The sequence below is a fragment of the Arthrobacter sp. AB6 genome (assembly GCF_031844545.1).
Lineage (GTDB): Bacteria > Actinomycetota > Actinomycetes > Actinomycetales > Micrococcaceae > Arthrobacter.
In genome coordinates this window covers 166,593-281,600 of record NZ_JAUZVL010000002.1, presented here as the reverse complement: position 1 = coordinate 281,600, position 115,008 = coordinate 166,593, and the positions used below count along the sequence as shown (strand labels likewise).

103 protein-coding genes, 5 tRNA genes, 1 other RNA gene and 1 riboswitch (2 of these 110 running past the window's edge) are annotated in these 115,008 nt (G+C 66.1%); of the genes, 78 read left to right on the top strand and 31 right to left on the bottom strand.

Going from position 1 to position 115,008, the window contains the following annotated elements:
• Positions 1–943, bottom strand: partial view of an amino acid permease gene (locus tag Q9R30_RS02725; RefSeq protein WP_104998335.1) — the 5' portion only. It extends 476 nt beyond the left edge of the window; the window shows 943 of its 1,419 coding nt (coding positions 1–943); its start codon is at positions 941–943; its stop codon lies off the left edge, out of view.
• Positions 944–1,186: 243 nt separating this feature from the next.
• Here Q9R30_RS02725 and Q9R30_RS02720 point away from each other — a divergent pair, with 243 nt between their 5' ends.
• The 5 genes from Q9R30_RS02720 to Q9R30_RS02700 are packed head-to-tail and all read left to right on the top strand — an operon-like array spanning position 1,187 to position 7,066.
• Positions 1,187–1,897 (top strand): NrtR DNA-binding winged helix domain-containing protein, encoded by a 711-nt coding sequence (locus Q9R30_RS02720; protein ID WP_104998334.1) that lies wholly within the window; start codon positions 1,187–1,189, stop codon positions 1,895–1,897.
• Positions 1,894–3,198, top strand: coding sequence for a quinolinate synthase NadA (gene nadA / locus Q9R30_RS02715; RefSeq protein WP_311216678.1), 1,305 nt, complete (start codon positions 1,894–1,896; stop codon positions 3,196–3,198). The genes Q9R30_RS02720 and nadA overlap by 4 nt, the downstream gene beginning before the upstream one ends.
• Positions 3,198–5,024: an L-aspartate oxidase gene (gene nadB / locus Q9R30_RS02710; protein ID WP_311216677.1), complete on the top strand. Its 1,827-nt coding sequence runs from the start codon at positions 3,198–3,200 to the stop codon at positions 5,022–5,024. Before nadA ends, nadB begins: the two co-directional genes overlap by 1 nt.
• On the top strand, positions 5,017–5,904 hold the full coding sequence (nadC, locus tag Q9R30_RS02705) for a carboxylating nicotinate-nucleotide diphosphorylase (RefSeq protein WP_104998331.1): 888 nt from the start codon (positions 5,017–5,019) through the stop codon (positions 5,902–5,904). The genes nadB and nadC overlap by 8 nt, the downstream gene beginning before the upstream one ends.
• A 7-nt stretch (positions 5,905–5,911) precedes the next feature.
• Positions 5,912–7,066: a cysteine desulfurase family protein gene (locus Q9R30_RS02700; RefSeq protein WP_104998330.1), complete on the top strand. Its 1,155-nt coding sequence runs from the start codon at positions 5,912–5,914 to the stop codon at positions 7,064–7,066.
• Positions 7,067–7,094: 28 nt separating this feature from the next.
• Here Q9R30_RS02700 and Q9R30_RS02695 read toward each other — a convergent pair whose 3' ends face one another.
• Entirely contained in the window at positions 7,095–7,754 is a 660-nt protein-coding gene (locus Q9R30_RS02695) for a DUF1684 domain-containing protein (RefSeq protein WP_104998329.1), read from the bottom strand.
• Between the two features lie 144 nt (positions 7,755–7,898).
• Between Q9R30_RS02695 and Q9R30_RS02690 the strand changes: the two genes are divergently transcribed.
• Together Q9R30_RS02690 and Q9R30_RS02685 are read left to right on the top strand one after the other, a co-directional pair.
• Positions 7,899–8,699 (top strand): hypothetical protein, encoded by an 801-nt coding sequence (locus tag Q9R30_RS02690; RefSeq protein ID WP_396136684.1) that lies wholly within the window; start codon positions 7,899–7,901, stop codon positions 8,697–8,699.
• Between the two features lie 73 nt (positions 8,700–8,772).
• Complete coding sequence (locus tag Q9R30_RS02685) at positions 8,773–9,579, top strand: transglutaminase family protein (RefSeq protein ID WP_104998328.1); 807 nt, start codon at positions 8,773–8,775, stop codon at positions 9,577–9,579.
• On the opposite strand, the gene Q9R30_RS02680 is transcribed toward Q9R30_RS02685, so the two are convergent.
• The 8 genes from Q9R30_RS02680 to bcp all read right to left on the bottom strand — a co-directional run bounded on the left by Q9R30_RS02680 (position 9,576) and on the right by bcp (position 19,625).
• The gene (locus tag Q9R30_RS02680; protein WP_104998327.1) at positions 9,576–10,058 is read right to left on the bottom strand and encodes a MarR family winged helix-turn-helix transcriptional regulator; all 483 of its coding nucleotides are present in this window, start codon (positions 10,056–10,058) and stop codon (positions 9,576–9,578) included. The genes Q9R30_RS02685 and Q9R30_RS02680 overlap by 4 nt on opposite strands.
• On the bottom strand, positions 10,058–11,167 hold the full coding sequence (locus Q9R30_RS02675; protein ID WP_311216676.1) for an LLM class flavin-dependent oxidoreductase: 1,110 nt from the start codon (positions 11,165–11,167) through the stop codon (positions 10,058–10,060). The genes Q9R30_RS02680 and Q9R30_RS02675 overlap by 1 nt, the downstream gene beginning before the upstream one ends.
• A gap of 126 nt (positions 11,168–11,293) precedes the next feature.
• Positions 11,294–14,527 (bottom strand): efflux RND transporter permease subunit, encoded by a 3,234-nt coding sequence (locus Q9R30_RS02670; protein ID WP_311216675.1) that lies wholly within the window; start codon positions 14,525–14,527, stop codon positions 11,294–11,296.
• Positions 14,528–14,595: 68 nt separating this feature from the next.
• Entirely contained in the window at positions 14,596–16,098 is a 1,503-nt protein-coding gene (locus tag Q9R30_RS02665) for a malate:quinone oxidoreductase (protein ID WP_311216674.1), read from the bottom strand.
• 79 nt (positions 16,099–16,177) lie between these two features.
• A complete protein-coding gene (locus tag Q9R30_RS02660; protein ID WP_311216673.1) occupies positions 16,178–17,848 on the bottom strand; it encodes an ABC transporter substrate-binding protein in 1,671 nt (556 codons plus the stop codon).
• A gap of 213 nt (positions 17,849–18,061) precedes the next feature.
• Positions 18,062–18,736 (bottom strand): fasciclin domain-containing protein, encoded by a 675-nt coding sequence (locus tag Q9R30_RS02655; protein WP_104998323.1) that lies wholly within the window; start codon positions 18,734–18,736, stop codon positions 18,062–18,064.
• Positions 18,737–18,968: 232 nt separating this feature from the next.
• A tRNA-Leu gene (locus Q9R30_RS02650) sits at positions 18,969–19,050 on the bottom strand.
• 101 nt (positions 19,051–19,151) lie between these two features.
• Positions 19,152–19,625, bottom strand: coding sequence for a thioredoxin-dependent thiol peroxidase (bcp, locus tag Q9R30_RS02645; protein ID WP_311216672.1), 474 nt, complete (start codon positions 19,623–19,625; stop codon positions 19,152–19,154).
• Between the two features lie 95 nt (positions 19,626–19,720).
• Between bcp and Q9R30_RS02640 the strand changes: the two genes are divergently transcribed.
• On the top strand, positions 19,721–20,179 hold the full coding sequence (locus Q9R30_RS02640; protein WP_104999763.1) for a MarR family winged helix-turn-helix transcriptional regulator: 459 nt from the start codon (positions 19,721–19,723) through the stop codon (positions 20,177–20,179).
• Positions 20,180–20,350: 171 nt separating this feature from the next.
• Here the strand turns inward: Q9R30_RS02640 and Q9R30_RS02635 are convergent.
• Together Q9R30_RS02635 and Q9R30_RS02630 are read right to left on the bottom strand one after the other, a co-directional pair.
• A tRNA-Lys gene (locus Q9R30_RS02635) sits at positions 20,351–20,423 on the bottom strand.
• Between the two features lie 287 nt (positions 20,424–20,710).
• Positions 20,711–21,748 (bottom strand): hypothetical protein, encoded by a 1,038-nt coding sequence (locus tag Q9R30_RS02630; protein ID WP_311216671.1) that lies wholly within the window; start codon positions 21,746–21,748, stop codon positions 20,711–20,713.
• A 264-nt stretch (positions 21,749–22,012) separates the two neighbouring features.
• Here Q9R30_RS02630 and ilvD point away from each other — a divergent pair, with 264 nt between their 5' ends.
• From ilvD to Q9R30_RS02530, 20 genes are all read left to right on the top strand, one after another.
• Positions 22,013–23,731 (top strand): dihydroxy-acid dehydratase, encoded by a 1,719-nt coding sequence (gene ilvD / locus Q9R30_RS02625; protein WP_104998320.1) that lies wholly within the window; start codon positions 22,013–22,015, stop codon positions 23,729–23,731.
• A gap of 360 nt (positions 23,732–24,091) precedes the next feature.
• A complete protein-coding gene (locus Q9R30_RS02620; protein ID WP_104998319.1) occupies positions 24,092–25,999 on the top strand; it encodes an acetolactate synthase large subunit in 1,908 nt (635 codons plus the stop codon).
• Positions 26,000–26,001: 2 nt separating this feature from the next.
• Positions 26,002–26,514, top strand: a complete 513-nt coding sequence (gene ilvN, locus Q9R30_RS02615; RefSeq protein WP_009356538.1) for an acetolactate synthase small subunit — start codon at positions 26,002–26,004, stop codon at positions 26,512–26,514.
• A 90-nt stretch (positions 26,515–26,604) separates the two neighbouring features.
• Entirely contained in the window at positions 26,605–27,630 is a 1,026-nt protein-coding gene (ilvC, locus tag Q9R30_RS02610; RefSeq protein ID WP_104998318.1) for a ketol-acid reductoisomerase, read from the top strand.
• A gap of 126 nt (positions 27,631–27,756) precedes the next feature.
• On the top strand, positions 27,757–29,346 hold the full coding sequence (serA, locus tag Q9R30_RS02605) for a phosphoglycerate dehydrogenase (RefSeq protein WP_311216670.1): 1,590 nt from the start codon (positions 27,757–27,759) through the stop codon (positions 29,344–29,346).
• Between the two features lie 216 nt (positions 29,347–29,562).
• Complete coding sequence (locus Q9R30_RS02600; protein ID WP_311216669.1) at positions 29,563–32,358, top strand: FtsX-like permease family protein; 2,796 nt, start codon at positions 29,563–29,565, stop codon at positions 32,356–32,358.
• Positions 32,355–33,110: an ABC transporter ATP-binding protein gene (locus tag Q9R30_RS02595; protein ID WP_104998315.1), complete on the top strand. Its 756-nt coding sequence runs from the start codon at positions 32,355–32,357 to the stop codon at positions 33,108–33,110. Before Q9R30_RS02600 ends, Q9R30_RS02595 begins: the two co-directional genes overlap by 4 nt.
• Positions 33,111–33,144: 34 nt before the next feature.
• Positions 33,145–34,707 carry a methionine--tRNA ligase gene (gene metG, locus Q9R30_RS02590; protein ID WP_104998314.1) on the top strand — a complete coding sequence of 521 codons (1,563 nt, stop codon included), beginning with the start codon at positions 33,145–33,147 and terminating at the stop codon, positions 34,705–34,707.
• A 221-nt stretch (positions 34,708–34,928) separates the two neighbouring features.
• The gene (locus Q9R30_RS02585) at positions 34,929–35,771 is read left to right on the top strand and encodes a hypothetical protein (protein WP_311216668.1); all 843 of its coding nucleotides are present in this window, start codon (positions 34,929–34,931) and stop codon (positions 35,769–35,771) included.
• 132 nt (positions 35,772–35,903) lie between these two features.
• Positions 35,904–36,647, top strand: a complete 744-nt coding sequence (locus Q9R30_RS02580; RefSeq protein ID WP_311216667.1) for a class F sortase — start codon at positions 35,904–35,906, stop codon at positions 36,645–36,647.
• A gap of 105 nt (positions 36,648–36,752) precedes the next feature.
• On the top strand, positions 36,753–37,805 hold the full coding sequence (locus Q9R30_RS02575) for a 3-isopropylmalate dehydrogenase (RefSeq protein WP_104998311.1): 1,053 nt from the start codon (positions 36,753–36,755) through the stop codon (positions 37,803–37,805).
• A gap of 104 nt (positions 37,806–37,909) precedes the next feature.
• On the top strand, positions 37,910–39,022 hold the full coding sequence (locus Q9R30_RS02570) for a branched-chain amino acid aminotransferase (protein WP_311216666.1): 1,113 nt from the start codon (positions 37,910–37,912) through the stop codon (positions 39,020–39,022).
• Positions 39,023–39,102: 80 nt separating this feature from the next.
• Positions 39,103–39,903 carry an MBL fold metallo-hydrolase gene (locus Q9R30_RS02565; RefSeq protein ID WP_311216665.1) on the top strand — a complete coding sequence of 267 codons (801 nt, stop codon included), beginning with the start codon at positions 39,103–39,105 and terminating at the stop codon, positions 39,901–39,903.
• A gap of 42 nt (positions 39,904–39,945) precedes the next feature.
• Positions 39,946–40,722 carry a fumarylacetoacetate hydrolase family protein gene (locus Q9R30_RS02560; protein ID WP_311216664.1) on the top strand — a complete coding sequence of 259 codons (777 nt, stop codon included), beginning with the start codon at positions 39,946–39,948 and terminating at the stop codon, positions 40,720–40,722.
• Positions 40,723–40,771: 49 nt separating this feature from the next.
• The gene (gene gltX, locus Q9R30_RS02555; protein WP_104998307.1) at positions 40,772–42,286 is read left to right on the top strand and encodes a glutamate--tRNA ligase; all 1,515 of its coding nucleotides are present in this window, start codon (positions 40,772–40,774) and stop codon (positions 42,284–42,286) included.
• On the top strand, positions 42,286–43,023 hold the full coding sequence (locus tag Q9R30_RS02550) for an HAD family hydrolase (RefSeq protein WP_104998306.1): 738 nt from the start codon (positions 42,286–42,288) through the stop codon (positions 43,021–43,023). The genes gltX and Q9R30_RS02550 overlap by 1 nt, the downstream gene beginning before the upstream one ends.
• A gap of 191 nt (positions 43,024–43,214) precedes the next feature.
• Positions 43,215–43,286, top strand: a tRNA-Gln gene (locus Q9R30_RS02545).
• Between the two features lie 137 nt (positions 43,287–43,423).
• A tRNA-Glu gene (locus Q9R30_RS02540) sits at positions 43,424–43,499 on the top strand.
• A gap of 226 nt (positions 43,500–43,725) precedes the next feature.
• Positions 43,726–45,450 carry a dynamin family protein gene (locus tag Q9R30_RS02535; RefSeq protein ID WP_311216687.1) on the top strand — a complete coding sequence of 575 codons (1,725 nt, stop codon included), beginning with the start codon at positions 43,726–43,728 and terminating at the stop codon, positions 45,448–45,450.
• Entirely contained in the window at positions 45,447–47,063 is a 1,617-nt protein-coding gene (locus Q9R30_RS02530) for a GTPase (RefSeq protein ID WP_311216663.1), read from the top strand. Before Q9R30_RS02535 ends, Q9R30_RS02530 begins: the two co-directional genes overlap by 4 nt.
• A 22-nt stretch (positions 47,064–47,085) precedes the next feature.
• On the opposite strand, the gene Q9R30_RS02525 is transcribed toward Q9R30_RS02530, so the two are convergent.
• The gene (locus Q9R30_RS02525) at positions 47,086–47,637 is read right to left on the bottom strand and encodes a DUF1697 domain-containing protein (protein ID WP_104998304.1); all 552 of its coding nucleotides are present in this window, start codon (positions 47,635–47,637) and stop codon (positions 47,086–47,088) included.
• A gap of 54 nt (positions 47,638–47,691) precedes the next feature.
• A complete protein-coding gene (locus Q9R30_RS02520; RefSeq protein ID WP_009356552.1) occupies positions 47,692–48,411 on the bottom strand; it encodes an IclR family transcriptional regulator in 720 nt (239 codons plus the stop codon).
• Positions 48,412–48,524: 113 nt separating this feature from the next.
• Between Q9R30_RS02520 and leuC the strand changes: the two genes are divergently transcribed.
• The 6 genes from leuC (at position 48,525) to Q9R30_RS02490 (ending at position 55,060) form a co-directional block, all read left to right on the top strand.
• Positions 48,525–49,979: a 3-isopropylmalate dehydratase large subunit gene (gene leuC / locus Q9R30_RS02515; protein ID WP_104999761.1), complete on the top strand. Its 1,455-nt coding sequence runs from the start codon at positions 48,525–48,527 to the stop codon at positions 49,977–49,979.
• An 8-nt stretch (positions 49,980–49,987) separates the two neighbouring features.
• Positions 49,988–50,590: a 3-isopropylmalate dehydratase small subunit gene (gene leuD / locus Q9R30_RS02510; RefSeq protein WP_104998303.1), complete on the top strand. Its 603-nt coding sequence runs from the start codon at positions 49,988–49,990 to the stop codon at positions 50,588–50,590.
• 161 nt (positions 50,591–50,751) lie between these two features.
• Entirely contained in the window at positions 50,752–52,077 is a 1,326-nt protein-coding gene (murA, locus tag Q9R30_RS02505) for a UDP-N-acetylglucosamine 1-carboxyvinyltransferase (RefSeq protein ID WP_104998302.1), read from the top strand.
• 9 nt (positions 52,078–52,086) lie between these two features.
• On the top strand, positions 52,087–52,860 hold the full coding sequence (locus tag Q9R30_RS02500) for a 1-acyl-sn-glycerol-3-phosphate acyltransferase (protein WP_104998301.1): 774 nt from the start codon (positions 52,087–52,089) through the stop codon (positions 52,858–52,860).
• Entirely contained in the window at positions 52,857–53,909 is a 1,053-nt protein-coding gene (locus Q9R30_RS02495; RefSeq protein WP_396136683.1) for an NAD(P)H-dependent glycerol-3-phosphate dehydrogenase, read from the top strand. Before Q9R30_RS02500 ends, Q9R30_RS02495 begins: the two co-directional genes overlap by 4 nt.
• Positions 53,910–53,911: 2 nt before the next feature.
• Positions 53,912–55,060 carry a D-alanine--D-alanine ligase family protein gene (locus tag Q9R30_RS02490; protein ID WP_311216662.1) on the top strand — a complete coding sequence of 383 codons (1,149 nt, stop codon included), beginning with the start codon at positions 53,912–53,914 and terminating at the stop codon, positions 55,058–55,060.
• Positions 55,061–55,077: 17 nt separating this feature from the next.
• On the opposite strand, the gene Q9R30_RS02485 is transcribed toward Q9R30_RS02490, so the two are convergent.
• The gene (locus Q9R30_RS02485; RefSeq protein ID WP_311216661.1) at positions 55,078–55,581 is read right to left on the bottom strand and encodes a DUF3515 domain-containing protein; all 504 of its coding nucleotides are present in this window, start codon (positions 55,579–55,581) and stop codon (positions 55,078–55,080) included.
• A 230-nt stretch (positions 55,582–55,811) separates the two neighbouring features.
• Here Q9R30_RS02485 and thiL point away from each other — a divergent pair, with 230 nt between their 5' ends.
• From thiL to rsmD, 4 genes are read left to right on the top strand one after another with little or no spacing between them, the layout of a single operon-like run.
• Positions 55,812–56,762 carry a thiamine-phosphate kinase gene (gene thiL, locus Q9R30_RS02480; RefSeq protein WP_234005599.1) on the top strand — a complete coding sequence of 317 codons (951 nt, stop codon included), beginning with the start codon at positions 55,812–55,814 and terminating at the stop codon, positions 56,760–56,762.
• Between the two features lie 22 nt (positions 56,763–56,784).
• A complete protein-coding gene (locus Q9R30_RS02475; protein WP_104998297.1) occupies positions 56,785–57,771 on the top strand; it encodes a DAK2 domain-containing protein in 987 nt (328 codons plus the stop codon).
• Entirely contained in the window at positions 57,761–60,028 is a 2,268-nt protein-coding gene (locus Q9R30_RS02470; RefSeq protein WP_311216660.1) for an ATP-dependent DNA helicase RecG, read from the top strand. Before Q9R30_RS02475 ends, Q9R30_RS02470 begins: the two co-directional genes overlap by 11 nt.
• A 45-nt stretch (positions 60,029–60,073) precedes the next feature.
• The gene (rsmD, locus tag Q9R30_RS02465; protein WP_311216659.1) at positions 60,074–60,697 is read left to right on the top strand and encodes a 16S rRNA (guanine(966)-N(2))-methyltransferase RsmD; all 624 of its coding nucleotides are present in this window, start codon (positions 60,074–60,076) and stop codon (positions 60,695–60,697) included.
• Positions 60,698–60,727: 30 nt separating this feature from the next.
• Here rsmD and Q9R30_RS02460 read toward each other — a convergent pair whose 3' ends face one another.
• The gene (locus tag Q9R30_RS02460) at positions 60,728–61,516 is read right to left on the bottom strand and encodes a fused MFS/spermidine synthase (RefSeq protein ID WP_311216658.1); all 789 of its coding nucleotides are present in this window, start codon (positions 61,514–61,516) and stop codon (positions 60,728–60,730) included.
• Positions 61,516–62,745 (bottom strand): aminotransferase class I/II-fold pyridoxal phosphate-dependent enzyme, encoded by a 1,230-nt coding sequence (locus Q9R30_RS02455; protein ID WP_199775244.1) that lies wholly within the window; start codon positions 62,743–62,745, stop codon positions 61,516–61,518. Before Q9R30_RS02455 ends, Q9R30_RS02460 begins: the two co-directional genes overlap by 1 nt.
• 43 nt (positions 62,746–62,788) lie before the next feature.
• Here Q9R30_RS02455 and coaD point away from each other — a divergent pair, with 43 nt between their 5' ends.
• From coaD to ftsY, 7 genes are all read left to right on the top strand, one after another.
• Positions 62,789–63,289, top strand: a complete 501-nt coding sequence (gene coaD / locus Q9R30_RS02450; RefSeq protein WP_311216657.1) for a pantetheine-phosphate adenylyltransferase — start codon at positions 62,789–62,791, stop codon at positions 63,287–63,289.
• Positions 63,290–63,412: 123 nt separating this feature from the next.
• Complete coding sequence (locus Q9R30_RS02445; RefSeq protein ID WP_104998291.1) at positions 63,413–63,937, top strand: DUF177 domain-containing protein; 525 nt, start codon at positions 63,413–63,415, stop codon at positions 63,935–63,937.
• A 36-nt stretch (positions 63,938–63,973) separates the two neighbouring features.
• Complete coding sequence (gene rpmF, locus Q9R30_RS02440; RefSeq protein ID WP_009356569.1) at positions 63,974–64,177, top strand: 50S ribosomal protein L32; 204 nt, start codon at positions 63,974–63,976, stop codon at positions 64,175–64,177.
• Between the two features lie 21 nt (positions 64,178–64,198).
• Positions 64,199–64,918 (top strand): ribonuclease III, encoded by a 720-nt coding sequence (gene rnc / locus Q9R30_RS02435; RefSeq protein ID WP_104998290.1) that lies wholly within the window; start codon positions 64,199–64,201, stop codon positions 64,916–64,918.
• 4 nt (positions 64,919–64,922) lie between these two features.
• On the top strand, positions 64,923–65,903 hold the full coding sequence (gene mutM, locus Q9R30_RS02430) for a bifunctional DNA-formamidopyrimidine glycosylase/DNA-(apurinic or apyrimidinic site) lyase (protein ID WP_311216656.1): 981 nt from the start codon (positions 64,923–64,925) through the stop codon (positions 65,901–65,903).
• A 94-nt stretch (positions 65,904–65,997) separates the two neighbouring features.
• Positions 65,998–69,585, top strand: a complete 3,588-nt coding sequence (gene smc / locus Q9R30_RS02425) for a chromosome segregation protein SMC (RefSeq protein ID WP_311216655.1) — start codon at positions 65,998–66,000, stop codon at positions 69,583–69,585.
• A gap of 75 nt (positions 69,586–69,660) precedes the next feature.
• Entirely contained in the window at positions 69,661–70,869 is a 1,209-nt protein-coding gene (gene ftsY / locus Q9R30_RS02420) for a signal recognition particle-docking protein FtsY (RefSeq protein ID WP_311216654.1), read from the top strand.
• 9 nt (positions 70,870–70,878) lie between these two features.
• Here ftsY and Q9R30_RS02415 read toward each other — a convergent pair whose 3' ends face one another.
• On the bottom strand, positions 70,879–72,120 hold the full coding sequence (locus Q9R30_RS02415) for an MFS transporter (protein ID WP_104998287.1): 1,242 nt from the start codon (positions 72,118–72,120) through the stop codon (positions 70,879–70,881).
• 233 nt (positions 72,121–72,353) lie between these two features.
• Here Q9R30_RS02415 and Q9R30_RS02410 point away from each other — a divergent pair, with 233 nt between their 5' ends.
• Positions 72,354–73,703 (top strand): ammonium transporter, encoded by a 1,350-nt coding sequence (locus tag Q9R30_RS02410; RefSeq protein WP_104998286.1) that lies wholly within the window; start codon positions 72,354–72,356, stop codon positions 73,701–73,703.
• Positions 73,700–74,038, top strand: a complete 339-nt coding sequence (locus Q9R30_RS02405; protein ID WP_013601408.1) for a P-II family nitrogen regulator — start codon at positions 73,700–73,702, stop codon at positions 74,036–74,038. Before Q9R30_RS02410 ends, Q9R30_RS02405 begins: the two co-directional genes overlap by 4 nt.
• Positions 74,039–74,176: 138 nt before the next feature.
• Here Q9R30_RS02405 and Q9R30_RS02400 read toward each other — a convergent pair whose 3' ends face one another.
• On the bottom strand, positions 74,177–75,580 hold the full coding sequence (locus Q9R30_RS02400) for a glucose-6-phosphate dehydrogenase (protein ID WP_311216653.1): 1,404 nt from the start codon (positions 75,578–75,580) through the stop codon (positions 74,177–74,179).
• Between the two features lie 84 nt (positions 75,581–75,664).
• On the opposite strand from Q9R30_RS02400, the gene ffh reads away from it, so the two are divergent.
• Both ffh and Q9R30_RS02390 read left to right on the top strand, forming a co-directional pair.
• The gene (ffh, locus tag Q9R30_RS02395) at positions 75,665–77,248 is read left to right on the top strand and encodes a signal recognition particle protein (protein WP_104998284.1); all 1,584 of its coding nucleotides are present in this window, start codon (positions 75,665–75,667) and stop codon (positions 77,246–77,248) included.
• A gap of 107 nt (positions 77,249–77,355) precedes the next feature.
• On the top strand, positions 77,356–78,087 hold the full coding sequence (locus Q9R30_RS02390) for an alpha/beta hydrolase (RefSeq protein WP_311216652.1): 732 nt from the start codon (positions 77,356–77,358) through the stop codon (positions 78,085–78,087).
• Positions 78,088–78,091: 4 nt separating this feature from the next.
• Here the strand turns inward: Q9R30_RS02390 and thiC are convergent, their stop codons facing one another.
• Entirely contained in the window at positions 78,092–79,915 is a 1,824-nt protein-coding gene (gene thiC, locus Q9R30_RS02385; RefSeq protein ID WP_311216651.1) for a phosphomethylpyrimidine synthase ThiC, read from the bottom strand.
• Positions 79,910–80,017, bottom strand: a riboswitch (TPP riboswitch). It overlaps the preceding gene by 6 nt.
• 77 nt (positions 80,018–80,094) lie before the next feature.
• On the opposite strand from thiC, the gene Q9R30_RS02380 reads away from it, so the two are divergent.
• From Q9R30_RS02380 to Q9R30_RS02300, 17 genes are all read left to right on the top strand, one after another.
• Positions 80,095–81,177 (top strand): amidohydrolase family protein, encoded by a 1,083-nt coding sequence (locus Q9R30_RS02380; protein WP_311216650.1) that lies wholly within the window; start codon positions 80,095–80,097, stop codon positions 81,175–81,177.
• A 113-nt stretch (positions 81,178–81,290) separates the two neighbouring features.
• Positions 81,291–82,166: a VOC family protein gene (locus Q9R30_RS02375; RefSeq protein WP_311216649.1), complete on the top strand. Its 876-nt coding sequence runs from the start codon at positions 81,291–81,293 to the stop codon at positions 82,164–82,166.
• A gap of 166 nt (positions 82,167–82,332) precedes the next feature.
• Complete coding sequence (locus Q9R30_RS02370) at positions 82,333–82,773, top strand: hypothetical protein (RefSeq protein ID WP_199775413.1); 441 nt, start codon at positions 82,333–82,335, stop codon at positions 82,771–82,773.
• 220 nt (positions 82,774–82,993) lie between these two features.
• Entirely contained in the window at positions 82,994–83,416 is a 423-nt protein-coding gene (gene rpsP / locus Q9R30_RS02365) for a 30S ribosomal protein S16 (protein WP_104998279.1), read from the top strand.
• A gap of 1 nt (position 83,417) precedes the next feature.
• Positions 83,418–83,660 carry an RNA-binding protein gene (locus Q9R30_RS02360; RefSeq protein ID WP_018759999.1) on the top strand — a complete coding sequence of 81 codons (243 nt, stop codon included), beginning with the start codon at positions 83,418–83,420 and terminating at the stop codon, positions 83,658–83,660.
• Between the two features lie 110 nt (positions 83,661–83,770).
• Entirely contained in the window at positions 83,771–84,319 is a 549-nt protein-coding gene (gene rimM / locus Q9R30_RS02355; RefSeq protein ID WP_311216648.1) for a ribosome maturation factor RimM, read from the top strand.
• Entirely contained in the window at positions 84,320–85,123 is an 804-nt protein-coding gene (gene trmD / locus Q9R30_RS02350) for a tRNA (guanosine(37)-N1)-methyltransferase TrmD (RefSeq protein ID WP_311216647.1), read from the top strand.
• 291 nt (positions 85,124–85,414) lie between these two features.
• Complete coding sequence (rplS, locus tag Q9R30_RS02345) at positions 85,415–85,774, top strand: 50S ribosomal protein L19 (RefSeq protein WP_050054723.1); 360 nt, start codon at positions 85,415–85,417, stop codon at positions 85,772–85,774.
• Between the two features lie 85 nt (positions 85,775–85,859).
• Positions 85,860–86,537, top strand: a complete 678-nt coding sequence (lepB, locus tag Q9R30_RS02340; protein WP_104998276.1) for a signal peptidase I — start codon at positions 85,860–85,862, stop codon at positions 86,535–86,537.
• Entirely contained in the window at positions 86,538–87,365 is an 828-nt protein-coding gene (lepB, locus tag Q9R30_RS02335) for a signal peptidase I (RefSeq protein WP_104998275.1), read from the top strand. It abuts the gene before it with no gap.
• Positions 87,366–87,367: 2 nt separating this feature from the next.
• The gene (locus Q9R30_RS02330) at positions 87,368–88,153 is read left to right on the top strand and encodes a ribonuclease HII (protein WP_104998274.1); all 786 of its coding nucleotides are present in this window, start codon (positions 87,368–87,370) and stop codon (positions 88,151–88,153) included.
• 51 nt (positions 88,154–88,204) lie between these two features.
• On the top strand, positions 88,205–88,531 hold the full coding sequence (locus Q9R30_RS02325; RefSeq protein WP_056335405.1) for a DUF2469 domain-containing protein: 327 nt from the start codon (positions 88,205–88,207) through the stop codon (positions 88,529–88,531).
• Positions 88,532–88,668: 137 nt separating this feature from the next.
• Positions 88,669–89,025: a YraN family protein gene (locus Q9R30_RS02320; protein WP_104998273.1), complete on the top strand. Its 357-nt coding sequence runs from the start codon at positions 88,669–88,671 to the stop codon at positions 89,023–89,025.
• Entirely contained in the window at positions 89,026–90,570 is a 1,545-nt protein-coding gene (locus Q9R30_RS02315; RefSeq protein ID WP_104998272.1) for a YifB family Mg chelatase-like AAA ATPase, read from the top strand.
• Positions 90,567–91,766, top strand: a complete 1,200-nt coding sequence (gene dprA, locus Q9R30_RS02310; RefSeq protein ID WP_104998271.1) for a DNA-processing protein DprA — start codon at positions 90,567–90,569, stop codon at positions 91,764–91,766. Before Q9R30_RS02315 ends, dprA begins: the two co-directional genes overlap by 4 nt.
• An 89-nt stretch (positions 91,767–91,855) precedes the next feature.
• Positions 91,856–92,782: a tyrosine recombinase XerC gene (locus Q9R30_RS02305; RefSeq protein ID WP_104998270.1), complete on the top strand. Its 927-nt coding sequence runs from the start codon at positions 91,856–91,858 to the stop codon at positions 92,780–92,782.
• A gap of 241 nt (positions 92,783–93,023) precedes the next feature.
• Positions 93,024–93,527, top strand: a complete 504-nt coding sequence (locus Q9R30_RS02300) for a DUF3145 domain-containing protein (protein WP_041652118.1) — start codon at positions 93,024–93,026, stop codon at positions 93,525–93,527.
• An 89-nt stretch (positions 93,528–93,616) separates the two neighbouring features.
• Here Q9R30_RS02300 and fabF read toward each other — a convergent pair whose 3' ends face one another.
• From fabF to aceE, 6 genes are all read right to left on the bottom strand, one after another.
• The gene (fabF, locus tag Q9R30_RS02295; protein WP_104998269.1) at positions 93,617–94,852 is read right to left on the bottom strand and encodes a beta-ketoacyl-ACP synthase II; all 1,236 of its coding nucleotides are present in this window, start codon (positions 94,850–94,852) and stop codon (positions 93,617–93,619) included.
• A 162-nt stretch (positions 94,853–95,014) separates the two neighbouring features.
• On the bottom strand, positions 95,015–95,260 hold the full coding sequence (locus Q9R30_RS02290; protein ID WP_009359314.1) for an acyl carrier protein: 246 nt from the start codon (positions 95,258–95,260) through the stop codon (positions 95,015–95,017).
• A gap of 80 nt (positions 95,261–95,340) precedes the next feature.
• Complete coding sequence (locus tag Q9R30_RS02285; protein ID WP_104998268.1) at positions 95,341–96,402, bottom strand: beta-ketoacyl-ACP synthase III; 1,062 nt, start codon at positions 96,400–96,402, stop codon at positions 95,341–95,343.
• A complete protein-coding gene (locus tag Q9R30_RS02280) occupies positions 96,399–97,328 on the bottom strand; it encodes an ACP S-malonyltransferase (protein WP_311216644.1) in 930 nt (309 codons plus the stop codon). Before Q9R30_RS02280 ends, Q9R30_RS02285 begins: the two co-directional genes overlap by 4 nt.
• Positions 97,329–97,422: 94 nt before the next feature.
• Complete coding sequence (locus Q9R30_RS02275) at positions 97,423–98,661, bottom strand: helix-turn-helix domain-containing protein (protein WP_311216643.1); 1,239 nt, start codon at positions 98,659–98,661, stop codon at positions 97,423–97,425.
• Between the two features lie 160 nt (positions 98,662–98,821).
• Positions 98,822–101,563 carry a pyruvate dehydrogenase (acetyl-transferring), homodimeric type gene (aceE, locus tag Q9R30_RS02270; RefSeq protein ID WP_311216642.1) on the bottom strand — a complete coding sequence of 914 codons (2,742 nt, stop codon included), beginning with the start codon at positions 101,561–101,563 and terminating at the stop codon, positions 98,822–98,824.
• Between the two features lie 426 nt (positions 101,564–101,989).
• Between aceE and Q9R30_RS02265 the strand changes: the two genes are divergently transcribed.
• The 5 genes from Q9R30_RS02265 (at position 101,990) to Q9R30_RS02245 (ending at position 104,417) form a co-directional block, all read left to right on the top strand.
• Positions 101,990–102,409 (top strand): DUF3052 domain-containing protein, encoded by a 420-nt coding sequence (locus Q9R30_RS02265; protein WP_104998264.1) that lies wholly within the window; start codon positions 101,990–101,992, stop codon positions 102,407–102,409.
• On the top strand, positions 102,406–102,900 hold the full coding sequence (locus Q9R30_RS02260; protein WP_104998263.1) for a peroxiredoxin: 495 nt from the start codon (positions 102,406–102,408) through the stop codon (positions 102,898–102,900). The genes Q9R30_RS02265 and Q9R30_RS02260 overlap by 4 nt, the downstream gene beginning before the upstream one ends.
• A gap of 6 nt (positions 102,901–102,906) precedes the next feature.
• Entirely contained in the window at positions 102,907–103,887 is a 981-nt protein-coding gene (locus tag Q9R30_RS02255; RefSeq protein ID WP_311216641.1) for an NAD-dependent protein deacetylase, read from the top strand.
• A gap of 49 nt (positions 103,888–103,936) precedes the next feature.
• Positions 103,937–104,009, top strand: a tRNA-Val gene (locus Q9R30_RS02250).
• A 117-nt stretch (positions 104,010–104,126) separates the two neighbouring features.
• Entirely contained in the window at positions 104,127–104,417 is a 291-nt protein-coding gene (locus tag Q9R30_RS02245) for a hypothetical protein (RefSeq protein WP_104998261.1), read from the top strand.
• A gap of 134 nt (positions 104,418–104,551) precedes the next feature.
• Here Q9R30_RS02245 and Q9R30_RS02240 read toward each other — a convergent pair whose 3' ends face one another.
• Positions 104,552–105,277 (bottom strand): FCD domain-containing protein, encoded by a 726-nt coding sequence (locus tag Q9R30_RS02240; protein ID WP_311216640.1) that lies wholly within the window; start codon positions 105,275–105,277, stop codon positions 104,552–104,554.
• Positions 105,278–105,477: 200 nt separating this feature from the next.
• Here Q9R30_RS02240 and gndA point away from each other — a divergent pair, with 200 nt between their 5' ends.
• On the top strand, positions 105,478–106,914 hold the full coding sequence (gene gndA, locus Q9R30_RS02235; RefSeq protein WP_104998259.1) for an NADP-dependent phosphogluconate dehydrogenase: 1,437 nt from the start codon (positions 105,478–105,480) through the stop codon (positions 106,912–106,914).
• Between the two features lie 115 nt (positions 106,915–107,029).
• On the opposite strand, the gene epsC is transcribed toward gndA, so the two are convergent.
• From epsC to msrA, 3 genes are all read right to left on the bottom strand, one after another.
• On the bottom strand, positions 107,030–107,614 hold the full coding sequence (gene epsC / locus Q9R30_RS02230; RefSeq protein ID WP_104186112.1) for a serine O-acetyltransferase EpsC: 585 nt from the start codon (positions 107,612–107,614) through the stop codon (positions 107,030–107,032).
• A gap of 39 nt (positions 107,615–107,653) precedes the next feature.
• Positions 107,654–108,589 carry a cysteine synthase A gene (cysK, locus tag Q9R30_RS02225; protein ID WP_104999757.1) on the bottom strand — a complete coding sequence of 312 codons (936 nt, stop codon included), beginning with the start codon at positions 108,587–108,589 and terminating at the stop codon, positions 107,654–107,656.
• Between the two features lie 64 nt (positions 108,590–108,653).
• Positions 108,654–109,178, bottom strand: a complete 525-nt coding sequence (gene msrA / locus Q9R30_RS02220; protein WP_311216639.1) for a peptide-methionine (S)-S-oxide reductase MsrA — start codon at positions 109,176–109,178, stop codon at positions 108,654–108,656.
• 102 nt (positions 109,179–109,280) lie between these two features.
• Between msrA and Q9R30_RS02215 the strand changes: the two genes are divergently transcribed.
• Positions 109,281–110,282, top strand: a complete 1,002-nt coding sequence (locus Q9R30_RS02215; RefSeq protein ID WP_104998257.1) for a Nif3-like dinuclear metal center hexameric protein — start codon at positions 109,281–109,283, stop codon at positions 110,280–110,282.
• 120 nt (positions 110,283–110,402) lie between these two features.
• Complete coding sequence (locus tag Q9R30_RS02210) at positions 110,403–111,140, top strand: C4-type zinc ribbon domain-containing protein (RefSeq protein ID WP_311216638.1); 738 nt, start codon at positions 110,403–110,405, stop codon at positions 111,138–111,140.
• Between the two features lie 81 nt (positions 111,141–111,221).
• Here Q9R30_RS02210 and Q9R30_RS02205 read toward each other — a convergent pair whose 3' ends face one another.
• The gene (locus tag Q9R30_RS02205; protein WP_311216637.1) at positions 111,222–111,986 is read right to left on the bottom strand and encodes a peroxide stress protein YaaA; all 765 of its coding nucleotides are present in this window, start codon (positions 111,984–111,986) and stop codon (positions 111,222–111,224) included.
• A gap of 56 nt (positions 111,987–112,042) precedes the next feature.
• Between Q9R30_RS02205 and rnpB the strand changes: the two genes are divergently transcribed.
• The 4 genes from rnpB to Q9R30_RS02185 all read left to right on the top strand — a co-directional run.
• Positions 112,043–112,434, top strand: an RNA gene (rnpB, locus tag Q9R30_RS02200) — RNase P RNA component class A.
• Positions 112,435–112,479: 45 nt separating this feature from the next.
• On the top strand, positions 112,480–113,022 hold the full coding sequence (locus Q9R30_RS02195; RefSeq protein WP_104998254.1) for a TspO/MBR family protein: 543 nt from the start codon (positions 112,480–112,482) through the stop codon (positions 113,020–113,022).
• A 258-nt stretch (positions 113,023–113,280) separates the two neighbouring features.
• Positions 113,281–114,759: a glyceraldehyde-3-phosphate dehydrogenase gene (locus Q9R30_RS02190; protein WP_104998253.1), complete on the top strand. Its 1,479-nt coding sequence runs from the start codon at positions 113,281–113,283 to the stop codon at positions 114,757–114,759.
• A 75-nt stretch (positions 114,760–114,834) separates the two neighbouring features.
• On the top strand, positions 114,835–115,008 hold the 5' portion of the coding sequence (locus tag Q9R30_RS02185; protein WP_104998252.1) for a hypothetical protein. The gene runs 36 nt beyond the window's last position; 174 of the gene's 210 nt are visible here — the first part of the coding sequence; it begins with the start codon at positions 114,835–114,837; the stop codon falls past the right edge of the window.

Below are 115,008 nucleotides of genomic sequence, written 5' to 3'. Positions count from 1 at the left end.
AGGCCATCCGCGACGCCCCGTAGAGGTTGGCATTCAGTGCGGAGAGGAGTGCGACGACGGCCACCAGGGTGATCGCCGTTCCGGCGCCGGGGATGCGGGCCGCGTCCAGCACCCCGGCAAACGGTGAGGCGAGGCTTTCCGAGGTGGCCGGAAGGACGGCGGCGATGACGAACACAGAGCCGATATAGAACACCAGGATGCGCCAGACAACAGTGCGGATGGCCTTGGCCACGCTCCGCTCCGGATCCTCCGTCTCCGCCGCGGCAACGGACACAATCTCCGTTCCGCCGAACGCGAAGATGACCACGAAGAGTGCGGACGCAATGCCGCCCAGGCCCTGTGGCGCAAAGTTGCCGGTGACATTGGACAGCCCGGGTGACGTGGCGGGCAGGAGGCCCAGGAGCAGGGCGGCGCCCACCGCCAGGAACAGCACTATCGCGGCAACTTTGAGGATGGCGAACCAGAACTCGAACTCGCCGAAGTTCCGGACCCCCGCGAGGTTGATGCCGGTGAAAACCACCATGAACACCAGCGCCAGCGCCCACACCGGAATGACCGGCCACACGGAGAAGAGGAGTGCAGCGGCCCCCAGCGCTTCGGCGGCGATCACCACCACCAGCTGGAGCCACCAGAGCCAGCCGATGGTGGCGCCGGCCGTCTTCCCCAGGGCGCGCTCAGCGTAAACGGAGAAGGCGCCGCTGTTGGGGTTCGCGGCGGCCATTTCGCCCAGGGCCCACATGACCAGGATGATCAGGGTGCCGGCCACCAGGTAGGAAATGAGGACGGCAGGGCCGGCTGCCTGCACTCCCGCGCCGGAGCCCAGGAACAGGCCGGCGCCGATGGCGCTGCCGAGCCCCATCATGGTCAGCTGCCGGGGCTTCATGCTGTGGGGAGGACGGACGGGCTTTCCGGTGGGTCGGACCGTGGTGGACTTCGTCGTCATTGCCGTGAACCTTCTTGGGGTTTGGATGGTGGGGCCTTGTGGGACCCCTTGAATTTACCGTCTACGGTCCCGCAGCGGAATTTGGTGCCCGCCGGCGGCAGGAGACCCCGGGACGGCCCCCCTCAGAAATATTTGGCATTTAGGGGGCGCCAACCCGTAGAATTAGTTTTGGTCAAAGTGACCATAACTCAGGCGGGTGCCTCTCCGGCGCCAAGCCCCTGGCCCACCGGAAGGCGGTGCACCATGTACTCCAGCTCAGCCAATGTCTCGGAACGCCAGGCCGCGCCGCCGTCGCTGGCCATCTCCACGGTCATCTTCGCGCTCCGCCCCAGTGAAAAATCCGGGCGCCCTACGCTCTGGCTGCCCCTGGTGCGGAGGATCCGGGAACCCTTCAAAGGGCTGTGGGCGCTGCCGGGCGGTCCGCTGAGCCACGCGGAGTCGCTCCAGGATGCGGCATCCAGGAACCTGAGGGAGACAACGGGACTTGCCCCCAGCTACCTGGAGCAGTTGTACGCGTTCGGCGGTCTGCACCGCTCACCCACGCAGCGGGTGGTTTCGATCGTCTACTGGGCCCTGGTCCAGCCGACCGAAGCCGCCCTCGCGGATGAGTCCGAGAATGTCCGGTGGTTCCGTGCGGACAGGCTTGGTGAGCTCGCCTTTGACCACAACGCGATCGTGGACTACGCGCTGTGGCGGCTCCGCAACAAGTTGGCCTACGGCTCCGTGGCCTACCACCTGCTGGGGGAATACTTCACCCTGGCCCAGGTGCGGGAGGTTTATGAAGCCGTCCTGGACCGCGAGTTGGATCCGGCGAACTTCCGCAGGCAGCTCAAGTCCACCCCCGAAATAGAAGAAACCGGCGAATACCTCCAGGGCGGCAAGCACCGCCCCCCGCGCCTCTACCGCTTTACCGGCCGGCCCGGCCTTGACCCAGACAACAGGAGCACACCATGAGCAGCGTCAACACGGCAATCCAGCTGATCACGCGCGAACAGGCCGAAAACGGCGCCACCGCAAAGGGCAGCACCTGCAGCCCCGCCCTGGCCAAAGGCCCCTGGGACTACGACCGTGCCGAGGCGCTCGCCGGCGTTCCCGCCTACGGCCCGGGTGCCTCCAGCGCGGACGTGGCTCCCGCCGCCACTCCCCGCCAGGGCCAGCTGCCCGAGGAGTACAAACTGGCCAGCGACGCCGAGCTGGGCGAAAGGATCCTGGCTGCGAAGGCCGCGCTGGGGGACAGGGCCGTCATCCTGGGGCATTTCTACCAGCGCGATGAAGTGATCCAGTACGCCGACTTCGTGGGCGACTCCTTCCAGTTGGCCAACGCCGCACTCACCCGTCCTGATGCAGAGGCGATCGTTTTCTGCGGTGTGCACTTCATGGCCGAAACCGCTGACATCCTCTCAGCCCCCGAGCAGGCCGTCATCCTGCCCAACCTGGCGGCCGGCTGCTCCATGGCGGACATGGCCGACGCCGACTCCGTGGCTGAGTGCTGGGAGCAGCTTGAGGAGATTTACGGCACGGAGCCCGACGCCGAGGGCCGGGTACCGGTCATCCCCGTCACCTACATGAATTCCTCCGCTGCCCTTAAGGCTTTCTGCGGCGAGCACGGCGGCATCGTCTGCACCTCCTCCAACGCCAGGACGGTCCTTGAGTGGGCGTTCCAGCGCGCCCGGCGGGTGCTGTTCTTCCCGGACCAGCACCTGGGCCGCAACACCGCCAAGGCCCTGGGCGTGCCAATGGAGCAGATGCCCATGTGGAATCCGCGCAAGGACCTGGGCGGCAACGATGAGCAGGCGCTGCTCGATTCCCGCGTCATCCTGTGGCACGGGTTCTGCTCGGTGCACAAGCGCTTCAGCGTGGCCCAGATCGAGAAAGCCCGCGCCGATTTCCCGGGCGTCCAGGTGATCGTGCACCCCGAATGCCCCATGGAGGTGGTGGATGCTGCCGATTCGGCCGGCTCCACCGACTTCATCAAGAAGGCAATCGCCGCGGCCACGGAGCCCACCACCTTTGCCATCGGCACCGAGATCAACATGGTGAACCGCCTCGCCGCGGAATACCCGCAGCACACCATCTTCTGCCTGGATCCCGTGATCTGCCCCTGCTCCACCATGTACCGCATCCACCCGGGCTACCTTGCCTGGGTGCTGGAGGAACTGGTGGCCGGGCGGATCGTCAACCGGATCACGGTGGCGGACTCCGTCCAGGACCGCGCACGGACCGCCCTCGAGCGCATGCTCGCCGCCAGGCCATAATGTCCACCCCGTCCACTGAGCCCGGCACGCGCCGGCGGCTGATCGTCGTCGGCAGCGGTATTGCCGGACTTTACGCCGCACTCCTGGCGGCGGACGCCGGGGCCGACGTGGTGCTCCTGAGCAAGGGCCCGCTTTGCGAGAGCAACACCTGGTACGCCCAGGGCGGCATCTCAGCCGTGCTGGACGAGCCCGCCCCCGGGGACACCGTTGCGGCCCACATTGCCGACACCCTGCAGGCAGGTGCGGGACACTGCAACGAAGAGGCAGTCCGGCTCATGTGCACGGAGGCCCGCAGGGACATTGCCGGGCTGGAACGGTTCGGCGTGGTCTTTGATCCCGGTGCAGACGGCGGCCCGGCGTTGGGGCTGGAAGCCGCCCATTCCGCCCCGCGGATCCTTCACGCAGGCGGCGACGCCACAGGCGCGAAGGTGGCCGCGGCCCTGATCCGTGCAGCACTGGCCCGGCAGGCAGACGGTTCCGTGGCACTTCATACCGGCGCCAACGCCACAGCCCTCCGGCAGACGGACGGTCGCGTCAACGGCGTCGAGTTCCTGCAGGACGGCCGGACACTCACACTGCACGGGGACGCTGTGCTGCTCGCCACCGGCGGAGCAGGCCAGTTGTTTGCCCAGACCACCAACCCCGCGGTGGCCACCGCCGACGGCCTTGCGCTCGCCGTCCGCAGCGGGGCAGCAGTGGCCGACCTGGAATTCTTCCAGTTCCACCCCACCTGCCTGGTGCCCGGCGCCGGCACCCCGGACCCGGGCACCGCACGCGGGCTGGACCAGGATCCGCTCCTCATCTCCGAAGCCGTCCGCGGCGAAGGAGCCATCCTCGTCGATGGTAACGGGAAGCGGTTCATGCGGGCCTACCATCCCGGGGCAGAACTCGCCCCCCGCGACGTGGTCTCCCGCAGCATTGCCCTGCACCTTGCCAAGCTCGGCGACCCCAACGGCCACGTCTACCTCGACGCACGCATCATTGAGCAAACCAAGGGTCCCGGATTCCTGGCGAGGCGGTTCCCCACCCTCACGCAGAGAACCCTCGACGCCGGCATCGACTGGACCCGCGAACTGGTTCCGGTGGCGCCCGCGGCCCACTACTGGATGGGCGGAGTCCTCACCGACCTCCACGCCAGGACAACCGTTCCCGGGCTGTATGCCGCCGGGGAAGTTGCGCGCACCGGGGTCCACGGGGCAAACCGGCTGGCCAGCAACTCCCTCCTTGAAGGACTGGTCTTCGGCCGGCGCGCTGTTGAGCACTTCCTGGAGGGCAGCCCCGCAGGTCCCTCGGCGCCTGCGCTCCCGCCTCGCACCGGCAACCGCCTCGCAAGCTCGGCGGCCGGTGCGGACGTTCGCGCGACAACGGCGCTTTCGGGACCTCCGGAACCGCCGCACGTCCCCTTCCCTGCTGCTTTAGTGGGCGAGCCGGCCGCATCAGGTGCTCCGGTTGGGAGCCGGCTGGCCAGCGACGGTCGGGGAGGTGGGGGGAGTGCGCAGTTCTCGCGCGATGCCCTTCGGCGGATGATGACTGCCAAGGCGGGGGTGCTTCGCTCCGGGGAACTGCTGCGGGAGGCGGGGGACACGCTGGGGCGGTGGGCCGCCGTCGTTCGTCCCGGCACTGTTGCCCCTGGCGCCGACGCATGCCTGCACGAGGACCGGAACCTGCTGCTCGCGGCGCAGCTCCTGGTGGCTGCGGCCCAACAACGTCGAGAGTCCCTGGGCGCCCATTACCGCAGCGATTGCCCGGAGGACGCCTCCGGCATCAGGGAAGAATTCGACCCTACGTACCCGAACCGCCCGAAAGTGAGCGTCCTCCATGACTGAAACAACCCTTCTTGACCTGGCGCTGCCGTCGGCGCCGGTGCGGGAGATCCTGGAGCGCGCCTTCGCCGAAGACGCTCCGGCGGGGGACATCACCTCCCAGCTGCTCATCCCCGCCGAAGCCCGCGCCACCGCCGTGCTGAACGCCCGCGTGGCCGGCGTCTTCAGCGGCGCCACCGTGTTCCGCGACGCCATGCTGCTGGTGGACCCGGACACGGACGTGGAACTGCTGCTGGGGGACGGAGACAGGTTCGACGCCGGCACGCACCTTGCACGGGTCAGCGGACGGGCCCGCTCGGTACTGCTCGCCGAACGCGTGGCCCTCAACCTGGTCCAGCGGATGTCCGCGATCGCCACCCGGACCGCGGAATTCGTTGAGCGCACCGAAGGGACGCCGGCCCGCATTACCGACACCCGCAAGACCACCCCCGGACTGCGGATCCTGGAGCGCTTCGCCGTACGGTGCGGGGGAGGCGCTAACCACCGGTACAGCCTGTCGGACGCGGTTCTCGCCAAGGACAACCACCTGGCCGTCATGACCGGAGGGGACCCCGCCAGGCTTACCGGACTGCTCCTGGCCGCCAAGGCGCAGCTGGGGCACACCACGCACTTCGAGGTCGAGGTGGACCGGATGGACCAGATCGAACCTGTCCTGGCTGCGGGCGTGGACACCATCATGCTGGACAACTTCACCGTGGAGGAGCTGCGCGCCGGCGTTGCCCTGGTTGCAGGGCGGGCACGGGTGGAGGCCAGCGGCAACGTCAACCTCACTACCGTCGCGGGAATCGCCGCCACGGGGGTGGACGTCATCTCCGTGGGCGCGCTCACCCACACGGTGGCCGCACTGGACCTCGGCCTGGACGTGGAACTGACAGCCGGGTGAAAACGCCATGATTTTCCTCGATGCTGCCGCCACCACCCCGGTCCGCCGCGAGGTGCTGGACGCCATGTGGCCCTACCTGACCGGCGACTTCGGAAACCCCTCCAGCCACCACACCCTGGGAGAGTCCGCTGCCAGGGCGCTCGCGGATGCGAGGGCCTCAGTGGCATCGGTCCTGGGCTGCCGGCCCGGTGAAGTCACCTTCACCTCCGGCGGCACCGAAGCCGACAACCTGGCTGTCAAAGGCATTGCCCTCGCGCGGCAGGCAGCCGACCCCACGCTGAACCGGGTGGTGATCAGCAGCGTCGAACATCCGGCCGTGGAGGAGTCCGCACGGTACCTGGAACGTTTCCACGCCTTCGAGGTTGACGTGGTGCCGGTGGACAGGACCGGGCGGGTCACTCCGGAGGCGCTCCTCGCAGTGCTGCGACCGGAAACGGCGCTGGTCAGCATCATGTACGCCAACAATGAAGTGGGGACGGTCCAGCCGGTCGCCGAACTGGCCGCCGCAGCACGCAGCCACGGGGTTCCCTTCCATACGGATGCGGTCCAGGCGGCGGGGTGGCTGCCCCTGGACATCCGGGCGCTGGGCGTTGACGCGATGAGCCTTTCGGGCCACAAGCTGGGGGCACCCAAGGGCTGCGGGGTGCTCTTCGTCCGCGGCCGCACCAGGATCGAGCCGCTGATCCACGGCGGCGGGCAGGAACGCGGCCGCCGCTCGGGGACGGAGAACGTGGCAGGGGCCGTGGGGCTGGCCGCCGCACTGGCACTTGCCCAGGCAGGCCAGGAGGAAGAACGACGGCGGGTGGAGGCCCTGCGGGACAGCTTTATTGACGCGGTGCTCACGGGGGTCCCGGGGGCGGTGCTGACCGGACACCCCGCAGAGCGGCTGCCTTCGGTGGCATCGTTCTGCTTCCCCGGAACCAGCGGCGAATCCGTGCTCCTGGAACTGGAGCGCCAAGGGATCGTGTGCTCGAGCGGATCCGCCTGCGCGGCCGGATCCGATGCGCCGTCGCCGGTCCTGGCGGCCATGGGATTCGACGCCGAGGTGGCCCAGACGGCGGTCCGGTTCAGCTTCGGCGCAGCGGTGGCGGGGGAAGACCTGGCGGTTGCTGCCAAAGCTGTCCGGCAGGCAGTGGCAAGCGTTAGGGCCCTCGGCTCCTAGCCGCTACGGAGACCCCCGGTACAACCTGCTAGTAGAGCTCTCCGACGGGGATATCCACGGCCAGCCGGTTTGAGGGGCCCGCCAGCGGGCACGCCCAGGCCTCGTTATAGGCGCAGGACGGGTTGTAGGCAAAGTTGAAGTCCAGGACAAAGGGGGCATCCGGCCCTGTCCCATGGACGCCGTGGAAGGCTCCCTTGATGGTGTCCAGCAGGTAGCGGCCTGCCCCGTAGCTTCCGCCGGGCTGGCCTGCGGTCGCGTCGCGGAAGGGCACGAAGATGCCGCCGCCATAGCCGCGCAGCTTCCACACAGCGAGCTGCCCCATCTCGGGAAGGTCGAACGTGCCCAGCCTGACGAAGTTCACCACGCCGTCGGTCCCGGTTTGCACGCGCATTTCCCGCCCGGCACCTTCCTTGGTCAGCGGGACGTGGAAACGGAAGATCGGATCATAGTCGGCCGTCTTCAGGCCCGCGAAGCTTGCCTTGTCCTCCGCAGTCAGGGGGGAGGCAGGGTGGGTGGCGAACATGAGGTCCCGCTGGTGGCGCCAATACAGGTGCGCTTCCGCCGGACTCTCGGCCGAGACTTTGCGGACATTGGCATACAGGGCAAAGGTCCGGAGCCGCCAGTCGGCGATGTCGACGGCGGAAATGTCCGCCAAATCTTCTTCGGCCGTGCCGTGGTGGGCTTCCATAAGCACCAGCCTAGTCCCCGGCGCCGGAGTTGCGCGTCCGACGGCGACACGCCTCCGTGCCATGCGGCCTCCGCACAACGGCGCAGGCCGAAACGCCGTCGGGGGAAGGGACCCGACGGTGCCGCGTCCCGTTAGGCTGGCTGCATGGAAGGCATGGCAAGATCGAGGGCCCTGTCGGGCGTATCCGTGCTCCTGGCCGGGGCGCTCCTGGCAGGATGCTCCACACCGTCGAACAGCGGGCCGGGATGGACAGCGCAGCCCGATGGGCCGGGCACCACGGCCGCCGCCACTGCGCCGGCATCAGCTTCGGCCTCCGCAGGCGCCACGCCCGGCGCCACGGAGACCGCTACGGCCGTGCCCGTTGCCACGGCTTCGGCCTGGAAAACCTTCTCGGACCCTGCAAAGACCGTGAGTTTCGAGCTGCCGCAGGAGTGGATAGCGCAGTCGGTGGCCCCGGAGGAGGGTGCCCTGCCCGGCGCCTTGAAGGTGGAGGTGAAGAAGCCCGACGGCACCTTCATGGCAGCGCTGCGGACGGGACTCCCGCCGTCGTCCGCTGACTGTCCTCAAGACGCCCGGCGACCCTACACCGTGATCAGCAGCGTGCCTGCGGAACTGAAAACCGAAGGCGGGGAAGGGACCATTCCGCCAAGGGTTGTGTTCAGGGTGATCCAGGGGTACCGGTACTTCGGCTCCTATGGGGTCACGAACCTTGTGGGCGGGGCGGACGGCCAGGCCTGCGAGCTGCGCAACGTCATCCGGGGCCCGGCCGGCAAGGGGGACTACTCCTTCGGTGACATCGTAGCCGTCAGGGCGTTCGCGCCTGATGAAAAAGTGGCGCCCGCCAAGGCATTCGACACTCTTGGCCAGGCCGCACAGTACGTCGGTGAAAGCAGCGACTTCGCCAACGTCCAGCGGATGCTAATGTCTCTGGAGATCAAGAACTAGTCCCGTTCCCGGCCCACATCAACGGCCGCGACAACCGGCGACTTCCTTCCACTGCCGACACCCCCGGAGAGTCATGGAACGCATTGTTTCCGCACGCCTGGTTTTCAGGACCACCGCCAACACCAAGGTGGCCATGGCCGTCGCCGCGGCGAGGAACGACGGCTATTCCTCCTTTGGGGAGAGCCTGTCCATCACAGCCGACGGCCGGCAGGTTCCCGTATCCGAGGTGCCGGACCATCACGGCGGCAGGCTGCACTACATGGAGTTCACTGACCCTGCCGAGGTGACCGTGGAATACTCCGCGACTGTGGCGGGGAAGGCACTGCCCGAGGAAGCCGGGCTGGCCGACCGGATCCGCTACGTCCGGCCCAGCCGCTACGCGGAGTCCGACCGCCTGTTGCCCACCGCGTACGCCGAGTTCGAAGGACTCTGCGGAGGCGAACTGCTGCTCGCGGTCCGGAACTGGGTGAACGGGGAACTCCGGTACATGAGCGGCTCTTCCCGCGGCACGGACGGTGCGGTGGAGACACTCCTCAGCCGCCGTGGGGTGTGCCGCGACTTCGCGCACCTGGCCATTGCACTGCTGAGGTCCAAGGACATCCCGGCCCGCCTGGCGGCGGTGTACGCCCCCGGCCTGAGCCCCATGGACTTCCACGCCGTGGCCGAAGCATACGTGGAAGGCGCGTGGCACGTCATCGATCCCACCGGGCTGGCCCCGCGGGAGTCGATGCTTCGGATCACTGCGGGCAGGGACTCGGCCGACACGGCGTTCCTCTCAACGGTGGGCGGAAGCCTGACGCTGAACCAGATGCAGGTGACAGCCGTGGTCAACGGAGACCTCCCGGTTGAGGATCCCGCCCGCCTGGTGGCGCTGGGCTAGCCGGGTTCCTGCCGGGGCGGCCGCGGCCCCAGGGAGCTCCTGAGCTTGGTGGTGAGCCTGGTCAGTTCCTTCTGCTCAGCCGGTGTCAGGGCCGGACCCAGGACGGCGGAGATATCGCGCACATGCTCGCGCCCGATCTCCTTCTGAAGCTCCCGCCCCTCGTCAGTCAGCTTCAAAAGCACGCCGCGGCCATCCTCTGGTGCCGGCATCCTGGCCACGAGCCCGCGCTTCTCCAGCCGCTCCACCAGCCGGCTCAGGCTGGACTGGCTCAGCAGGACGTTGTCGTTGAGCTCGTTGAGCCGCAGCCAGCCGGACGGGCACCGGGACAGCGTGAACAGGACGTCGTACTCGTTCACCGCGAGCTTCCGGAACGCAGGCCCGGACTGCAGCTTGCGCATCACCGCCACCTGGGCCCGGAAGAGCGACTCCCAGGTCTCTGCTGCGAGGCGGACCGGCGATTCAGGGCTCTTGCCGGCCATCACGCCTCCGCAGCGGACTTCTCGGCGTCCTGCGCTGCCAGCAGCGCGGCAACCCGGCCGGCGTGCGTGGGCGCCTCAGGGACGTGCGCGGGCTTGCGGGCGGCGTACTCCTTGCGCAGGACAGGCAGGACTTCCTCGCCGAACAGGTCCAGCTGCTCCAGCACCGTCTTCAGTGGCAGGCCGGCGTGGTCGATCAGGAACAGTTGCCGCTGGTAGTCGCCGAAGTACTCCCGGAAAGTCAGCGTCTTTTCGATGACCTCCTGCGGGCTGCCGACGGTCAGCGGCGTCTGGGAGGTGAAGTCCTCGAGGGACGGGCCGTGCCCGTACACGGGGGCATTGTCGAAGTAGGGGCGGAACTCCTTGACGGCGTCCTGGGAGTTCTTCCGCATGAAGAACTGTCCGCCCAGGCCCACGATCGCCTGGTCCGCTTTGCCGTGACCGTAGTGCTCGTAGCGCTCCCGGTAGAGGCCGATCAGCTGCTGGTAGTGCTCCTTGGGCCAGAAGATGTTGTTGGCGAAGAAGCCGTCCCCGAAGTAGGCCGCGACTTCCGCGATCTGCGGAGTACGGATGGAACCGTGCCACACGAATGGGGCGACGCCGTCGAGCGGCCGTGGCGTGGACGTGAAGTTCTGCAGCGGGGTCCGGAACTTGCCGGACCAGTTCACCGTGTCCTCGTCCCAGAGCTTGCGCAGCAGGCTGTAGTTCTCGATGGCCAGCTCCACGCCATCCTGGATGTTCTTGCCGAACCACGGGTACACCGGCGCCGTGTTGCCGCGGCCCAGGACCAGGTCCACCCGGCCGTCAGCCAGGTGCTGGAGCATTGCGAAGTCTTCGGCGATCTTGACCGGATCATTCGTGGTGATCAGCGTGGTAGCCGTGGACAGCGTGATCCGCTCCGTCTGGGCGGCGATGTAGGCAAGGGTGGTGGTAGGGGATGAGGAGAAGAACGGCCGGTTATGGTGCTCGCCCAGGGCGTAGACATCCATTCCGATTTCCTCCACCTTTTTTGCGATGGCCACGGACGCTTTGATCCGTTCGTTCTCGGTGGGGGTCCGGCCTGTGGTGGGGTCCGTGGTGATGTCGCTGACGCTGAAAACACCGATTTGCATGATGTGCCTTTCCGTTCCTGGACTGCTGGCTTGCTCCCAGTGTAGTCCGATGTAGATGCATTTGCATCTATCGACGGATACAACGCGTCCGGCGGGAAAATATTCCGGGCCTGCCTTCGGCGCTGCCTATTCGGGGCTGCCGGGCGCAGCGCGCCTGCCGCTGGTTCTTGGCACCATGCCCGTGGTCCAGTCCCTGAACTCCTCATCGACGTCAGCCCCGGGGCCGAATTCCGGCCGCGCCTGCAGCTCCCGGAGCAGCGCCTGCCTCTCGCGGCGGCCCTCCACCAGCCTGTACAGGACAGGCACCAGGACCAGGGTCAGCGCCGTGGAGGAGATGAGTCCCCCGATGACCACCACGGCCAGGGGCTGCGAGATAAAGCCGCCGCCGCCCGTGAGGCCCAGTGCCATGGGGGTGAGGGCGAACACGGTTGCGAGTGCGGTCATCAGGATGGGACGCAGGCGCTGGCGTGACCCGTGCGTGATCGCGTCCGCGACGTTCATGCCCGGCCGTCCGTCGCGCGGTTGCCGGTACTGGTTGATGAGGTCGATGAGCACGATCGCGTTAGTGACCACAATGCCCACCAGCATGAGCATGCCGATCAACGAAGGCAGTCCCAGCGGCACCCCCGTCACCAGCAGCAGTGCAACGGCACCGGTGGCCGCAAACGGCACCGAGACCAGCAGGATCAGCGGCTGGATGAGCGACTTGAAGGTGGCCACCATGATGACGTAGACGATGGCAATTGCCGCCAGCAGGGCGAGCACGAGCTGCTGGAAGGACTCCTGCTGTTGGGTGGTGGCACCGCCGATTTCGGCAGTGACACCCGCCGGCAGCTGGACTTCTCCGAGCCGTTTCTGGACCTCCGCGTTGACAGCGCCCAGGTTGGAGCCCGACGGCGTCACCGAGATCCGCGCTGTGCGCTGGCCGTTGCTGGCGGTAATGGATACCGGCACCTCCACCTGCTCAACCGCGGCGATGGTGCCGAGCGTGACAGGGCCGCCGGCGGCCGGCAGGGGGATTTGCCGGACGGCGTCGATGCTGGTGAACCTGGTGCCTTTCCCGATCCGGACCGGGAAGTCATCCGTGTCGATCCGGACGGTTCCGGCGGGGATGGGGCTGATGGTGGACGCGAGCACGCCCGCCACCTGTTCCTCGTTGAGCCCGGCGGCGACGGTTTTCGCCCTGTCCACCTTGACCTGGACAACCGGCTGGCTTGCCGCGAGGTTGGTAGCCACCTCGCTGGTGCCCGGTACGCCGGTCATCGCTGAAACCATGGTGTCGCTGGCCTCGCGGAGGTCGGCGGTGCTGGCGGCCTTGAGCGTGATGTCCACCGTGGACGAGGTGCCGAAGCCGCCCTGTTGGGTGCCCACCGAGACCTTCCCGGAATCGGGGACCTTCGCCAGTTCGTTCCGCACCGTCTCCTGTAGCCGCGCCTGGTTCGCCGTCTCTTCCGTGACCACCGTAAACGTGGAGTTCGAGGACCCGGTGGAGGTGAGCGCGGCAAACCCGGCCTGAGCGTTGCCGGACGTCACCTGGACGTCCTTCACGCCGTCGATGCCACGAAGGACTTCTTCCAGCCGGATTGCCGCCGCGCTGGTGTCCGCCAAACTGGTTCCGGCGGGCAGCACCTGGCGGACCGTGAGGCTGTTCTGGCCCGAGTTTCCCAGGAGGTTCGTGGCCAGCAGGGGTGCCATGGCCGCCGTTGCGCCCAGCACCAGGACGGCGGCAACAAGCGTGACCACCGGATGCTTCTGGGTCTTGGTGAGGACCGGGAGGTACCCGCGCTGGAGCCGGCTCCGCTGTTCCGCCTCCAGCGCCTTTTTCCGCGCCTCGTCCGCATTGCGGCGGGCAGCCGCTGAACCTGCCGCGGCCGCACCTGGCGCGGCGCCGGTGTTCTTCAGGAACCAGTACGCCAGCACCGGGACGATGGTCAGCGAAACCAGCAGGGATGCGAGCAGCGCCATGGTGACCGTGAGGGCAAACGGCCTGAACAGCTCGCCCGCGAGCTCACCGACGAAGGCAATGGGGAGGAAGACTGCCACGGTGGTGAGCGTGGATGCGGTAATGGCCCCCGCCACCTCCCTGATGGCGGTCAGGATGGCGGTGACCTTGTCTTCGCCGTAGCTCAGGTGCCGCTTGATGTTTTCAATGACCACAATGGAGTCGTCCACCACCCGGCCGATGGCGATGGTGAGCGCGCCGAGCGTCAGGATGTTCAGGGAATAACCGGTTGCGGACAACCCGATAAAGGTGATCAGCAGCGAGAGCGGGATGGAGACCGCCGTGACCAGGGTGGAGCGGGTGGACATCAGGAAGACAAGGATTACAGCTACGGCGAAACCCAGGCCCAGCATGCCCTCCGTGGTGAGGTCCTTGATGGATTTCTCGATGAACGGTGCCTGGTCGAAGACAGGGGTGAACCTGGCGTTCGAGCCGAGTTCGGCTTCGAGTTCGTCAAGGGTGTCCCGGACCGCGTGCGAGATGCCGACCGTGTCGCCTTCAGGCTTCTTGGTGATGGACACGGCAAGCGTTTCGGCACCGTTGGTCCGGGTGATGGAGGTCCGTTCGTCATCCTTGAGGGCAACGTCCGCCACGGCGCCGATCGTGGCGGCGTTCCTGGCCCCGGCAAGGGGAAGCGCCTTGATGGCGTCCAATGAATCGACCGGGCTGCCGATCTGCAGTGACAGCGTCTTCCCCTGCTCCTCCAGCGTTCCGGCCGGGACCAGCGCGCCGTTATTGGCCATGGCATCCCGGATGGAAGCGATGGTGGCACCGGACGCCGCCATAGCGTCGGGGCGGGGAAGGATCTCGATGTGCTGGGTAGCGCCGCCTGTCACGTCGGCGCCCCGGACGCCGTCGATCTTCTGCAGGCGGGGCACGCTCAGCCGCTGGAGGTCGGCGTTGAGCTCGCTGAGGCCCTTGTCCGAGGAAGCCGCCAGGAAAACGATGGGGAAATCATTGATGCTGCCGGCGAATGCCTGCGGTTGGACGTCCTCGGGCAGGGTCCGCTTGGCGTTGGAGATGGCCCGGTCGATCTGGTTCCGCGCCCGGTCCAGGTTGGAACCGTACGTGAACACCATGGTGATCTGGGAGACACCGTTGCGGGACGTGGAGGAGGTGGATTCCAGCCCCTCCACGCCGTTCAGGGCAGTCTCCAGCGGCCTGCTCACCTGCTTGTCCACCACCTCAGGGGAGGCACCCGGCATGGCGGTCAGCACCGTGATCTGCGGGAACTCGATCGACGGGATGAGTTCCTGCTTCAGCGACGACATGGTGATCACGCCGAAAACGGACGCGAAGACTGTGACCAGTGCAATCAGGGCCCGGTTCGCAAGTGAGAGTTGTGCCAGCCGGAACATCGCATGGTCTCCTGAGGGGTTGACTGACTGATACGGACCGGACGTGCCGGCCGCAGGCCCCGGCAGGGTCAGCGGCCGGCGTTAACGCTCTCCAGCTGAAGCGACTTGGCTGTTGCCTTTTCCAGCTCGACGGCCAGCTCCGGGTTCTCGTCCAGCTTTACCCCGTAGCCGGGCATCATGTCCTTGAGCTTGGACTGCCAGCCCTTGAAGTTGCGCGGGAAGGTCTTCTTCAGCAGTTCGATCATGATAGGGACCGCGGTGGAGGCTCCGGGGGACGCGCCCAGGAGCGCACCGATGGAACCGTCACGGCCGGCGATCACTTCAGTTCCGAACTGGAGGATGCCGCCCTTCTGCGGATCCTTCTTAATGATCTGTACACGCTGGCCGGCGGTGATCAGTTCCCAGTCACCGTCCTTTGCCTCCGGGTAGTACTCACGCAGCGCTTCGACCTTGTCGCCGTGGCGTTTGGCCACTTCCTTGACCAGGTACGCGGTGAGGTCCATGTTGTCCTTCGCCACCGCCAGCATAGGAATGATGTTGCCCGGCCTGATGGACCGCGGAAGATCGAGGTAGGAACCGTTCTTCAGGAAGTTCGTGGAGAACCCGGCGTACGGTCCGAACAGCAGCGAACGCTTTCCGTCCACGTACCGGGTGTCAAGGTGAGGCACCGACATGGGCGGCGCGCCCACCGATGCCTGGCCGTAGACCTTGGCACTGTGCTGGGCGGCGATGGCCTCGTCCGTGCAGCGGAAGAACTGTCCCGAGACAGGGAACCCGCCGTAGCCCTTGCTTTCCGGGATGCCCGAAGCCTGGAGCAGGTGCAGGGCGCCTCCGCCGGCGCCCACAAAGACGAACTTGGCGTGGATCTTGCCGTGCTCGCCTGACTTGGGGTGTTTCAGCGAAAGGTTCCAGCCGCCGTCGGACGCCCTGGAGATTCCCGTGACGTCATGGCCGTAGTTGATTTCGACGCCGTTGTTCCCGAGGTAGGTGGTCAGTTCGCGGGTGAGTGCCCCGAAGTCGACGTCGGTGCCCTCGGCGGCGCGGGTAGCGGCGATGCGCTGCTTGGGATCGCGCCCCTTCACGATCAGCGGCGCCCACTTGGCGATCTGGCCGTGGTCCTCGGAGTACTCCATGCTCCGGAAGAGGGTATGTGGCTTGAGTGCCTCGTAGCGGGTCCGCAGGAAGCGGGTGTGGTCCTCGCCGATGACGAAGCTCATGTGCGGCACGGTGTTGATGAAGCCCTTGGGCGAGCCGATCAGGTTCCGGTCCACCAAATGGGACCAGAACTGGCGGGACAGCTGGAACTGTTCATTGATCTGCAGTGCCTTGGAGGGGTCCACTGAGCCGTCTTTGGCTGCAGGGGAATAGTTGAGCTCGCAGAGGGCTGCGTGGCCGGTGCCGGCGTTGTTCCAAGGGCCGGAGCTTTCCAGCCCGGGCTGGTCCAGCCGTTCGAACAGGGAGATGGTCCAGTCCGGCTCCAGCTGCTTGAGGAAAGCCCCCAGCGTGGCGCTCATGATGCCGCCGCCAATCAGGACGACGTCGGCATGTGGGGTCTTGGAAATGAAGGTCACGATCAGTCTCCGATTGCAGCGGCTCTGGCTGTCACAGAATATCCCCGGGCAGCGGGCATACTGAAATTGGGCCGCTCCGTCAAGGCTTTAGTTGCACCTTCGTGAAAACTTCATTTAAGACCGGCGACGCCGGATAGCTCAGGACACGGTCGGACAGGGCCAGGGCGGAGATCGGGAAGGCGACGGGCACAGCGGGGACGGTCGCCGCGATCTGCGCGTTGATGGTGTGATATTGCCCATCCCTTTCCTTCCCTTCCGGCAACCCGCGCGCCCTGTTGATCTTCGAAAACACCTGGGGGTCGTGGTAGCCAAACTCGCCGTTCTTCTCTCCGAAGAGGGGGCCCACGAAGTTATCGGCATCGGAGTAGGAGCCATTCCAGCCAAGGAGATGGAGCGCGTGGTCGCCGGGGGACTGCACCTTCTGGAGGTAGCCGTCGGACCACTCCACCGGGACCGGCTGGATGTTGAATCCGACGGCGGTGAGCTGGCGGCTGATCTCTGCGTAGACCTTCTCGGGGGTGGGCAGGTAGGGGCGGGTGACGTTCAGGGGGTAGTAGAACTTGAGTTCCTCGCCGGCGTATCCGCCCGCCTTCAGGTATTCCTTGGCCTTGGCGGGGTCGTGGCCCAACTCCGGGGCCTCGTTGTTGAATCCGCTGATCTTGGGCGGCACGAACTGCGTGGCCTTGGCCGTGTTGTCGATGAAGAACCGGCGGATCAGGGTCTCCTTGTCGATCGCCATTTCGATCGCCTGGCGAACCTTCAGGTTCTGGAGCGCGGGGACGTCCTGGTTGATGCCCACGTACATGACGGAGAAGGGGTCACGCTGGACGATCTGCTTTCCGCGCTTGACCAGTTGGTCGAAGTTGCCCACCGTCACGGCGTCGTAAGCGTCGATCCTGCCGTCGAGGAGGGCCTGGAGCCTGGCCTGCGGGTGGTCGTAGGAGACGAAGTTGATGGTGGAAATTTGCCCGCGTTCGCCCCAGTAGGACTTGTTGGTGGCCAGCGTCACGCTTCCCTCGTCCCAGGAGGAAAGGCTGAACGGCCCGGTCCCCACCGGCTTGGTGCCAAAGACGGAGACGGGCTGCCCGCCGCGGTTTTGGTCAAGGACGTCGGCACTGCCTGCGGCGAGGGCGGCCGGGGAGGCCATGGCAAAGGCGGGGAGGGTGAGGGCCTGGAGGAAGGCGGTGAACCGCTGGGTAAGGTCAATCCGCACAGTGTCCGCTGAGAGTGCGGTGCAGCTTTTGAAGATGGAGAGCTCCGGCTCGTCCGAATGCGCCTTGAAAACACCCTTGAAGGCTCCGCCCGGAGCCTGCCGCCTCAGCTCCGCGGAGAAGGCGAACCAGCGGTTGAAGTTGAAGCAGACGGCCTCCGCGTTGAACGGGGTCCCGTCCTGGAAAACAACGTCGGTCCGGAGCTTGAAGGTATAGGAACGGCCTTCGTTCGATTCAGTCCACTCGGTGGCGAGCAGTGGCGTGGGCTTGCCGGTGATTTGGTCCACGCCCACCAGCCCTTCGAGGATCTGGCGGGTTATCCGCTGGGACTCGACATCGCTGGATAGTGCGGGATCCAGGCCCAGGGGCTGGGCAGCAGTTCCAAAATTGAAGGTGGCGGCGGGCTCGGCGGCCGCGGATGCGCTGGGGGAGTCCGACGAGGGCGAGGGGGCGGGGACGGCAGTGCAGGATGTCACGCCCAGCGCCAGGAGGACAGCGCCCGTCTTGATGACTGTCCGCCGCGAAGTACTGCTGGGCACTCGTTTATCACCTCTGGATCTTGCCGGCGCCGCCGCGTGCGGACCGAAGCCCAGTCTAATAGACGCCACCTGCAGGGCCCCGGCGCCGCCGGGTGTTCCGCCGGCGGATCCGCCCGGGGAGCCGCAACACAAGGGAAGCCGGGGGCCATCCTTTCGGACGTGCCCCCGGCTTCGCTGTTGACGCGGGCACGTTCGGCTGCCCGCACCTTGTGGCTACTTGGGCATCAGCACCGAGTCGATCAGGTAGACCGTTGCGTTCTTGGTCTGGACGCCGCCGCAGATCACGTTGGCGTCATCAACCTTGAGCTGGTCACCGCTGCCCGTGACAGTAACTGAACCGCCCTGGACCGTAGCGTGGGTGCCTGCGATCTTGTCCGGAGTGATCTGGCCCGGAACCACGTGGTAGGTCAGGATCTTGCTCAGGAGGGCGTCGTCCATCTTCAGGGTTTCGATGGTGGCGGCATCGATCTTGGCGAAGGCGTCATCCACCGGCGCGAAGACCGTGAACTCTCCGCCGTTCAGCGTGTCCACCAGGTCAACCTTGGGGTTCAGCTTTCCGGAAACGGACGCGGTGAGGGTTGTCAGGATCGGGTTGTTGGACGCTGCCACGGCCACGGGATCGAGGGCCATGCCCTCAACGGAACCTGCGCCCGACGGCACCTTTTCGGCGTAGCCCGCGCAGCCCGGGCCAACCAGGTTGGCCGCCGGATCCATGGCCGCAGCGGAGGAGCTGGCCGACGGTGAGGGCGCCATGCTCGTTGCCGCCGGCGATTCCGCGGGAGCGGAGGAGCCGGACGTCGATGCTGAACCGCCACAGGCGGTCAGGCTGAGCAGAGCTGCTGCTGCAACGCCTGCGACGGTGAAGGTTGTGCGCTTGATGGTCTGCATTTCGGTTCTCCCTTGGATTGTGGCGTCTGCCCGCCGCGGACATGCTGCCTACGGCGTCGTTCGAATCTTGCTGGTGGGCACCTGCCCTTGGCTGGTGTCTCACTGGGTATTCGGCCGGGGACGGCACGCGGATGGGTGTGTTCCAAGGAGTTTTTTGTGGCGGGCCGGCTAACGAGCTGCCGGGCCTGCTTAACGGCAATGGTCCCCCGGCCACAGCCGGGGGACCACATAGTGCGCAAGGGGGGACTTGAACCCCCACGCCCGAAGGCACAGGAACCTAAATCCTGCGTGTCTGCCAATTTCACCACTCGCGCAGGGCTTCCTGCCGCCGTTTCCCTTTTTGCAGGGCCCGACGGCGGATGCCAGTGTCCATTGTAGCGCCGCCACGGCAGGGCCCTGGCTCAGCGCCGCATGGTCAGGCGTCGAGGTTCAGGTCCCGCCGCAGTTTGGCAACATGGCCCGTGGCCCGGACGTTGTACTGGGCCAGGGCAACTTTGCCCTCCCGGTCCACCACGATGGTGGAACGGATCAGTCCCTCGTACGTCTTGCCGTAGTTCTTCTTCTCGCCCCAGGCACCGTAGGCCTCAGCAACCGCATGGTCCGCGTCCGAGAGCAAGGGAAAAGTGAGCTCTTCCTTCGCCGCGAACTTTGCCAGTTTTTCCACCGGATCGGGGGAGATGCCCAGCACGTCATAGCCGGCCGACTGGAGTGAGGCAAGGTTGTCGCGGAAGTCGCACGCCTCCTTGGTGCACCCCGGTGTCGCGGCTGCCGGGTAGAAGTACACGATGGTGTGGCGGCCGGGGCGCCCGGACAAACTGACGTCCGCACCGGAAGAGTCCTTCAGTGTGAAACCGGGTGCGTCGTCTCCGGTTACGAGTCTGTCAGCCAATGTTTTTCTCCTTTTCGCGGGCGGGACACACCAGCCTAGTAAGGGCAGGGAACCAGTGCTAATCGGCACTTGGCTATACTTGCTGCATGCCTGATATGGATCACTGGCCCACGGGGCGCCTCTTGTCCACTGCCGCGCGCCTCGTTGAACACTCCTGGAACGAAAAACTTGGTGCCATCGGACTCACCCATGCGGGCGTCATTGCCATCGAGGTTCTCGATGCGCAGGGCCCCATGACCCAGGCGCAGCTTGCCCAATACGTTCGTGTCCAGGCGCAGACCATGGGGAAGACGCTCAGCCGCCTTGAGTCCCACGGCCACATCGTCCGCGTCCGCAGCACGTCGGACCGCAGGAGCCACGTGGTGTCCCTCACCGAGCAGGGCAAAGAAGCTGTCAAGGCTGCGGTGGAGATGGAACGGTCGGTGCTGGCGTCAGCATCAATTGATCCGGACCTGCTGCGCCAGGAACTCCAGGCCGTCGTACGCGAACTCGCCAGCCAGTTTGCCACGACCCCCAGCACCGCCACCGGCGCGCTGGTGGAGAACACACCCTAGAACTGTGGCGCCGGAATGATCGCCGGCGAGCAAGCGTGACTGCGGCCTCCCGGGGCCGCCGTCACGCTTTTTTGTTGCCTGCGCGGTGGCCAGGGTCCGAAAACAAGCGGGGACACAACAAAACAGCCTCCTGCTTGCGTTTCCGCGAGCAGGAGGCTGTTTTCCCAATCGTGCACCCCCCGGGACTTGAACCCGGAACCCATTGATTAAGAGTCAATTGCTCTGCCAATTGAGCTAGAGGTGCATCTCTTTTGCTGTGATCACCGGGCTTTTCCTTCCCGGTTGATCTCCGCAACGACATGAAACTCTACACGAACTTTTTGCGCATGTGAAATCGGGGCGGACGGCGGGACCCGGATCGCGGGGGAGGGTGCGGAACCGGCACGAACTCAGGGTTTTTGTTGTTGGTCAGGAGCCGGAATCCGCCCTCCGGCGTCCTGGCGACGTTGCGGCTACTGCCGCGCCGGCGTGTGAAATGGGCCACAGGGCAGCAAGGGTCAGGTGGTAGCGGCGTGGTCGCCGGAGCGTCCCCTACTGGAGCCGCCTGCGTCGGGGAACCCGGAAGCCCGCGGCCTCGGCATGGGCGGCCGACTCAAACCAGACCTCAGCCCGCGCCTGCTCATATTCGGGATGCCCCTCCTCGTAATAGACCATGGTTCCGGCGTCACCCTTGACCGTGTAGCCGGACGGTCCGCTGCCGTCCGCTCCCGCGGCCGCTGAGCCCGCCCCGTAGGGTTCGTCCGCCGCCAGGTGTCCCGCGGGTTCCGGTGCTGCTTCGGCCGGGGACTGTTGCGCGTGGTCTGCTCCGTTTTCAGTCACGGCGGAGGAATGGGTGCGGTCCGCCGTTTCTGCCGCGGGCGCGCTGTCGGGAACGACGGCGGCTGCGGGCGTTGTGGGCGCGTCACCACGGCCAGGCTGACCGCCGGCGGCAGCGGCACTCGCAGTACCATCTGCAGTACCGCTTTCAGTACCTGCACCCGCCGGCGTTGAAGCCCGGCCCCCCGCACCGCCGTCGTCCATGTCCTCCACCGCCGCCGTCTCAGCGCCCGGGAGGGTGGGGGCGTGCGGCTCTGTGTATTCAGGGTGATGGACCGGCCGTGAAACCGGTGCCGGCGACGAGGCTTCCGCGGACGCGGCACCGGTCCCGGCCGGGCCTTCCTGCAAAGGACTTTCCTGCGGTCCGCGGTGCGAAGTTCCGCCGGCTGCAACGGCGGGGGTGCCCGAGGCCTCGGACCATTTGGTTTCCCACTCATCCTCGTCCTGGCGGCGGCGCTCGTCCTGGCCGGATACCGGCGGGGCCGCAGCCGATGCCGCGGTATCTGCGGGTTCCTCGGCGGTGGTCGGCGCTGCAGGTTCGGCCGGACGCCCGAAACCTGCTGCACCGGGAAGGCCGGTGGTTCCGGCTGCTTCAGCAGAGGCTGCGGCGCTTCCGCCCGAGAGTGCTCCGTCGGTGCGCGTGCCCCCGGCTCCGGACGACCCGGGAGACTTGGATGCACTGTTGCGGTTCAGCAACCACCACACAACGCCGATGATGACAATGATCAGAATGATCCAGAAAACGAAATCCATGGCAGGCCCTTCAGTCCGGATGGCAACGTGTCTTTTCCTGACGCTACGTCCGGCGGCCACGACTGTCCAGATCGACGGCGGTGGCTGTTGGGCGGCGCGGGGTGTGGGAGACGCCCGTGAGCCAGCGCCAGGCGGGACGGGCCCCAAGCGTGTTGTCTCACTATGCGAGATGGCAGTTCATTCCGGCCTTGAGTTTCAGGCTTTTGGTATCCGGGGGCGTGGACCTGTCGTGCCGGTGTACAGCCGAGCCCTAGACTTTCCCCTATGAGTGACGCCCAGATCGCAACCGAGAACAAGCCTGACATCAAACCCCGGAGCCGGGTCGTAACGGACGGAATCCACGCGGCTCCCGCACGTGGCATGTTCCGGGCGGTAGGCATGGGAGACGACGACTTCGCCAAGCCCCAGATCGGCGTCGCCAGTTCCTGGAACGAAATCACCCCCTGCAACCTCTCCCTGAACCGGCTTGCGCAGGGCGCCAAGGAAGGCGTCCACGCCGGCGGCGGGTTCCCCATGCAGTTCGGCACCATTTCCGTTTCCGACGGCATCTCCATGGGCCATGAGGGCATGCACTTCTCCCTGGTGTCACGCGAAGTCATCGCCGACTCCGTGGAGACCGTTATGCAGGCGGAGCGGATTGACGGTTCGGTCCTGCTGGCCGGCTGCGACAAGTCCCTCCCCGGCATGCTGATGGCAGCTGCCCGCCTGGACCTGTCCAGCGTCTTCCTTTACGCCGGTTCCATCATGCCGGGCTGGGTCAAGCTTGAGGACGGCTCCGAGAAGGAAGTCACCCTCATCGATGCTTTCGAGGCCGTTGGCGCCTGCGCCGCGGGCAAGATGAGCATGGAGGACCTGACCCGCATCGAAAAGGCCATCTGCCCCGGCGAAGGCGCCTGCGGCGGCATGTACACCGCCAACACCATGGCCTGCATCGGGGAGGCGCTGGGCATGTCCCTGCCCGGTTCGGCCGCCCCGCCCTCGGCAGACCGCCGTCGTGACGAATTCGCCCGCAAGTCAGGCGAGGCAGTGGTCAACCTGCTCCGCCAGGGCATCACTGCGCGCGACATCATGACCAAAAAAGCGTTCGAGAACGCCATCGCCGTCACCATGGCCTTCGGCGGCTCCACCAACGCCGTGCTGCACCTCCTGGCGATCGCCCGCGAGGCGGAAGTTGAGCTGACGCTGGATGACTTCAACCGCATCGGCGACAAGATCCCGCACCTGGGCGACCTGAAGCCCTTCGGCCGCTACGTCATGACCGACGTGGACAGGATCGGCGGCGTGCCGGTGATCATGAAGGCACTGCTCGACGCCGGCCTGCTGCACGGCGACTGCCTCACCGTCACGGGCAAGACCGTGGCGGAAAACCTCGACGCCATCAACCCGCCGGATGTGGACGGCAAGATCCTGCGCGCGCTGGACAACCCCATCCACAAGACCGGCGGCATCACCATCCTGCACGGCACCATGGCGCCCGAAGGCGCGGTGGTGAAGAGTGCAGGCTTCGATGCCGATGTCTTTGAAGGCACCGCCCGCGTTTTCGAGCGTGAGCAGGGTGCCCTGGATGCGCTGGATAACGGCCGGATCCACGCCGGGGACGTCGTCGTTATCCGCTACGAAGGCCCCAAGGGCGGTCCCGGCATGCGCGAAATGCTCGCCATCACGGGCGCCATCAAGGGTGCTGGCCTGGGCAAGGACGTCCTGCTCCTCACTGACGGCCGGTTCTCCGGCGGCACCACGGGCCTGTGCATCGGCCACGTCGCGCCGGAAGCGGTGGACGGCGGCCCGATCGCCTTCGTCAAGGATGGTGACCGGATCCGCGTGGACATCGCAGCCCGCAGCTTCGACCTGCTGGTGGACGAGGCGGAGCTCGAAGCCCGCAAGGCGGGCTGGGAGCCGCTCCCGGCACGGTACACCAAGGGCGTGCTCGCCAAATACGCCAAGCTGGTACACAGTGCCAGTACGGGCGCATACTGCGGGTAGAGCCCGTATGTTGGCGGCCATCCCAACTAGGTAGCGCCAAGTGTCGTTTTGGACGTTCAAAACGACACTTAGTGCTACTTAGTTGGGGGAGCCTGCCACAGGGTGGACAATGAGGTCCACATGGTGAGATCGTGGCACGCCTCGTTGACACGTATCTCGCCCAGAGGGAAAACTGAACGCATGACTTTCGTTACCAGCTGCGCTGTTGCAGATGCAGTCGTCGTCCTTACCAAGCGCGTGGCCCACTAGCCCCGGCAACGAACTGTCACGCGCGAACCCCTCGAAGAGCCGCCAGGCTGAGGGGTTTTTTTATTTCCCGCAGTGTCCACGAACCACAGATGATCCACAAGGAAGAGTCCGATGAGCAAAGGATCGCCCATCAGCCCCTCGCTGATGGCCACCAAGTCCGCCGGAGCCGCCAAGGCTCCGGACCGCGCCGACCGGACGGCTGAGAACGCCGCCGTCGTCGCCGACCTTGCCGCCGTCTCTCCTGTCCTTGGGCCGAACAACGTTGTACCCCCGACGGTGATGACCGGCTCGCAAGCAATTGTCCGCTCGCTCGAAGAACTCGGCGTGGAGGATATTTTCGGTTTGCCCGGTGGCGCGATCCTGCCCACCTACGACCCCTTGATGGCCTCCAACATGAATCACGTGCTGGTCCGTCACGAACAGGGAGCCGGCCACGCCGCGCAAGGCTACGCCATGGTGACCGGGCGGGTGGGCGTGTGCATCGCCACCTCGGGCCCGGGCGCCACCAACCTCGTTACTGCCATCATGGATGCCCACATGGACTCCGTTCCGCTGGTGGCCATCACCGGCCAGGTGTCCAGCGGTGTGATCGGCACCGACGCGTTCCAGGAAGCCGACATCGTGGGCATCACAATGCCCATCACCAAGCATTCCTTCCTGGTGACCGACCCCAACGACATCCCGCATGTCATGGCGGAGGCCTTCCACCTCGCTTCCACCGGGCGCCCCGGTCCTGTCCTCGTGGACGTGGCCAAGGACGCCCAGGTCGGCGAGATGACCTTCTCCTGGCCGCCGCGCATCGACCTGCCCGGGTACCGCCCGGTCACCCGCGGGCATAACAAGCAGGTACGCGAGGCTGCCAAGCTGATTGCCGCGGCCAGCAAGCCTGTGCTGTACGTGGGCGGCGGTGTCATCAAGGCGCACGCATCCGCTGAGCTGCTGGCACTCGCCGAGGCTACGGGAGCCCCGGTTGTCACCACGCTGATGGCCAAGGGCGCGTTCCCGGACTCACACCCGCAGCACATGGGAATGCCAGGCATGCACGGCACCGTTTCGGCCGTAACTGCCCTGCAGCAGTCGGACCTCCTGATCACTCTCGGTGCCCGGTTTGATGACCGCGTCACCGGCGTGCTGAAGACGTTCGCGCCGATGGCCAAGGTCATCCACGCGGACATCGACCCCGCCGAAATCTCCAAGAACCGCACGGCGGATGTGCCCATTGTTGGTTCGGTCAAGGAAATCATTCCGGAGCTCACCGAAGCCGTCCGCACCCAGTTCGAGGCCTCGGGCACCCCGGACCTCACCACGTGGTGGGCCTTCCTCAACAACCTCAAGGAAACCTATCCGCTGGGCTGGACCGAGCCCGACGACGGCCTGACAGCCCCGCAGAAGGTCATCGAGCGGATCGGCGCCCTGACCGGGCCCGAGGGCGTTTACGTGGCAGGCGTTGGCCAGCACCAGATGTGGGCAGCGCAGTTCATCAAATACGAGCGCCCGCATGCCTGGCTCAACTCCGGCGGCGCCGGCACCATGGGTTACGCCGTGCCGGCTGCCATGGGTGCCAAGGTGGGAGAGCCGGACCGGGTGGTCTGGGCCATCGACGGCGACGGCTGCTTCCAGATGACCAACCAGGAACTGGCCACCTGCGCCATCAACAACATCCCCATCAAGGTTGCCGTCATCAACAACTCGTCCCTGGGCATGGTGCGGCAGTGGCAGACCCTCTTCTACGAAGGCCGCTACTCGAACACCGACCTGAATACCGGCCACGACACCGTCCGCATCCCGGACTTCGTCAAGCTGGGCGAGGCTTACGGTTGTGCTTCGTTCCGCTGCGAACGCGACGAGGACATCGACGCCACCATCCAGAAGGCCCTCGAAATCAACGACCGCCCCGTGGTCATCGACTTCGTGGTGAGCCCCAACTCCATGGTGTGGCCGATGGTGCCCGCCGGCGTGAGCAACGACCAGATCCAGGTTGCCCGCAACATGACCCCGGAATGGGAAGAAGAGGACTGACCATGAGCCGCCACACACTTTCCGTCCTGGTGGAAGACAAGCCGGGTGTCCTGACCCGGGTTGCGAGCCTCTTTGCCCGGCGCGCCTTCAACATCAACTCACTGGCCGTCGGCCCCACCGAGGTTCCGGGCATTTCCCGGATGACCGTCGTCGTCGACGCCGATGGCGACCTCATCGAGCAGGTCACCAAGCAGCTCAACAAGCTGATCAACGTCATCAAGATCGTTGAGCTGACTTCCGAATCTTCCGTACAGCGCGACCACATCCTGGTCAAGGTACGTGCGGATGCCGCAACACGTCTGCAGGTCACCCAGGCCGCAGACCTGTTCCGTGCCGCCGTCGTCGACGTGTCCACAGACTCGTTGGTGATCGAGGCAACCGGTACCCCGGAGAAGCTTGCAGCGCTGCTTTCAGTGCTGGAGCCCTTCGGCATCCGCGAAATCGTGCAGTCCGGCACCCTGGCCGTTGGACGGGGATCCCGCTCCATGAGTGACAGGGCGCTGCGCTCCGCGTAGGACCTCAAGGGTCCGCCCGGCAGTACGCAGCGCCCGTAACCGCACCACGCAAGACACCTATCTACAATCCACTCAAGAGGAGTTACGCAAGTGACTGAAATGTTCTACGACGACGACGCCGACCTGTCGATTATCCAGGGCCGCAAGGTTGCCATTGTTGGCTACGGTTCCCAGGGCCACGCCCACGCGCTTAACCTGCGCGATTCCGGCGTCGAGGTTGTTATCGCACTGAAGGACGGCTCCAAGTCCGCACCCAAGGCCGAGGACGCAGGCTTCACGGTCAAGAACGTAGCCGACGCCGCCGAATGGGCCGACGTCATCATGATCCTTGCGCCGGACCAGCACCAGCGGGCGATCTACAACGACTCCATCAAGGGCAAGCTGAAGCCCGGCAAGGCCCTCGCCTTCGCCCACGGCTTCAACATCCGCTTCGGCTACATCCAGGCACCCGAAGGCGTCGACGTCATCCTCGTTGCTCCGAAGGCTCCCGGCCACACCGTCCGCCGCGAATTCGAAGCCGGCCGCGGCATCCCGGACATCATCGCCGTGGAACAGGACGCCACCGGCTCCGCCTGGGACCTCGCAAAGTCCTACGCCAAGGCCATCGGCGGCACCCGCGCCGGCGTCATCAAGACCACCTTCACCGAAGAGACCGAAACGGACCTCTTCGGCGAGCAGGCTGTCCTCTGCGGCGGCGTATCCCAGCTGATCCAGTACGGCTTCGAAACCCTGACCGAGGCCGGCTACCAGCCGCAGATTGCCTACTTCGAGGTACTGCACGAGCTCAAGCTCATTGTTGACCTCATGTGGGAAGGCGGCATCGCCAAGCAGCGCTGGAGCGTTTCCGACACCGCAGAGTACGGCGACTACGTCTCCGGCCCGCGCGTCATCACCCCGGAAGTGAAGGAAAACATGAAGGCTGTCCTGGCCGACATCCAGTCGGGCGCCTTCGCCAAGCGCTTCATCGAGGACCAGGACAACGGCGGCGTGGAGTTCAAGGAACTGCGTGCCAAGGCCGAACAGCACCCCATCGAGGCTGTTGGCCGCGAACTGCGCTCCCTGTTCTCCTGGCAGCAGCAGGACGTCGATTACGTGGAAGGCTCCGCAGCCCGCTAAGGCTGCCAGCCCCAACCACACATACCGCAACGGTGAGGCCGGGTTCACACTTAACAATGTGAGCCCGGCCTTTCCGTCGGCCTAGACTTGTTTCCATCCCCAGGACTGCAACGCAGAGGATCAGCCGTGTCAAAACCCGTAGTACTGCTCGCCGAAGAACTTTCCCCCGCCACCGTCGAGGCCCTTGGCCCGGACTTTGAAATCCGCCAGACCGACGGTGCCGACCGTTCCCAGCTGCTTTCTGCGATCAGTGACGTAGACGCCATCCTGGTCCGCTCCGCCACCCAGGTTGACGCCGAAGCCATATCTGCGGCCAAGAACCTGAAGGTCATTGCCCGCGCCGGCGTAGGCCTCGACAATGTCGACATCAAGGCAGCCACGCAGGCAGGTGTCATGGTGGTAAACGCGCCCACTTCCAACATCGTCTCGGCAGCTGAACTCACGGTGGGCCACATCCTCAGCCTGGCCCGCCACATCCCGCAGGCCAGCGCCGCCCTCAAGGACGGCGAGTGGAAGCGCTCCAAGTACACGGGCATCGAACTCTTCGAGAAGAAGATCGGCATCATCGGCCTCGGCAGGATCGGCGCCCTCGTCGCGGCCCGCCTGAAGGGCTTTGACACCAAGATCCTCGCCTACGATCCCTACATCACCTCCGCCCGGGCCGCGCAGCTCGGCGTCCAGCTGGTAACCCTGGACGAGCTCCTGGCCCAGGCCGACTTCATCACAATCCACATGCCCAAAACACCGGAGACGGTGGGCATGCTGGGTGCGGACGCGTTCAGGAAGATGAAGAGCACTGCCTACGTGGTCAACGTGGCCCGCGGCGGCCTCGTGGACGAGGAAGCCCTCTTCACAGCGCTGCAGGACGGCGAAATCGCCGGCGCCGGGGTGGACGTCTTCGCCAAGGAGCCGAGCACCGACCTGCCGTTCTTCAAGCTGGACAACGTGGTGGTCACCCCGCACCTCGGCGCCTCCACCGACGAAGCCCAGGAAAAGGCCGGCGTCTCGGTAGCGAAATCAGTCCGCCTTGCCCTGGCCGGTGAGCTGGTTCCCGACGCCGTCAACGTTGCCGGCGGCGTCATCGCCCCCGACGTCCGCCCGGGCATCCCGCTGATCGAGAAGCTGGGCCGGATCTTCACAGCCCTGACCCATGCCTCCCTGACCCAGTTCGATGTTGAGGTTGCCGGCGAGATTTCCTCCCTCGACGTCAAGGTCCTCGAGCTGGCCGCCCTCAAGGGCATCTTCGCCGACATCGTGACCGAGCAGGTCTCCTACGTCAACGCGCCGGTCATCGCCGAGCAGCGGGGCATCAACGTCCGCCTGATCACCACCCCGGAGACCGAGTCCTACCGTAACGTCCTGACCCTCCGGGGCGCCCTCAGCGACGGCAGCCAGATCTCCGTGGCCGGTACCCTGACCGGACCCAAGCAGATCCAGAAGCTGGTGGGCATCAACGGGTTTGAGGTGGAAATCCCGATCAGCGAACACCTGGTGGTCGTGGCCTACACCGACCGCCCGGGCGTGATCGGAACGATCGGCCACATCCTGGGCATGAACAACATCAACATCGCGGGCATGCAGGTTGCACGCTCTGACGAGGGCGGCCAGGTGCTTGCGCTCCTGACCATCGACAGCTCGGTGCCGCAGCAGGTCCTCGACGCGATCAAGGCAGGCATCGGCGCCGAAATGGTGCGTGAAGTGGACCTGGAGGACTAGTCCACGGCAGGGAAACGCCGTACCCGCCGGACCCGCTTGGGCGAGTCCCCGCAAGGCCACGTATGATTGGCCGGTCTGCTTACAATGGCTTGGTCCTGATTCAGGACCGTGGCCGGCAGGCCGGCCAATTACCTTTTGCACATCAGTCCGTAATCGTCCATGTCCGCCCCGGGCGGACTCGAATGTGCGTACGCATTCCAGGTTTCAGGGAGTTCCATGAACGCCGTCCAGAGGTTCATCAGAAGCAGGGTGCTGCTGTTGACCGCGGCCATCTTGATCGCAGCCATGTGCTTGTCGGTCCTCGTCCAAAACCAGTCACAGGCTGCACTCAACAGGACCGTGGATGAAAATTCACGGGGACTCTATGACATCCTGGTCCAGGCCAAGGCACCTTCCGGCGCGCTGATGCAGCCGGACATCGCCAACGGGACCGGAGGCATCAGCTTTGAACAGCTGGAAGCCATCAGGAAACTGACCGGAACCTCCGTGGCAGCCCCCATCAGCCTGGTCTCCCGCGTGACGCAGAACCTGGAGTCGCCCCGCCTGGACGCCATGGACTACCTGGGCTACAACGCCGGGCTGGCCGGCACCGCAACCGCCGACCAGGCCGCCGGGGCAACCGCCCCCGAACAGTGGCCTGCCGCTGAATCCGTGCTGAGCGACAAAAGCAAGAAGTACCGCCTGACGGCCAGCGCCGTCAGCTCCGACGGCGTCTCCGAGCAGACGCTGTTCAGGACCTCTGCCGAAGGAACCCTGGGCAAAGCCAAACTTGTTGAAGAAAAGGCCGCCGGAGGCAGCAGCATCCGGATCGCCGCGCCCGGGGACGAAACGGGCATCAAGTTTCCCGCCCCGGCCGGAGGCTCCGAACACAACCTCTTTAACCTGTCCGTATCCCTGCCCCTCGCCCCTGAGGTAACGGAATCCGTGGTTGCCGTCGATCCGGCCGCCGAGCGTGCACTGCTGGGTTCCGCCGGTGACTTCCTGGCGCCGCTGGAAAAGGCGCCGCCGGCCGACGCCCGTGACGCCGGGGCAATTGGACGCTACTTCGAGGGCCTTTTCACCAACGGCATCAGCATGGACAAGCTGAAGGAAGGACCGGACTTCCTCGGCGTCAAGCTCAAGTACTGGGCACCGCTGATGACCCAGTACCAGCAGGCCAAGCGGACCGGGCAGCTGACCGCCGATTCCCAGGCCATTCCGCTGATCGTGCGCTCCGGCACCTCCCTGGACCTCAAATACAACGTCAAGATCGAGGAGATCGACAACGCCGGCAAGGTAGTCAAGGACGTCGGCACCGTTTCCCGGTCCCTGGACAAGGATTACCTGCCGTTCGTCTCCAAGGACCCCTTTGCCCTGTCCTGGCCGGGTTCCACGGACCACTCATCCCTGCTTGGCAGCACCGGCAACTTCAACCAGGGCCTCTACACCCCGGCCACGTGGAGCACCGACTTTGCCGCCGCACCCAAGTACACGGACGGTGAAACGGCTGCGAACGGCGCCGTGGACAAGACAGCAGTTCCCGGCGAATGGGTCACGGTCAACCGGCTGCCCGAGAAGAGCGCCAACGGCACCCCTGTTGACCAGACCCAGCGGGAACCCGTGGACGAACGTTCCTACCGGGAGAACCTCGAAACGGGGTCGCAGGCTGCTGCTCCGCTGGCGATGGTTTACGGCACGTTCGACCCCTCGGCCGTTGCTGCCGCCGCCGGCGACGTCAACAAGCTGCCGCTGGGCGGCTACGACCCCACCCCGTTCACCCTGGTCAAGGACGCTGCCGGAAACGAGGTCCCTGCCACCGAGCTGGAACCTTCCCTGAGCGCCACCGGCCTGGCCAGCCAGTCCGCCGGTGCCATCACCGACTACTACGGGCTTGCCGCTGCCCGCGGCTACACCGACAACGCCAGCGTGATCGACGCCGTCCGGGTCCGCGCGAAGACGGCAGGCAGCTGGAAGCAGGCGCAGCCCGACGTCGAGAAGCTGGCAGGCGAAATCCGCACCATGGGCCTGGAAGCCACCGTCGTGGCCGGTTCCGCTCGCGAGGATGCCAGCATCTTCGTTCCGGGCTACTCCAAGGACGACGCCGGGAAGGAATCCGCCCTGGGCACCGTCCGGCAGTCCTGGGTGCGCCAGAACGCCGCCGAAGCTGTCACCGGATCGCTGTCCGGCACCAACGTCACGCTGCTCTTCCTGACGCTCTGCGGTGCAACCCTCCTAACGGGGGCATCCACCGTCAGCTACATCCGTAAGCGGAGGAGCGAAGCGGGAACGCTCCGGGCCATGGGCTGGACCCAGCGCCGGGTCCGCCGGTGGGTGCTGGAGGAGTTCGGTGTGGGCGCCGTCCTGCTGGCCATCGCGGGGACCGTGTTGAGCCTGGTGAGCTGGAGCCTGGCCACGGCCCTCGTATCGGTGTCCGTCCTTGTGCTCTACGCCGCGGCGGCCTTCTTCGCCGCGCAGCAGCTGCGCCACGGCCACGTCGTGGACCAGGAGCCGCAGCATGACGAGCGGCTCATCCCGGTGGACTCGCCGCTGACTTTCGCCAACCGCCAGCTGAGCACCAACAAATTCAACACGATCTCCCTTGCCGTGGCCGTAGGCGTGTTCGGCGCGGCAGTGGGCGGCCTCATCTCCCTGCTCATTGACATTCCGCGCGCCGCCGGCGCCAGTGCCCTGAGCGGCCTGGCCGCGGCCAGCGTTGCCCTGCCCAGCATCCTCCTCGCTCTTTCGGGCGTGGCTGTGGGGCTGGTCCTCACGCTGGTCACCGGGCGGTTTGAACTCCACGCCAAGCGCCAGTACCTCGGCATCCTCGAGGCGATGGGCTGGAATCCGGACATGCTGCGCCAGGTCCGGCTGTTCGAAAACGCCTTGGTGGGAACCCTGGCCCTGCCGCTGGGCGTGCTGGGCGCCCTGGGGATAGGCCTGCTGCTGGCGCCGTACGCCGCTTTGTGGGCGGGCGTGGCAGGCCTTGTGGCTGTACTTTGCTGGATACCGATTGCAACGAAAGTGGTCCAATGACAAACCCGACGAATGTCCAGCGGAGCCGCCGGTCCGGCTCCGCGGAGGTCCCCCTGCAGACCCGCGCCAACACCATCGTCAAGGCCGCCGACCACGCGACCCCGCTGGAACTGAACGACATCACCATCCGCTACGGCGGGGGCAAAGGCGGTGCCGAAACCGTCAGCGTGGTGGAAGGCTTCGACCTCACCCTGCACGCCGGCGAGATGCACTGCGTTGCCGGCCGCAGCGGTTCCGGCAAGACCAGCATCCTCACCGTCGGCGCCGGACTCACGCTGCCGACGTCGGGCCGCGTCTTCTGGGAAGGCGATTCCCTCGAAAGCATGGGCGACGACGAAATCGCCGACCGCCGTCGTGCCTTGATCGGTTATGTTGACCAGGGCGGTGCGCTGATTGACGGGATGAGCGCCCTCGAGAACGTGCTCCTGCCGGCTGTCCCGGACGGCGAAGTGGACCAGCGCCGCGATATGGCCAAGGACCTGCTGGACCTCGTGGGGCTGGGCCGCCGCATGCGGCACCGTCCTGCCCAGCTCTCCGGTGGCGAACGCCAGCGCGTCGCCATTGCCCGGGCGCTGATCCTGGGCACGCGCGTCCTGGTGGTGGATGAGCCCACTGCCAGCCTCGACCGTGCCTCTGCCAACCGGATCATCAGCATCCTGAAGGACACCACGTCGGACGGAATCGCCGTCCTGGTGGCCTCGCACGACCATGAACTCGTCCGGCTCAGCGATACCCTGACCGAACTCATCTAGCCCGCCCCTCCGCACCGAAGGTAACGTCCTCTACGTGACTGCTTCAGAGAAAACGCCGTTCTACATCACCACGGCCATCACCTACCCCAACGGGGTGCCGCACATCGGCCACGCGTACGAGTACATTGCCACCGACGCGATGGCCCGTTTCAAGCGGCTGGACGGCTACGACGTGATGTTCCTGACCGGCACGGACGAGCATGGGATGAAGATCGCCCAGACGGCCGAGAAAGAAGGCATCACGCCCAAGGAACTGGTGGACCGGAATGTCGAGGCCTTCAAGGCGGCGCATGCCGCGCTGGGAATCTCGTACGACCGTTTCATCCGGACCACTGACGAGGACCACTACGCCGCCTCGCAGGCCATCTGGAAAAAGATGGAGGCCAACGGGGACATCTACCTGTCCAAGTACGAGGGCTGGTACTCCGTCCGGGATGAGGCGTTCTACGTTGAGGACGACACCGTGGTCAAGGACGACGGCGTGCGCTACTCCAAGGAGACGGACACCGAGGTGACCTGGACGGCGGAAGAGAGCTACTTCTTCCGGCTGTCCGCCTACCAGGACAAGCTCCTGGCGCTCTACGAAGCACATCCGGAGTTCGGTGCCCCGCAGTACCGCTTCAACGAAGTCATCAGCTTCGTCAAGCGCGGCCTCGAGGACCTGTCCATCAGCCGCACCACGTTCGACTGGGGCGTCCCGGTCCCGGGCAACGACAAGCACGTCATGTACGTCTGGGTGGATGCCCTGACGAACTACCTCACGGGCGTGGGGTATCCCGACGTCGAGTCTGACAAGTTCCGGAAGTACTGGCCCGCCGACGTGCACATCATCGGCAAGGACATCTCACGCTTCCACGCCATCTACTGGCCCGCCTTCCTCATGAGTGCCGGCCTTGAACTGCCCAAGCGCGTCATGATCCACGGATTCCTGCACAACAATGGCGTGAAGATGTCCAAGTCCCTGGGCAATGTAGTGGCTCCATCCGATTTCGTGGACCAGTACGGCGTGGACCAGGTGAGGTTCTTCTTCCTCCGCGAAGTGCCTTTCGGCGCGGACGGCAGCTACAACCACGACGCCATCGTGGGACGGATGAACGCTGACCTGGCCAACAACTTCGGCAACCTCGCCCAGCGTTCGCTGTCCATGGTCGCCAAGAACTGTGGGGGCAGGGTACCGGTTCCCGGCGCGTTCACTGCTGAGGACAACGCCATCCTCGAGCAGGCCGGCGCCCTCCTCGCCGCAGCACGGGCTGCGTTTGATAAGCAGGAATTCAGCCGCGCCCTTGAAGCGGTCTGGGGAGTCCTCGGCGACACCAACGCCTATTTCGCCGAGCAGGCGCCGTGGGTGCTGCGGAAAACCGACGTTGAGCGCATGAATACCGTGCTCTACGTGACGCTCGAGGTGCTGCGGATCGTGGCCATCCTTGCACAGCCGGTCATGCCCGCCGCAACAGCGACGCTTCTGCAAACGCTGGGCCAGCCCGAAGGAGAAGCCCGGGAGTTCGCCGCCATTGGCACCCCGATCGTTGCAGGGACGGAACTGCCGGCGCCTTCGCCGGTGTTCCCGAAGTACGAAGAGCCGGCGGAAGCCAAGTAGTTCCAAATTCCGAAGATAAGTACGTCCTACTGGGGATTCCGACCGGGAAAATCCGTAGCCTGAACGAGTTAGCAAACTGACAGTTCGCATCTGGGAGAACCGTCGCCCCGATGCTGTCTGTTTGCCTTTGACCCGTCACGTTGGGTTGACCCGTCAGGTTGGGGCGGTGTGTTCTCTCTCGCGTCTGAACAGTCTGAAGCAGACTATTGACGGAGACGGAAATGAAACGGATCCTTGCCACCTTTGGAGTCACAAGCCTCGCACTCTTGGGCGCAACAGCCACGGCATTCGCCACGGGTGAATCGGGCGGCGGTGAAAAGATCACCATCTGTCACGCCACGGGATCGGAAACGAACCCCTACGTGCCAATCACGGTTGACCTCCATGCGCTGAACGGCCACGCCGGTTCTCACCACCAGCACAGCGAGGACATCATCCCGGCCAACAACGGGAAGGTCCTGCCCGGTGGCCAGAACCTGGACAAGGTCGATGTGTGGAACGCCGGCTGCGCCATGCCCGGCGGAAGCCCCGCCGGGCCGCCCAAGGACAACGACAAGAAGATCACCATCTGCCACGCCACGGGATCGGAAAAGAACCCCTATGTGGTCCTTAACATTGCGTTGCAGGGGCTGAACGGCCACGGTGGCGCCCACCACCAGCACAGCGAGGACATCATCCCGCCGAACAGCGGAAAGGTGGTTCCGGCCGGCCAGAACTGGACCGCCGAGGGGCAGGCAACCTTCAACAACAACTGCGTTCCCGTGGAAGTTACCACGACGCCGCCGACCCCGCCGACGGTACCGCCCGCGGGAAATGTACCTCCTCCTGCCGGTGAAGTGGTGCCCGGGACGACTCCGCGCGGCGCTGTTGCCGCCGGAGGCGGAGCCGGCGCAGTGGCCGCGCCAAACCAGGGCTTCAACGTGCAGACCGCTGTCTCGGCTCCGTCCGGTCCGGGTGCAGCTCCATGGCTTGGCGGACTGGCCGCTGTGATGGTCGCAGGCGCTGCCCTTGCTGTCCGGAAGACGATGGCCAAGGCTGTGGTCCGCGGCCAGCACCACGGATAGCGTCCAAGGCCGCCGCCCTGTCGGCATCCGGCAACCAGGGAACGCAAAGCGCCGTGCAGGTGTTGCACGGCGCTTTGCGTTCCCACCCGCCGGCACCTTTCCCCAAGCTGAGCCGAAGCATGAGGACCATTGATGGCAGGAAATGACCCGGAGGAAGTACCTGGCGCGGACGCAACATCCGGCACAACCGGACACCGCGACGGGCTCTCAACACTGAGGACAGTTGTCCTGCTGGCCTTGGCAGGAGTGGCGGGCTTCCTTGCCGTAGCCCTTTTCCCCGTCGGTGCAGGGTCCGGCGATCGGACAGCGCCGGCCGGCGGCGCGACAGCGGCGGCAACGTCCGCCGTCCCGGCACAGTCCGCGACGGGCACCGCGTCGGTCGTCCCTGCTCCGGCCGTCCTCCCGGAACAGCCCTCGGGCCCGGCCGGGCGACCGGCTGCTCCTCCGCAGCGGCTGGTCTATCCCGCGGCTGACATCGACGTTCCTGTTTATCCGCTCGACCCGAGCAGTTCGGACGTGGCCGCGCAAACCATAATCCCGCCGGCCACCAGGGACGGATACTGGCTGACCCCCTACGGCATGCCGGGCTCGGGCTCCACCAACACCACTTACGTTGTGGGCCATAGCTGGCAGGACCTTGAAGCGCCCTTCAACCGGCTCAGTTCAAGGGCGGCAGCGGGGGACAGGCTCACTGTTGCCACCTCCTCGGGTGAGCTGGAATACCAGGTGGACTCCGTCACCACGTATGTAAAATCGGGACTCAAGGACAGCCCAATCTGGGAGGTTGCGCCCAACAGGCTGGTCCTCATCTCGTGTTACACGGACGACCTCTGGGGCACCAACGTCGTTGTAAGTGCTTCGCCGGTCCGTGACTAATTGCGCCACTTCGCACCTGCCTCCGAGCCGCATCGGCCGCCGCCGACCTTCTCGAATATTGAGACGGCTTGACCAGCATATGGATGTTTTGGCTAACCTGAATCCATGAGCGCATCCTCCATTGATCTTGCAGTGATTCCCGGCGACGGCATTGGCCCCGAGGTGATTGCCGAGGCCCTTAAGGTCCTCGAAAAGGCCGTGGCAGCGGAGGGCGTGGAGCTCAAGCAGACCCACTACAAGCTCGGTGCAGAGCACTGGCTGGCCACCGGGGAGACCCTGCCGGACGAGGTCCTGGCGGACCTCCGGACCCGGGATGCCATCCTGTTCGGCGCGGTGGGCGCCGCCCCGGGAGATACCCGCATTCCCTCCGGCATCATTGAACGCGAGCTGCTGCTCAAGCTGCGTTTCAGCCTGGACCACTACGTCAACCTGCGGCCATCCCGGCTCTATGGAACGGTGGGCAGCCCGCTGGCCAACCCGGGCACCATCGACTTCATTGTGGTCCGCGAGGGCACCGAAGGCCCCTATGTGGGCAACGGCGGCACCCTGAGGGCAGGCACTCCCCATGAAGTGGCCACCGAGGTTTCACTGAACACGGCCCATGGCGTGGAGCGGGTTGTCCGGGACGCTTTCCGCCGGGCCAGCGCCAGGGAGCGCAAGCACGTCACGCTGGTCCACAAGCACAACGTCCTGGTCTTCGCGGGGCATCTGTGGAAGCGCACCGTCGAAGCCGTGGCGCAGGAGTTCCCCGAGGTCACCCACGACTACCTGCACGTGGACGCTGCCACCATCTTTATGGTCACTGACCCCTCCCGCTTTGACGTGATCGTCACCGACAACCTTTTCGGGGACATCATCACCGACCTCGCGGCGGCCGTCACGGGCGGCATCGGGCTGGCAGCTTCGGGCAACATCAACATGGACCGCACTGCGCCGTCCATGTTTGAGCCGGTTCACGGTTCCGCCCCGGACATCGCCGGGCAGCAGAAGGCCGATCCCACGGCTGCCATCCTCTCTGCTGCGCTCCTGCTGGACCACCTCGGCTACAACGACGCTTCCCGGAGGATCGAAGCGGCAGTGGTTGCCGACGTCGAGAAGCGCGACGGCGGTTCACGCACCACGAGCGCCGTGGGCGACGCCATCGCCGCGGGGCTCTGACACTGCGCCAGGGCCTCCGGCATCGGGCGTAAGCTTGTCTCGAATCACCAAATGCCGCCGCGCCGTTCAGTGACGAACCCGGGGCGGCCGATCGTGGAGGAACCATGACTCAGACCGCCCATGGCGTCGAATTCAGCCAGCAGCTTTCGGCCAACCCGAAGTCTGCTGAAGAGCGTGCAGCCATCCTGGCAAACCCGGGGTTCGGCAACTACTTCACCGACCACACCGCCGTAGTGGACTACAGCGTGGACGAGAACGGCCACGGCGGCTGGCACAACGCCCGGATCGAAGCCTATGGACCCATCGTCCTTGACCCGTCGGCCGCCGTGCTGCACTACGGCCAGGAGATTTTCGAAGGGCTGAAGGCCTACCGCCACGCGGACGGCTCCATCTGGTCCTTCCGCCCGGAGGCAAACGCGGCCCGCCTGAACAAGTCCGCCCGCAGGCTCGCGCTGCCTGAGCTGCCGGCCGAATACTTCCTGGGCGCGATCCGCGGGCTCGTTGCCGCGGACCGGGAATGGGTTCCCAGCGGCGACGGCGAAGCCCTGTACCTGCGGCCGTTCATGATCGCCACCGAGGCCTTCCTGGGTGTGCGCGCTGCGCGCGAAGTTTCCTTCCGGGTGATCGCCTCACCGGCCGGCAACTACTTCGGCGGCGAGCTGAAGCCCGTGTCCATCTGGATCTCGCGTGAATATGCCCGCGCCGGCCGCGGCGGAACCGGAAATGCCAAATGCGGCGGCAACTATGCCGCGTCGCTGATTGCCCAGCAGGAAGCTGAAGCCAACGGCTGCAAGCAGGTCCTCTTCCTCGACCACTTCAACGACAACGCCGTCGAGGAACTGGGCGGCATGAACGTGTTCTTCGTGATGAAGGACGGCTCACTGGCCACCCCGGCGCTGACCGGCACCATCCTGGAAGGCATCACCAGGATGTCCGTCATCCAGGTGGCCAAGGACATGGGCCGCGAAGTCGCTGAGCGCAAGATCACACTGGATGAATGGCGCGACGGCGTTGCCTCCGGGGAGATTGCCGAGGTCTTCGCCTGCGGCACGGCAGCCGTGATCACGCCGATCGGGGTCCTCAAGGATGCCACTGAGTTCATCGGCTCCGAGGACGCCAAGGCGGGGGAGACCACCATGGCCATCCGCGAGCAGCTGCTCGGCATCCAGACCGGAACTGTTCCGGACACCCACGGCTGGCTCACCCGACTGGCCTAGGCCTGCACTTTCCAGACGTACGACGGCGCCTGCCGGACTTTGCTCCGGCGGGCGCCTTTACCGTCTGCAAGGATGGTGTGGTGACTTCAGCTTTCGGCCCTGCCCTGCAGCGCAGTTCGGCCCTCACGCAGTTCATCCTGGCGCCCAATCCAGGGCCGATGAGCCTGGACGGGACCAACTCCTACATGCTGCGGGCACCCGGCAGCCCCGGCGCCGTGGTGGTGGATCCCGGTCCGCCCGATGAGGCCCACCTGCAGGCCCTGGCCGCTGCCGGCCCCGTGGACCTCATCCTCGTCACCCACCGCCACGCGGACCATACAGCAGGTTCCGCCCGGCTCCATGGGTTGACCGGCGCCCCCGTGCGTGCAGCCGACGCCGTCCACTGCCACGGCAGCGGCACCCCTTTGCAGGATGGCGAAGTCCTTTCCGCCGCTGGCATGGAAATCCGGGTGGTGGCCACGCCCGGCCACACTACCGATTCCATGTGCTTCCACCTCCCTGGCGACGGTTCCCGCGGCTCAGTCCTGACCGGGGACACCATCCTGGGCCGCGGCACCACCATGCTCGACTACCCTGACGGGACCCTCGCGGACTACCTTGCCTCCCTCGACCGGCTGGAAGCGCTTGGCCCCGCCACAGTGCTTCCGGCCCATGGCCCCGTCCTTCCTTCGCTGGTGGAAATTGTGCGCGCCTACCGCAGCCACCGGCTCGAGCGGCTTGAACAGGTCCGCGCTGCGCTGGACACCCTGGGCCGGGACGCTACAGCCGGTGACGTGGCCGGCGTCGTGTATTCCGACGTCGACCCTTCCGTGCGGCGGGCCGCTGAAACGTCCGTTGCCGCCCAGCTCCACTATCTCCGGGGCACTGCGGCCCAGACGTAGGCGCTGGCGGGCGCTCGGTGGCGAGACGGTAGGGTAGGAGCCATGCGTATTGCCAGGTTTGTCGTTGATTCTGATCCCCTCTACGGCGTCGTCGAAGGTGACACCGGCAGTGAGGAGATCACTGTCATTCACGGAGACCCGTTCTTCAACGGGGTGGAGCGCACCTCCGTCCGCCACAAGCTGGAGGATGTCCGGCTGCTGGCCCCGATCATTCCCCGCAGCAAGGTCATCGGAGTGGGCCGCAACTTCGTGGAGCACGCGCAGGAACTCGGCAACGAAGTCCCGGCCCGGCCGCTCCTGTTCCTGAAGCCCAACACCGCCGTGGTTGGCCCCAACGATCCCGTGGTGCTGCCGGAGTTCTCCGAGGAAGTCTCCTTCGAGGCGGAACTGTGCGTGGTGATCGGCAGGATCTGCAAGGACGTCCCTGAGGAGCGTGTGGACGACGTCATCTTCGGCTATACGTGCGGCAACGACCTCACTGCCCGGGATGTCCAGAAAACCGACCTGCAGTGGACCCGGGCCAAGGGCTTTGACACCTCGGCACCGCTTGGCCCGTGGATCGAGACCGACCTGGATACCGAGGACCTCCAGATCCAGGGCCGGCTGAACGGGGAGCTGCGCCAGGACGGCAGCACCAGCCAGATGATCAGGGGAGTCCGCGAACTGGTCTCCGTTGTGTCCCAGGCTTTCACCCTCCTTCCGGGCGACGTCATCATGACCGGCACGCCCGCCGGCGTGGGACTCGTCACCGCGGGGGACCGCTTCGAGGTGGAGATCGAGGGCATCGGCCGCCTGTCCAACCCCATCGTGCGCCGCTGACGCGAGGCCGCCGCCAGCCCTGGCGGCAGGCGGTAAAGTTGAAGCCACTATGACTACTGCTTCTGCGTCGACTGCTGCCTCCCTGCCCTCCGTATCTGCCGACACTCCCGTGCGGGTCCGGTTCTGCCCGTCGCCCACGGGCACCCCGCACGTGGGGCTGATCCGCACGGCACTGTTCAACTGGGCCCATGCCAAGCACACCAAGGGCACCTTCGTCTTCCGCATCGAGGACACGGACGCTGCACGCGACTCGGAGGAGAGCTACCAGCAGCTGCTGGAAGCGTTGAAGTGGCTCGGCATCACGTGGGAAGAGGGCGTGGAGGTGGGCGGGCCCCACGAGCCGTACCGGCAGTCCCAGCGGCTGGACCTCTACAAGGATGTGGTGGCCAAGCTGATCGAGGCCGGCTATGCCTATGAGTGCTACTCGTCCCCCGAGGAGGTCGAGGCGCGCCACCGCGCAGCGGGCCGTGACCCCAAGCTTGGCTACGACAACTTCGACCGCGAGCTGACCGAGGAACAGGTGGCCGCGTTCAGGTCCGAAGGCCGCCAGCCCGTGCTCCGGGTCCGCATGCCCGATGAGGACGTCACGTTCACCGACCTGGTCCGCGGCGAGATCACCTTCAAGGCCGGCAGCATCCCGGATTACGTCATCGTGCGCGCGGACGGGTCCCCCCTGTACACCCTGGTGAACCCGGTTGACGACGCACTGATGGGCATTACCCACGTGCTGCGCGGCGAGGACCTGCTCTCCTCCACGCCGCGGCAGGTTGTCCTCATCCGCGCCCTGATGGAGCTCGGCGTGGCCGGCTACATGCCGGAGTTCGGGCACCTGCCGTACGTGATGGGCGAAGGCAACAAGAAGCTGTCCAAGCGCGATCCACAGTCCAACCTCTTCCTGCTGCGCGACCGCGGCTTCATTCCCGAGGGCCTCCTGAACTACCTTTCCCTGCTGGGCTGGAGCCTGTCCGCGGACGAGGACATCTTCACCGTGGACCAGCTGATCGAAAACTTCGATGTCCACGATGTTTTGGCCAACCCTGCGCGCTTTGACATCAAGAAGGCCGAAGCCATCAACGGCACCCACATCCGGATGCTCGCTCCGGAGGACTTCCGCGAGCGGCTGGTGCCGTACCTGCGCACGGCAGGCTACGTGGGGGAGCAGCTTACGGCACGGCAGGAGGAAATCCTGGCCGAGGCCGCGCCGCTGATCCAGGAGCGCATCACGCTGCTCGGTGAGGCCCCTGACATGCTCGGGTTCCTGTTCAAGGATGACGCCGCCATCGATGTAGCGGACGACGCCCGGAAGGGTCTTCCCGAGAACCTTGGGGAGGTCCTCGATGCGGCGATCGGCGCCCTGGACGGTGTGCAGGAGTGGACGGCGGAAGAAATCCAGGCTGCCCTGAAGCGGGCCCTTGTTGAAGAGCTGGGCCTCAAGCCCCGCCTCGCCTTCGGACCGGTTCGCACGGCTGTTTCCGGCCGCCGCATCTCGCCGCCGCTGTTCGAGTCCATGGTGATCCTTGGCCGGGAATCCTCCCTCCGCAGGCTCCGGGCCTTCCGCGGCTGATGACAGCTCCCAGTACTGCCTCCACCGGTTTCCTGGACACCCCGTTCGGGGCTGTGCGGGGCATCCTGTTCGACATCGACGACACGCTGGTGGACCTTGAGTTCTCGATGACCACCGCACTGCGGGAAGTCAGCGAACACCTATTGCCCGGACTGGACCAGGCCGGGTGGGAACGCTTCGGCCGCATCTTTACGCACGAAACCACCCACTATTACGACCGTTACCTGGCCGGTGAGCTCACGTTCAATGAGCAGCGGCTGCTTCGCGGACGCGCCGCCCTGGGCCACTTCGGGGTCGAGCTGGGCGACGGCGAACAGTCCCACCAGTGGCTGGCGGCCTATATTGAAAAACAGCCGGCCTATGTGAAGCCGTTCCCTGATGTCATGCCGCTGCTGGATGTCCTGGACCAGGCCGGCATCCCTTACGGGGCGGTCAGCAATAACGTGCATGATTACCAGCGCGCCAAGCTGGACGGGGCCGGACTGGAGCGCGTCCGGCGCCTGGTGGGGACGGATACGCTGGGCGTGGCCAAACCCGACCCCGCCATTTACCTGGAAGGGGTCCGGCTGCTGGGCACCGCACCGGCCGAAACGCTCTATGTGGGCGACAACCGGCTGCTGGACGCGGAGGGTTCGACGGCGGCGGGGCTGGTTGGCGTTTGGCTCAACAGGGTAGGGGAGCCGGTGGCGGAGTTTGAAGGCAACACCGTGTCCTCGCTGGCGCAGCTGGTCGGCTAGGAAGCGCTCCGACCACCGGATGCGGGAGAGGATCCGGGTGGTTCCGTCCGAGGTTGTCCAGCCTGCCATAGGCGGACCGAGGGCGTAGCAGGGCCGATTTGTGCGAGCCGAAAGTCTCAGGTAAAGTAATTTCTCGTGCTGAGGCGCACGGAGCAGGGTAAAGCCCCTGAAATCCGGCCCAAAAGTATCATTGGGATATGGTGTAATTGGCAACACTACGGTTTCTGGTACCGTCATTCTAGGTTCGAGTCCTGGTATCCCAGCTCTGGTTTGAGCAGCAGTTTGCAGCTCGAAACAGGCGGTTTCAGCCGGTTCGCCGATTTGAAACAAAAGCAAAGTGTATGAAACAATCACTGAGCTTGATCAGCGGAAACGCTGACGAAAGTACGGAAATGTACACGGCCCCATCGTATAGCGGCCTAGTACGCCGCCCTCTCACGGCGGTAACGCGGGTTCGAATCCCGCTGGGGTCACCACCGAAATGGTCCCGGGCAAATGCCCGGGGCCATTTTCTTTTGCCCTGGCCGCAGGTGGTGCGCAATACGCCTTGCCAGCGCCGTCAGCTGCGCACGCGTCACCGTGTGGCTCGCCGGAACTGCGGCCGCTCCCCATGTGAACTGGCATGATGTTGCTGTGACCTCCCGGAACGAGCAAGATGCCCCGCAGGATCCGCAGCGCAGACCTTCCGGCAGTACCGCGGCCTTGGCGGCCGTAACGCTGCTGGAAGAGGTCCGCGATGATCTTGCAGCGGCAGAGCTGCCTCTTGCCCTGCCGGATGCTGAGCAGGCGCGGCGTGAGGCCGCCAGCGCCGTGGCCCAGCTCGATGACTACATCCTCCCGCGGTACCGCAGCCTTGACGCTCCGCTCCTGGCCGTCGTCGGAGGTTCAACCGGAGCCGGCAAATCGACACTCGTGAACGGGATCGTGGGCCACCCGGTCACCCGTGCAGGCGCCATCCGCCCTACAACCCGCCAGCCCATCCTCCTGCACCACCCGTCGGAGGCGGCCTGGTTCGAGGGCCAGCGCGTGCTGCCGAGCTTGAACAGGATCCGAGGGTCCATCGTCAGCAGTCCCGTGCCCGCCAACCGGGCAGGAGCTGTTCCGGACGCCGGTGCGATGTCATCCCTTGTCCTCGTGGCGGACCCCGGGGTGCCTGCAGGAATAGCTGTCCTTGACGCCCCCGATGTGGATTCCATCTCGGATGACAACCGCAAGCTGGCAGCCCAGCTGCTGGCCGCTGCCGATCTGTGGGTCTTCGTCACCACCGCCAACCGTTATGCCGACGCCGTTCCATGGAAACTGCTCCTGAATGCAGCCTCGCGGGACATCATGGTGGGGGTGGTCCTGGACAGGGTGCCGCCGGGAGCGGAAGCGGAAGTAAGCGAGGACCTGCGCGGCCTCCTGGACCGCGAAGGACTGGGCGCGGCGCAGATGTTCGTCATACTTGAAACCAGCCTGGATCCCCTGGGCATGCTGCCCGCCGGGGCGGTCCAGCCGCTGCGGTCCTGGCTGGCGGGGCTGGCCGCTGACGCCGCGGGCCGGTCCGATATTGCCCGCCGCACGCTGAACGGGACCGTCAGGGCGATGGCGGACCGTGTCTCGGCCGTTGCGCAGGCGGCACGGGAGCAGCAGCATGCTGCCGCCACCCTGGAGGGTGCCGCCGTCGCTGCCTATGAAGACGCTGCGGACCGCATCCTGGATGCGACAAGGGATGGCGCGCTGCTGAGGGGCGAAGTGCTGGCCCGCTGGCAGGACTTCGTGGGCACGGGGGAGTTTTTCCGGGCCCTCGAACAGAATGTGGGCCGCTTCCGTGACCGGATAGGTGCCTTCTTCCGGGGTGAACCGGCCCCTGCAGTACGGGTTGAAGCTGCCATAGAGACGGGCCTGCAGGCGGTCATAGTTGACGAAGCCGCAAACGCGGCCGAGGACACCGACCAGCGCTGGCGCAACGACCCCGCCGGCCGGCAGCTGCTGGGGACGGATGATCTCTCCGGAACGACGCCAGGCTTCGAGGACCGCGCCGCCGCCGAGATCCGGGCGTGGCAGGAAGCACTGATGGAACTGATCCGCACCGAGGGCCAGGGCAAGCGGACCCAGGCGCGCTGGCTGTCCTTCGGCATCAACGGCCTGGGCGCCGCGTTGATGATCGTGGTGTTTTCGATGACGGCGGGACTCACCGGACTGGAGGTGGGCGTAGCTGGAGGCACCGCCGTCGTGGGCCAGCGGTTGCTGGAGGCTGTTTTCGGCGAGGACGCCGTCAGGCGGATGGCCGAACAAGCGCGGCAGGACCTCCACGCCCGCTGCCAGGGGCTCCTGCAGGAGGAGAGGCGCAAGTTCCTCGCCCGGCTGCCGGAATACGACGGGAGCGCGCCCGAAGCCCTGGCCGCACACGCCGCATCACTGCTCCGGCTGGCGGGCAAGGCATGAGCCGCCACAGCGATACCCGCGAGTCGTCCCGGCTTAGCCGCCGGCTCTCAGCCCTCAACGATGCCCGGGAACTTGGCGAAGGCGTCCTTCCGGATGAGTCGCTGCAGGAGGTCTTCAGCATCCTGGAACGTGCAAGTTCACGGCGCTCCCTTTCCGCCGACCACACAGTGGTGGGCTTCTTCGGCGCCACAGGAAGCGGAAAATCCTCCCTTTTCAACGCAGTCAGCGGCGCGGAAATTGCGACGACGGCAGCCCGACGTCCAACCACATCGGAACCTTTGGCAGGGGTGTGGGGGGCGGAAGGCAGCGAGCCGCTGCTCGACTGGCTGGAAGTCCGCAACCGCCATCACGCCGCCGCCGTGGACGGATTCGCGGATGAAGGCACCGGCCTGATCCTGCTGGACCTGCCGGACTTTGACTCCACCAAGGCGTCCAACCGCGAAGTGGTACAGCGGATGGTGGGGCTGGTGGACGTGCTGGTGTGGGTCCTTGACCCCCAGAAGTACGCGGACGCTGCCGTGCACAATGACTTCCTGTCCCGTCTGGCCTCCCACGGTGCCGTGACCCTCGTGGTCCTCAACCAGGTGGACCGGCTGCCGGAGCGCGATGTGCAGCCCGTCCTGGAATCCCTGCGCTCCATCCTTGCCCGGGACGGACTTGGCAAGGTCCAGGTGCTTGCGGCCTCCGCCTTGACGGGGGCCGGGGTGGACCAGGTCCGGGCGGCTATCCGTGGTGTTGCCGTTAAGCGTAATGCGCAGTCCCAGCGGCTTTCCGCCGACATCACCAAGGCATCAGCAGATCTGGGGGCTGTGTCCGGGGAGGGTACGGCCGCCGGTGTGCGGCCTGCAACCAGGACCAGGCTCGCGGAGGAACTGGCTGTGGCAGCAAACGTGCCGGTGGTGGTTCGTGCGGTGGCGCAGTCCTACCGGCTGGAGTCAGTAAAGCGCACCGGCTGGCCGGTTACCCGCTGGCTGTCCAGGTTCCGTGCGGATCCGCTGCGCCGGCTCAACCTGCGCAGCGGCGCGCCGTCGGAGTTGAACCGGACATCGCTGCCGCCGGCAGGGGCGCCGGAACGGGCGCGAACGGACGCCGCGGTGCGCGAGTTCGCCGATGCCGCCAGTGCCGGTGCCCCCGGCCCCTGGCGTGCAGCCATCCGGGGGGCCGCCCGGGAAGGCAGGGAGCGGCTGCCTGATGCCCTGGACCAGGCCATCGCCGGAACGGACCTTGCCGCGAACCGCAAATCCTGGTGGTGGGGAGTCTTCAACGTGGTGCAGTGGCTGGCCTTGCTGACTGTGCTGGGTGGCTTGGGCTGGCTTGGTGTGCTGGCGGCACTGGGATATTTCCAGATGCCCGTGCCGGAGGTGCCCCGGGTCGAAGGATGGCCTGTGCCCACGCTGATGATCGCTCTTGGGGTGGCCCTGGGGATCTTCCTTGCCATCACGGGCCGCGTTATTGCAGCCGCCGCGGCCAATGCACGGGCAGCGAGGGCGCGGAAGCGGTTGAATGCCGCCGTGGCCGCTGTGGCGCAGGAACTCGTCGTGGAACCCGTTGAGGTGGAGGTCAGCCGGCTGGCCGGCTTTAACTCCGCGCTCCGGACGGCTGCGGCCGGATAGGCCTGCGCGGCGGGCAGGAGAGCTAACCCCCGGTGGCCGCGAGTTCGGCGGCAACGTCCCTTACCTTGATCAGGGTGCGCAGGTTGCGCGTAGTGGTTGCGGCCTTGAATTTGGCTTTCGAGGAAATCTTGCTGAAGGGGCTGTCCAACGTTCCGCCAGCCGGTGCCAGCCACGCGAGGGCCTCCGGACCCAGCCTCTCCTGTTCGTTTCCCTCCAGCGCCGCCCCTGCCGCATCGAGTTCATCGAGGACCCCGGTGTCCGAGGCAAGGGTGATGTAGCTGTGGGTTGCTTTGTCGTCCTCGGGGTAGGGGCAGGCGGCCACCAGCTCTGACAGCCGGGCCGATTTGAGAACCACCACCCAGGCGTCATAGCCGAACGTGTCCCGGAGGCATTTTTCGCATTCGCGTTTGACGGCCTTCGCGTCCAGGGGGCTGGTGAGGACCACATTTCCGCTGGCAAGCAGGGTGCGGGCGTCAGCAAAGCCCGCGGCCTTGAGCGCCTCCCGCAGATCGGCCATCTTGATGTTGATGCCGCCCACGTTGATGCCGCGAAGAAACACTGCGTAGCTGCCCATGCCGAGAATCCTAGCCCGGCGGCGCTGGGTCCGGGCCGCTGGCCCGTGTCACTGCTAGTCGTTGTTCTTGCGCAGGGCCTCAGTGAGGATGCGGCCGGCATTGCAGACCACTTCGGCATGCAGCCTGCCGGGCTGGCGGGTGAGCCGCTCAATCGGACCGGAAATGGAAACTGCCGCGATCACCCGGCCGGACGGCCCGCGCACAGGCGCCGAAACTGAGGCAACCCCAGGCTCGCGTTCGCCGAGGCTCTGGCCCCAGCCCCGCCGTCGTACTCCAGCCAGGACGGTAGGCGTGAAGCGGGCCGACTGCAGCCCCTCGAGCAGCCGGTCATGGTCCTCCCAGGCGAGCAGCACCTGGGCGGCAGATCCTGCCTTCATGGACAGCTGGGTGCCCACGGGGATGGTGTCCCGCAGGCCGATGGGACGCTCGGCGGAAGCGACGCATACACGCCAGTCGCCCTGGCGGCGGAAGATCTGGGCGCTCTCGCCGGTGGCATCCCTCAGCTGCATCAGCACGGGGCCGGCGGAGGCGATCAGGCGGTCCTCGCCCGCGGCCGACGCCAGTTCAACCAGCCGGCTTCCAAGGACGAACCGGCCCTGGATATCACGGCTAACCAGCCGGTGGTGCACAAGGGCGAGGGCGAGCCGGTGCACGGTGGGGCGGGCCAGGCCAGTGGCAGCCACGAGCTGCGCCAGGGTGGTGGGGCCGGCTTCCAGTGCATCAAGCACCTGGGCCGCTTTATCAATGACACCGACTCCACTAGAATTGTCCATGTAATGATATTGCCGTCTCAATATCTGAGATGCAAATCTTTCGGCTGGCGCAGTGCGGAGCCATCCTGATTCAGTTGAACCCATTAGTCAAACAGCAGTGAAGGGAGATGGCCATGGCAAAGACATTGGCCGAGAAAGTCTGGGACGCACACGTGGTGCGCAAAGGTGATGGTGATGGAGCCAACGCCCAGCCCGACCTTCTCTTCATCGACCTCCACCTGGTCCACGAGGTCACGTCTCCGCAGGCATTCGAAGGCCTGCGCCTGGCCGGCCGCAAGCTGCGCCGGCCGGACCTGACCATCGCGACGGAGGACCACAACACTCCCACGCTGGACATCGACAAGCCTATCGCCGACCTGACCAGCCGCACCCAGATCCAGACGCTGCGCAACAACTGCGCGGAGTTCGGCGTGCGGCTGCACAGCCTCGGTGACGCCGAGCAGGGCATCGTCCACGTCGTGGGCCCGCAGCTGGGCCTCACCCAGCCGGGAATGACCGTTGTCTGCGGCGACTCGCACACCTCCACCCACGGTGCCTTCGGTGCGCTGGCCATGGGCATCGGCACCTCCGAGGTGGAGCACGTCATGGCCACCCAGACCCTGTCCCTGAAGCCGTTCAAGACCATGGCCATCAACGTCGAGGGAACGCTGCGTCCCGGGGTGACGGCGAAGGACATCATCCTGGCCGTGATCGCCAAGATCGGCACCGGCGGCGGCCAGGGCTACGTCCTGGAATACCGCGGCTCCGCCATCCGCTCACTGTCCATGGACGCCCGCATGACCATCTGCAACATGTCCATCGAAGCGGGTGCCAGGGCCGGCCTTGTTGCGCCGGACCAGACCACCTACGACTACATGTATGGCCGCCCGCACGCCCCGCAGGGTGCCGACTGGGACGCCGCCGTCGAATACTGGAACACCCTGCGCACCGACGACGACGCCGTCTTCGACGCCCAGGTGGACCTGGATGCCGACACCCTGGAGCCGTTCGTCACCTGGGGCACCAACCCGGGCCAGGGGGTCTCCCTGTCCGAGTCCGTGCCGTCACCGGAGGATTTCGGTGACGAGAACGCCAAGGCAGCGGCCGAGCGGGCACTGCAGTACATGGGCCTCAAGGCCGGCACGCCGATGAAGGACATCCGGGTGGACACCGTTTTCCTGGGTTCCTGCACCAACTCCCGGATGGAGGACCTGCGCGCAGCGGCGGACATCATCCGCGGGCGCCGGAAGGATCCCAATATCCGCATGCTCGTGGTGCCGGGATCGGCGCGCGTGCGGCTGGAAGCAGAGGCCGAGGGCCTGGACCGCGTGTTCAAGGATTTCGGCGCCGAATGGCGCTTTGCCGGCTGCTCCATGTGCCTCGGCATGAACCCGGACCAGTTGGAGGTGGGGGAGCGCTGCGCGTCCACCTCCAACCGCAACTTCGAAGGGCGCCAGGGCAAGGGCGGCCGCACCCACCTGGTCTCCCCGGTGGTTGCCGCAGCCACGGCCATCCGCGGCACGCTGAGTTCGCCGTCGGACCTCGATCCGGCTCCCGAATCCGCCGCCATCCGCACCGACGCAGCCTAGGACACGCCATGGAAAAGTTCACCACCCACACCGGAATCGGCGTCCCGCTGCGGCAGAGCAACGTGGACACGGACCAGATCATCCCCGCCGTCTACCTCAAGCGGATTACCAGGACCGGCTTTGAGGACGCGCTGTTCTCGGCGTGGCGCAAGGACCCGTCCTTCATCCTGAACAAGGAGCCGTTCAACGCCGGGTCCGTCCTGGTGGCAGGCCCGGACTTCGGGACGGGATCGTCCCGCGAGCACGCCGTCTGGGCGCTGAAGGACTACGGCTTCAAGGCCGTCCTCTCTTCCCGCTTCGCCGACATTTTCCGCGGGAATTCCGGCAAGCAGGGCCTGCTGGCAGCCGAGCTCTCCCAGGATGACATCGAGCTGATCTGGAAGGAACTGGAGAACGCTCCGGGGACCGAAGTCACGGTTGACCTCGTGTCCAAGACCGTGGTGTGCGGAAACATCGTTGCGCCCTTCGAGATCGACGACTACACCCGCTGGCGGCTGCTCGAAGGCCTGGACGACATCGGGCTGACCCTCCAGCATGAGGCGGATATCACCGCCTACGAGGCCACCCGTCCTTCGTTCAAGCCGAAAACCCTGCCTGCGCGCCTTTCCTGAGGCCGCGAACGCTGCATTGACTGCCTTCGAAACCGGGCGACGACGGCACGCCACGCCCTGCCGCCGTCGCCCGCGTATTTCGGTTCGGTAACGCAACCTCCTATGCTTGGTTGGAGCCTTTGCAAGGATTTGGGGGCGAGTGATCGTAAGGAAACCGGTATATGAGTAGTGTTCTGACAATCCGCGGCGGAGTCCCGCTTACAGGCCGCGTCAGCGTCCGGGGAGCAAAGAACCTTGTTCCCAAGGCGATGGTGGCAGCGTTGCTGGGCAACGAACCGTCGGTGTTGCGGAACGTGCCGGAGATCAAGGATGTGGAGGTGGTCACCTCCCTCCTGCAGCTCCACGGCGTGACCGTGGCGAAGGACCCGGTGAGCGGCGACCTCACGCTGGATCCCAAGGCCGCCAAGACGGCATCCAGCACTGCCATCGACGCCCACGCGGGCGATTCCCGGATCCCCATCCTGCTTTGCGGGCCGCTGATCCACGCGATCGGGGAGGCGTTCATCCCCGACCTCGGCGGCTGCAAGATCGGCGACCGGCCCATTGATTACCACCTGGACGTCCTGCGCCAATTCGGTGCCGTGGTGGAGAAACGGCCCGGCGGCATCCACATCTCGGCCCCCAAGGGCCTCCAGGGCGCCAAGATCTCCCTGCCCTACCCTTCCGTGGGCGCCACCGAGCAGGTGCTGCTCAGCGCCACGCGCGCCGAGGGCATCACCGAGCTGTCCGGTGCTGCAACAGAGCCGGAGATCATCGACCTCATCGCCGTGCTTCAGAAGATGGGCGCCATCATCAGCGTCCAGACTGACCGCACCATCCGCATCGAAGGCGTCCGCGACCTCGGCGGCTACAACCACCGGGCGCTCTCGGACCGCAACGAATCCGCGTCGTGGGCTTCTGCGGCACTGGTGACCAAGGGCGACATTTTCGTCGAAGGCGCCTCGCAGCGGGACATGATGACCTTCCTGAACACCTACCGCAAGGTGGGCGGCGGCATGGACATCGGCGAGGACGGCATCCGTTTCTACCACCGCGGCGGAAAGCTCAATCCGCTGGTGCTGGAGACCGACGTGCACCCCGGCTTCATGACGGACTGGCAGCAGCCGCTGGTGGTGGCCCTGACCCAGGCCGAAGGCGTGTCCATCGTCCACGAGACGGTCTACGAGAACCGTTTCGGGTTCACTGACGCGCTCATCCGGATGGGCGCCAGCATCCAGGTGCACCGCGAGTGCCTGGGCAGCGTGCCGTGCAGGTTCGGCCAGCGGAACTTCCTCCACTCCGCCGTGATCTCCGGACCCACCCAGCTCAAAGGCACCGACATTGACGTTCCGGACCTGCGCGGGGGCTTCAGCCACCTGATTGCCGCCCTGGCAGCCACTGGCACATCCCGCGTCACGGGGATCGACATCATCAACCGCGGCTACGAGCGCTTCACTGAAAAGCTGGCCGGCCTTGGCGCCGACTTCGACATCACCACAGAGAAGTAGCAGGCAGCCGTGAAGGAACCGGCCAAGAGCCGCGCCACCCTCGCTGTGGTCGCCGGCATAGTCCGCCCCCTGTTCAACCTGATGATGGACAAGAAGTGGGAGGGCACGGAAAAGCTGCCTGCGGGCGGTTTTATCGCCGCACCCAACCACTGCACCGAGATCGATCCCCTGATCATCGGCCACCTCCTCTACAACCACAGGATTGCCCCGCACTTCCTTGCCAAGTCGGGGCTCTTCAAGGTTCCGGTGCTGGGCTGGGTCCTGCGTGCAACAAAGCAGATCCCGGTGGAACGTTCGACGGCGGGGGCGAACCGCTCCTTGCAGCTTGCGCAGGAGATCGTCGCCGAAGGCGGGGCCATCATCATCTACCCCGAAGGCACCCTGACGCGCGATCCCGGGCTGTGGCCCATGAAAGGCCACACGGGTGCTGCACGGCTTGCCCTGGAGGGCGGCATTCCGGTGGTTCCGATTGCCCACTGGGGCGCCCACGAAGTGTTCCCGCGCTACGGCAAGCGGTTCCACCTGTTCCCGCGCAAGAAGTCAACGGTGGTAGTGGGCGAGCCCGTTGACCTCAGCGCCTTCGCCGGCCGTCCGCTGGACAAGGCAACCCTCGCCGGGGCCACCGACGCGATCATGGATGCGATCACCGGACTCCTGGCGGAAATCAGGGGAGAAGAGCCGCCGGCTGAGCGGTGGGATCCGGCCAAGCAGCAGCAGGCCCGGCACGGCAGGTTCGTGGAGCGCGGGCAGCAGCAGGCCGGTACCGGAACGGAAACTCCGTGATCCCTGGGGGAAGGCAGACGGGCTCTGCCCGTTCCGTTGCTGTTCTCGGCGCCGGCTCCTGGGGAACAACCTTTGCAAAAATTCTGGCCGACGCCGCGGCTGCTGCCGGTGAGCCCCGCACCATCAGGCTGTGGGGCAGGCGCGCTGAAGTGGTCGAGGGCATCAACGCCAGCCACCGCAATGTGCAGTACCTGAAGGACGTCCCGCTGCCGGAAAGCATCACCGCCTCAACGGACGTCGCCACCGTACTGGAGGGCGCCGACCTCGTGGTCATCGCGGTCCCTGCCCAGTCACTCCGGCCGCAGCTGCGGGAGTGGAAAGGCCTGATCGCTCCGGACGCCATGGTTGTCTCGCTGATGAAAGGCCTGGAGCTCGGTACGGACGCCAGGATGAGCGAGGTCATCAGCGAGGAGCTGGGCGTGCCCACCGAGCGTATTGCCATTGTGTCCGGCCCCAACCTGGCCATGGAAATCGCCCGCGAAGAACCCACTGCCTCTGTGGTTGCCTGCACCGACTCCGACGCCGCAGGCTGGATCGCCAGGAGCTGCACGGCCCCCTACTTCCGGCCGTACACCACCACTGACGTAGTGGGGGTGGAGATCGGCGGAATCGTCAAGAACGTGATTGCCCTCGCCGTCGGCATCTGCGAGGGCAGGCAGATGGGGGACAACACCAAGGCGTCCGTCATCACCCGCGGACTCGCGGAAACGTCCCGCCTTGCCCTTGCCCTTGGCGGGGAAGCCAAAACGATGGCCGGCCTCGCAGGCCTGGGCGACCTTGTGGCCACCTGCTCCTCCCCGCTGTCACGCAACCACACCGCCGGGCGGCTCCTGGGGCAAGGCCTCACGCTTGAGGAGGTGGGCCAGAAGATGACCCAGACCGCCGAAGGCATAAAGTCGGGCCAGGCGGTCCATGAACTGGCCGGCAAGCTGGGCGTGGAGATGCCCATTACAGCTGCCGTCGTCGCCGTGCTGGCCGGCAAGCTGTCCGTTGACCAACTGGGGCCTGTCCTGCTGTCCCGGGAACTGAAACCTGAAGGCGATTACTGACGATGTCTCATGAAAACCTGACCGCAGGGGAGCCCGCGCCACGGGCGAAACCCCGGGTGGCGGTCCTTTTCGGCGGCCGCTCGAGCGAGCATGCTGTGAGCTGCGTGACCGCTGCCGGGGTCCTCGGCGCGATCAACAAGGACAAATACGAGGTAATTCCCATTGGAATCGCCAAAACCGGGCAATGGGTCCTGGCGTCCGCCGACACGGCCCAGTGGTCCCTCGCGGGGACCTCCCTGCCGGAGGTGGCGCCTTCGCCGCAGACCGTGACCCTTGCCGAGATCGGGGGCGAGCACCAGCTGATCGTCACGGCCCCGAACGAGGTTCCCCGGGAACTCGGCACGGTGGACGTGGTTTTCCCGCTCCTGCACGGCCCGTTCGGGGAGGACGGAACCATCCAGGGGCTCCTGGAACTCTCGGATACCCGCTACGTCGGCGCCGGCGTCCTCGCTTCGGCCGTGGGCATGGACAAGCACTTCATGAAGGTGGTGTTCGAGGCTGCAGGGCTGCACGTCGGTCCGTATGTTGCCGTCACGGACAGGCAGTGGCGCAAAGACCCGGAATCGGTGCGCAAACAGGTAGACCGGCTGGGATTCCCCGTGTTCGTCAAGCCGGCCCGGGCAGGATCCTCCATGGGTATCTCCAAGGTGGATTCCCTGGAACAGCTCGATGCAGCCATCGAGGAAGCCCGGCGCCACGACCTGAAACTGGTGATCGAGGCCGGCATCACCGGCCGGGAGATCGAATGTGCGGTCCTCGAAGGCAGGGGCACCGACGCACCACGCACCTCCATGCCGGGTGAAATCTCCGTGGCAGGCGGAACCCACGAGTTCTACGATTTCAACGCGAAATATGTGGAGGACGGGGCCGCCTCCCTCAGCTGCCCTGCCGATATCCCGGAGGAAGCCATCGCCCGGGTCCGGGAGCTTGCCGCGGCCGCGTTCGACGCCGTGGGGGCCGAGGGCCTGAGCCGGGTGGACTTCTTCTACACCCCTGCCGGGGAACTCATCATCAACGAGATCAACACCATGCCCGGCTTCACGCCCAAGAGCATGTACCCGCAGATGTGGGCGGCTTCCGGCCTGGGTTATGCCGACCTCATCGACGAACTGATTTACTTGGCGCTGAACCGCAAAACCGGGCTGCGCTAAGAGTCGACCGCCGCGGCCTACTGGCTCGGCGGCAGGTTCTGCAGATCCTCCTGCCCCACGCAGTTCCTGGCGGCCGGCACCTTGCCGGCTGCCGCCGCAAGGTCAGCCAGTACGGTGGCGGAACTGATCTTGTCGGGGTCCATGAGGATCTCTGTTGCCGGTTCCCGGCCGTAGGTTGTCAGGGTCCACACCGGGTCCCCTTCCTTGATGACCCAGTCAATGCCGTTGACCGTCACGCAGCGGTCCGTGGTGGGGCCGGGCGCATTCACGCCGCAGCGCAGGATCACCAGGGACGGGTCGCCCCAGGCTGCGGTGGCCTGGCTGTTCGTTTTTCGCAACGCGTGCTCGCCGATGGAGTCAGGAAGGCCCACCATCATGGGCGCGCACGCGGGGTTGGCCGCGTCCCTGGCCGCCGGAACATCCACGGCAGGCGAGCACGAGGTTAAAGGAACGGCCGCAAGGCTCCCAATCAGTGCCAGCCTGGCAACGCGGGCGGGCAGGGAAAGCTGGGGACGGCGCATGTCTCCAGCCTATCGCCGCGGCGGGCTCCGCCCTGACGCGGCACCGGGGGGCCGGCAATGTCGGAGCACCGCGGTAGCGTAGAGGCGTGCCTGAAAATCCCATCACCCACCGCTGGCGGCCCCGCCCTGAGGGCCCGGCCGCCGTCGGGGAGCCGCTGAACGTCTCCTCCCTGACCGTCTCTGCGCTCTCCGAGGCCGAGCTGCTGGCCCGGATTTTTCCGCGCCTGGCCATGGACGGCGCGCACACCGCCGCTACGCTGCTCGGCCCGGGGGATGACGCCGCCATAGTGGCGTCTCCTGATGGCAGGACCGTCATCAGCATCGACACCCAGGTCCAGGACCAGGACTTCAGGCTGCAATGGCCTAGCGGCTACCGGACCACCGGCTTCGATGTCGGCTGGAAAGCTGCGGCGCAGAACCTGAGCGACATCAACGCCATGGGGGCGAGCGCCACGTCGATGGTGGTAAGCCTTACGCTTCCGCCTGAAACGGCTGTGGGCTGGGTGGAGGACCTGGCGGACGGCCTCACCGCGGGGATCAGGGAGCTGGGCGCGGCCCACTGCTCGGTAGCGGGCGGGGACCTGGGGCGCGGGCGCGAAATTTCCGTCACGGTGGCCGTGCTGGGAACGCTCGACGCCGGCGCGCCCGTCCTCCGGTCCGGCGCCAGGCCGGGGGACGTCCTTGCCCTTGCGGGCACCGCCGGCCGCGCCGCCGCCGGCCTCGCACTGTTGGAATCGGACGTGCCTGTCGAGGCCCTCAGCGACGGTCAACGCGCCTTAGTCGAAGTGCAGTGCAGGCCCAGGCCTCCCCTGGCGTCAGGGCCCGCCGCCCGAGCCGCCGGCGCCACCGCCATGCTGGACATCTCAGACGGCCTGCTGCGCGATGGGCTGCGGCTGGCAACAGCCAGCCTTGTCGCCGTCGACCTCAATCCAGGCCCGCTGAAGCGGCTGGCGGACGCCCTTCGGCCGGCCGCGGAACTGTTGGGCGTGGACGCTGGAGAGTGGGTGCTCGGCGGCGGGGAGGACCACGGACTGCTTGCCACATTCCCTCCTGGTTCGCCGCTGCCCCAAGGATTCACTGCGATAGGCTCAGTACAAGCACTGGGAAACAACGAAGGCCCGGGCGTCAAAATTGCGGGCCGGTCCGCGGACACCGGGGGATGGGATCACTTTGCACACTAAGGTTGCCGCTAACGCGCAAGCGATGAAGAGGTGGTTGGGCAAGGCTGAGACCGCCCTTGGCAACCACAGCGACCGCCTGAATGCCATCAACATTTTTCCCGTGGCCGACGGCGACACCGGCACAAACCTCTACGTCACCGTGCGCGCGGCAGCCCGTTCCCTCGCCGCCACCGGTGACCACCCCGCACAGATGGACGTCGGCGCAGTCCTGGCCACCGCGGGCCAGGCAGCCATGGAGGAAGCACGGGGAAACTCGGGAACCCTTTTTTCGGTGTTCCTGTGCGCAGCCGCCGAGCCGCTGGCAGGCCACACCCGGCTGACCTCCACCCTGCTGGCGGCAGCCCTCAACCGTGCCCAGATCCGTGCCTGGTCGGCATTGAGCGATCCCGTGCCGGGAACCATGCTCTCCGTCATGGAAGCGGCAGCCCGGGCCGCGGCCGCTGTCGACGCCGGACAGAACGGGAACGACAGCAACCACGCCCTGGGCCTTGCCCTGGACGCCGCCGTGGAGGGCGCCCTCGCCGCGGTGATCCACACCGAAGACCAGTTGGACGTTCTGACGACCGCCCATGTGGTTGATGCGGGCGGAGTGGGCATGCTGCTGATCCTTGATTGCCTTCGCTCAGCGATCCTGGGCGAAGAACTCCAAAGCGAACTCCTTGACGGCCTGCACGGCTACGACGTCTCGGATCCGCACATCCATACGGCCATGCCGGACGACGACGGCGTGGAAGTCATGTGCACCATCAGCCTGTCGCCCCTCAATGCGGCAACCCTCCGCCAGCGGCTGGACGAGGTGGGCGAGTCGGTGATCATGAGCCAGGTTGGCAGCGGGCCGGACTCCGACGGCAACTACCGGTGGCGCGTCCACGTCCACGTCCCCGAAGCAGATCCCGCCGTCGGCATCATCCGGTCCCTGGGGGAGCCGGCCAACATCAGCATCAGTGAACTCGCGCTGCCGCGGGACCCGGCCACGGATGCAGTGAACTCCAGCGGGCATGAGCGCTGAACTGGACCTGGCGCTGGAACGGCGGATTGGCAAGCGTTCCGCAGCGGTCATTGAAAAGCATCTGGGCATCACCACAGTCGAGGGGCTGCTGAACTACTACCCGCGCCGCTACATGAACCGCGGCGAGCTGACGCCTATCAGCGAGATTCCCCGGGACGAAGAAGTCACCTTGATCGCCCGCGTGCTCTCCAGCAATACCCGCCGGATGCAGGCGCGCCGCGGCACCATCACCGATGTGGTGGTTTCCGACGACGACGGGAGGCAGGGTCTCCGGCTGGTAGGCGGCACGGAGTACCGCGGCAAAGCGCCGGGTACGCTCAAAATCAGCTTCTTCAACGGCTTCAAGGCCCAGGCAGAGCTGCTCCCGGGCCGCCGGGCGCTGTTTTCCGGCAAGGTCACGTCCTTCAAGGGATCCCTTGGCCTCACCAACCCGGACTACCAGGTGCTGGACGACGATCCGTTCAGCGAGGGCGGCCGGGATCCGGAAAAGCTGGCCGCCATGCCCATTCCCATTTATCCGGCCACCGCCAAGCTTCCCAGCTGGAAGATCCAGAAGGCCGTCTCAACCCTGCTCGAAACCGCTGACCTTGGCTCCCTGCCGGATCCCGTGCCACCCGCCATCGCGGCCAGGGAGAAGTTCCTCCCGATCGCCGAAGCCTACCGGCTGGTCCATGAACCGGAGTCGGCCACGGACTGGCAGCAGGCGCGGCGCCGCTTCCGTTACCAGGAGGCGCTGGTGCTGCAGTCCGCCCTGGCCCGCCGCCGGGCCCAGCTGGCCTCGGAGGAAGCCACTGCCCGCCGGCCCGCTCCGGAGGGCCTGCTGGCCAGTTTCGACCGCAGCCTTCCGTTCACGCTCACGGCCGGGCAGGCCGCCGTCGGGGAAACGCTGGCGGCCGAACTCTCCCGGGACGTCCCCATGAACCGGCTGCTGCAGGGAGAAGTGGGCTCCGGCAAGACCATAGTGGCGCTCCGTGCCATGCTGCAGGTGGTGGATGCCGGCGGGCAGGCGGCCCTGCTGGCCCCCACGGAAGTCCTCGCTGCCCAGCATTTCGAATCGATCCGCCGGACACTGGGCCCACTCTCCGGCGACGGACTGCTGGGCGGGATGGACGGCGCCTCCGTCCAGGTTTCGCTGCTCACTGGCTCCATGCCAACGGCGGCACGGCGGCAGGCCCTGCTTGACGCCGCGTCAGGGACGGCCGGGATCATCATTGGGACCCATGCCCTGCTGAGCGACAACGTGTCCTTCTACGATCTCGGCCTGATCGTGGTGGACGAGCAGCACCGCTTCGGGGTGGAGCAGCGCGATGCCCTGCGCGCCAAGGCACGGAAGCCGCCGCATCTGCTGGTCATGACGGCCACGCCCATCCCGCGGACCGTCGCGATGACAGTTTTCGGCGACCTCGAAACGTCGGTCCTGGACGAACTGCCGGCCGGCCGTGCCCCTATCGCCACCCACCTGGTGGGACTTGCGGAGAATCCGGCCTGGGCAGGGCGCATCTGGGCCCGCGCCCGGGAAGAGATTGACAGGGGCCACCAGGTGTACGTCGTCTGCCCCAGGATCGGAACGGACGACGACGGCGACTTCAGTCCCGGGGAGGCGGCGCCTCCGGCAGGGGAGGCGGAAGGAGACGGCGGCCGGGAACTCGCCTCGGTGACGGCCGTCGTCGAGCATCTGCGGGAAGAGACCGCCCTGTCCGGAATTCCCCTGGCGCCGCTCCACGGACGGCTGGAACCGGACGTGAAGTTCGGCGTCATGGAGGACTTTGCGGCCAACCGCATCAAGCTGCTTGTCTCCACTACGGTGATCGAGGTCGGCGTGGACGTGCACAACGCAACGCTGATGGTCATCCTGGATGCGGACCGGTTCGGGATTTCCCAGCTGCACCAGCTCCGCGGCCGGGTGGGCCGGGGCGGGCTGCCAGGGACCTGCCTGCTGGTCACCGCCCTTGAACCCGGGCATCCAAGCCGTCGCAGGCTGGATGCCGTGGCGGCGACCACCGACGGCTTCGTCCTGTCCGAGGAGGACCTGAAGCTGCGGCGCGAGGGGGACATCCTGGGAGCCTCGCAATCAGGCGGACGCTCCGCCCTGAAGCTGCTCCGCGTCCTGGAGCATGGCGACGTCATTGCCCGGGCCAGGGAAGATGCCCAGCAGATTGTGCGCGAGGACCCCGCCCTGTCCGCTCGTCCGGAGCTTGCCGAGGCGATCGACAAATACCTCAATCCCGAGAAGGAGGCGTTCCTTGAACGCGGTTAGCATGGTGGGTGCCGGATATCCTGGCGGCCAAGACAGGAGCGTTGAATGAGCCGGATTATTGCAGGCGCCGCCGGCGGCACTCCCTTGACCGCCGTCCCGGGTTCCCTCACCAGGCCCACCACGGACCGCGTCAAGGAAGCGCTGTTTTCCCGCCTTGATGCCTTCAATGTCATTGCCGGCGCCCGCGTGCTGGACCTCTATGCGGGTTCCGGCTCCCTCGGGGTCGAAAGCGGCAGCAGGGGTGCCCAGGCGGTGGACCTGGTGGAGTCCGATGGCAAGGCCAGCGCCGTTTGCCAGCGCAATGCCGACCTCATCAACGGAGTCCTGGGCCGGAAAGCCGTGACTGTCCACCGCTCAAAGGTGGAACCTTTCCTGGAGCGCGCATCGGAGACGGCAGTCTGGGACCTTGTGTTCCTGGACCCGCCGTATCTGCTCGACGAGGTTGGCTTGCAGGCAGTGCTCCTGAAGCTTTCCACCCACCTTTCGCCGGCGGCGGTGGTGGTGGTGGAACGGTCATCCCGCTCACCCGAGCCCCAGTGGCCGGACGCCATCACCCGGTTCGCGGAGAAGAAATACGGGGAGACCAGGCTGTGGTTCGCGGAGCCCTTCGTGCCCGACGCAATCGACGATGACGATATTCCCGAGGCACCGGAACCGCCTGGACGCTAGCCCGGGTGCGGGAGCCATGGCTTCCCGGAGTCATCCTGCAAAGGGGTCGAGGTCCAGTCCGGCCAGCACCTTTGCCGGATGCGGCCCGCGGGCGGTCAGTTCAGTGGTCCATTCCGGCGGCCACGGGGTGAGGGTGCCGGCGAGGATGATGTTGCCGGGATAGCGGCCCTCGAACATTCCAGTTTCCGCAACGGCGGCCACATCGGCCATTGCCTGGCGCATGGCGGACACCTGGCTTCGGACCAGGGTCAGGCCCGGCTCGTCGCCGACATTGACGATCAGCACTCCGGCAGGGCTGAGCCGTTCCCCCACCTCCCGGTAGAACGCGCCGCTGGTCAGATGCGCGGGCGCGTCCGGCCCGGAAAAGATGTCCAGGATGACGACGTCGAACCGGAGGCCGGGGTCAATCCGGACAAGCGACTCCCGCGCATCGCCGATGACCGTCTGCAGGTCCGTCCCCTGTGGCAGGGGCAGCTCCCGCAGGACGAAATCGAGGAGCTCACGCTCCAGCTCCACCGCGTACTGCACCGACCCGGGCCTGGTGGCCTGGACGTACCGGGCCAGGGTCAGCGCTCCGGCGCCCAGGTGCAGCGCGCTGACCGGCTCCCCAGCGGGTGCCGCCAGGTCCACCAGGTGTCCGATCCGGCGCAGGTATTCGTAGAAAATCTCCTCCGGGTGCAGAAGGTTCACGTGGGACTGTTCCGCGCCGCCGATGCTGAGGACGTAGCTGCCGGCCGTGAACGCATCGGGTTCTATGGACGCGTGCTGCCCGGTGGTGCGCAGGAACCGGGACGCCCGGACTTCCCGGCCGCCGGGCATCAGAGCCTGCCGCTGAGCGCGGCCAGCCGCTCGGCAGCTTCTTCCAGGACCTCGGCCTTCTTGCAGAAGGCGAAACGGAGCAGGCTCCGGGTGCGTTCCGCTCCCTCGGCGTGGCAGAAGACCGGGACCGGGATCGCGGCCACGCCCACCAGTGCCGGAAGCTTCCGGGCCAGGTCTACGGAGTCGCTGATGCCCAGGGGGGCGGTATCCACATTGACGAAGTACGTGCCCTGCGGGGAGAAGACCTCGAACCCCGCGGCGCGCAAGCCTTCACTCAGGATGTCCCGCTTGTGCTCAAGGGACGCCGCGATGCCGGCATAGAACGAGTCGGGCAGGGCCAGGCCCGCGGCGATGGCCGACTGGAACGGCGTGCCCGAACTGTAGGTGAGGAACTGCTTGACCGTCCGGGCGGCGGACACCAGCTCTTCGGGTCCCGTGAGCCAGCCGACCTTCCAGCCAGTCAGGGAAAAGGTCTTGCCGGCAGAGGAAATGGTGATTGTCCGGTCCGCCGCTCCGGGCAGGGAAGCCACCGGTACGTGCCGGACGCCGAACGTGAGGTGCTCATAGACCTCGTCCGTGATGATGATGCTGTCATGCCTGCGGGCCAGTTCAACGACCCGTTGGAGCACGTCCCGCGGGAAGACCGCTCCGGTGGGGTTGTGGGGGTTGTTCAGCAGCACCACCTTGGTCCGCGCGCTGAAAGCAGCCTCGAGGGCGGCCATATCCGGCATGAAGTCCGGGGCCAGGAGCGGTGCAGTCACGTGCGTCGCACCGGACAGGCCGATCACGGCGCCGTAGGAGTCGTAGAAAGGCTCCAAGGTCAGGACCTCGTCGCCCGGACCGGCGAAGGCCAGGAGCGAGGCTGCGATGGCCTCGGTGGCGCCGGTGGTGACGATTACTTCCGTTGCCGGGTCGGGGGAGAGGCCGTAGAACCGCTGCTGGTGGGCCGAGACCGCCTCCCGCAGTTCCGGGATGCCCTTGCCGGGCGCATACTGGTTCGCGCCGGCCAGGATGGCAGACCGGGCAGCTTCCCTGATTTCCGCCGGGCCGTCCTCATCCGGGAACCCCTGGCCGAGGTTAATGGCGCCGGTCTGCACGGCCAGGGTGGTCATCTCTTCGAAGATGGTGACGCCCAGGCCTCCGTCGGGGGCCAGGAGGTTTGCTCCGAGGGCGGCGCGCTGCCATGGAGCAGGGGCCATGGGGGTGGAAAGTTCCCGTGGTGGATGCATCCAGTCATGGTATCCCGGTGTTCCCATGGGGTAGGTTCGGAGCATGAGACGCGCTGTCTGCCCCGGATCCTTTGACCCCATCCACAACGGCCATCTCGAGGTTATTGCGCGTGCCGCCGGCCTCTTTGACGAGGTCATCGTGGCTGTGTCCACCAACCAGGCCAAGCAGTACAGGTTCACCCTCCAGGAGCGCCTGGACATGGCACGGGAAACCCTCGCCTCGCTCAAGGGCATCGTGGTGGAACCGATCGGGGAGGGCCTGCTCGCAGAGTATTGCCGGCAGCGGGGTGTTTCGGCCATCGTCAAGGGACTCAGGTCTTCCTCGGACTTCGACTACGAGCTGCCCATGGCCACCATGAACCGGCAGCTCAGCGGCGTTGAAACGGTCTTCCTGCCTGCGGAGGCCCATTACCTCCACCTTTCTTCCACCCTCATCAAAGAGGTGGCCGGCCTGGGGGGAAATGTGTCCGACTACGTGCCCCGCTCGGTGCAGCGGCGGATGCTTGCGGGCGAGTCGGGCCCCGGCCAGCAGCCGAGGGGGTAGGCTTGTCCGGTACTTCGGCACTCCCTGCCGGCCGGTTTGAGTCCCTGTGGCTCTTCAGGCTAAGATAGTACGTCGGTCATATGTTCAACAGGAGTTCTCATTAAAAGAGATGCTGGTTCGCCCCTGGCGTTCGACGTCAAGGACCTCGGGCGCAGCCCGGGAAGCATGCGGACACTGAAGGAACATGTACCCGCGCCAGGTGATCTTGGCGTGGCGCTCATTGGCGTTCAGGAAGGCTCGGATATCGAGCTGGATCTGAGGCTTGAAGCCGTACACGAAGGAATTTTGGTATCAGGAACCGTGCTCACCGAGGTAACAGGTGAATGCGGCCGATGCCTGGATCCCCTTGCGTATGACCTCGAGGTCAATGTGCAAGAACTTTTCTTCTATGGGGGCGTGGAGCTCTCGGACGGAGAAGATGATGAAGAGCAACGTCGAGTCGAGCACGATGTAATCGATCTTGAACCGGTGTTGCGGGACGCAGTGGTGACCGCGCTGCCGTTCCAGCCGGTGTGCCGGGAAGACTGCCAGGGCCTTTGCTCCGAATGTGGAGTTCGCCTGGAAGACGAGCCGGGGCACCACCACGAGGTCTTGGATCCTCGCTGGGCTGCCCTAGCTGATATGGCTAAGCCTGACCGGCAAAATTGATTTGTACGTGTTTGTCTAGAGAGAAATGAGTTAGCCGTGGCTGTTCCCAAGCGGAAAATGTCTCGCTCGAATACCCGCGCCCGCCGCTCCCAGTGGAAGGCGACCGCCCCCCACCTGGTGAAGACCGTCGAGAACGGCCAGGTCACCTACAGCCTGCCGCACCAGGCAAAGGTCGTCACCGACTCGGCCGGCACTGCGCTGTTCCTTGAGTACAAGGGACGCAAGGTCGCGGACGTCTAATCGGCCGCTCAGGCTGACATGATGTCTTCAACTGAAGAGCTTCTGAAGCGTCTCGGTGTCTCTATTGACGCCGGGACGCTTCGTCTTGCGCTCACACACCGTTCCTACGCCTACGAAAACGGCGGCATCCCCACCAACGAGCGGCTCGAATTCCTGGGTGATTCCATCCTCGGGTTCTCCGTCACCGATGCCCTGTACCGGGACAACCCGGAACTGCCCGAAGGTGAGCTCGCAAAGCGGCGCTCCGCCGTCGTCAGCACCCGTGCGCTTGCCGGCATTGGACGCAGCCTGGGCATCGGGGAGTACATCTACCTTGGCCAGGGCGAAAAGCTCACCCACGGCAACAACAAGGCTTCCATCCTCGCTGACACCATGGAAGCGCTCATTGGTGCCACCTACGTGTCCAACGACATCGAGACCGCACGCCAGCTGGTGATGCGCCTGATCGGTCCGTTGCTGAAGGACGCGGCCGCCCTGGGCGCCGGAACGGACTGGAAAACCAGCATCCAGGAACTCGCGGCCAGCCGCCAGCTCGGCACCATCCACTACGCCGTGGACGGCTCGGGGCCGGACCATGCCCGCACTTTCACCGCCGTCCTCCATGTGGGCGGAACCGCCTATGGCAAGGGTTCCGGCCACTCGAAAAAGGAAGCCGAGCAGGAGGCGGCGGCCGACGCATGGCGGGTGCTCTCCGCGTCGGCGGGAGCAAAAAAGTCCGCCGGTTCCATCCCCGCCAAGTAGCGCCATGCCTGAACTTCCCGAGGTTGAGGTGGTGCGCCGCGGCCTGGTGAGCTGGGTCCGCGGCCGGACCATCACCTCCGTGGAGGTCCTTGATCCACGCTCGGTGCGCCGGCACGCCCTGGGCGCGGCGGACTTTACCGGCAACCTGGAAGGCGCCACAGTTGCAGACGTCGTTCGACGGGGCAAGTTCTTGTGGATGCCGCTGGTGGAAGGCAGCCACGGGGACGGCGCCGCCGGAGCAGCGCCGGCGCCAGCCGTGGAACGCCCCCACGTTGCCCTGATGGCCCACCTCGGGATGAGCGGCCAGCTCCTGGTGCAGGACCGGGACGTCCCGGACGAAAAGCACCTGAAGGTCCGTTTCCGGCTCAGCCCCGGCGACGGCAAGCCGGAAGAACTGAGGTTCGTGGACCAGCGGATCTTTGGCGGGCTGTTCGTCACGGCGATGGTTCCCACGGACGACGGCGGCCCGGGCGGCCTTGCCGAATCGCCCCTGCCCTTGATAGCTGAGGAAGCGTCACACATCGCACGCGACCCTCTGGACCCCGCCTTCTGCTTCGACCTTTTCTACCGGCGCCTCCGCAAGCGCAAAACCGGCTTGAAGCGGGCCCTTCTGGACCAGGGTCTGGTCTCCGGGATCGGAAACATCTACGCGGATGAAGCGCTGTGGAGCGCCCGGCTGCACTACGCCCGCCCCACCGACACCCTGCGGCGTGCCGATGCGGAGAGGGTGCTCGCCAGCGTCCGGCAGGTCATGTTGGATGCCCTCGCCGCCGGAGGAACCAGTTTTGATTCGCTGTATGTGAACGTCAACGGCGCTTCCGGGTACTTTGACCGGTCCCTCAACGCCTACGGCCGGGAAGGGCAGCCCTGCAAACGCTGCGCCGCGGCTGGTATCCACGCCGTCATCCGCCGCGAGCAGTTCATGAACCGGTCCTCGCACACCTGTCCCGTCTGCCAGCCCCGTCCCCGGAACGGGCGCTGGTGAGAATGCCCGCGGGAATCCCGGAATTCGGGCCCCCACCCAGTAGATTGAGGACAGCGAAGCAGCCGCCTCAGCCACTCAGGAGATCCGAAAAGCCTTGCACCTCAAAAGCCTGACCGTCCGGGGGTTCAAGTCGTTCGCGTCCGCCACCACCTTCAATTTCGAGCCGGGGGTCACTGCGGTGGTTGGCCCCAACGGATCCGGGAAGTCCAACGTGGTGGACGCCCTGGCCTGGGTCATGGGCGAACAAGGTGCCAAAACCCTCCGCGGCGGGAAGATGGAGGACGTCATTTTCGCCGGGACGTCAGGCCGGCCGCCCCTTGGCCGGGCCCACGTCTCCCTGACCATAGACAACACTGACGGCGCCCTTCCCATCGAGTACGCCGAAGTGACCATTTCGCGGACGCTTTTCCGTACGGGTGGATCGGAATACGCCATCAACGGCGCAGGCTGCCGCCTGCTGGACATCCAGGAACTTCTTTCCGATTCCGGCCTGGGCCGCGAGATGCACGTCATCGTGGGCCAAGGCCAGCTGGACCGCGTCCTCCATGCCACGCCGGAGGACCGGCGCGGCTTCATCGAGGAAGCCGCCGGAATCCTGAAGCACCGCCGCCGCAAGGAACGGACCGTGCGCAAACTGGAGGCCATGCAGGCCAACCTTCAGCGCCTCACCGACCTCACCGGAGAAATCCGGCGCCAGCTCACACCGCTGGGGAAACAGGCGGAAGTGGCGCGCCGGGCGCAGCGGGTCCAGTTCGATGTCCGCGACGCCCGCGCCCGCCTGCTGGCCGACGACCTCGTCCAGCTCCAGCTGGCACTCGAACAGGACGTGGCGGACGAAGCAGCCCTGAAAGAACGGCGGGCCCTCGCCGGCGGGCAGCTTGAGGCCGGCCGCCGCCAGCAAGCCGAGCTGGAGCAACTCGCAGCTGAAGCGACTCCCCAGCTGAATGCCGCACGGGACGCCTGGTACCGTCTGTCCGCTGCCAGGGAGCGGCTGCGTTCACTGGGCTCCCTGGCACAGGAACGAAGCCGCCTCCTCGGCTCCGTGGAGGCACCGCCGTCGGGCCGGGATCCGGAACAACTGGAACGCCAGGCAGCCAAGGTCCGTGAGGAGCTGGCTGAGCTCGAGCGGAGCATCCTTGACCGGCGCAGCGCCCTGGACACAGCAAGCGCCGCAAAGGCCGAGGCCGAGCGTGCCGCGCTCGAAGAGGACAAACGGCTCACAGCAGAGCTGAGGGCCGCGGCTGACCGGCGCGAAGGCCTGGCCCGGCTGGCCGGCCAGGTTGCGGCGGCGAGGTCCCGCGTTGAGTCCGCCCAGGCGGAACTGGGCAGGCTCCGGGAATCCCTTGCGGCAGGAACCGAACGCCGGGCGCGTGCGCAGGCCGAATTCACGGCCCTGGAAAACCAAGTGGCCGGTGTGGAGGAGGGAGAGGAATCCCTTGACGCCGATTACGAGGCCGCCAATGAGGCCCTCGACACCGTGGTCCAGGAAATCGCCGCCCTGAAATCAGCCGTCAGTGAGGGGGTCCGGCAGCGCGACGCCCTGGCGGCGCGCCGTGACGCGTTGAAGCTGGGCCTGGAACGGAAGGACGGGGCAAGGCACGCGCTGCACGCGGGCCTCGATGGAATCGTCGGAACCCTCGCGGCCGGACTCACGGTGGAAGCCGGGTTCGAGACTGCGATCGCCGCGGCATTGGGGGAGGCCTCGGAGGCAATCGTGGTCCGGGACGCGGAGACGGCAACGGCGGTGCTCCAGCTCCTCAAGGATGACGACGCCGGGCGGGCGTCACTGCTCCTCGGATCGGCAGGGGCTGCGGCTGGACCCGCAGCCGGCACAGGCATGTCCCTTCCCCCGGGCGCGCGCTGGGCCGCGGACCTCACCACCTGCGACGCGTCCTGCGCCGGCCTGGTTGCCTACCTGCTGGCCGGTACCGCAGTTGTCCCGGACATCCACGCAGCGTCCGCCCTGGTGGCGGGACATCCCGGGCTGACTGCCGTCACCACCGGGGGAGACGTCTTCACTGCAGTGTCGGTCACCGGCGGTTCGGCCAAGGCACCGTCGCTTCTCGAGGTGCAGGCGGCAGTGGACGACGCCGAGAGCCGGCTTGCGGCGGTCACGGCAGCCCTGGAGCGGAACAGGTTCGCCCTCGCGGCCGCCGAGGCAAAGCGCGCGGAGGCGCAGGATCTGGCCGACGCCGCCCTGGAAAGACTGCACGAATCCGACGCGAAGCTGGCAGCCGTGGCTGAGCGCCTCGGCCACCTGAACTCCGTGCTCCGCAGCGCCGTCGGCGAAAGCGACCGCCTGGCGTCATCGCTGGCCAGGGCGGAGGAGAACGTGGCGGCAGAGGAGGAAGCGCTCGCAGCTGTGGCCGCACGCCTGGCGGCGGCACAGGAAGCGCCCGCGGAGCAGGAGCCGTCAACTGAACACCGCGACGCCCTGGCCCAGGCGGCGGCCCACGCGCGCGCTGCAGAGGTTGAGGCACGGCTGGCGCTTCGCAGCGCCGAAGAGCAGCTCTCAGCCACCAGGAACCGCGTGGCCTCACTGGAGCGGGCCGCCGCCACTGAGCGCCGGGCGCGGGAGGAAGCCGCGGAGCGCGCCCGTGTCCGCCGCATCCAGGCGCGGCGCGCAGCCGCCGTGTCCGCCGCCGTCGACGTGGCGCTCCGCCACGTTGACGTGTCCGTGGACCTGGCACGGCATGAACGTGACCTTGCCGAAGACAACCGTGAGCAGCGGGACCAGGCCCTTGGGGAGATTCGGACCGCCAATGAACTCCTGGCGAGGGAACTGGCCGACCTCACGGACAACGTCCACCGCGACGAACTCGCCCGGGCCCGGCAAAGGGCGCAAATCGACGCACTGGAAACCCGCTCCATCGACGAACTGGGCATTACCCCGGACGCCTTGGCAGCCGAGTACGGACCGGACGTTCCCGTTCCGGTTCCGGCCGAAGAAAGCGGCGACAAATGGGCTGCCCTTCGTGCTCCGGTGGACGGCGCCGGGGCGGAAATCGTCGAGGGAAAGCCTTACGTCCGCGAAGAACAGGAGAAGCGCCTGCGGAAGGCTGAACGCGACCTCGCCAGCCTGGGCCGGGTGAACCCCCTGGCACTGGAGGAATTCGCCGCACTTGAGGAGCGCCACCAGTTCCTGAGCACCCAACTCGAGGACCTGAAGGCCAGCCGCAAGGACCTGCTGGACATCATCAAGGAGGTGGATGACCGCGTCCAGCGCGTCTTCACCGAGGCCTTCGAAGACACCCAGGCCCAGTTCGTCAGGGTCTTTGCCCGGCTCTTCCCGGGCGGCGAGGGGCGGCTGGTGCTCACAGACCCCGCCGACATGCTCACCACCGGTATCGAGGTGGAGGCCCGTCCCGCCGGGAAGAAGATCAAGCGGCTCTCGCTCCTGTCCGGCGGGGAACGCTCGCTCACCGCGGTGGCGCTGCTGGTGGCAATCTTCAAGGCACGGCCCTCGCCCTTCTACGTCATGGACGAGGTGGAAGCTGCCCTGGACGACACCAACCTGGGCCGGCTCATCACCGTCTTCGAGGAACTCCGGGAATCCAGCCAGCTCATCGTCATCACCCACCAGAAGCGGACCATGGAAGTGGCGGACGCGCTCTACGGCGTCACGATGCGGGGCGACGGCGTCTCGACGGTGATCAGCCAGCGGCTCGGAGCCGACGTATGACCGGCCGGGTGTAACGGCAGGTCAACTGCACGCCTGCCCCGGAATGGCGCCCCGCGCGTATGAGAAGCTAGGGGAGTGAATGACATCCTTCCCATAATTCTGTCCATTCTTGCTGCCCTGGTGGTTATCGGCGGGCTGATTCCGGTTCTCATGAAGACCCGGAAGAACATCACCCGGTACCCTGGCACACGCGATGCCAATGACCCCGTGCTGCCGCGGGGCGGAAGCACTGCCGTGGAGGACAGGCCCGGCGCGGTTGCGGACCGTACAGCCCCGGACGCGGTGGACGTGGAGGGGCTGGAAACCGCCGAGGTCCCGGACAACGCCGCGGGGCTGGAGGTCATTCCGGTTGAGACTCCGCTTCCCGTGGCGGGCCGGCTGGTCCGCCTGCGCGAGCGTCTGGTCCGCTCCAACAACATCATGGGCAAGGGACTCCTGGCGCTGCTCTCAAGCGACAAGATCGACGAGAACGTGTGGGACGAAGTGGAGGAGACCCTCCTTCTGGCGGACCTGGGCACCGAACCCACCATGCAGCTCGTGGACGCACTCCGCGAGCGGGTCAAGGTCCTGGGCACCCGCACCCCCGAGCAGGTCAAAGAGCTGCTCCGCGAAGAGCTCATCAGGCTCGTGGACCCCACCATGGACCGCTCCCTCAACGTCCAGCGCCACGCCGACAAGCCGGCCGTCATGATGGTGGTGGGCGTCAACGGCGTGGGAAAGACCACCACCGTGGGCAAGCTCGCCCGCGTCCTGGTTGCCGAGGACAAGGATGTCCTCCTCGGAGCTGCGGACACCTTCCGTGCAGCGGCCGCCGAACAGCTGGCCACCTGGGGCCAGCGGGTTGGCGTGCCCACCGTGAAGTCGGACATCGACGGCGCCGATCCTGCCTCCGTTGCCTATGAAGCAGTCAAGGCCGGCATCGACCAGGAAGTGGACGTGGTCATGATCGACACTGCCGGCAGGCTGCAGAACAAAGTGGGCCTCATGGACGAACTGGGCAAGGTCAAGCGCGTCATTGAGAAACTGGCCGACGTGGACGAGGTCCTCCTGGTGCTGGATGCCACCACCGGCCAGAACGGCCTGAACCAGGCCCGCGTCTTCTCGGAGGTCGTGAACATCACGGGCATAGTCCTGACCAAGCTGGACGGAACCGCCAAGGGCGGCATCGTCGTCGCCATCCAAAAGACCCTTGGAGTCCCGGTCAAGCTGATTGGCCTGGGCGAGGGTGCGGACGACCTCGCCCCCTTCGATGCAGAGGCCTTTGTAGACGCGCTGCTGAACTAGCCCGGGGGCTCAGGGCCGGGCCGTGCGCAGGGTCTCACGGGTGGCGGCCCAGCCCGCGGCGGTCACGAGCATGATGCCGCCGGTGACTCCGAAAGCCCAGCCGTAGCCCAGCCGGTCGGCCAGCACACCTGCCAGCACGGGCCCAACGATCGCGCCGACGTCGGACGTCATCTGGTAGGCGGCCAGGACTTTCCCGCCGGAGCGGCCGTTGCCGATCACGTCGGCGACGGCGGCCTGCTGGGCAGGGCCGAAGAGACCGGAGCCGGCCCCCGCCAGGGCGGATGCGGCAAGGAACCAGCCCAGCCCGGACGTAAAACCGATGGCAGCGGTGGCGGCCCCGGCAACAATCAGTCCGGCAATCATCATGGGCTTGCGGCCCAAGGTGTCAGCCAGCCGGCCTGAGAAGGTGAGGGCTGCGGCGTTCCCGGCGGCAAACACCGCCAGTGCAAACCCGGCTGCCTCGGGTCCCGCTCCGAGGGCCGCAACCGCGAACAGCGGAACAGTGGCCATCCGGACGCCAAAAGTGGCCCAGCCGTTCACGAAGCTGGACAGCAGGGCGGTCCGGTAGGTGCCCATGGCAAGCGCTTCGCCCAGGGACATGTCCGGTGCGCGCTCCTGCCCGTCCCCGCCGCCCCGGCGCTGGTGGCTTAGCTGTGTCTGAACCACGACGGCGGCCATCACCAGCGCGGCCGCGTACGCCAGGAAGGGCACGCGCAGGCCAAAGCCAGCCAGCAGCCCGCCGACGATCGGCCCGCACACATTGCCGATGAGGAAGGCCGACGCATAGGCGCCGGAAACGCGGCCCCTGCTCTCGGGCGGCGCAAGCCGCACCACCAGCGCCATCGAAGCGACCGTGAACATCACCGATCCGGCCCCGCCAAGCCCGCGGAAGAGCAGGAGCTGCCAATAGTCCTGGGCGAAGGCGCAGGCAGCCGTGGAGGCGGCCACGATCAGCAGGCCCATGACATAGACGGGCCGTTCGCCGACCCGGCCGATCAGTGCACCGCCCGCCGGCGCGAAGACCAGCCGCATGAACGCGAAGATCGCCACGATCACCGAGGCCTCGGTATTTCCCACGCCGAAGGTTGTGGCGAACTGTGGCAACACGGGCGCAACAAGACCGAATCCAAGGGCAATAAGGAAGGCCGCGGCCAGCATCACCTTGATGTCGCGCGGCAGCTTTTGCCTGCCCGGACGCAACAGGGAGAGAATCCGCGCTGTGGCGCGGCTCACGCGGGGTTCGGCCGTCATGGTTGAGGGGTCCTTGGGTACTTGTCCGGGGTGCATCGGCGGGAGGGGTGAAACATAACCGTAACAAGCCAGATATGCACCATTTACTTCCTAGAGGTTGTTGTAACAACCCCGCAATACAAATCCTCCGCGGCCGAAACACAGCGCCTACAAACTCGTTACAGGACGCAAAAGGCGTTGGCAGGCGGATCATCTCCGCAAATTCGACCAAATCGATAAGAGAGGCGTGCACCATGGAACTTACCGCAGGTCACGTATGGATCATGGTGTCGGCGGCGCTTGTGCTGTTCATGACACCCGGTCTGGCATTTTTCTACGGCGGCATGACCCGGGCCAAGGCCGCGCTGAACATGATGATGATGAGCTTCATCTCCATCGGCATGGTTGGCGTTGTCTGGGTCCTCTGGGGCGCCTCCATGAGCTCCGGCGAGGGCTTCCTTCAGATCGTGGGCAACCCGTTTGCCACGTTCGGCCTTGAGGGCATCGACACCCCGGACGGACTGATCAAGGTCGGCTACGCTGCCACCTTCGCTATCATCACCGTCGCTCTCATCAGCGGCGCCATTGCTGACCGCGCCAAGTTCGGCGCCTGGTCTGTCTTCGTGCCCGTCTGGGTCACGCTTGTCTACTGCCCGCTGGCCTTCATGGTGTGGGGCGGCGGACTGTTCGGTCCTGAAGGTGCAGTGGGCCAGGCCCTCGGCCCGGCCATCGACTTCGCCGGCGGCACCGTGGTCCACATCAACGCTGGTGTTGCAGCGCTGGTCCTGGTCCTCATCATCGGCAACCGCAAGGGCTTCGGCAAGGACCCGAACCACCGCCCGCACAACATCCCGTTCGTCATGCTCGGCGCAGCCATCCTCTGGTTCGGCTGGTTCGGCTTCAACGGCGGTGCCGCCACCACCGCCGAGCAGGGCGGCCTCATCTGGGTGAACACCCTTGCCGCCCCTGCTGCCGCGATGCTCGGCTGGCTGGTCACCGAGCGTATCCGCGACGGCCACCCCACCTCCCTGGGTGCCGCCTCCGGTGTTGTTGCCGGCCTCGTCGCCATCACCCCGGCCTGCGCCAACGTGAGCCCTGTTGGTGCCCTCGGCCTCGGCATCGTGGCTGGTGTGGCTTCCGCCCTCGCCGTGGGACTGAAGTTCCGCTGGGGCTTCGATGACTCACTTGACGTCGTCGGCGTCCACCTTGTCTCGGGCATCATCGGCACCGTGGCCTTGGGCTTCATCGCACTGCCCGCCGATGGCGTTGGCGGCGGCCTCTTCTACGGCGGCGGCATGACCCAGATGTGGGCGCAGCTCGCAGCGGCGGGGATCGCCATCGCCTACTCCGCCATCCTGACGGCGATCATCGCCCTGGCCATCCACAAGACCATGGGCTTCCGTGTCTCGCAGGAACAGGAAACGGTGGGCGTGGACCTCAGCCTGCACGCCGAGACCGCCTACGAGTTCGGCGTCGGGGGACACGGCGGAAGCTTCCAGCCCCTGCACGACATGATCACCGGCAAGACCCAACCGGACGCGGCACAGACTTCAGGAGCCGCGAAGACCGAATCAGCAACAGGCAAGGAAAGCGTGGGGGCATGAAACTGATTACTGCGATCGTCCGGCCGGAAAAGCTCGAGGCCATCCGTGAGGGGCTGGAGGCCTACGGCGTACAGGGCCTGACGGTCAGCGCGGCGAGCGGCTACGGCCGGCAGCGCGGCTACACCGAGGTCTACCGCGGCGCGGAGTACAACGTGGACCTGCTGCCGAAGATCCGGGTAGAGGTCCTCGCCACCGACGAGCAGGCAGACGACATCCTGGATGTCATCATCGCCAGCTCAAACACCGGCCGGGCGGGTGACGGCAAGGTATGGACCGTGGATGTCTCAGAGGCGGTGCGGGTCCGCACCGGTGAACGGGGTGTTGCGGCCATCTAGGGCGGCAAAGCACTACAACGGAGAACACGGAGCGGGCAGGAAAACCGGAAGGTTTTCCTGCCCGCTCCGCTGTGCTGCCGACACCCGCCGCAAGACTCTGCGGCAAGCGTGGATTGGCTGCGGCGGCGTAAGCCGGTCTTAGTCTCCAGGCACCGTGCCCGGCCAGCCCGCGGGCCCGGCCGATCCGGCGTCGTACTCTTCCAGCGGGACGGAATCCTGCCGCCAGGCCGTGAGCACAGGCTCAACAATGCGCCAGCATTCTTCAGCTGTGTCGCCGCGGACGGAAAGCAACGGATCGCCCGCGAGCACGCCTTCCAGGACTTCACCGTAGGGGAGGAGGTCCGAAGCGCTCAGCTCTGCGTCGAGGGTGATGCGGCCCAGGCTGAAGATATTGCCGGGGCCATTGACATCGACGTCGAATGCCAGGGTGTCCGGCCCGAAGCCGATCCTCAGCTTGTTCGGCGAGTCAACGCCGGTGAAGCCCTGGGGAAGGTGGGGCACCGGGCGGAACGTGACCACGGCTTCCTTGCGCTTGGCGCCCAGAGCCTTGCCGGAACGGAGAATAAAGGGGACGCCCTTCCAGCGCCAGTTGTCGATGTTCACCTGGATCTCGGCCAGGGTCTCAGTGCCGCGTGCCGCGTCCACACCTTCCTCCCGGGCATAGTCGGGGACCTCTTTTCCAGCAAGTTCACCGGCCGTGTAGCGTGCCCTGCGGGTGGAACCGGCGTAGGGCTCCGGGACCCTGCTGGCGCGCAGGACTGTTGAAATGGCGTCGCGCAGGTCCCGTTCGCCGATGCTGGCCGGCGGTTCGATGGCCATCAGCGCCATGATCTGCAGGAGGTGGCTCTGGATCATGTCCCGGAGCGCGCCGGCGCCGTCGTAATAGCGGGCGCGTCCCTCCAGCGCGAGGTCCTCGTCAAAGATGATTTCCACTTTTTCCACGTGGTGGCGGTCCCAGACGGGTTCCAGGAAGTTGTTGGCGAACCGCAGCCCTAGGATGTTCAGGACGGTGGCCTTGCCCAGGAAATGGTCCACCCGGTGGATGTGGTCTTCCGGAACCAGCCGGACCAGTGTCTGGTTGAGCGACCGGGCAGACTCCTCGCTTGAGCCGAAGGGCTTTTCCATCACCAATCGCGTGCCGGCCGGCACCTGGTCGGGCCTGAGCGTTTCACAGGCGAGCTGGCTGATTTTGGGCGGGAGGGCAAAATAGACGGCGGTGGGCCCTTCCAGCGCGGCAAGGAGCGAGGCCAAGGCGCCATCGGCGGTGACATCCAGCTGGTGGTAGGCCGTCTCGTTTTCAAGGGCCTGCAGGGTGCCCTTTCCCTCGGGGGCTGCGGGTCCGGCCGCCGCTTCGAAGGAGGTGTGAACCCTTTCCCGCCACTGTTCAGGGGTCCAGGGATCTGACCCGGCACCGACGAGCCGCAGATCCGTGGCGTGGCCCTTAGCCGCCAGGCGCGCCAGGCCCGGCAGGAGCAGCCGGCCCGTCAGGTCGCCGGAAGCGCCGAGGATGAGGAGGGTTTTCACAGTTGGTTGGCTCGTCATTTTGCCAGCATGCCACCTTGGGGGTCCGGCTTGGTACCCTAGATAGTCGAGTCCCGATCATCCACTGAAAGAAGTGCACGTCGCGTGTTCAATTCACTCTCTGACCGGTTGACAGCAACCTTCAAGAATCTGCGGGGCAAAGGCAGGCTCTCCGAGGCCGACGTCGATGCCACAGTCCGCGAGATCCGCCGTGCCCTCCTGGACGCCGACGTTGCCGTTCCAGTTGTCCGTGAATTCACCGGCCGGGTGCGGGAACGCGCACTGGGTTCCGAGGTGTCCGGTGCGCTGAACCCCAGCCAGCAGATCGTTAAGATCGTCAACGAGGAACTGGTGGAGATCCTCGGCGGTGAAACCCGCCGGATCCGCCTGGCCAAGAACGGCCCCACCATCATCATGCTGGCCGGGCTCCAGGGTGCCGGTAAGACCACCCTCGCCGGCAAGCTGTCCAAGTGGCTGAAGGCCCAGGGCCACAGCCCCATTCTGGTGGCATGCGACCTGCAGCGCCCCAACGCGGTCACCCAGCTCCAGGTGGTGGGCCAGCGCGCCAAGGTGCCGGTGTTCGCGCCGCACCCGGGAGCCACGTCCTCCGAACTCGAGCACCCGGCCGGCGACCCCGTGGCCGTTGCCCGCGCCGGTGTGGAGGAAGCCCGCCAGAAGCTCCACGACGTCGTCATCGTGGATACCGCCGGCCGCCTCGGTGTCGACGCCGACATGATGGAGCAGGCGCGCCAGATCCGCCGCGCCATTGTGCCCAATGAAGTCCTCTTCGTCATCGACTCCATGATCGGCCAGGACGCCGTGAATACGGCGCTCGCCTTCGATGAGGGCGTCAACTTCACGGGCATCGTGCTGTCCAAGCTCGACGGCGACGCCCGCGGCGGTGCCGCGCTCTCGGTGGCGTCCGTCACCGGCAAGCCCGTCATGTTCGCCTCCACAGGCGAAGGCCTGGATGACTTCGAGCTGTTCCACCCGGACCGGATGGCCTCGCGCATCCTGGACATGGGTGACGTCCTGACGCTGATTGAGCAGGCGGAGAAATCCTGGGACAAGGACGAAGCCGCACGGATGGCGAAGAAGTTCGCCGACCAGGAAGACTTCACCCTCGAGGACTTCCTGGCCCAGATGCAGCAGATCCGCAACATGGGCTCGATGAAGAAAATGCTCATGATGATGCCGGGGGCGCAGAACATCCGCCAGCAACTGGAGCAGTTCGACGAACGCGAGATCGACCGCGTCGAGGCCATCGTCCGGTCCATGACCCCGCATGAGCGCCTTGCGCCCAAGATCATCAACGGCTCCCGCCGCGCCCGTATTGCCCGCGGTTCCGGTGTCCACGTCTCCGAGGTCAACGGCCTCCTGGAGCGCTTCGCCCAGGCCCAGAAGATGATGAAGAAGATGGCCCAGGGCGGAATGCCTGGCATGCCCGGGATGCCAGGCATGCCGGGTGCCGGCGGCGGGGCGCGGAAAAACGCAAAGAACGCACCCAAGAAGAAGGCGAAGTCCGGCAACCCGGCCAAGGCTGCCCAGGAGCGGAAGGACGCCGAGGCCCGCCGGGCCAACGCGGCCAAGGCTCTGCCGACAGGCGCAGCGTTCGGCCAGCAGCCGGGCGACTTCGATCCGTCCCAGCTGAACCTGCCCAAGGGTTTCGACAAGTTCCTGGGCAAGTAGCCATCCCCCCCTCCCAACTAGGTAGCGCCAAGTGTCGTTTTGACGGTTCATAACGACACTTGGCGCTACTTAGTTGGGATGTCGGGGCCGTGGAATAGGGTTGGGTCATGTTCAAGCAGAGGGTAGTGTTCGTGCACGGCGCGGGCAGCTTCGGCGCCGCGGCCTGGCCCCGCCAGCATGGCCTCGCACTGTCCTATGACGCGCTCTTCCTGCGCCGCCACGGCTACGACCCCGTGGCAGAGCCGGTGGAGTCCTCCTTCGAAGAGGACGCCAGGATCCTGCTGCGGTCACTTGCCGACGACGGGAGGGGCGCCGTCGGCGGGCACGTCGTGGCACACGCCCAAGGTGCCGTCGCAGCGATGATGGCCGCCGTCGAACGCCCCGACCTTGTCTACTCGCTGACGCTGGTGGAACCTGCATGCCTCTCCCTGACCGCGGAACTGCCGGCGACGGCGGCGCACATTGCGTTGATGAAGCCGCTCCTAGACGTCCGGCACCAACTCAGCGACGACGACTTCCAGCGGGAATTCGTGCGCCGGGTCTACGCCACGGACCTGCAGCACCCGGCCACCGTGGAAGAGAAGCGGTCCGCCCGGCGGCTGCGGCTGCAGGTGCCGCCGTGGGAAGCGCCGCTGCACATCGTGCCGGGCGTGCCGACGCTCGTCCTGACGGGCGGCTGGGAGCCGCTCTACGAAGAGATCGCGGGCTACCTACGGGAGACCGGCGCCCTCCACCGCACTGCGGCGGGAGGACACCGGCCCCAGGATTCAATAGAGGGGGACCGCATCATCCGCTCGTTCATCGGCGATGCCAGCCGGGTCCAGGCACGGGCCTCCTGACGCCCTAGCTTCCGGCGGCAACACGGGGCTCCGGCAGGTACACCTTGCCGCCGGCCGCCCGGAATTCCTCGCTCTTGCCCTTCATCCCCGCAGCAGCCTCCGCCAGGGCTGCCTGCGACTCTGCCGAGCCAAATTCGTCCCGGATGTCCTGGCTGATCCTCATGGAACAGAACTTGGGGCCGCACATGGAACAGAAATGCGCCGTCTTGGCAGGTTCCGCGGGCAGGGTCTCATCATGGAAGGCTTCCGCCGTGACCGGGTCCAGGGACAGCGCGAACTGGTCGCGCCAGCGGAATTCGAAGCGCGCCTTGGACAGCGCGTCATCGCGCTCGTGCGCGCCTGGGTGGCCCTTTGCAAGGTCTGCCGCGTGTGCGGCGATCTTGTACGTGATCACCCCGGTCTTGACGTCGTCCTTGTTGGGCAGCCCCAAGTGTTCCTTCGGGGTGACGTAGCAGAGCATGGCGGTGCCGTAGCGTGCGATCTCGGTGGCACCGATGGCCGAGGTGATGTGGTCGTAGCCCGGCGCAACGTCGGTGACCAGCGGCCCGAGTGTGTAGAACGGCGCACCCTTGCACAGCTCCTGCTGGCGCTCTACGTTCTCCCGGACCAGGTGGAACGGGATGTGGCCCGGTCCCTCCACCATCACCTGCACGTCGAATTCCCAGGCGCGCGCCGTCAGCTCAGCCAGCGTGTCCAGTTCGGCGAACTGCGCAGCATCGTTGGCATCCGCTGTCGCCCCCGGCCGCAGCCCGTCACCTAGGGAAAACGCGACGTCGTACTTGGCAAAGATTTCGCAGAGCTCGTCAAAGTGCGTGTAGAGGAAGTTCTCCCGGTGGTGCGCCAGGCACCAGCCTGCCATGATCGAACCGCCGCGGGACACGATGCCTGTCACCCGGTTGGCCGTCAGGGGCACGTAACGCAGCAGGACGCCGGCATGGATGGTCATGTAGTCCACACCCTGTTCGCACTGTTCGATGACGGTGTCGCGGAAGATCTCCCAGGTAAGGGCATTGGCTTCCCCGTTGACCTTCTCGAGCGCCTGGTAAATGGGGACGGTGCCGATAGGCACGGGCGAGTTGCGGATGATCCATTCGCGGGTGGTGTGGATGTCTTCGCCGGTGGAAAGGTCCATGACCGTGTCGGCGCCCCACTGCGTTGCCCACTGCAGTTTGTCCACCTCCTCGGCGATGGAGCTGGTGACGGCCGAGTTGCCGATGTTGGCGTTGATTTTCACCAGGAAGGCCTTGCCGATGATCATTGGCTCGGACTCGGGGTGGTTGATGTTGCTGGGGATGATGGCGCGGCCCGCGGCCAGCTCGCTGCGGACCAGTTCAACATCGCAGTTCTCGCGCAGCGCCACGAAGCGCATCTCCGGGGTGATCATGCCCTGCCGTGCGTAGTGCATCTGCGTTACGGTCCGGCCGCCGACGGCGCGGCGGGGCACGGGGCGCGCTCCCTTCCACTCGGCGCTGGCGGCGCCGCGGCGGACAGCTGAGCGGCCGTCGTCGAGCAGGTTCCTTTCCCTGCCGCTGTACGCCTCGGTGTCTCCGCGTGCTTCGATCCAGTCAGACCGGAAGGGACGGAGGCCGCGGACGGGGTCGCTGCCGGGTCCTGCCGTCCGGTAGGTCTGGAACGGCCCGTTCGGCTTTCCGTTCGGGGAAGCTTCCAGCGCAATTTCCGTCACCGGGACCCTGATCCCCGTGCCGGCATCCTCAAGGTAGGCCAATGAATGGGATTTCAGGGACTGCGTCTCCGGTGGCTGGTGGCCGGCCGCTCCCAGGGCGGGACGGTTTTGGGCAGGGTTCAGCTGTGCATTTTGTGTACTCAAGGAATACTCACTTCCTTCGCCGGCATTACCCGGACAGGTTCGACGGTCGCAGGCTGCATCAGCCCGATCTCAGCCCCTGCAGGGGCACCCGTGTGGTCAAGATGAAAGCTACCACAGACACCGAATCACCCCTGTCACATTCGCGGTGCTAGCCTGTCCGGGCGAGGAGAGGAAAGTCCATGGCAGAAACCATCCAGTTCACGGGAACCGTCCTTACCGGGCCGGACAGCGAGGCCCGCGGGCTGTGGTCCGTGGACGGCAGGCTCACGTTCCGCCAACCGGCGAAGGCGCCGGACAGGATCCTTGCAGGCTGGGTGCTGCCGGGCTTCGTGGATGCACACTGCCATATCGGTTTAGGCGTGGGAGGCGCAGTGGATGCGTCCGTCGTCGAGGACCAGGCCCGGACGGACCTGATGGCCGGCACGCTTCTGGTCCGGGACGCAGGTTCCCCTGTTGACACCCGCTGGCTGCAGGGCGGGCGCGACGTCCCGGTGCTGATCCGCGCGGGCCGCCACGTTGCCCGGACACGGCGGTATTTGCGTGGATTCGCGGAAGAGGTTGAGCCGGACGGCCTGGTGGAAGCCGTCCGGAAGCAGGCCCGGGACGGTGACGGCTGGGTCAAACTCGTGGGGGACTGGATTGACCGCGGCGCCGGTGACCTGGCGCCGTCCTTTCCTGCCGCCGTCGTCCGGGATGCCGTCCTGGCCGCGCACGACGAGGGCGCGCGCGTTACGGCGCACTGTTTCGCCGAAGAGACGCTGGACGACATGCTGGACGCCGGCATCGACTGCGTGGAGCATGCCACTGGTCTTCTGCCCCGCCACCTTCCCCGCTTTGTGGAGCAGCGGGTACCCATCGTGCCCACCCTCGTCAACGTCGCCACCTTCCCGGACATTGCGGCACAGGCCGATCCCAAGTTCCCCAAATATGCGGCGCATATGCGTGCGCTGTGGGAACGGCGGGAGGAGCGGGTGCTTGAGGCCTATGAGGCCGGGGTGCGGATTTACGCCGGAACCGACGCGGGCAGCGTCATCAGGCACGGCAGGATTGCCGACGAAATCCTCGCCCTGCATGCGGCAGGACTGCCGATGGCCGCCGCCCTGGACGCGGCGTGCTGGAGTGCACGGACGTGGCTGGGCGCGGAGGGGATTGCGGAAGGGGCACGGGCTGACGTTGTGCTCTGCAGGGAGGACCCGCGAAAGGTGCCGGACACGATCCGTGACCTGGCGCATGTGGTCCTGGGCGGGAAGGTGGTCCGCTAAGCAGCCGGCGGGGAGGTGCCACAAGTTAGGACTTGGAATAAATTGAAGCTTCAAGTAATTTTAACAGTGAAAGGCCTCCGGATCGGAAGGCCCCACAGCACCGGGAGTTATCAATGACTGCAGAAGCCGCCAGCCAGGATCTCCTTCCTGCCGACCTCGCCATGGGCACAGTGATGCTCAAGGTGGGCGACATGAAGGTCATGACCGATTACTACCAGCGGGCCCTCGGCCTGGAGGTCGTCGCGGAGCAGGACGGCGGGCTCTACCTCGGCCGGCTGCAGAAACCGCTGGTGCACTTGGCGCCCGCTCCGGGCCTGGACCTTCCGGGCAGGGGAGAGGCCGGCCTCTTCCACACTGCGCTGCTGTTTGAGAACCAGGCAGACCTGGCCGCGACCATCGCCTCGGCCGCCCGGTTTGAACCCCGTTCCTTCACCGGCAGCGCAGACCACCTGGTCAGCGAGGCCTTCTACTTCACCGACCCCGAGGGTAACGGGGTCGAACTCTACTGGGACCGGCCGCGCAGCAGCTGGTCCTGGAACGGCGCTGACGTGGTAATGGACAGCCTGGCCCTTCCGCCGCAGCGCTACCTGGAGCAGCACCTCACCGAGGAGTCCCTGGAACACCAGCGCGGCGCCGCTGCGGGTGTGGGCCACGTGCATCTCCAGGTGGGCGACGTCCAGACCGCCCGCGACTTCTACGTGGGGACCCTCGGCTTCGAAAAGACCGCCGGCTGGCACGGTCAGGCCCTGTTCGTCTCAGCGGGCCGCTACCACCACCACATGGCCATGAACGTGTGGAACAGCCGTGGCGCCGGGCCGCGGAAGGACACCCTGGGCCTGGGTGAGGTCCTCATTGAAGTGCCGTCGGGGGACGACGTCGGTGCCCTCGCCGACCGCCTGAAGGTTGCCGGTGTTGCCGCCCACCACACCGGAGCCGAACTCCGGTTCGAGGATCCGTGGCGCAACCGGATCCGGGTGGCAGTTCGCTGACCGGCGCCGTCCCGGGCAGGGTTTGGGTGCATCCTCAAGGGTGGGGCCGCCGGCTGGCAGCGCCGGGAAAGTCCGGCGGTACCTGTACTAGGCTGAAACCGAACTGCCGGGCAGCGCGCGCTGAATCCCGGCGGGCCGCACCGTCAACGGAATGAGGGCACTTCCCATGGGCTTCACCGAAATCTTTGTTGCCACCCACGACGCCGCACTGAAGCGCGGCGGCATCCTGGACAAGGGCGGCAGCGCCCCTGCCGGCGACGCGGTCCGGATCCCGGAAATCAGCGACTTTGAAGTGGAGCAGCTCGGTGACCTCGCCGGCACCGCCGTCCACGCCGGCGGGGCGGACTATGAGCTGACCATGGTGGACGTGGCGAGCGATTCGCTCCTCGCCGTTCCGCCCGCCATGGTGCGCGCCTTGGCCGACCTGCTCTCCTATGAAACCGAAGGGGAGGGTGACGTCCTCGACGACGTGGCTGAGCAGTGGGCGGCGCTGGATGACATGCCCTTCGATGCCGCCCAGGCGCGCACCTACGTGCGGCAGCTCGCTGAAATGGCCAGCGGACTCGCTGACTCGGAGCGCACTGGCCTCTACGTCTGGTCCGCCTGAGCCGTTGCCGCCCATCTGCTGTCCGGACAGGGCGGGGCCGCGCCGGGACGTGTCAAGTCGAAATCCGGACGCTGATCTGGCACAATAAACAGGTACTCGATCTGCGTGGCCCCTCTCTCCGCGTCAGGATCCTGTCCTTCGAACCTGCAAGTATGGCCCGCCCCACGGGTGCAGAAAGCCGGGTTCACCCCCTTTTTCTGAAACAGGAGTGACCACAACAGTGGCCGTAAAGATTCGCCTTAAGCGCTTTGGCAAGATGCGCGCACCGTACTACCGCATCGTCGTCGCGGACTCACGCACCAAGCGTGACGGCCGTGCCATCGAAGAAATCGGCAAGTACCACCCCACCGAAGAGCCCTCATACATCGAGGTCAACTCCGAGCGTGCCCAGTACTGGCTGTCCGTCGGCGCCCAGCCGTCCGAGCAGGTCGCCGCGATCCTCAAGATCACCGGTGACTGGCAGAAGTTCAAGGGCCTGCCGGGCCAGGAAGGCACCCTGAAGACCAAGTCCGAGAAGGCAGCCTTCGTTGCCCCGGAAAAGGGTTCCGTGATCATCCCGGAAGCCATCACCAAGAAGGCATCCAAGTCTGATGCAGCCGAAGCACCTGCCGAGGCCGAAGCAGAGACCACCGAGGCTGAGTAGATTGCTGGCAGAAGCGCTGGAACACCTGGTCCGCGGAATCGTTGATTCCCCGGATGACGTCAAGGTCAGCTCCAAGAACAACCGCCGCGGGGACACCCTCGAAGTGCGTGTTCACCAGGACGACCTCGGACGGGTGATTGGCCGCCAGGGCCGCACGGCGCGTGCACTGCGCACCGTGGTGGCAGCCCTGGCCGGCGGGGAGCCGGTGCGGGTCGACGTCGTCGATACCGACCGCCGCCGCTGAGCGCTCGGCAATACCAGTTTTAGCTCCGGCCCCTCCACCAACGCGGTGGAGGGGCCGGAGTGCTTTCACCAGAACACCGTGGACTAACCACAATCCGAACAGAGGAACACATGCAGCTTCAGGTGGCACGAATCGGCAAACCCCATGGCATCCGCGGGGAAGTAACGGTCCAGGTCCTGACCGATGCCCCTGAGGACCGGTTCGTCCCGGGCACCGAGTTCATGGTTGAACCGGCGGCCGCGGGCCCGCTCACTGTGAACAGTGCCCGCTGGAACAAGGACATCCTGCTGCTGGGCTTCGACGGGATCGAAACCCGCAATGAAGCGGAAACCCTCCGCGGCGCCAAGCTCTTCATCGAAACCGAGGAGCTGGACGAGGACGACGACGAGGGCTGGTACGAGCACGAGCTCGTTGGCCTGGAGGCCCGGGTGGGCTCAACCGTTGTAGGCAAGGTTGCCGCCCTCAACACCGGGACCGCGCAGGACCTGCTGATGGTCACCACGCCGGAAGGCGGCGAGATCCTGGTTCCGTTCGTCGAGCAGATTGTTCCCGAAGTCAATATCGAGGAGGGCTACATCCTCCTCACGCCGCCTGAGGGTCTTTTCGAGCTGAACGCGGATGCCGAAGCAGCCCCTTCGGAACCGGAAGGCAAAGCGTAGATGCGGATCGACGTCGTCAGCATCTTCCCGGAGTACCTGGCACCCCTGGAGCTGTCGCTGATCGGCAAGGCCAGGCAGGACGGGATCCTGGACCTGCGTGTCCACGATCTCCGCTCCTTCACCACGGACCGTCACCGGACGGTGGATGACACCCCCTACGGCGGTGGTGCCGGCATGGTCATGAAGCCCGAACCGTGGGCGCAGGCCCTGGGCTCCATTGCCGAGGACCGCCCGGAAGGGGCGGCCAGGCCGGTATTGATTGTTCCCTCGCCCGCCGGGGAACGCTTCACCCAGGCACTGGCCTACGAACTGGCGGAACAGGAGCACTTGGCGTTCGCCTGCGGACGCTACGAAGGCATTGACGAACGCGTGATCGAGTGGTCCCGGGAGTACTTCGACGTCCGCCCCGTCAGCCTGGGAGACTACGTCCTGAACGGCGGCGAGGTGGCAGTCCTGGCCATGGTGGAGGCCATCGGCCGCCTCCTGCCGGGCGTGGTGGGCAATCCCGAATCGCTGGTGGAGGAATCCCACTCCGACGGGCTCCTGGAGTATCCCGTCTATACCAAGCCGTCCGTGTGGCGTGAACGTGAAGTGCCGGCCGTCCTGTTGAGCGGCAACCATGGCAAGATCGCGCAGTGGCGCCGGCACGAGCAGTTCCGCCGGACGGCGGAGCGCCGGCCGGACCTCCTCGAAACGTTCGACGCCGGAAAGCTGCCACGCGCGGACCGCGCCGAACTGCAGGAGCTGGGATACGACGTCGTCGACGGACGCCTGCGCCGCCGCTCCGGTGCCGATGGCGCCTGAACGGACTCATCCACGTCCTAGGACGGGGGGCGGGGCGGCCATTCTTTCGGCGGCGGCCCCGGGGATTGGCTGTAACCTCCGCAATGTGGCAAAATTAGTCCTTGTGTCTGCTGGGTCCGCACCTGCCACAGGGGGAGCGCAACCAACAGCTAAGACAACCGGCCCCGTCAACCAGTGAAGCGGCCGGACCACTTAACTTTCGGCAGCAATCTCCGGTACGCCACCAGCGTCCGGGCTTGCCTGCCGTGACCCAAAGTGAATGACCTGTGGCGTTCACCAGGAGTGCACATCATGCATATTCTCGACTCCGTCGATGCAGCCTCGCTGCGTACCGATGTTCCCGCGTTCCGCGCCGGTGACACCCTCAAGGTTCACGTGAACATCATCGAAGGCAAGAACACCCGTGTCCAGGTATTCCAGGGCTTCGTCCTGGGCCGCCAGGGCGAGGGTGTTCGCGAAACCTTCACCGTCCGCAAGGTGTCCTTCGGTGTCGGCGTGGAGCGTACCTTCCCGGTTCACTCCCCGATCATCGAAAAGATCGAGGTCGTCACCAAGGGTGACGTCCGCCGCGCGAAGCTTTACTACATGCGTGCACTGCGCGGTAAGGCTGCAAAGATCAAGGAAAAGCGCGACTTCAGCACCGCCAAGTAAGTCCCTTCGGACCTACAGAGGCTGGGCCGCAGCCGTATCCGGCCAGCGCCGGAGCCATCCAGCACCAGCGCCCAGGATACGGACCATGGACCAGACAAAACGCCAGCCCCGAAAAATGGGCTGGCGTTTTGCGTTCCTCGCCGTCTTCCTGGCTGTTGCCGTCAGCGGACTGGTCCGGTCCCTGTGGTTCGATATCTACTTCATCCCGTCAGCGTCCATGGAGCCCGGGCTGGAAGGCGGGGACCGCATCCTGGTTTCCCGGACCGACTTCCGGGATGAACCGGTCCGGCGCGGGGATATCGTCGTCTTTGACGGCCGCGGTACTTTTGCTCCGCTCAAAAGCGGCAACGGCCCCTTCATGGATGCGGCGGCTGCCATTACCCAATGGGCCGGCCTCGCGGGCAGCGACACAACCTACATCAAAAGGGTCATCGGTGTGCCGGGTGATTCGGTTGCCTGCTGCGACGCCGGGGGCAACGTGACGGTGAACGGCCGGCCATTGCAAGAGCCGTACATTTTCAGCGGCGACGCACCCAGCGCCCAGAAGTTCAGCGTCGTGGTCCCCGAGGGGCGCCTCTGGCTGATGGGTGACCACCGGTCACTGTCCGCCGATTCCCGAAGCCTGCTCGGTGCCCCCGGTGGCGGCATGGTTCCGCTGGACAGGGTTATCGGCAGGCCGGTCCAGATCATCTGGCCGCTTGATAGATTTGCTTCAGTACCACGTCCGCCTGCGGCAGGACCAACAACAGAGAACGGACAGTAGATGCCCGAGAACCACGCGCGGATTCCTGAACCACGTCAGGACGGGGCTTCGGGCACGCCCTCCGAGGCAGTCCCCGTGACGGCCGCCCAGGATCCCGAGGCGCCTGCTCCCGCCGCAGCGGACAGCCGCTCCGCCGCCAGAGCGGCCGGGAAACCTAATGGCAGCCCCGTCCTTGCCTGGCTGAAGGAAGTCGCCACTGTGGTGGTGATCGCCGTCGTGCTGTCCTTCCTTATCAAGACATTCCTGTTCCGGGCGTTCTTTATCCCGTCCGAGTCCATGGTCAAGACGCTGGACGTCGACGACCGCATATTCGTCAACCTCCTGGTGCCTGAACCGTTCTCGCTTACCCGCGGCGACGTGGTGGTTTTCCGGGACACCAAGGGCTGGCTGCCTGCTGCGCCGGAAAAGGAGCAGGGGCCCTTCACCTGGATCCAGGACGGCCTGACATTCGTTGGCCTGCTGCCGGACAACTCTGAACAGCACCTGGTCAAAAGGGTCATCGGACTGCCGGGGGACCACGTGGTCTGCTGCGATGCCGGCGGTAAACTGACGATTAACGGGACCGCAATCAACGAAAGCTACGTCAACCCCGCCGAGGTCCCGCAGATCCGCAGCTTCGATGTAGTTGTCCCTGAAGGGAAGGTATGGGTGATGGGCGACAACCGGAACCACTCCGCCGACTCCCGCGCCCACATGGATTCCGACGGCGGGTTCGTCGACCTTGACGACCTTGAAGGCAAGGCGGCGGTCATTGCCTGGCCGCTGAACCGCATCACCACCCTTGGCAACTACCCGGACGTGTTCCGGAACGTGCCGGCGGCGCCCTGACCATGTCCACGGCAGTCAGGCCCGGGACGGGTTCCACCAGGGTGCCCGCGCGCTCAAAGGCCCCTACGTTGAGGCACGAGCGGACCTTCAAAGCGCAGGGGATACGGTACCTCGCAGGGGTGGACGAAGTGGGGCGGGGTGCCCTTGCCGGGCCGGTGAGTGTGGGCATTGCGGTTGTGGACCTGGAACGCCAGAAGCCGCTGGCCGGCGTGCGGGACAGCAAGCTCCTAAGCCCCGCCGAACGGGAACGGATCGAACCGCTTGTGCGCCGCTGGAGCGTGGCATCGGCAGTGGGCCATGCCTCCGCCCAGGAAATCGACTCCATCGGCATCATTGCCGCCCTGCGCCTTGCCGGAACACGGGCCTGGCGGGAGGTTCTCGAGGCAGGCATCCGTCCGGAGGCGGTGCTCCTGGACGGTAGCCACAACTGGCTTTCCCCCGCCGAGCAGCTGTCACTGTTCGACGAACCGGTTTTCGAGGCCAGCTGTGACGCCCCCGTGCACACCAAGATCAAAGCCGACATGCAGTGCTTGAGCGTCGCAGCGGCAAGCGTTATCGCCAAAGTTGAACGGGACCGGATGATGCGGGAACTGCACGCCCAGTTCCCGGACTTTGGCTGGGACATCAACAAGGGCTACGCTACGGCCCTGCACCGCGACGTGCTACGCGCTGCCGGGCCGACGCCCTACCACCGGGTCAGCTGGCGCCTGCTCGGCGGGGACCTGCTCGACGGCGGGCTGCCGGACGGGCAGGATCCGGATGGTGAAGATTCCGCCGGCGACGCCTGAGTCCTCCGGCGCGGGCGCCAGCCGCCCCGCGGATGGTGGCAAGATGGAAGCATGAGTGCTGAGGATCTTGAAAACTACGAAACCGACATGGAGCTCCAGCTCTACCGTGAATACCGGGACGTGGTCGGATTGTTCAGCTATGTTGTCGAGACCGAACGCCGCTTCTACCTGGCCAACCATGTTGACCTGCAGGCGCGCAGCGCCGACGGCGAGGTCTACTTCGACCTCACCCTGCAGGACGCGTGGGTGTGGGACGTCTACCGCTCGGCCAGGTTCGTCAAGAGCGTCCGGGTCCTCACGTTCAAGGACGTCAACGTCGAAGAGCTGCCCCGCAACGAGGAACTCGCCCTGCCCAAGGACGTCGACCTGGGTAACTAGCTCCCGTCCCTCCGGACTGGGCTGCTGTACGGCGGACTCCTCCTGCACAGGGGCACCTGACCGCACTTAATCCACATAGGCGGTCATCGTCCTATCCTCCGTGCTGCAGCCATCACAGGCTGGTTGCGGAGGTAGAAATGAAATCGAAAGACCTGTTGGGCCGGCACGGCGAGGACCTCGCCGCCGGCTACCTTGAAACCCTGGGCATGCTGGTGGTTGAGCGTAACTGGCGCTGCACCGAAGGCGAAATAGACATAGTTGCCCTCGACGGCGACGCCCTGGTCATCGCCGAAGTAAAGACCCGCCGCACCCTCGACTACGGCCATCCCTTCGAAGCCGTGGGCCCGGAAAAACTTGCGCGGCTCCACCGGCTTGGAGCTGCCTGGTGCCGGGACAGGGAGCTGCGCATGCCGCTGCGGCGAGTGGACGTCATCGCGGTAATTGACGACGGCCGCGGGACACCCTTGGTGGAACACCTCAAGGGGGTGGGATAAGTGCCCCTGGGCCGCACCTACTCCATTGCCCTGGTGGGGCTGAACGGGTACATGGTGGAGGTTGAGGCCGACATCGGCCAGACCCTTCCGGCGTTCGTCCTCCTCGGCCTGCCGGACGCTTCCCTCAACGAGGCGAAGGAGCGCATCCGGTCCGCCGCGAAGAACTCCGGGATTCCCCTGAGCCGGAGGAAAATCACCGCGAACCTTATCCCCGCTTCGTTGCCCAAACGCGGTTCGGGTTTCGATCTTGCCGTCACCATGGCAGTGCTCCGCGCCGCCAATGACATCAAACCCACCGGGCGGACTGTGTTCATTGCAGAGCTTGGGCTGGACGGGAGGCTGCGCCCGGTCAGGGGCATCCTTCCGGCCGTGATGGCCTCGGTGCAGGCCGGGTATCCGGACATCGTCGTGGCGCAGGCGAACTTCGCGGAGGCGGCCCTGGTTCCTGATGCCAGGGTGCGGGGGTACAGCACATTGGCCAGGCTGGCGCTGGACTTCGGCGCGGACCCCCAGGGGCTCGCGCTGGATTTCGATCCCGAGGACGCGGACGCCACCGGCGGGGCAACCGGCGAATCGGGGGTGTACCCCGATATGGCCGATGTCTCCGGCCAGGGCGATGCGCGGCGTGCCTTGGAGGTGGCGGCAGCGGGAGCGCACCATCTTCTCCTGACAGGTCCGCCGGGCGCGGGGAAAACCATGCTGGCGGAACGCCTGCCCGGGCTCCTGCCCGATCTTGGCGACCATGAGTCCATGGAGGTTACAGCCATCCATTCGCTGTGCGGGCTGCCTTCCTCTTCAGTCCAGCTGCTCCGGCGGCCGCCGTTCGAAAGCCCGCACCACTCGGCAACCGCGGCTGCCATCATTGGCGGCGGTTCAGGGCTTCCCAGGCCTGGGGCGGCCTCCCGGGCACATCGGGGGGTCCTGTTCCTTGACGAGGCCCCGGAATACGAGCGCCGGGTGCTGGACGCGCTGCGCCAACCGCTGGAAAGCGGCGAGCTGGTGATCCACCGGTCAGCCGGAACCGCAGCCTATCCAGCCCGCTTCCAGCTGGTCCTCGCGGCAAATCCCTGCCCCTGCGGCAAAGCTTCCGGAAAGGGACTCGACTGCACCTGCACACCCATGATGCGGCGGCGGTACCTCGCCAGGATGTCCGGGCCGCTCCTGGACCGCGTGGACATCCAGCTGCAGGTGGAACGGGTTTCGCTGGCCGACTTCGGGCAGGCGGGAGCGGAGGAAGATACGGCCACCGTGGCGTGCCGGGTGCGCGGCGCACGGGGGCGGCAGCTCGAGCGGCTGGCGCCCTATGGGCTGGAGACCAATGCGCAGGTCCCGGGCCGCGTTCTGCGGGGTGAGCTTAGGTTGCCGGCGGCCGTCACCCGCATCCTGGACCATTCGCTGGAACGGGGCGTCCTCACCGCCCGCGGCTACGATCGTGTGCTCCGGCTGGCGTGGACCCTGGCAGACCTCGGGCACCGGGATCAGCCGGACACCAACGATATCGGGCAGGCCCTGGGCCTTCGGCAGGCAGCGGCGGCCGCGGCATGACTGAAGTAGCCAGGGACATCGAACGGCGTTCCCGTGCCGCCCTCTCGCGGTTGATGGAGCCGCAGGACGCCGCAGGACTGGCCCTTGTGCAGGTTGCCGGGGCCGTGGACGCACTGCGGATCGCTACCGGCCAGGTGGCGGCGGGTCCGGATGTGGAGCAGGAGATTACCGCACTCCTCACGGACGGCGGGCCGGCTGCGGGTTGGGCCGGGATGGCCAACGCACTCAAGCGCTGGAAGCCCCGCATCCCCGACCTCGCTCCTGAACGCGACCTTGCAACCATGGCGCGGCTCGGCGGGCGCCTGATCATTCCGTCAGACGACCTGTGGCCTGCCCAGCTGGCAGACCTCGGAATCCAGGAGCCCATCTGCCTCTGGTGGCGGGGCCAGGAACAGAACCTTCCCGGTGCGGCCACCGCCGTTGCCCTCGTGGGGTCCAGGGACAGCACAAGCTATGGAGCCTCGGTCACGGGCGATATCGCCTACTCCCTGGCCCAGCGAGGATTCACCGTAGTGTCCGGCGGTGCCTACGGCATAGATGCCCATGCCCACCGGGCGGCCCTTGCCGGGGCGTCGGATGCCCTTCCGACCATAGCGGTGATGGCCGGGGGAGTGGACCGGTTCTACCCCTCGGGAAACGAGGACCTCCTGCGGGCCGTGTGCAACCAGGGCGCAGTCCTCGCCGAGGTTCCCCCGGGGTCCGCGCCCACCCGCTACAGGTTCCTCCAGCGCAACCGCATCATTGCCGCGCTGTCAGCCGTGACCGTCGTCGTCGAGGCAAGGTGGCGGTCCGGGGCGCTGAACACCGCCCACCATGCCGAGACCCTTGGCCGTGCTGTCGGTGCTGTTCCTGGATCCGTACACAGCGCCAACTCAGCTGGCTGCCACCGCCTTCTTCGGGATGGAGGGGCCGTTTGCGTGACGGACGCCGCCGAGGTTGCCGAACTGGCGGGACCCAGTGGTTCTTCCCTTCCGGAAGTGCGCCAGGGCCAGGCCGCCGTGCAGGACGGATTGACCCTGGAGGATTTGATTCTCCTGGACGCCCTGCCGTTGCGCTCCACGACGTCCGTCGAAAAGCTCTCCGTGGTCGCGGGCCTGGGCCAGGAATCCGTCCGGGCAGGCTTGGGCCGGTTGGGTCTACTGGGGCTGGCGGTCTCGGAGCGGGGCGGCTGGAAACGCGGCAAGGCAACCAGTTGATGCGCCAGACCGCCACTGCCGGCGCGCGGCCCGGGATGCAGGGTGCGTGTCACCGCTGCTTTCGGGACCGGAGCTGAGACAGTAGGGGGGTGGAAAATGAGGAACTGCCCGCGGAGCTTCACGGGGCGCTTGAGGCCTTCGCGCGGTACCTGTCCGCCGAGCGCGCCGTTTCTCCACACACGCTCCGAGGGTACCTGGGTGACGTCCGGAGCCTCCTGACCCATGCCACGGCCGAAGGCGCCCTCCGCCTTGGGGACCTGGATCTTGGAACGCTCCGGCGCTGGCTGGGGGACCAGAGCCAGGCCGGGGCAGCCCGGGCAACCCTCGCCCGTCGGTCCGCCTCCGTAAGGGTCTTCACGGCATGGGCCCTGGCGGAGGAACTCATCGTTGCGGATCCCGCCCTGCGCCTCAAGGCCCCCAAACGGGAGCAGGCTTTGCCCGGCGTCCTGCAGGCTGCACAGGTAACCCGGCTGCTGGCCACCTTGGACGACGCGGCCGCCGAGGGCGCGCCGCTTGCCCTGCGGAACCGGGCCATCGTGGAACTGCTCTACGCCACCGGTGTCCGTGTGGGCGAACTGGCGGGGCTGGACATCGATGATTTGGACCCCGACCGCCGCACGCTGCGCGTCATCGGCAAGGGCAACAAGGAACGCACTGTTCCCTACGGTGTTCCCGCTGCCCTTGCCGTGGACGACTGGCTGCGGCGCGGCAGGCCCCTGCTCGCCAAGGGCAGCAGCGGGCCGGCGCTCTTCCTGGGCACCCGCGGCGGCCGGGTGGACCAGCGCCAGGTCCGCGCCATGGTCCACGACCTCTTCGCAGGGCTTGGCGATACCTCGGCCTCGGGGCCGCATGCCCTGCGGCACTCGGCGGCCACGCATCTGCTGGACGGAGGGGCCGATCTCCGCGCCGTGCAGGAAATCCTTGGCCACAGCAGCCTGGCCACTACCCAGATCTATACCCATGTTTCGGTGGACCGGCTCCGGCAGAGCTACCAGAAGGCCCATCCGAGGGCATAAGCCTCATCGCCATGAATCGCACTGGCGTAATTTCGTGGGGTACGGCACAATGAGAGTCACGTCCGGTAACTTTCAAGTCCTGCGTGAAGCTTGCGGCTTTTCGCGTCACAGCAAGTCCGGACACAGCTTTATCTGATACATCTGAATAGGCAGGCAGGAACGCCGCCGCAGTGCAGGCACCAGCAGTTCCATCCAGGCAGAGGTCGTTGGGGAAGACGTACCTAGAGCTATGGAGGATGGAATGTCTGTTGCAATGACCCGCGGTGTGCTGTTCGTTCACTCGGCCCCTACGGCCCTGTGCCCTCATGTTGAGTGGGCCATCGGATCCGTCGTGGACAAGCGGACGGATCTTGAGTGGACCCCTCAGCCTGCCGCGCCCGGAATGTTCCGGGCCGAGCTGTCCTGGACCGGCGCCCCCGGGACAGGATCCAAGCTTGCGTCTTCCCTGCGCGGGTGGGCACACCTTCGGTATGAGGTCACGGAGGAGCCAAGCCAGGGCGTTGACGGCGGGCGGTGGTCGCACACCCCTGAGCTTGGCATCTTCCACGCCGTCACCGACGTCCACGGCAACATCATGGTGTCCGAGGACAGGATCCGCTACGCCTACGAGTCGGGCGCCGGTGACCCCGCCGCCGTCTACCACGAACTCTCCCTCGCCCTGGGCGAAGCCTGGGACGAAGAACTCGAACCGTTCCGGCACGCTGCTGAAGGCGCCCCCGTGCGCTGGCTCCACCAGGTGGGCTGACCGCCGTCGAGCTGACGTTTTTCCATAGCAAAGAGGAGGCCCCGCCAACCGGCGGGGCCTCCTCTCGTAAACGGATCACATGCTGCGCGTTAGACGCTGCGGACCGCAATCACGGCATTGTGGCCGCCAAAGCCGAACGAGTTGCTCAGCGCAACGATGCTGCCGGCGGGCAGGTCCCGGGCGGACGTGACGACGTCGAGCGGGATTTCCGGGTCCTGGTTTTCCAGGTTGATGGTGACCGGTGCCTTGCGGTCGTAAACAGCGAGTACCGTGAGTACGGCCTCGACAGCACCGGAGGCGCCCAGGAGGTGCCCCATCTGCGACTTCGTCGCGGAGACGGCCACGTTGTCCACGTGGTTTCCCAGGGCGGAGCGGAGGGCGGTGTATTCAGGCTTGTCGCCCACCGGCGTCGACGTGGCGTGCGCGTTGACGTGCACTACATCCTCGGGCTGGATCCTGCCGTCGAACATGGCGGCCTTCAGCGCACGCGTTGCGCCCAGGCCCTGGGGGTCGGGAGCGGTGATGTGGTACGCGTCGGCAGTGACCGACGTTCCGGCCAGTTCGCCGTAGATACGCGCACCGCGCGCCAGCGCGTGTTCCTCTGCTTCAAGGACCAGCGCGCCGGCACCCTCGCCCATGACAAACCCGTCACGTGCGGTGTCGTAGGGGCGGGAAGCCCCCTGGGGATCGTCGTTCCGGCGGGAAAGTGCCTGCATGGATGCAAATGCCGCCAGGGGCATGGGGTGGATGGCGGCCTCGGCACCGCCGCACATGACCACGTCTGCCTTGCCCGAGCGGATCAAATCCAGGCCCAGGTGCAGCGCTTCAGTACCCGAGGCGCAGGCCGACACAGGGGTGTGGGCGCCGGCGCGGGCACCGAGGTCCAGGCTGACCGCAGCGGCGACACCGTTGGGCATCAGCATGGGAACGGTCATGGGCAGGACACGGCGGGGGCCCTTCTCCTTGAGCGTGTCCCAGGCGTCCAGCAGTGTCCAGACACCGCCGATGCCGGTGGCGAAGGCAACCGCGAGGCGGTCCTTGTCGAACTCGGTGATGCCGGAATCGGCCCAGGCTTCACGGGCAGCAATAACGCCGAACTGGGTGGAGGGGTCCATGCGCTTGGCTTCTACGCGGCTGAGCACGTCCAGGGCTGGGGTGCTGCAGCGCGCAGCGAAGTGGACGGGCAGCTCGTACTTGGCCACCCAGTCGTCCTCCAGGGTGCGGGCACCGGAGACCCCCTTGAGCGCGTTGTTCCACATCGTGGGTACATCGCCGCCAATGGGCGTGGTGGCACCCAGACCGGTAATGACTACTTTGCGTGTCATGGGATCACTCTTTCGTCGGTGGGGAATCCGTCTTCCGGAGGTCCCGCGTTTTGATGATCGGCACCGCGCCTACGGGCGGAAGGTGCCGGAAAAATGCGGCGGGCTGCCGGTCCGGTCATCCGGACCGGCAGCCCTGCCATGCCGTAACGGCGGAAGCCTTGGCTAGGCCTGCGCTCCGGCGATGAAGCTGACGGCGTCGCCGACGGTCTTGAGGTTCTTGACCTCTTCGTCGGGAATGCGGACGCCAAACTTTTCCTCGGCGTTGACCACGATGGTCATCATGGAGATGGAGTCGATGTCAAGGTCCTCGGTGAAGGACTTGTCCAGCTCCACGGCCTCGGGGGCCAGGCCGGTTTCCTCGTTCACGATTTCAGCCAAGCCGGCCAGGATCTCTTCGTTGCTAGCCATTGATGGCTCCTTTTCTTGTATTGCCGGCAGGTGCTGCCGGAAATGGTCCAGGCCGCGGATGCGGCCCGTTGGGGGCGTTCCTAGGGAAGGACAACTACCTGGGCGCCGAAGACCAGCCCCGCGCCGAAACCGATCTGAAGGGCCAGTCCGCCGCTGAGCTCCGGGTTTTCCTGCAGCAGGCGGTGCGTGGCGAGCGGGATGGATGCTGCCGAGGTGTTGCCTGCGTCAGCGATGTCCCGTGCCACTGTAACGCCCTCCGGCAGCTTCAGCTTCTTCACCATCTCGTCGATGATGCGCATGTTCGCCTGGTGGGGGATGAAGGCCACCAGGTCCTCCGCCTGGATGCCCGCGGCATCGAGGGCCTGCTGGGCAACCTTGGCCATCTCCCAGACGGCCCAGCGGAAGACGGTCTGCCCGTCCTGGCGAAGCGTGGGGTACAGCTCCTGTGCCTCTTCCAGGAGGGCGAGGTCGCCTGTGGAATCAGACTGCCGGGCGGCCATGCCGAGGTCGCGGACATCCAGGATGGAGCGGGTCATGCCGATCGCATCCCATTTGCTGCCGTCCGATCCCCACACAGAGGGGGCGATTCCGGGGGTGTCGGACGGACCGATGACAACGGCGCCCGCTCCGTCCCCGAGCAGGAAGGAGATGGTGCGTTCCCTGTTGTCGATGACGTCGGACAGCTTTTCGGCGCCCACCACCAGGACATACTTGGCGGCCCCGGCGCGGACCAGGGCGTCACCCTGGGCGATGCCGTAGCAGTAGCCCGCACAGGCGGCTGAAATGTCGAAGGCGGGAGCCGGGGTTGCCCCGAGGCGGTCAGCCAGGCTGGCCGCGGCGGAGGGGGTGGCATACGGGTGGGTCACCGTGGAAACGATGACGGCACCGAGCTGGGACGGTTCGATGCCGGCCTTTTCCATGGCCTCGCGTGCGGCACCCTCGGCCATGTCGATGACACTGACGTCCGCGGGGGCACGGTGGCGGGTCACGATGCCGGTCCGCTGGCGGATCCACTCATCGGAGGAATCGATCCACTGGCAGACGTCCTCGTTGGTGACGATGACGTCGGGACGGTAGGCGCCCAGTCCAAGGATGCGGGTGTGCTCCTGGATGGGAGCCTGCTTCAGCGTGGGAACGCTCATGCGTCTCCCTCCAGTTCTGCGAAGAGCGCCAGGGCGGCGGAAAGGTCGTCGGGGGTCTTGACGGCCACGGTCTTGACGCCGGGCATGCCCCGCTTGGCGAGGCCGGCCAGGGTGCCGGCGGGGGCAAGCTCGATGACGCCGGTGACGCCCCGGGCAACCATCGCCTCCATGCAGCGGTCCCAGCGGACGGGACGTGACACCTGGGCAATAAGGCTGTCGACGGCGGCGCCGCCCTCAGTAACTTCGCCGCCGTCGTAGTTGGACAGCAGCGGCACCTTCGGTGCCTGCGGCTTCAGCTGCGGCTGCAGCGCCTTGAGGGCGCTGACAGCGGGGGCCATGTGGCTGGTGTGGAACGCGCCTGCCACTTTCAGGGGAATGACCCGGGCCTTCGCGGGCGGGTTCTCGGCTAGGGCCTTCAGCTGGTCAAAGGTGCCGGCTGCGACGGTCTGGCCCGCCCCGTTGACGTTGGCGGGGGTGGCGCCTGTGGCCGTGATGGCCGCAAGGACCTCGGCGGGGTCGCCGCCCACAACGGCGCTCATGCCCGTGGGAGTGACGGATGCGGCCGCTGCCATGCTGTTGGCACGTTCGCGCACGAACGTCATGGCTTCCTGCTCCGTGAGCACTCCGGCAAGGGCGGACGCCGTGATTTCACCCACGGAGTGGCCTGCGAGGATTACCGGAAGGGAACTGAGGTCAACATCGAACAGTGAACCGGCGGCAACAAGGCCGGCTGCGACAATCAGGGGCTGCGCGACCGCAGTGTCCTTGATGGTGTCCTCATCCGAGGTGGTCCCGTGGGCGATCAGGTCAATGCCTGCGATCTCGCTCAAGGAGGCCAGTTGGCCTGCCACCGAGGGCAGTTCCAGCCAAGGGGCCAGAAAACCCGGGGTCTGTGAGCCCTGTCCAGGGCAGACTATTGCAAGCACGTATCCAGCTTTCCAAATTACTGTGTGATCCAGCGGTGTTTGTCCGCACCAAGCTCACGGGGTCAGGTTGTAGGAAGTCTACAACGCCTTAGGGCTAATTCCGGGATGGCAGGCGCTCCGCGGCAGCTTTCGGCGGCGCGGAAAGACGCCCCACCACCAAGGCAGCCTGCAGGACAAAGGCTTCCCTGGGCAGGAGCGGATCCCAGCCCGTGACGTCACAGACACGCTTGAGCCGGTACCGGACGGTGTTGGCATGGACGAAGAGTTCCCGCGCTGTTGCTTCCAGCGAATGGCCCAGTTCCAGGTAGGTGCCCAGGGTCTCCACGAGGCCGTTGGACGCCGCCAGTAACGGGCGGTAGATGTTCTTGACCAGGGAACGGCGCGCGGCGTCGTCCCCGGAGATGACCCGTTCCGGGAGCAGGTCGTCGGCAGCCACCGGGCGCGGGGCGGCGGGCCATGCCCTGGCCGCGGTCAGCCCGGCGAAAGCCGACTGCGCCGATCCGCTGGCTTCCAGCAGGGAACCGGCCTCAGGGCCGTACACCACCGGTCCGGGCGCAAACATCTCGCTGAGCTTCACATACGCGGTTTCCCTGTCCTGGACGCCGCCCAGGATAAGGATGAGCCGGTCACCCTGGATGCCCACGAGGGCGTCCTCCGCATACCGGCCGGCCATCCGGCGCAGCTCGCTGACGTAGCTGGCGCTCGGCTCGGAGGGAGAATTGCCCACCATGACGGTGAAGCGTTCCTGCGCCTTCCAGCCCAGTGCCGCGATCCTGGAGCGCAGGGCGTCCGTGTTCTCGCCGCGCAGGATGGCGTCCACGATCAGGGCTTCGAGCCGGGTGTCCCAGGAACCGCGGGATTCGGCGGCGCGGGCATAGACGTCGGCCGCAGCGAAAGCGACTTCCCGCGAGTACCTCAACACTGCTTCCCGCAATGACGGCTGGTCGGCTTCCGGCGCAATCACGGGAACCTGGTCCTCCACCACTTCGACGACGATCCGGATCAGCTGCAGCGCTTTCTGCAGGCTGATGGACCGGGTCAGTTCGGTGGGCGCGGTTCCAAAGACGTCCGTAAGGATCCACGACGGCGAGCTTGGCCGCTCATACCAGGTGACAAAAGCGGCGATGCCGTTCTGGGCCACCATGCCCAGTGCCGAGCGTTCGTCCGAGCTGAGCCGGCTGTACCAAGGCAGCGACTTTTCCAGCTCGCGCATGGTGGTGGTGGAAAGCTGGCCCACGTTTGCCCGCAGCTTCTTCAGGGTCTCGGACTTCTCCGGCGTGACCTTGGGCGTGGACGGTTTGCGCTTGGCGGACGGGGTGGCAGGTGCTGGCATTCTTTGAGCATACGGGCCGCGCCCCGCAACCTCCATTTGTGCAAAGGCTACAATCCGCCTTGGCCTGCGTCACAGGACACTCCTGTCCAACCTGCCCAAACGGACGACGGCGGCCCCCGCCTTTCGGAGGGAGCCGCCGTCGTGTCTTGCTGGGGGAGTGCTAAGCCTCGCCGCCGGCGTTGCCGGTGGTCCCGGCATTGACGTTGTGGAGCCTGTACTTCTCAATCGCCTTGATCGGAGCCTGGGAATCCACCTCACCGCGGCGCGCAAGCATCTCCAGTGAACGCACCACGATGGAATGGGTGTCGTTCTTGAAGAAGCGGCGGGCGGCGGCGCGGGTGTCGGAGAAGCCGAAGCCGTCGGCGCCGAGGGTGGCAAATTCGTTGGGCACGAACTGCCGGATCTGGTCGGGGACGGCCTTCATGTAGTCGCTGACGGCGACGACAGGGCCGGTGGCTCCTTCGAGCTGCCGGGTCACGAAGGGGACGCGGGCCGGTTCGCCGGGGTTGAGGAAGGCTTCCTCTTCCGCGGCGAGGCCGTCACGGCGCAGTTCGTTCCAGGACGTGACGGACCAGACGTCTGCGGATACGGACCAGTCTTCGGCCAGGATCCGCTGCGCTTCGATGGCCCACGGCACCGACACGCCCGAGGCGAGGATCTGGGTCCGGGGACCGTCGATCTTTGCCGGGGCAAGCAGGTAGATGCCCTTGATGACGCCTTCGACGTCCAGCTCTTCGGGTTCTGCAGGCTGGGTGATCGGCTCGTTGTAGACCGTGAGGTAGTACATGAGGTTCCGGTCTTCCGACTCAGGCCCGTACATGCGTTGGAGGCCGTCCCGGATGATGTGGCCCATTTCGTAGCCGTAGGCGGGGTCGTAGGTGACCACGGCCGGGTTGGTCGATGCGAGCAGGGGGGAGTGGCCGTCGGCGTGCTGGAGGCCTTCGCCGGTGAGCGTGGTCCGTCCTGCCGTGGCGCCGATGATGAAGCCGCGGGTCATCTGGTCGGCTGCCGCCCAGAATGCGTCGCCGGTGCGCTGGAAACCGAACATGGAGTAGAACACGTACACCGGGACCAGGGGCACGCCATGGGTGGCGTACGCGGTGCCGGCGGCGGTGAACGCTGCCACGGCGCCGGCTTCGTTGATTCCGGGGTGGATCAGCTGCCCGGCCGGGGACTCCTTGTAGGCCAGGACGAGGTCCCGGTCCACGGAAAGGTAGTTCTGGCCCTTGGGGTTGTAGATCTTCGCCGTGGGGAAGAACGCATCCATGCCGAAGGTCCGGGCCTCGTCGGGGATGATCGGGGCAATGTGCTTGCCGAAGTTCTTGTCCCGCATCAGGTCCTTCAGGAGGCGCACAAAGGCCATGGTGGTGGCGGCCTGCTGCTTGCCCGAACCCCGCTTGGCGACCTCGTAGGACTTCTCGTCCGGGAGGTCGATCGCCTGGTGCTTTGACCGGCGTTCCGGGACGGACCCGCCCAGGGCTGCGCGGCGCTCCATCATGTATTTGATTTCGGGAGCGTCGTTGCCGGGGTGGTAGTACGGAGGCTGGTACAGGTCTTTTTCGAGCTGTTCGTCCGTAATGGGGATCCGCAGGTGGTCGCGGAACTTCTTCAGGTCATCCAGGGTGAGTTTCTTCATCTGGTGGGTCGCGTTGCGGCCCTCGAAGTGCGGTCCGAGCCCGTAGCCCTTGACGGTTTTGGCCAGGATGACGGTGGGCTTGCCCTTGAATTCCGTGGCTGCCTTATAGGCGGCGTACATTTTGCGGTAGTCGTGGCCGCCGCGCTTCAGGTTCCAGATCTGGTCATCGGTGAGGTCCGCGACCATGTCCTTGGTCTGCGGAGTCTTGCCGAAGAAGTGCTCGCGGACGAACCCGCCGGATTCGGCCTTGTAGGTCTGGTAGTCGCCGTCGGGGGTTTCGTTCATGATCTTCACCAGCGACCCGTCGGTGTCGCGGGCAAGAAGGTCGTCCCACTCGCGGCCCCAGACGACCTTGATCACGTTCCAGCCCGCACCGCGGAAGAACGCTTCCAGTTCCTGCATGATCTTGCCGTTGCCGCGTACCGGCCCGTCCAGGCGCTGCAGGTTGCAGTTGATCACGAAGTTGAGGTTGTCCAGGTTCTCGTTCGCGGCGAGCTGGAGCAGGCCGCGGGACTCGGGCTCGTCCATTTCGCCGTCGCCGAGGAACGCCCAGACCTGCTGGTCCGAGGTGTCCTTCAGGCCGCGGTTGTGCAGGTACCGGTTGGACTGGGCCTGGTAGATCGCATTCATCGGCCCGATGCCCATGGACACGGTGGGGAACTCCCAGAAGTGCGGCATCAGGCGCGGGTGCGGATAGGAGGACAGGGCGTGGCCCTCGCGGGACTTCTCCTGCCGGAACCCGTCCAGGTCCTCCTCGGAGAGCCGGCCTTCCATGAAGGCGCGGGCGTACATGCCGGGGGAGGCGTGGCCCTGGAAGAAGACCTGGTCCCCGCCGCCGGGGTGGTCCTTGCCCCGGAAGAAGTGGTTGAACCCGACCTCGTACAGGGTGGCGGCTCCGGCGTAGGTGGAGATGTGTCCGCCCACGCCGATGTTCGCCCGCTGGGCCCGGTGGACCATCACCGCTGCATTCCAGCGCATGTATGCCCGGTAGCGGCGCTCGAACTCCTCGTTGCCCGGGAATTCTGCTTCCTGGTCCGCCGGGATGGTGTTCACGTAATCGGTGGTGGTCACCATCGGCACCCCGACGCTCTGCGCGCCGGCGCGCTGCAGCAGGCTCCGCATGATGAATTGGGCACGCTCGGTGCCCTGTTCCTTGATCAATGAATCCAGGGACTCAACCCACTCGGCGGTCTCTTCCGGATCACGATCAGGCAGCTGGTTAGTCAACCCGCTGAGGATATGGGAGGTATCTTCTCCTGCAGCCACGTCCAACCTCTCTTTGCGCGCATTGATGGCGCACTCAGGCCGGGCAGGGTGACCGCCCGGCGAACGTACGCCGTGTGCGACGTATCGGTTACAACAGCCCGGTCATGTGTGCCGGGCAGGGTCCTAGTTTTCCTACGTCTGCATTGGAGTTACAGGGTTGTTGCCCCGCAGGCATAGTTTCACCTGCCACTCTAACTCTGTCCCTTACGCGATGCGTAGCCGCGGCTTGGGCGGCCCAGTTGTATTTCGCCGTCATACTGGTTGTGTGACGAAAAGCCGCTGGACTGCGGGCTGGACGAACCTGATGTGACGCAGAATATGCCGCATCACGGGGGCGGCAGCTTGAAGCTCAGGCACAAAGGGTGTTGGCTTGGGAGTAATGGAAATCACTATGCGCACTGCATATATGAGGCATTGGAGGTACACGTGAGCGAGGCCGACGCCGCCACTTCGGTAAATGTGGCGGAAAAATTGGGTTTCAAGAATGGGGATCTGATTCAGGAGTTCGGTTACGACGATGACGTCGATTTCGACTTGCGTGACGATATTGAGGACCTCACCGGTTCCGAGCTGCTGGACGAGGACGACCATGAAGTGGCGGACGCTGTCATCTTCTGGTGGCGCGACGGCGACGGAGACCTGGTTGACAGCCTGATGGATTCGCTGACCACGCTGACCGAGAACGGCGTGGTGTGGGTGCTGACGCCCAAGTCGGGCAGGGATGGATACGTCTCCCCGGCGGACATCCAGGAGGCGGCGCCGACGGCCGGGCTGCACGTCACTACCTCCGCGGGCGTGTCCAAGGACTGGAGCGCAACGCGGCTGGTGAGCAGGAAGAACAAGTGACGGCAGCGCTTGCCGCTGCCTCCGTCGCTGTCCCCGCGGTCGGCGGGACGGCACCCGATTTTGAACTCGTCAACCAATACGGCGAGCCGGTCAGGTTGTCCTCCTTCCGGGGCCAGAACGTGGTCCTTGTGTTCTACCCCTTTGCATTCTCCGGTATCTGCACCGGAGAGCTCTGCGAACTACGGGATAACCTCGCACAGTTCCAGGATGCGAACGCCACCGTCCTGGCCGTCTCGGTGGACAGCAAGTTCAGCCTCAGGGCCTATGCCGCCCAGGAACAGTACAGCTTCGACCTGCTCGCGGACTTCTGGCCGCACGGCGAGGTCGCCAGGCTGTATGGTGTGTTTGACGCCGACAGCGGCATGGCACGGAGGGGCACCTTCATCATCGATGCCGGCGGTACCATCCGGTACAGCGTGGTGAATCCGCGGGGCCAGGCCCGGGACCTCGGGGAATACCGCACGGCACTCGCCGGGCTCGGAAAGGCCTGACTCCACGTGGGCGGGCAGCGGCATGGTGTGGGCCTCACAGGCTTCGCGAGCATGCCGCCGGTGCCTGCCGCACCCCCGTCCGAAGAAGAACTCGACGTCCTGGTCCGGATCAGGGAGGTGCTGGCAGGGGGCCGTTTCGCACTGCTCACCGGGGCCGGACTCAGTACGGACTCGGGAATCCCGGACTACAGGGGACCCGGTTCGCCTCCTCGTTCGCCCATGACGTACCAGGAGTTCGTCAAGGCGGCCGCCAACCGCCAGCGCTACTGGGCGAGAAACCACATCGGCTGGTCCCACCTGCGGCGCGCCGATCCAAACCAAGGCCACCTTGCCGCGGCGGAGCTTGAACGCAGGGGACACCTCACCGGCCTCATCACCCAGAATGTGGACCGCCTGCACCAGGACGCCGGCAGCGTCAACGTCGTCGACCTCCATGGCAGGTATGACCAGGTGGTCTGCCTGGACTGTCGCCGGACCTATACGCGGCATCTGCTGGCAGGGATCCTTGGGGAGCTCAACCCCGGCTTCCTGGACCGGGCGGCACAAACGGGCTTGGTGGAGATGGCGCCGGACGCCGACTCCACGATGGAAGACCAGGCGTTGATCAGCAGTTTTGTGGTGGCGGCCTGCCCCGCTTGCGGAGGAATGCTGAAGCCTGATTTCGTGTACTTCGGTGAGAACGTGCCGAAGGATCGGGTCGAAATCTCCTACCGGATGGTCGATGATGCCGCAGCCCTTGTTGTTGCGGGATCGTCATTGACGGTAATGAGCGGCCTGCGCTTCGTCAGGCACGCCGCAAAGGAGGGCAAACCTGTGGTCATTATCAACAGGGGCGCCACCCGCGGGGATGACAAAGCAACCATCAAGCTTGAGGCGGGCGTGAGTGAATCGCTGGCCTGGCTGGCGTCGGAGCTCCCGCCCGTCCAGGGGCAGGCCCCACCCGGCCCTAAGGGAGTGGATTCGCATTTGGAGGCCGGTGTCGGGTAGAGTCTATGTTCGTTGGTCAGGGCGCAGCAGTGCCCGGTCCGGCCGCTTTGGGTCTTTAGCTCAGCTGGTAGAGCGCCACGTTTACACCGTGGATGTCATCGGTTCGATCCCGGTAGGACCCACGAGCAGCCCCGCAGGTTCCGCCGCCAGGAGGAAGATGCGGGGCTTTTGCGTTGCCCGGCCCCGTATGGAATCCGGGCCCTTCCCCGAATGTCCGACCCCTGCCGTAGCTTGCGGGAATGGAACACGTGATTGTGCGGACGGGGGCGGACGGCAGGCCCACTGCGGTGCTCTGCAGTGGCAGGGAATGGGCTGTGGGTGCGGAACCGGTCCGCTGGTTTGAGCGGGTTAAATGGTGGGAGACACGCCGCAGGATGCCTAAGGGCCTCAGCCGGGTGGACGTCGAGGTCCTGCAGCTCCAGGTGAGGCTGGGAAGGAACACCGGTTCCGCCCTGACCACCATGCTCCTCGAGCGGGACGGGCTGGGTGGGGGCTGGCGGCTCAGGGAATCCCTGGCCGACGCTGCGTAGGCGCATGCGCCGCCCGGCAACGGACTCCGGGCATTGGAAAACCCTCCACCGCGACTATTGGGGGATGCCGCGGTGGAGGGCCTGAGTTGAATATACCGTGAACCCCCTGGAAACAAAAAGTCGCCGTAAAGGTGTCAGCGCTGCACCGGAATGAAGACGCGGGGTTGCTCGGTCCACGTGTCGGACATTTGGGACATGGTCCGCCTCATGATCTTGTCTGAGGACTCCCGTGCTGTGGCGGCATCGCCCCGGGCGATTGCCTCCGCCACGTCCACGTGCCACTGGAGCGCGGCCTCGTGCGGATGGTCCGGCATCAGGCCATGCACTGTCCGGCCCGTCAGGGTCTCCGCCACCTGGCCCATGAGGTTCGCAAACATCTCGTTGCCCGACCCGGACAGAAGCAGCGAGTGGAACTGGATGTCCAGCTCAAGGAAGCGCGGCACGTCACCCTTGCGGCCGGCGTCGAGCATTGCGCGGGCAACGTCCACCAGCTCCAGCCGCAGCGGCGCCGGCGCGTTCTGGGCGGCCAGCTCGGCCGCGGCCGGCTCCACGGCGGACCGCAGCTCAGCAAGAGACCGAAGCTGCGCGCCCCTGGCACCGCTGGCCAGGCGCCACCGGATGACCTGGGGATCGAAGGGGTTCCAGCGGCTCGGAGGCATTACCCGGATACCCACCCGCTTGGTGGTCTCCACCAGGCCGAGGGACTGCAGCACGCGGACAGCCTCACGGATCACCGACCTGGACACCCTGAGTTCATCCTCAAGCTTTTCGGCGAGCATGATATGGCCGGCAGGCAGCTCCCCTGAGACAATGCGGGTGCCAAGATTCTCAATGGCACGGTGGTGCAGGCTGCTGGTCATGCAGCTAAGCCTAGTGCGAACGGGTTGGCCTGACGGCGGCCGGCCGGGACTGCAGCGACACAAACGGTTCCACAAGGTGGGCGTTACTTTCTTGTTACCTCGCGAATATATATGCTTTATTCAGACCCTTGGTCTGCAATCGTGCTCCCGACGCAAAGGGAGCCCCTGCACATCCGCGCAACGTACGAATTGGAGTTTTGATGTCTGCACACATCGGTGTCACCGGCCTCGCGGTGATGGGCGCCAACCTCGCCCGCAACCTGGCCAGGAACGGCTTCACGGTTGCCCTGCACAACCGTTCGGTCGAGAAGACCGACGCCCTGCTGGAAAGGTACGGCTCCGAAGGGGACTTTGTCCGGACGGAGACGTTGCAGGAACTGGTCGATTCCCTGGAGAAGCCGCGCCGCGTGCTGATCATGGTCAAGGCCGGCAAGCCCGTTGACTCAGTCATCGAACAGCTGGAACCGCTTCTGGAGCCGGGCGACATCATCATCGACGCCGGCAACTCCCACTACGAGGACACCCGACGCCGCGAAGCTGCCCTTGCCAAGAAGGACCTGCACTTTGTGGGCGTCGGTGTCTCCGGCGGCGAGGAGGGCGCGCTCAACGGCCCCTCCATCATGCCCGGCGGTTCCAAGGAGTCCTACAAGGCCCTGGGCCCGCTGCTGGAAAAGATCTCCGCCAAGGTGGACGGCGAACCGTGCTGCGCCTGGGTGGGAACCGATGGCGCCGGCCACTTCGTCAAGATGGTCCACAACGGCATCGAATATGCCGACATGCAGGTCATCGGCGAAGCCTTCGACCTCCTGCGTTCCGGTGCCGGCATTGAGCCTGCCGAGCAGGCCAAGATCTTTGCGGACTGGAACAACGGCGAGCTTTCCTCCTTCCTGATCGAGATCTCCGCCGAGGTTTTGGGCCATGTGGACGCCAAGACCGGCAAGCCGTTCGTCGACGTCGTGGTGGACGCGGCCGGCCAGAAGGGCACCGGCCGCTGGACCGTCATCTCCGCACTGGAACTCGGCTCCCCGGTTTCCGGCATCGCCGAATCCGTCTTCGCACGCGCGCTGTCCTCCCAGACGGAGCAGCGCAAGCTGGGCCAGGAGCTGCTGGCAGGCAACGAGGCATCCGTGGAGATCCCCGAGACTTTCGTCGAGGACGTCCGCCAGGCACTGTACGCTTCCAAGCTGGTCTCCTACGCCCAGGGACTGGACATGCTGACGTCTGCAGCGAAGGAGTACGGCTGGGACCTCAAGCTGGACGAGATCGCCTCCCTGTGGCGCGCAGGCTGCATCATCCGTGCAGAACTCCTCAAGGACATCACCAAGGCCTATGCCGCTGAGGAGAAGCCGGCCAACCTGCTCTTCGCTCCGGCGTTCACCCAGGCCATCGCCGACGCACTGCCGGCATGGCGCCGGGTCGTTGCCACGGCCGTCCAGCTGGGGATCCCCGTTCCGGTGTTCTCCTCCTCGCTGGCCTACTACGACGGGCTGCGCCGCAAGCGCGTTGCCGCCGCCCTGATCCAGGGCCAGCGTGACCTGTTCGGCGCCCACACCTATGGCCGCGTCGACTCCGAGGGTACGTTCCATACCCTCTGGGGCGAGGACAAGTCCGAGATCGAAGCCGTGGACACGCACTAGCTTCCGCACGGCAAACGGCCGGCAGTTCCCGGACTCCTCCGGGAACTGCCGGCCGTTGCTATATCTTCCTGCAGCGGACCGGGCGGCGGCGCCGCGGTAAGGCTGCAGTAAAGGGTCAGATCCGGTATTCGATGTCGTACTCTGCCGGGTCCACCGCAGGTTTGGTTTCACGCTGGGCATCCCGGTGGCGCCACTTGGCGGGGACGCCGGTGACAATCGATTCAGGCGGAGCGTCCTTGACCACCACCGCGTTGGCGCCCACGGCGCTGTCCCGGCCAATGGTGATTGGCCCCAGGATCTTGGCCCCGGCCCCAATGGTCACCCGGTCACCGATGGTGGGGTGGCGTTTGATTCGGGCCAGGGAGCGGCCGCCCAGGGTGACTCCGTGATAGATCATCACGTCCTCGCCGATCTCGGCAGTCTCTCCAATGACTACGCCCATGCCGTGGTCGATGAAGAAGCGGCGGCCGATGGTGGCCCCCGGATGGATCTCTATGCCGGTGAGGAAGCGCCCCAGTTGTGAGAGCAGCCGCGCCGGGAAACGCAGGGCCGGATTCTGCCACAGCCGGTGCGTCAGCCGGTGGATCCAGATGGCATGCAGGCCGGAGTATGCGAAAAAGTTCTCAAAAGAACCTCGAGCCGCCGGGTCGTGTGACCGGGCGGCGTCGAGGTCTTCCTTTAGTCTTGCGAAAAAGCCCACAAAGTTCTTTCTACAGGAAACGGGCGAACAGCGGCTGGATCAGCCACGGATGTCGTCATAGAGCACGGTGGAGATGTAACGCTCACCGAAGTCACAGACAACAGCCACGATCAGCTTTCCCGCGTTTTCCGGACGCTTCGCCAGCTCCAGGGCACCCCAGACAATGGCGCCGGAGGAGATCCCGCCCAGGATGCCTTCCTGGACGCCGAGCTCCCGGGCCACCCGGACGGAATCCTCAAGCGTGGCGTCGAGGACCTCGTCATAGACGTTGGTGTCCAGGATTTCCGGGACGAAGTTGGCCCCGATGCCCTGGATCTTGTGCGGACCGGGTGCGCCGCCATTGAGAATGGCGGAGTCCTTGGGCTCGACCGCGACGATCTGGACGCCGGGCTTGCGCTCCTTCAGGACCTGGCCGACGCCGGTGACGGTTCCGCCGGTGCCTACGCCCGCAACGAAGATGTCCACTGCGCCGTCGGTGTCCGCCCAGATTTCCTCCGCCGTGGTGGTGCGGTGGATTTCAGGATTGGCTTCGTTGGCAAACTGCTGTGCCCAGATGGAATTCTCGGTGTTGGCCACGATTTCCTGGGCCTTCTCCACAGCTCCGCGCATACCCTCGGAACCCGGGGTCAGGACGATCTCGGCGCCAAACGCCCGCAGCATGACGCGGCGTTCCGTGGACATGGTCTCCGGCATGGTGAGGATGACCTTGTAGCCGCGGGCAGCACCCACCATGGCCAGGGCAATGCCGGTGTTTCCGGACGTGCCCTCAACAATGGTTCCGCCGGGCTTCAGCGCACCGGACTTCTCGGCGGCATCGACAATGGCCACACCGATACGGTCTTTGACGCTGTTGGCCGGGTTGTAGAACTCAAGCTTGACGGCGACGGTGGCATCCAGGCCCTCGCTGAGCCGGTTGAGCTTGACCAGCGGGGTTCCGCCGACCAGCTGTGTCACATCGTCATAGATCCGTGCCATGTACATACGCCTATCTCTAAGGGGTGAATACTGAGGTCAGCCTAACGAGGCCGCGTAACCGTGGCTAAGCGTTAAGCCATGCAGAGTAATATTTCCTGGCCTTGGCGAGCTTGGGGTTGATGATCACCTGGCAGTACCCCTGCCCGGGATGCTTCGCGTAGTAGTTCTGGTGGAACTCCTCCGCCACATGGAATCGGGGCAGCCGGCTGACCTCCGTGACAATCGGATGGGCCCACAGTGCCTGGTTCCGGTCGATCGCTTCCTCAAAGAGGATTTTCTCTTCGGTGGTCTCATAGAACATCGACGAACGGTACTGCGTGCCGACGTCGTAGCCCTGGCGGTTCGGCGTGGTTGGATCGTGCAGGGCGAAGAACATGTCCAGGATGACTTCCGCCGGGATAATCTCCTCGTCGAACGTCACGGCCACCACCTCGGCATGGCCGGTGGTGCCGTTGCAGACGGAATAGTAGTCCGGTTGCGGATCGTGGCCCCCGGTATAGCCGGACACCACCGAACTGACGCCCTTGGTCTTCTGGTAAACGGCGTCGAGGCACCAGAAGCAGCCTCCGCCTAAAACAAAAGTTTTCATGACCTCTTCAATGGTTGGGGGCCCGGGAAGATTCCCCGGCCGTCTTGGGGAGGGGGCTGTAAACGTGCGGTCCGGGGGGCCCGATGGGGTAAAACTAAGACTATGGAACCAGCGGACACCGACGTTACCGGCCCAGACAACATCGGCGGCGGCGTCAACGGCGGCGGCGTCGATCATGACGGCGACAAGAACGACGGCGACAAGAACGACGGCGGCACTGGCAACGGCGGCGCACCCTCCGGCGGGCAGGGGGCGGCGGAGCCGGCGGAGGCTCCCACACTGGGTGAACTGCTCCTGGCCGTGGAAGAGCTGTGGCCCGAATCCCTGGCAGAGAACTGGGACGAAGTGGGATTGGTGGCAGGCCATCCGTCCGCGCCCGTCACCAAGGTGATGTTCGCCGTCGACCCAACCCTGGAAGTCATTGAAGAGGCGGTGGAGTGGGGCGCGGAACTCCTGATCACCCACCATCCCCTCCTCCTGAAGGGCGTCACCAGCGTCGCCGCCACCACCCCCAAGGGCCGGGCCGTGCACCGGTTGATCGAGTCCGGCACCGCATTGCTGACCGTCCACACCAACGGTGATTCCGCCGTCGGCGGCGTTTCCGACGTCCTCGCCGACGCACTCGGCCTCCAGGACGCCGCTCCGCTCACCGTGGCGGCAAACGGCCTTCCGGAAGAGGGCATCGGGCGGGTGGGGGACCTGGCGGCCGCCATGACCTTGGGCGATTTTGCTGCCCGCGTGTTCGGGATCCTCCCGTCCGTCGCCGGGGGAGTGCGGGTTTCCGGCGACAAGGACGGCCTGGTCCGGCGTGTCGCCGTGTGCGGTGGTGCCGGTGACTCCCTCTTTAATGAGGTCAGGGCCAGCAACGCGGACGTCTATGTGACCGCCGACCTCCGTCACCACCCGGCGTCGGAAGCCCGGGAGGCCGCCTTGAATGGCCGGCCCTACCTGGTGGATGTATCCCATTTCGCCAGCGAGTGGCTGTGGCTGCCTGCCGCTGCGGCGGCGCTGGGCAATGTCCTCGCCGACCAGGGCCATGACGTTGAAATCCAGGTCAGCACCACCAACAGCGATCCCTGGGACTTCATCCTGACTCCCGGCTAAGCCTCGTGTGCGGGGTCCGGCGGGGACGCAGCGAGGCAGGGGAGCGGGCCAGGCGCTAGAGTCTAGGAAGCGCCGACCAGGTGCCCGGCCCCGGCCGGTAGGGATCAAGCGGAGGTAAATGTGGCGAAGGCAGCACCGGCGGAACAGTTGAAGTTGCTCGAGCTGCAGGGGCTGGACGCCAAGCTTAAGTCGCTCGCCAACCGCCGCCGCTCCCTGGAAACCGATCCCCGCATCAAGGACCTGGAGGCGGCCCTGTCTGTTGCCAACGGTGAGCTTGGCGCGGCGAAGGTGGCTGTCCATGACGCCGAGGCCGAACTGAAGCGGGCCGAAGCGGACGTGGAACAGGTCGCCTCGCGGATCCAGCGGGACGAGGCGCGGCTGAACAGCGGCACCGGATTGTCCAAGGACCTGGTGGCCCTCCAGAAGGACATCGCCTCGCTCAACAAGCGTCGCTCGGACCTTGAGGACATTGAACTCGAGGTAATGGAGCGGCTCGACTCCCTTCGGGCCAGGCAGGCGGCGCAGCAGGGGATCGTGGACGATATCCAGGGATCCTTCGGCACCATCCGTGCCGGGCTGGATGCGGAACTGGCCGAGGTGGAGGCGGAAGCGAGCGGGCTCCGCGCCCAGCGCGCCGAATTCGCTGCAGGGCTCGACGCCGGCCTGCTCGCCGTTTACGAAAAGACGCTCGCCAAGCGGGGAGTGGGCGCCGCCCGGCTGTTCCACGGCACGTCCGAAGCCTCAGGCATGAAGCTCAGCCCCGGCGACCTGGCCGAGATCAAGGCAGCCGCCGCCGACGACATCGTCTTCTGCCCGGATTCCGGCGCCATCCTGGTGCGCTCGGAGGAGTGGGCCTGACCCAACTAAGTAGCGCTAAGTGTCGTTTTGGCGGCTCATAACGACACTTAGCGCTACCTAGTTGGGGGAGGGCGGGCGAGGTCAGCCTGGCAGGATGATGTTCAGCGCGTGGGGTTTCCGCGGGGAACCTTCCACGAGCTCTGCGTCCCACACTTCCCGGGCGGCCTTTGCGAGGTCCGACGGCGTCGCTGGAGCCTTGCCCCGCCGGGCCAGCAGGTGCCGTGCCAGTTCGCCGCGGGTGTGCTTGGCGAAATGGCTGACCACTTTCCGCACGCCTTGCACCTCGGTGAACACGTTGACCGTCACGGTCTGCGCCGGCGGCGGCGCCCACGCCGCGGCGTAGGTGCTGGACCGGCAGTCAACCAGCAGCTGCCCCCCGGTGAGCGGCGCCAGCGCACTGGACAGGTGCGGCTTCCAGAACGAGGCAAGGCGGCCGACGTCGGGCAGTGCCGTCCCCATCGACAGCCGGTATGCGGGCACGGCGTCGCCGAAGCGGATGGCGCCCCAGAGGGCGGAGATCACCAGCACCGACCCGTCTGCCTTGCGCCGCTGCGCAGGGGTGAGCGTCGTGTAGCCCAGCGCGTCGTACAGCACGCCGGAATAGATCTGGTGGGCAGGAGCCGCCGGTTCAGCGTGGAGCCTGGTGTTGCGGTCGACGTCGTCCTTCAGCGAGGCCCCGACCCCCAGCAACGCGAGGGCGTCCTCGTGCGCGCTCACCGTCCCCAGCGCGTCGAGGACCTTGGCGCGGTAGGAATTCAGGTCCGGGAAGCTAAGGGAAGGCCAGTCGACGGCGGAACCACGGACCGCAGGTGTCTTGCCTTCGGAAGGGGGGAGCAGAATCAGCACCGTCCGATCCTACCGGCGCAGGGAAAGCGGCGCCGCGCCGGTAGACTGGACATGGATGGGTTGACCAGGCGGCCGCGCGTCACGCAAGTGGCTCGAGGAACGTCCGGGCTCCGCAGGGCAGGGTGGTGGGTAACGCCCACTCGGGGTAACCCGCAGGCCAGTGCCACAGAGAACAGACCGCCTGGGTCGCGCCGGTTTGAAAGCGGCACGAACCAGGTAAGGGTGAAACGGTGGTGTAAGAGACCACCAGCTTCCCGGGTGACCGGGAAGGCTAGGTAAACCCCACCCGGAGCAAGGCCAGACAGGACACGTTTGAGGGCTGCCCGCCCGAGTGTCCGGGTAGGCCGCTGGAGGGCGCCGGCAACGGCGCTCGTAGATGGATGGCCGCTACTCCCGCACCGGCAACGGGGCGGGAGCACAGAACCCGGCGTATCGGTCAACCCATCCACCCATTCCGGTTTGACCTTGAGAGTTGTGTTGGGGATCCTGAACCGTGCCTGCAAATACTGACCCGCCCTCCGGATATGGAGCCGCCCAACCGCGAGGTTCCGCCCGTGGACGTCAGGCCGTTGCCCTGGCCGGGTTCCTTGCGCTCTCCGCTGCCGCCTGGGCCCTGGCCTCGGTCCCCATTATCCTGAATTCCGGCGGCTGGTTCGCGGGGTCGGTCAAGGCTCCCTGGATGCCGCCGGGCTGGATGTTCAGGAGCATGTGGACGCTGCTCTACGTCGGGGTTGCGGTTGCCGCCTGGCTCGTCTGGCGCAAAGGCGAGCTGAGGGGAGGCGCCCTGGCCGGGTACCTTCTCCAGCTGGTGCTCAACGCCGCGTGGCCGCTGGCCTTCTTCGGGCTCTTCCCGGTGTTTGGAGCAGCCGCACTCTGGGCTGCTTTCCTGGTGATTGCCGGACTGGCGGCCTCACTTGCCTACCTCGTCGTGCGGTTCGGTCCGGTGAGCCCGGCTGCCGGCCTCCTGCTGCTGCCCTATTTTTCGTGGGTGGTATTCTCGGCCAGCCTCAATCTCTATTCGGCCATCCACAACTGAGGCCCCGGACGCAAGGCCCCTTCCCTGTGAGTGATTTCACGTGGTTCCGGCCTGTTCGGGGAGACCGGCCAACTTAGAATGGAGACCGGACGCAGGAGTTCTTCCGCCCGGGTTGTGTTCGCAGCCGGCGGTTTTTCTTTGCACGCGATCCAGGCGCCTGGGGGCCGACCCCTGCAGGCGCGGGTGCCCCTGCACAGCATGTGGTGGCCGACATCCGTGTACGAGGACGTACACGGCTGAACCGAGGAAGGTATTTCTGTGAGCCAGACGTCAGATTCTTGTCTTGATACGTGGATGGGCCGGGAGGCCCTCGCCGAGGCCATGATTCCGGTGATCGGCCGGCTGTACCGCGAAAACAACGTGGTCACCAGCATCCATGGCCGGAGTTTGATCAACAAGTCCACCATGAACATCCTCAAGGCGCACCGTTTTGCGCGCCGGATGAGCAAGGACGAGCTGCTCCTGGAGGAGACCGCGCCGCTGCTGAACACCCTTGCCGGACTGGAGCTCGGTGCTGCTGCGATCGACATCGCCCGGCTGAACCAGAAGTTCAAGGAGGAGGGCAGCGGCGCCACGCTGGAAGAATTCCTCCGCGCGGAACTTGCCGACGTTGTGGGCAAGCGTGGCGGCGATGACCGCACCAGCACCGACGTGGTGCTCTACGGCTTTGGCCGGATCGGCCGGCTCCTTGCCCGCCTCCTCATCGAAAAGGCCGGTGGCGGCCACGGCCTCCGCCTGCGCGCCATCGTGGTCCGCAAGGGCGCCGACAACGATCTTTCGAAGCGCGCCAGCCTCCTGCGCCGCGACTCCGTCCACGGGTCCTTCGAAGGGACCATCAGGATCGACGAGGAAGCCAACACCATCACGGCCAACGGCGTGCAGGTCCAGGTCATCTACTCGGACAACCCCGCCACCATCGACTACACCGCCTTCGGCATCAACAATGCCCTCGTGGTGGACAACACCGGCCGCTGGCGTGACCGGGAAGGACTGTCCCAGCACCTGCAGAGCAAGGGCGTGGCACGGGTTCTCCTGACAGCCCCGGGCAAGGGCGACCTGAAGAACATCGTCCACGGCATCAACCACGGCACCATCGAGGACACTGACCAGATCGTGTCCGCCGCGTCCTGCACCACCAACGCCATCACGCCGGTCCTGAAGGCCATCAACGACAAGTTCGGCGTCGTGCACGGCCATGTGGAGACCGTGCACTCCTTCACCAACGACCAGAACCTGATCGACAACTTCCACAAGGGTGACCGACGCGGCCGCTCGGCGGCCCTGAACATGGTGATCACGGAGACCGGTGCCGCGAAGGCCGTGGCCAAGGCCCTTCCCGAACTCCTGGGCAAGCTGACGGGCAGCTCCATCCGGGTCCCCACCCCGGATGTTTCCCTCGCCATCCTGAACCTGAGCCTGGAAAACGGGACCACCAAGGACGAGATCAACAACTACCTCCGCGAGATGTCCCTGCACTCGGACATGCGCAAGCAGATCGACTACATCGACTCACCCGAAGTTGTCTCCACTGACTTCGTCGGTTCCCGCCGCGCAGGCATCGTGGACGGCCTGGCCACTGTGTCCACGGACAAAAACGTTGTCCTCTACGTCTGGTATGACAACGAGTTCGGCTACAGCTGCCAGGTGGTCCGTGTGATGGAGGAAATGGCAGGGGTAAACCCGCCATCCTTCCCCGCAAAGGAATCGGCGGCGGCCCTCGCAGCGATCGCTGTTTAGGCCCCGGCCGCCGGTCCCGCGATTTCCCGGCTGATTCCGCTGGAATCGGCCGGGAAACGGGACCACACTGGTGGCATGGACAAAGATTCGACACTTCAGCACGAAACAACCCTTGAGCACGCCCTCGACGTCGCCAAAGCCAACCATAAAGAGGCTGTCAGGCTGCTTGAGGGCGCCCGCGCCGCCTACAAAACGGGCGACGTCGGCGAGGACCGGGTGCGCCAGCTGGAAGGACTGCTGGCAATCGCC

What these genes read in the sequence shown, in the direction of transcription:
- Q9R30_RS02720 (WP_104998334.1), top strand. Translation starts at nt 1,187, where the DNA reads ATGTACTCCAGCTCAGCCAATGTCTCGGAACGCCAGGCCGCGCCGCCG.
- nadA (WP_311216678.1), top strand. Translation starts at nt 1,894, where the DNA reads ATGAGCAGCGTCAACACGGCAATCCAGCTGATCACGCGCGAACAGGCC.
- nadB (WP_311216677.1), top strand. Translation starts at nt 3,198, where the DNA reads ATGTCCACCCCGTCCACTGAGCCCGGCACGCGCCGGCGGCTGATCGTC.
- nadC (WP_104998331.1), top strand. Translation starts at nt 5,017, where the DNA reads ATGACTGAAACAACCCTTCTTGACCTGGCGCTGCCGTCGGCGCCGGTG.
- Q9R30_RS02700 (WP_104998330.1), top strand. Translation starts at nt 5,912, where the DNA reads ATGATTTTCCTCGATGCTGCCGCCACCACCCCGGTCCGCCGCGAGGTG.
- Q9R30_RS02695 (WP_104998329.1), bottom strand. Translation starts at nt 7,754, where the DNA reads ATGGAAGCCCACCACGGCACGGCCGAAGAAGATTTGGCGGACATTTCC.
- Q9R30_RS02690 (WP_396136684.1), top strand. Translation starts at nt 7,899, where the DNA reads ATGGAAGGCATGGCAAGATCGAGGGCCCTGTCGGGCGTATCCGTGCTC.
- Q9R30_RS02685 (WP_104998328.1), top strand. Translation starts at nt 8,773, where the DNA reads ATGGAACGCATTGTTTCCGCACGCCTGGTTTTCAGGACCACCGCCAAC.
- Q9R30_RS02680 (WP_104998327.1), bottom strand. Translation starts at nt 10,058, where the DNA reads ATGGCCGGCAAGAGCCCTGAATCGCCGGTCCGCCTCGCAGCAGAGACC.
- Q9R30_RS02675 (WP_311216676.1), bottom strand. Translation starts at nt 11,167, where the DNA reads ATGCAAATCGGTGTTTTCAGCGTCAGCGACATCACCACGGACCCCACC.
- Q9R30_RS02670 (WP_311216675.1), bottom strand. Translation starts at nt 14,527, where the DNA reads ATGTTCCGGCTGGCACAACTCTCACTTGCGAACCGGGCCCTGATTGCA.
- Q9R30_RS02655 (WP_104998323.1), bottom strand. Translation starts at nt 18,736, where the DNA reads ATGCAGACCATCAAGCGCACAACCTTCACCGTCGCAGGCGTTGCAGCA.
- Q9R30_RS02640 (WP_104999763.1), top strand. Translation starts at nt 19,721, where the DNA reads ATGGATCACTGGCCCACGGGGCGCCTCTTGTCCACTGCCGCGCGCCTC.
- Q9R30_RS02630 (WP_311216671.1), bottom strand. Translation starts at nt 21,748, where the DNA reads ATGGATTTCGTTTTCTGGATCATTCTGATCATTGTCATCATCGGCGTT.
- ilvD (WP_104998320.1), top strand. Translation starts at nt 22,013, where the DNA reads ATGAGTGACGCCCAGATCGCAACCGAGAACAAGCCTGACATCAAACCC.
- Q9R30_RS02620 (WP_104998319.1), top strand. Translation starts at nt 24,092, where the DNA reads ATGAGCAAAGGATCGCCCATCAGCCCCTCGCTGATGGCCACCAAGTCC.
- ilvN (WP_009356538.1), top strand. Translation starts at nt 26,002, where the DNA reads ATGAGCCGCCACACACTTTCCGTCCTGGTGGAAGACAAGCCGGGTGTC.
- Q9R30_RS02600 (WP_311216669.1), top strand. Translation starts at nt 29,563, where the DNA reads ATGAACGCCGTCCAGAGGTTCATCAGAAGCAGGGTGCTGCTGTTGACC.
- Q9R30_RS02595 (WP_104998315.1), top strand. Translation starts at nt 32,355, where the DNA reads ATGACAAACCCGACGAATGTCCAGCGGAGCCGCCGGTCCGGCTCCGCG.
- Q9R30_RS02585 (WP_311216668.1), top strand. Translation starts at nt 34,929, where the DNA reads ATGAAACGGATCCTTGCCACCTTTGGAGTCACAAGCCTCGCACTCTTG.
- Q9R30_RS02580 (WP_311216667.1), top strand. Translation starts at nt 35,904, where the DNA reads ATGGCAGGAAATGACCCGGAGGAAGTACCTGGCGCGGACGCAACATCC.
- Q9R30_RS02575 (WP_104998311.1), top strand. Translation starts at nt 36,753, where the DNA reads ATGAGCGCATCCTCCATTGATCTTGCAGTGATTCCCGGCGACGGCATT.
- Q9R30_RS02570 (WP_311216666.1), top strand. Translation starts at nt 37,910, where the DNA reads ATGACTCAGACCGCCCATGGCGTCGAATTCAGCCAGCAGCTTTCGGCC.
- Q9R30_RS02560 (WP_311216664.1), top strand. Translation starts at nt 39,946, where the DNA reads ATGCGTATTGCCAGGTTTGTCGTTGATTCTGATCCCCTCTACGGCGTC.
- gltX (WP_104998307.1), top strand. Translation starts at nt 40,772, where the DNA reads ATGACTACTGCTTCTGCGTCGACTGCTGCCTCCCTGCCCTCCGTATCT.
- Q9R30_RS02550 (WP_104998306.1), top strand. Translation starts at nt 42,286, where the DNA reads ATGACAGCTCCCAGTACTGCCTCCACCGGTTTCCTGGACACCCCGTTC.
- Q9R30_RS02530 (WP_311216663.1), top strand. Translation starts at nt 45,447, where the DNA reads ATGAGCCGCCACAGCGATACCCGCGAGTCGTCCCGGCTTAGCCGCCGG.
- Q9R30_RS02525 (WP_104998304.1), bottom strand. Translation starts at nt 47,637, where the DNA reads ATGGGCAGCTACGCAGTGTTTCTTCGCGGCATCAACGTGGGCGGCATC.
- Q9R30_RS02520 (WP_009356552.1), bottom strand. Translation starts at nt 48,411, where the DNA reads ATGGACAATTCTAGTGGAGTCGGTGTCATTGATAAAGCGGCCCAGGTG.
- leuC (WP_104999761.1), top strand. Translation starts at nt 48,525, where the DNA reads ATGGCAAAGACATTGGCCGAGAAAGTCTGGGACGCACACGTGGTGCGC.
- leuD (WP_104998303.1), top strand. Translation starts at nt 49,988, where the DNA reads ATGGAAAAGTTCACCACCCACACCGGAATCGGCGTCCCGCTGCGGCAG.
- murA (WP_104998302.1), top strand. Translation starts at nt 50,752, where the DNA reads ATGAGTAGTGTTCTGACAATCCGCGGCGGAGTCCCGCTTACAGGCCGC.
- Q9R30_RS02490 (WP_311216662.1), top strand. Translation starts at nt 53,912, where the DNA reads ATGTCTCATGAAAACCTGACCGCAGGGGAGCCCGCGCCACGGGCGAAA.
- Q9R30_RS02485 (WP_311216661.1), bottom strand. Translation starts at nt 55,581, where the DNA reads ATGCGCCGTCCCCAGCTTTCCCTGCCCGCCCGCGTTGCCAGGCTGGCA.
- thiL (WP_234005599.1), top strand. Translation starts at nt 55,812, where the DNA reads ATGGACGGCGCGCACACCGCCGCTACGCTGCTCGGCCCGGGGGATGAC.
- Q9R30_RS02475 (WP_104998297.1), top strand. Translation starts at nt 56,785, where the DNA reads ATGAAGAGGTGGTTGGGCAAGGCTGAGACCGCCCTTGGCAACCACAGC.
- Q9R30_RS02470 (WP_311216660.1), top strand. Translation starts at nt 57,761, where the DNA reads ATGAGCGCTGAACTGGACCTGGCGCTGGAACGGCGGATTGGCAAGCGT.
- rsmD (WP_311216659.1), top strand. Translation starts at nt 60,074, where the DNA reads ATGAGCCGGATTATTGCAGGCGCCGCCGGCGGCACTCCCTTGACCGCC.
- Q9R30_RS02460 (WP_311216658.1), bottom strand. Translation starts at nt 61,516, where the DNA reads ATGCCCGGCGGCCGGGAAGTCCGGGCGTCCCGGTTCCTGCGCACCACC.
- Q9R30_RS02455 (WP_199775244.1), bottom strand. Translation starts at nt 62,745, where the DNA reads ATGCATCCACCACGGGAACTTTCCACCCCCATGGCCCCTGCTCCATGG.
- coaD (WP_311216657.1), top strand. Translation starts at nt 62,789, where the DNA reads ATGAGACGCGCTGTCTGCCCCGGATCCTTTGACCCCATCCACAACGGC.
- rnc (WP_104998290.1), top strand. Translation starts at nt 64,199, where the DNA reads ATGTCTTCAACTGAAGAGCTTCTGAAGCGTCTCGGTGTCTCTATTGAC.
- mutM (WP_311216656.1), top strand. Translation starts at nt 64,923, where the DNA reads ATGCCTGAACTTCCCGAGGTTGAGGTGGTGCGCCGCGGCCTGGTGAGC.
- Q9R30_RS02415 (WP_104998287.1), bottom strand. Translation starts at nt 72,120, where the DNA reads ATGACGGCCGAACCCCGCGTGAGCCGCGCCACAGCGCGGATTCTCTCC.
- Q9R30_RS02410 (WP_104998286.1), top strand. Translation starts at nt 72,354, where the DNA reads ATGGAACTTACCGCAGGTCACGTATGGATCATGGTGTCGGCGGCGCTT.
- Q9R30_RS02405 (WP_013601408.1), top strand. Translation starts at nt 73,700, where the DNA reads ATGAAACTGATTACTGCGATCGTCCGGCCGGAAAAGCTCGAGGCCATC.
- Q9R30_RS02400 (WP_311216653.1), bottom strand. Translation starts at nt 75,580, where the DNA reads ATGACGAGCCAACCAACTGTGAAAACCCTCCTCATCCTCGGCGCTTCC.
- Q9R30_RS02390 (WP_311216652.1), top strand. Translation starts at nt 77,356, where the DNA reads ATGTTCAAGCAGAGGGTAGTGTTCGTGCACGGCGCGGGCAGCTTCGGC.
- Q9R30_RS02380 (WP_311216650.1), top strand. Translation starts at nt 80,095, where the DNA reads ATGGCAGAAACCATCCAGTTCACGGGAACCGTCCTTACCGGGCCGGAC.
- Q9R30_RS02375 (WP_311216649.1), top strand. Translation starts at nt 81,291, where the DNA reads ATGACTGCAGAAGCCGCCAGCCAGGATCTCCTTCCTGCCGACCTCGCC.
- Q9R30_RS02370 (WP_199775413.1), top strand. Translation starts at nt 82,333, where the DNA reads ATGGGCTTCACCGAAATCTTTGTTGCCACCCACGACGCCGCACTGAAG.
- rimM (WP_311216648.1), top strand. Translation starts at nt 83,771, where the DNA reads ATGCAGCTTCAGGTGGCACGAATCGGCAAACCCCATGGCATCCGCGGG.
- trmD (WP_311216647.1), top strand. Translation starts at nt 84,320, where the DNA reads ATGCGGATCGACGTCGTCAGCATCTTCCCGGAGTACCTGGCACCCCTG.
- rplS (WP_050054723.1), top strand. Translation starts at nt 85,415, where the DNA reads ATGCATATTCTCGACTCCGTCGATGCAGCCTCGCTGCGTACCGATGTT.
- lepB (WP_104998276.1), top strand. Translation starts at nt 85,860, where the DNA reads ATGGACCAGACAAAACGCCAGCCCCGAAAAATGGGCTGGCGTTTTGCG.
- lepB (WP_104998275.1), top strand. Translation starts at nt 86,538, where the DNA reads ATGCCCGAGAACCACGCGCGGATTCCTGAACCACGTCAGGACGGGGCT.
- Q9R30_RS02330 (WP_104998274.1), top strand. Translation starts at nt 87,368, where the DNA reads ATGTCCACGGCAGTCAGGCCCGGGACGGGTTCCACCAGGGTGCCCGCG.
- Q9R30_RS02325 (WP_056335405.1), top strand. Translation starts at nt 88,205, where the DNA reads ATGAGTGCTGAGGATCTTGAAAACTACGAAACCGACATGGAGCTCCAG.
- Q9R30_RS02320 (WP_104998273.1), top strand. Translation starts at nt 88,669, where the DNA reads ATGAAATCGAAAGACCTGTTGGGCCGGCACGGCGAGGACCTCGCCGCC.
- dprA (WP_104998271.1), top strand. Translation starts at nt 90,567, where the DNA reads ATGACTGAAGTAGCCAGGGACATCGAACGGCGTTCCCGTGCCGCCCTC.
- Q9R30_RS02300 (WP_041652118.1), top strand. Translation starts at nt 93,024, where the DNA reads ATGTCTGTTGCAATGACCCGCGGTGTGCTGTTCGTTCACTCGGCCCCT.
- fabF (WP_104998269.1), bottom strand. Translation starts at nt 94,852, where the DNA reads ATGACACGCAAAGTAGTCATTACCGGTCTGGGTGCCACCACGCCCATT.
- Q9R30_RS02290 (WP_009359314.1), bottom strand. Translation starts at nt 95,260, where the DNA reads ATGGCTAGCAACGAAGAGATCCTGGCCGGCTTGGCTGAAATCGTGAAC.
- Q9R30_RS02285 (WP_104998268.1), bottom strand. Translation starts at nt 96,402, where the DNA reads ATGAGCGTTCCCACGCTGAAGCAGGCTCCCATCCAGGAGCACACCCGC.
- Q9R30_RS02275 (WP_311216643.1), bottom strand. Translation starts at nt 98,661, where the DNA reads ATGCCAGCACCTGCCACCCCGTCCGCCAAGCGCAAACCGTCCACGCCC.
- Q9R30_RS02245 (WP_104998261.1), top strand. Translation starts at nt 104,127, where the DNA reads ATGGAACACGTGATTGTGCGGACGGGGGCGGACGGCAGGCCCACTGCG.
- Q9R30_RS02240 (WP_311216640.1), bottom strand. Translation starts at nt 105,277, where the DNA reads ATGACCAGCAGCCTGCACCACCGTGCCATTGAGAATCTTGGCACCCGC.
- gndA (WP_104998259.1), top strand. Translation starts at nt 105,478, where the DNA reads ATGTCTGCACACATCGGTGTCACCGGCCTCGCGGTGATGGGCGCCAAC.
- cysK (WP_104999757.1), bottom strand. Translation starts at nt 108,589, where the DNA reads ATGGCACGGATCTATGACGATGTGACACAGCTGGTCGGCGGAACCCCG.
- msrA (WP_311216639.1), bottom strand. Translation starts at nt 109,178, where the DNA reads ATGAAAACTTTTGTTTTAGGCGGAGGCTGCTTCTGGTGCCTCGACGCC.
- Q9R30_RS02215 (WP_104998257.1), top strand. Translation starts at nt 109,281, where the DNA reads ATGGAACCAGCGGACACCGACGTTACCGGCCCAGACAACATCGGCGGC.